Annotated in this window: 106 protein-coding genes and 1 pseudogene (2 of these 107 only partly in view); 33 read left to right on the forward strand and 74 right to left on the reverse strand. The window is 68.9% G+C overall.

Annotation, left to right across the window (positions count from 1 at the left end):
- The 9 genes from H623_RS0114815 to H623_RS0114855 all read right to left on the reverse strand — a co-directional run.
- Positions 1-282 carry the beginning of a fructosamine kinase family protein gene (locus tag H623_RS0114815; RefSeq protein ID WP_022901705.1) on the reverse strand. The gene continues 492 nt to the left of window position 1, outside the view, so 282 of the gene's 774 nt are visible here — the first part of the coding sequence; the start codon lies at positions 280-282; its stop codon lies beyond the left edge, outside the window.
- A gap of 69 nt (positions 283-351) precedes the next feature.
- The gene (locus H623_RS20285) at positions 352-816 is read right to left on the reverse strand and encodes a VanZ family protein (RefSeq protein WP_022901706.1); all 465 of its coding nucleotides are present in this window, start codon (positions 814-816) and stop codon (positions 352-354) included.
- Between the two features lie 188 nt (positions 817-1,004).
- On the reverse strand, positions 1,005-1,619 hold the full coding sequence (locus tag H623_RS0114825) for a hypothetical protein (RefSeq protein WP_022901707.1): 615 nt from the start codon (positions 1,617-1,619) through the stop codon (positions 1,005-1,007).
- Positions 1,620-1,628: 9 nt separating this feature from the next.
- Positions 1,629-2,303, reverse strand: coding sequence for a lysoplasmalogenase (locus H623_RS20290; RefSeq protein WP_022901708.1), 675 nt, complete (start codon positions 2,301-2,303; stop codon positions 1,629-1,631).
- 80 nt (positions 2,304-2,383) lie between these two features.
- Positions 2,384-3,232, reverse strand: a complete 849-nt coding sequence (locus H623_RS0114835) for an HpcH/HpaI aldolase/citrate lyase family protein (RefSeq protein WP_022901709.1) — start codon at positions 3,230-3,232, stop codon at positions 2,384-2,386.
- On the reverse strand, positions 3,229-3,747 hold the full coding sequence (locus H623_RS0114840; protein WP_022901710.1) for a MaoC family dehydratase: 519 nt from the start codon (positions 3,745-3,747) through the stop codon (positions 3,229-3,231). The genes H623_RS0114835 and H623_RS0114840 overlap by 4 nt, the downstream gene beginning before the upstream one ends.
- A 30-nt stretch (positions 3,748-3,777) precedes the next feature.
- Positions 3,778-4,995 (reverse strand): acyl-CoA dehydrogenase family protein, encoded by a 1,218-nt coding sequence (locus tag H623_RS20295; protein ID WP_022901711.1) that lies wholly within the window; start codon positions 4,993-4,995, stop codon positions 3,778-3,780.
- On the reverse strand, positions 4,992-7,109 hold the full coding sequence (locus H623_RS0114850; protein ID WP_026940401.1) for an acetyl/propionyl/methylcrotonyl-CoA carboxylase subunit alpha: 2,118 nt from the start codon (positions 7,107-7,109) through the stop codon (positions 4,992-4,994). The genes H623_RS20295 and H623_RS0114850 overlap by 4 nt, the downstream gene beginning before the upstream one ends.
- 5 nt (positions 7,110-7,114) lie before the next feature.
- Positions 7,115-8,713 carry a carboxyl transferase domain-containing protein gene (locus tag H623_RS0114855; protein ID WP_022901713.1) on the reverse strand — a complete coding sequence of 533 codons (1,599 nt, stop codon included), beginning with the start codon at positions 8,711-8,713 and terminating at the stop codon, positions 7,115-7,117.
- 176 nt (positions 8,714-8,889) lie between these two features.
- On the opposite strand from H623_RS0114855, the gene H623_RS0114860 reads away from it, so the two are divergent.
- A complete protein-coding gene (locus tag H623_RS0114860) occupies positions 8,890-9,555 on the forward strand; it encodes a TetR/AcrR family transcriptional regulator (protein ID WP_022901714.1) in 666 nt (221 codons plus the stop codon).
- Between the two features lie 128 nt (positions 9,556-9,683).
- Here the strand turns inward: H623_RS0114860 and H623_RS0114865 are convergent, their stop codons facing one another.
- From H623_RS0114865 to H623_RS0114880, 4 genes are all read right to left on the reverse strand, one after another.
- Positions 9,684-11,108, reverse strand: coding sequence for a dihydrolipoamide acetyltransferase family protein (locus tag H623_RS0114865; protein WP_022901715.1), 1,425 nt, complete (start codon positions 11,106-11,108; stop codon positions 9,684-9,686).
- Complete coding sequence (locus H623_RS0114870) at positions 11,105-12,088, reverse strand: alpha-ketoacid dehydrogenase subunit beta (protein WP_022901716.1); 984 nt, start codon at positions 12,086-12,088, stop codon at positions 11,105-11,107. Before H623_RS0114870 ends, H623_RS0114865 begins: the two co-directional genes overlap by 4 nt.
- A complete protein-coding gene (pdhA, locus tag H623_RS20300) occupies positions 12,085-13,212 on the reverse strand; it encodes a pyruvate dehydrogenase (acetyl-transferring) E1 component subunit alpha (protein WP_022901717.1) in 1,128 nt (375 codons plus the stop codon). The genes H623_RS0114870 and pdhA overlap by 4 nt, the downstream gene beginning before the upstream one ends.
- A 153-nt stretch (positions 13,213-13,365) precedes the next feature.
- Positions 13,366-13,944 (reverse strand): TetR/AcrR family transcriptional regulator, encoded by a 579-nt coding sequence (locus H623_RS0114880; RefSeq protein ID WP_022901718.1) that lies wholly within the window; start codon positions 13,942-13,944, stop codon positions 13,366-13,368.
- 100 nt (positions 13,945-14,044) lie between these two features.
- Here H623_RS0114880 and H623_RS0114885 point away from each other — a divergent pair, with 100 nt between their 5' ends.
- Entirely contained in the window at positions 14,045-14,782 is a 738-nt protein-coding gene (locus tag H623_RS0114885) for an MBL fold metallo-hydrolase (RefSeq protein ID WP_022901719.1), read from the forward strand.
- A 200-nt stretch (positions 14,783-14,982) separates the two neighbouring features.
- On the opposite strand, the gene rpsO is transcribed toward H623_RS0114885, so the two are convergent.
- The 5 genes from rpsO to H623_RS0114910 all read right to left on the reverse strand — a co-directional run bounded on the left by rpsO (position 14,983) and on the right by H623_RS0114910 (position 19,099).
- The gene (rpsO, locus tag H623_RS0114890; RefSeq protein WP_022901720.1) at positions 14,983-15,252 is read right to left on the reverse strand and encodes a 30S ribosomal protein S15; all 270 of its coding nucleotides are present in this window, start codon (positions 15,250-15,252) and stop codon (positions 14,983-14,985) included.
- A gap of 171 nt (positions 15,253-15,423) precedes the next feature.
- Positions 15,424-16,308, reverse strand: a complete 885-nt coding sequence (locus H623_RS0114895) for a hypothetical protein (RefSeq protein ID WP_022901721.1) — start codon at positions 16,306-16,308, stop codon at positions 15,424-15,426.
- A 162-nt stretch (positions 16,309-16,470) separates the two neighbouring features.
- The gene (locus H623_RS0114900) at positions 16,471-18,021 is read right to left on the reverse strand and encodes a carboxylesterase/lipase family protein (protein WP_022901722.1); all 1,551 of its coding nucleotides are present in this window, start codon (positions 18,019-18,021) and stop codon (positions 16,471-16,473) included.
- Between the two features lie 84 nt (positions 18,022-18,105).
- On the reverse strand, positions 18,106-18,633 hold the full coding sequence (locus H623_RS0114905; protein ID WP_026940403.1) for an adenine phosphoribosyltransferase: 528 nt from the start codon (positions 18,631-18,633) through the stop codon (positions 18,106-18,108).
- 73 nt (positions 18,634-18,706) lie between these two features.
- Complete coding sequence (locus H623_RS0114910; RefSeq protein WP_022901724.1) at positions 18,707-19,099, reverse strand: winged helix-turn-helix transcriptional regulator; 393 nt, start codon at positions 19,097-19,099, stop codon at positions 18,707-18,709.
- Between the two features lie 107 nt (positions 19,100-19,206).
- Between H623_RS0114910 and H623_RS0114915 the strand changes: the two genes are divergently transcribed.
- Together H623_RS0114915 and H623_RS0114920 are read left to right on the forward strand one after the other, a co-directional pair.
- On the forward strand, positions 19,207-20,196 hold the full coding sequence (locus H623_RS0114915; RefSeq protein WP_022901725.1) for an NADP-dependent oxidoreductase: 990 nt from the start codon (positions 19,207-19,209) through the stop codon (positions 20,194-20,196).
- Positions 20,197-20,349: 153 nt separating this feature from the next.
- A complete protein-coding gene (locus tag H623_RS0114920; RefSeq protein WP_342664586.1) occupies positions 20,350-21,756 on the forward strand; it encodes an MFS transporter in 1,407 nt (468 codons plus the stop codon).
- A gap of 49 nt (positions 21,757-21,805) precedes the next feature.
- Here H623_RS0114920 and H623_RS0114925 read toward each other — a convergent pair whose 3' ends face one another.
- The 3 genes from H623_RS0114925 to H623_RS0114935 all read right to left on the reverse strand — a co-directional run bounded on the left by H623_RS0114925 (position 21,806) and on the right by H623_RS0114935 (position 25,015).
- Positions 21,806-22,180 (reverse strand): FKBP-type peptidyl-prolyl cis-trans isomerase, encoded by a 375-nt coding sequence (locus H623_RS0114925; RefSeq protein WP_022901727.1) that lies wholly within the window; start codon positions 22,178-22,180, stop codon positions 21,806-21,808.
- A gap of 298 nt (positions 22,181-22,478) precedes the next feature.
- Entirely contained in the window at positions 22,479-23,597 is a 1,119-nt protein-coding gene (locus tag H623_RS20305; protein WP_022901728.1) for a PrsW family intramembrane metalloprotease, read from the reverse strand.
- Positions 23,594-25,015, reverse strand: coding sequence for an FAD-binding oxidoreductase (locus tag H623_RS0114935; protein WP_022901729.1), 1,422 nt, complete (start codon positions 25,013-25,015; stop codon positions 23,594-23,596). The genes H623_RS20305 and H623_RS0114935 overlap by 4 nt, the downstream gene beginning before the upstream one ends.
- Positions 25,016-25,142: 127 nt before the next feature.
- On the opposite strand from H623_RS0114935, the gene H623_RS0114940 reads away from it, so the two are divergent.
- Positions 25,143-25,913 (forward strand): glycosyltransferase family 2 protein, encoded by a 771-nt coding sequence (locus tag H623_RS0114940; protein WP_026940406.1) that lies wholly within the window; start codon positions 25,143-25,145, stop codon positions 25,911-25,913.
- A gap of 117 nt (positions 25,914-26,030) precedes the next feature.
- Here the strand turns inward: H623_RS0114940 and H623_RS0114945 are convergent, their stop codons facing one another.
- Positions 26,031-26,924, reverse strand: a complete 894-nt coding sequence (locus H623_RS0114945; RefSeq protein ID WP_026940407.1) for an alpha/beta fold hydrolase — start codon at positions 26,922-26,924, stop codon at positions 26,031-26,033.
- A 155-nt stretch (positions 26,925-27,079) separates the two neighbouring features.
- Between H623_RS0114945 and H623_RS0114950 the strand changes: the two genes are divergently transcribed.
- Positions 27,080-27,952: a fumarylacetoacetate hydrolase family protein gene (locus tag H623_RS0114950; RefSeq protein ID WP_026940408.1), complete on the forward strand. Its 873-nt coding sequence runs from the start codon at positions 27,080-27,082 to the stop codon at positions 27,950-27,952.
- Between the two features lie 14 nt (positions 27,953-27,966).
- Here H623_RS0114950 and H623_RS0114955 read toward each other — a convergent pair whose 3' ends face one another.
- The 3 genes from H623_RS0114955 to H623_RS0114965 all read right to left on the reverse strand — a co-directional run bounded on the left by H623_RS0114955 (position 27,967) and on the right by H623_RS0114965 (position 32,606).
- Positions 27,967-29,451 (reverse strand): aspartate ammonia-lyase, encoded by a 1,485-nt coding sequence (locus H623_RS0114955; protein ID WP_051143284.1) that lies wholly within the window; start codon positions 29,449-29,451, stop codon positions 27,967-27,969.
- Between the two features lie 280 nt (positions 29,452-29,731).
- Positions 29,732-31,123, reverse strand: a complete 1,392-nt coding sequence (locus tag H623_RS0114960) for an aldehyde dehydrogenase family protein (RefSeq protein WP_022901734.1) — start codon at positions 31,121-31,123, stop codon at positions 29,732-29,734.
- A gap of 40 nt (positions 31,124-31,163) precedes the next feature.
- Positions 31,164-32,606 (reverse strand): NCS2 family permease, encoded by a 1,443-nt coding sequence (locus H623_RS0114965; RefSeq protein ID WP_022901735.1) that lies wholly within the window; start codon positions 32,604-32,606, stop codon positions 31,164-31,166.
- A gap of 160 nt (positions 32,607-32,766) precedes the next feature.
- Between H623_RS0114965 and H623_RS0114970 the strand changes: the two genes are divergently transcribed.
- Positions 32,767-34,053 (forward strand): uracil-xanthine permease family protein, encoded by a 1,287-nt coding sequence (locus H623_RS0114970; RefSeq protein WP_022901736.1) that lies wholly within the window; start codon positions 32,767-32,769, stop codon positions 34,051-34,053.
- A 19-nt stretch (positions 34,054-34,072) separates the two neighbouring features.
- Here the strand turns inward: H623_RS0114970 and H623_RS0114975 are convergent, their stop codons facing one another.
- The 6 genes from H623_RS0114975 to H623_RS0115000 form a co-directional block, all read right to left on the reverse strand.
- A complete protein-coding gene (locus tag H623_RS0114975) occupies positions 34,073-34,405 on the reverse strand; it encodes a hypothetical protein (protein WP_022901737.1) in 333 nt (110 codons plus the stop codon).
- Entirely contained in the window at positions 34,402-35,592 is a 1,191-nt protein-coding gene (locus tag H623_RS0114980; RefSeq protein ID WP_022901738.1) for an inorganic phosphate transporter, read from the reverse strand. Before H623_RS0114980 ends, H623_RS0114975 begins: the two co-directional genes overlap by 4 nt.
- A 133-nt stretch (positions 35,593-35,725) precedes the next feature.
- Positions 35,726-36,157, reverse strand: a complete 432-nt coding sequence (locus H623_RS0114985; RefSeq protein ID WP_022901739.1) for a hypothetical protein — start codon at positions 36,155-36,157, stop codon at positions 35,726-35,728.
- Positions 36,158-36,165: 8 nt separating this feature from the next.
- On the reverse strand, positions 36,166-36,867 hold the full coding sequence (locus H623_RS21235; RefSeq protein ID WP_022901740.1) for a class I SAM-dependent methyltransferase: 702 nt from the start codon (positions 36,865-36,867) through the stop codon (positions 36,166-36,168).
- Between the two features lie 7 nt (positions 36,868-36,874).
- A complete protein-coding gene (locus H623_RS0114995) occupies positions 36,875-37,711 on the reverse strand; it encodes an aldo/keto reductase (RefSeq protein ID WP_022901741.1) in 837 nt (278 codons plus the stop codon).
- Positions 37,712-37,783: 72 nt separating this feature from the next.
- On the reverse strand, positions 37,784-38,695 hold the full coding sequence (locus H623_RS0115000) for an NADP-dependent oxidoreductase (RefSeq protein ID WP_022901742.1): 912 nt from the start codon (positions 38,693-38,695) through the stop codon (positions 37,784-37,786).
- Between the two features lie 128 nt (positions 38,696-38,823).
- Between H623_RS0115000 and H623_RS0115005 the strand changes: the two genes are divergently transcribed.
- Positions 38,824-40,995, forward strand: a complete 2,172-nt coding sequence (locus H623_RS0115005) for a S9 family peptidase (protein WP_022901743.1) — start codon at positions 38,824-38,826, stop codon at positions 40,993-40,995.
- 104 nt (positions 40,996-41,099) lie between these two features.
- Here the strand turns inward: H623_RS0115005 and H623_RS0115010 are convergent, their stop codons facing one another.
- From H623_RS0115010 to H623_RS0115020, 3 genes are all read right to left on the reverse strand, one after another.
- A complete protein-coding gene (locus H623_RS0115010; protein ID WP_022901744.1) occupies positions 41,100-42,902 on the reverse strand; it encodes a substrate-binding domain-containing protein in 1,803 nt (600 codons plus the stop codon).
- Between the two features lie 190 nt (positions 42,903-43,092).
- Positions 43,093-44,124 (reverse strand): 6-phosphofructokinase, encoded by a 1,032-nt coding sequence (locus H623_RS0115015; RefSeq protein ID WP_022901745.1) that lies wholly within the window; start codon positions 44,122-44,124, stop codon positions 43,093-43,095.
- Between the two features lie 104 nt (positions 44,125-44,228).
- Positions 44,229-44,891, reverse strand: coding sequence for a CYTH domain-containing protein (locus H623_RS0115020; RefSeq protein ID WP_022901746.1), 663 nt, complete (start codon positions 44,889-44,891; stop codon positions 44,229-44,231).
- A 98-nt stretch (positions 44,892-44,989) separates the two neighbouring features.
- Between H623_RS0115020 and H623_RS20315 the strand changes: the two genes are divergently transcribed.
- On the forward strand, positions 44,990-45,202 hold the full coding sequence (locus H623_RS20315) for a hypothetical protein (protein WP_022901747.1): 213 nt from the start codon (positions 44,990-44,992) through the stop codon (positions 45,200-45,202).
- 52 nt (positions 45,203-45,254) lie between these two features.
- Here H623_RS20315 and H623_RS0115030 read toward each other — a convergent pair whose 3' ends face one another.
- The 4 genes from H623_RS0115030 to H623_RS0115045 form a co-directional block, all read right to left on the reverse strand.
- Positions 45,255-47,411 (reverse strand): DEAD/DEAH box helicase, encoded by a 2,157-nt coding sequence (locus H623_RS0115030; RefSeq protein ID WP_022901748.1) that lies wholly within the window; start codon positions 47,409-47,411, stop codon positions 45,255-45,257.
- A gap of 298 nt (positions 47,412-47,709) precedes the next feature.
- On the reverse strand, positions 47,710-48,057 hold the full coding sequence (locus H623_RS0115035; protein WP_022901749.1) for a DUF488 domain-containing protein: 348 nt from the start codon (positions 48,055-48,057) through the stop codon (positions 47,710-47,712).
- A 1-nt stretch (position 48,058) separates the two neighbouring features.
- Positions 48,059-48,514 (reverse strand): DUF6804 family protein, encoded by a 456-nt coding sequence (locus tag H623_RS20320; protein ID WP_022901750.1) that lies wholly within the window; start codon positions 48,512-48,514, stop codon positions 48,059-48,061.
- Positions 48,515-48,644: 130 nt separating this feature from the next.
- Positions 48,645-49,037, reverse strand: coding sequence for a hypothetical protein (locus H623_RS0115045; RefSeq protein WP_022901751.1), 393 nt, complete (start codon positions 49,035-49,037; stop codon positions 48,645-48,647).
- Between the two features lie 136 nt (positions 49,038-49,173).
- Here H623_RS0115045 and H623_RS0115050 point away from each other — a divergent pair, with 136 nt between their 5' ends.
- The gene (locus H623_RS0115050; protein ID WP_022901752.1) at positions 49,174-49,467 is read left to right on the forward strand and encodes a metal-sensitive transcriptional regulator; all 294 of its coding nucleotides are present in this window, start codon (positions 49,174-49,176) and stop codon (positions 49,465-49,467) included.
- 5 nt (positions 49,468-49,472) lie between these two features.
- Positions 49,473-50,024: an O-acetyl-ADP-ribose deacetylase gene (locus H623_RS0115055; RefSeq protein WP_022901753.1), complete on the forward strand. Its 552-nt coding sequence runs from the start codon at positions 49,473-49,475 to the stop codon at positions 50,022-50,024.
- 44 nt (positions 50,025-50,068) lie between these two features.
- Here the strand turns inward: H623_RS0115055 and H623_RS0115060 are convergent, their stop codons facing one another.
- From H623_RS0115060 to H623_RS0115085, 6 genes are all read right to left on the reverse strand, one after another.
- Complete coding sequence (locus tag H623_RS0115060; RefSeq protein WP_026940413.1) at positions 50,069-50,653, reverse strand: GDSL-type esterase/lipase family protein; 585 nt, start codon at positions 50,651-50,653, stop codon at positions 50,069-50,071.
- A gap of 168 nt (positions 50,654-50,821) precedes the next feature.
- Positions 50,822-51,682 carry an aldehyde dehydrogenase family protein gene (locus tag H623_RS0115065; protein WP_022901754.1) on the reverse strand — a complete coding sequence of 287 codons (861 nt, stop codon included), beginning with the start codon at positions 51,680-51,682 and terminating at the stop codon, positions 50,822-50,824.
- Positions 51,679-53,271: an aldehyde dehydrogenase family protein gene (locus tag H623_RS20325; RefSeq protein ID WP_022901755.1), complete on the reverse strand. Its 1,593-nt coding sequence runs from the start codon at positions 53,269-53,271 to the stop codon at positions 51,679-51,681. The genes H623_RS0115065 and H623_RS20325 overlap by 4 nt, the downstream gene beginning before the upstream one ends.
- 96 nt (positions 53,272-53,367) lie before the next feature.
- Positions 53,368-54,345, reverse strand: a complete 978-nt coding sequence (gene deoC / locus H623_RS0115075) for a deoxyribose-phosphate aldolase (protein WP_425402100.1) — start codon at positions 54,343-54,345, stop codon at positions 53,368-53,370.
- Between the two features lie 2 nt (positions 54,346-54,347).
- Positions 54,348-55,328, reverse strand: coding sequence for a sugar-binding transcriptional regulator (locus tag H623_RS0115080; protein WP_022901757.1), 981 nt, complete (start codon positions 55,326-55,328; stop codon positions 54,348-54,350).
- Between the two features lie 143 nt (positions 55,329-55,471).
- On the reverse strand, positions 55,472-56,317 hold the full coding sequence (locus H623_RS0115085) for a LysR family transcriptional regulator (RefSeq protein ID WP_022901758.1): 846 nt from the start codon (positions 56,315-56,317) through the stop codon (positions 55,472-55,474).
- Positions 56,318-56,435: 118 nt separating this feature from the next.
- On the opposite strand from H623_RS0115085, the gene H623_RS20330 reads away from it, so the two are divergent.
- Complete coding sequence (locus H623_RS20330) at positions 56,436-57,827, forward strand: MFS transporter (RefSeq protein ID WP_022901759.1); 1,392 nt, start codon at positions 56,436-56,438, stop codon at positions 57,825-57,827.
- 9 nt (positions 57,828-57,836) lie between these two features.
- Positions 57,837-58,787 (forward strand): ROK family protein, encoded by a 951-nt coding sequence (locus H623_RS0115095; RefSeq protein ID WP_022901760.1) that lies wholly within the window; start codon positions 57,837-57,839, stop codon positions 58,785-58,787.
- A 63-nt stretch (positions 58,788-58,850) separates the two neighbouring features.
- Here H623_RS0115095 and H623_RS0115100 read toward each other — a convergent pair whose 3' ends face one another.
- Positions 58,851-60,092 (reverse strand): MFS transporter, encoded by a 1,242-nt coding sequence (locus tag H623_RS0115100; protein ID WP_022901761.1) that lies wholly within the window; start codon positions 60,090-60,092, stop codon positions 58,851-58,853.
- 148 nt (positions 60,093-60,240) lie between these two features.
- On the opposite strand from H623_RS0115100, the gene H623_RS20335 reads away from it, so the two are divergent.
- Positions 60,241-60,864 (forward strand): maleylpyruvate isomerase family mycothiol-dependent enzyme, encoded by a 624-nt coding sequence (locus H623_RS20335; RefSeq protein WP_022901762.1) that lies wholly within the window; start codon positions 60,241-60,243, stop codon positions 60,862-60,864.
- A gap of 23 nt (positions 60,865-60,887) precedes the next feature.
- Here the strand turns inward: H623_RS20335 and H623_RS0115110 are convergent, their stop codons facing one another.
- From H623_RS0115110 to H623_RS0115130, 5 genes are all read right to left on the reverse strand, one after another.
- Positions 60,888-61,820: a bifunctional riboflavin kinase/FAD synthetase gene (locus H623_RS0115110; RefSeq protein ID WP_022901763.1), complete on the reverse strand. Its 933-nt coding sequence runs from the start codon at positions 61,818-61,820 to the stop codon at positions 60,888-60,890.
- An 8-nt stretch (positions 61,821-61,828) separates the two neighbouring features.
- On the reverse strand, positions 61,829-62,263 hold the full coding sequence (locus H623_RS0115115; protein WP_026940414.1) for a hypothetical protein: 435 nt from the start codon (positions 62,261-62,263) through the stop codon (positions 61,829-61,831).
- A gap of 218 nt (positions 62,264-62,481) precedes the next feature.
- Positions 62,482-62,853 carry a hypothetical protein gene (locus H623_RS0115120; protein WP_022901765.1) on the reverse strand — a complete coding sequence of 124 codons (372 nt, stop codon included), beginning with the start codon at positions 62,851-62,853 and terminating at the stop codon, positions 62,482-62,484.
- The gene (gene truB, locus H623_RS20340; protein ID WP_022901766.1) at positions 62,853-63,815 is read right to left on the reverse strand and encodes a tRNA pseudouridine(55) synthase TruB; all 963 of its coding nucleotides are present in this window, start codon (positions 63,813-63,815) and stop codon (positions 62,853-62,855) included. The genes H623_RS0115120 and truB overlap by 1 nt, the downstream gene beginning before the upstream one ends.
- The gene (locus H623_RS0115130; protein ID WP_084486080.1) at positions 63,812-64,507 is read right to left on the reverse strand and encodes a TetR/AcrR family transcriptional regulator; all 696 of its coding nucleotides are present in this window, start codon (positions 64,505-64,507) and stop codon (positions 63,812-63,814) included. The genes truB and H623_RS0115130 overlap by 4 nt, the downstream gene beginning before the upstream one ends.
- A 201-nt stretch (positions 64,508-64,708) precedes the next feature.
- Here H623_RS0115130 and H623_RS20345 point away from each other — a divergent pair, with 201 nt between their 5' ends.
- Together H623_RS20345 and H623_RS0115140 are read left to right on the forward strand one after the other, a co-directional pair.
- Entirely contained in the window at positions 64,709-66,202 is a 1,494-nt protein-coding gene (locus tag H623_RS20345) for an MFS transporter (RefSeq protein ID WP_022901768.1), read from the forward strand.
- A 160-nt stretch (positions 66,203-66,362) separates the two neighbouring features.
- The gene (locus tag H623_RS0115140; RefSeq protein WP_022901769.1) at positions 66,363-67,358 is read left to right on the forward strand and encodes a ketopantoate reductase family protein; all 996 of its coding nucleotides are present in this window, start codon (positions 66,363-66,365) and stop codon (positions 67,356-67,358) included.
- Positions 67,359-67,371: 13 nt separating this feature from the next.
- Here H623_RS0115140 and H623_RS0115145 read toward each other — a convergent pair whose 3' ends face one another.
- Complete coding sequence (locus H623_RS0115145) at positions 67,372-68,058, reverse strand: nucleoside/nucleotide kinase family protein (protein WP_022901770.1); 687 nt, start codon at positions 68,056-68,058, stop codon at positions 67,372-67,374.
- Positions 68,059-68,145: 87 nt separating this feature from the next.
- Here H623_RS0115145 and H623_RS20350 point away from each other — a divergent pair, with 87 nt between their 5' ends.
- Complete coding sequence (locus H623_RS20350) at positions 68,146-69,066, forward strand: HhH-GPD family protein (RefSeq protein WP_051143286.1); 921 nt, start codon at positions 68,146-68,148, stop codon at positions 69,064-69,066.
- Between the two features lie 93 nt (positions 69,067-69,159).
- Here H623_RS20350 and H623_RS0115155 read toward each other — a convergent pair whose 3' ends face one another.
- Both H623_RS0115155 and H623_RS20355 read right to left on the reverse strand, forming a co-directional pair.
- The gene (locus tag H623_RS0115155) at positions 69,160-70,458 is read right to left on the reverse strand and encodes an MFS transporter (RefSeq protein WP_022901772.1); all 1,299 of its coding nucleotides are present in this window, start codon (positions 70,456-70,458) and stop codon (positions 69,160-69,162) included.
- Between the two features lie 59 nt (positions 70,459-70,517).
- Entirely contained in the window at positions 70,518-71,444 is a 927-nt protein-coding gene (locus H623_RS20355) for a ferritin-like domain-containing protein (RefSeq protein ID WP_022901773.1), read from the reverse strand.
- A 63-nt stretch (positions 71,445-71,507) separates the two neighbouring features.
- Here H623_RS20355 and H623_RS0115165 point away from each other — a divergent pair, with 63 nt between their 5' ends.
- Together H623_RS0115165 and H623_RS0115170 are read left to right on the forward strand one after the other, a co-directional pair.
- Entirely contained in the window at positions 71,508-71,990 is a 483-nt protein-coding gene (locus tag H623_RS0115165) for a DUF2975 domain-containing protein (RefSeq protein WP_022901774.1), read from the forward strand.
- Entirely contained in the window at positions 71,990-72,199 is a 210-nt protein-coding gene (locus tag H623_RS0115170; protein WP_022901775.1) for a helix-turn-helix domain-containing protein, read from the forward strand. Before H623_RS0115165 ends, H623_RS0115170 begins: the two co-directional genes overlap by 1 nt.
- Before the next feature lie 40 nt (positions 72,200-72,239).
- Here H623_RS0115170 and H623_RS0115175 read toward each other — a convergent pair whose 3' ends face one another.
- A complete protein-coding gene (locus tag H623_RS0115175) occupies positions 72,240-73,121 on the reverse strand; it encodes a 2-dehydropantoate 2-reductase (RefSeq protein ID WP_022901776.1) in 882 nt (293 codons plus the stop codon).
- A 51-nt stretch (positions 73,122-73,172) separates the two neighbouring features.
- Complete coding sequence (locus H623_RS0115180) at positions 73,173-74,171, reverse strand: DMT family transporter (protein WP_022901777.1); 999 nt, start codon at positions 74,169-74,171, stop codon at positions 73,173-73,175.
- Positions 74,172-74,257: 86 nt separating this feature from the next.
- Here H623_RS0115180 and H623_RS20360 point away from each other — a divergent pair, with 86 nt between their 5' ends.
- Together H623_RS20360 and H623_RS0115190 are read left to right on the forward strand one after the other, a co-directional pair.
- Positions 74,258-75,286 (forward strand): helix-turn-helix domain-containing protein, encoded by a 1,029-nt coding sequence (locus H623_RS20360; RefSeq protein ID WP_022901778.1) that lies wholly within the window; start codon positions 74,258-74,260, stop codon positions 75,284-75,286.
- 24 nt (positions 75,287-75,310) lie between these two features.
- Complete coding sequence (locus H623_RS0115190; protein WP_022901779.1) at positions 75,311-76,255, forward strand: J domain-containing protein; 945 nt, start codon at positions 75,311-75,313, stop codon at positions 76,253-76,255.
- A gap of 89 nt (positions 76,256-76,344) precedes the next feature.
- Here H623_RS0115190 and rbfA read toward each other — a convergent pair whose 3' ends face one another.
- From rbfA to nusA, 4 genes are all read right to left on the reverse strand, one after another.
- Positions 76,345-76,788: a 30S ribosome-binding factor RbfA gene (gene rbfA / locus H623_RS0115195; protein WP_022901780.1), complete on the reverse strand. Its 444-nt coding sequence runs from the start codon at positions 76,786-76,788 to the stop codon at positions 76,345-76,347.
- Positions 76,789-76,968: 180 nt separating this feature from the next.
- Positions 76,969-79,647 (reverse strand): translation initiation factor IF-2, encoded by a 2,679-nt coding sequence (gene infB, locus H623_RS0115200; RefSeq protein ID WP_022901781.1) that lies wholly within the window; start codon positions 79,645-79,647, stop codon positions 76,969-76,971.
- Between the two features lie 84 nt (positions 79,648-79,731).
- Positions 79,732-80,298 carry a YlxR family protein gene (locus H623_RS22340; protein WP_342664587.1) on the reverse strand — a complete coding sequence of 189 codons (567 nt, stop codon included), beginning with the start codon at positions 80,296-80,298 and terminating at the stop codon, positions 79,732-79,734.
- Between the two features lie 64 nt (positions 80,299-80,362).
- Positions 80,363-81,367: a transcription termination factor NusA gene (nusA, locus tag H623_RS0115210; protein WP_022901783.1), complete on the reverse strand. Its 1,005-nt coding sequence runs from the start codon at positions 81,365-81,367 to the stop codon at positions 80,363-80,365.
- A 218-nt stretch (positions 81,368-81,585) separates the two neighbouring features.
- Here nusA and H623_RS20365 point away from each other — a divergent pair, with 218 nt between their 5' ends.
- Positions 81,586-82,455 (forward strand): DUF1206 domain-containing protein, encoded by an 870-nt coding sequence (locus H623_RS20365; protein ID WP_022901784.1) that lies wholly within the window; start codon positions 81,586-81,588, stop codon positions 82,453-82,455.
- A gap of 44 nt (positions 82,456-82,499) precedes the next feature.
- On the opposite strand, the gene H623_RS0115220 is transcribed toward H623_RS20365, so the two are convergent.
- Together H623_RS0115220 and H623_RS0115225 are read right to left on the reverse strand one after the other, a co-directional pair.
- The gene (locus H623_RS0115220; RefSeq protein WP_022901785.1) at positions 82,500-83,543 is read right to left on the reverse strand and encodes an LOG family protein; all 1,044 of its coding nucleotides are present in this window, start codon (positions 83,541-83,543) and stop codon (positions 82,500-82,502) included.
- Between the two features lie 42 nt (positions 83,544-83,585).
- A complete protein-coding gene (locus tag H623_RS0115225; RefSeq protein WP_026940419.1) occupies positions 83,586-85,352 on the reverse strand; it encodes a proline--tRNA ligase in 1,767 nt (588 codons plus the stop codon).
- Between the two features lie 216 nt (positions 85,353-85,568).
- Between H623_RS0115225 and H623_RS0115230 the strand changes: the two genes are divergently transcribed.
- From H623_RS0115230 to H623_RS0115240, 3 genes are all read left to right on the forward strand, one after another.
- Positions 85,569-86,201 (forward strand): pyroglutamyl-peptidase I, encoded by a 633-nt coding sequence (locus tag H623_RS0115230; RefSeq protein ID WP_022901787.1) that lies wholly within the window; start codon positions 85,569-85,571, stop codon positions 86,199-86,201.
- A gap of 94 nt (positions 86,202-86,295) precedes the next feature.
- Positions 86,296-86,505: a ribbon-helix-helix protein, CopG family gene (locus H623_RS0115235; RefSeq protein WP_026940420.1), complete on the forward strand. Its 210-nt coding sequence runs from the start codon at positions 86,296-86,298 to the stop codon at positions 86,503-86,505.
- On the forward strand, positions 86,502-86,882 hold the full coding sequence (locus H623_RS0115240) for a type II toxin-antitoxin system death-on-curing family toxin (protein ID WP_022901789.1): 381 nt from the start codon (positions 86,502-86,504) through the stop codon (positions 86,880-86,882). The genes H623_RS0115235 and H623_RS0115240 overlap by 4 nt, the downstream gene beginning before the upstream one ends.
- 48 nt (positions 86,883-86,930) lie before the next feature.
- Here H623_RS0115240 and ispG read toward each other — a convergent pair whose 3' ends face one another.
- From ispG to H623_RS0115265, 4 genes are all read right to left on the reverse strand, one after another.
- Positions 86,931-88,064 (reverse strand): flavodoxin-dependent (E)-4-hydroxy-3-methylbut-2-enyl-diphosphate synthase, encoded by a 1,134-nt coding sequence (gene ispG, locus H623_RS0115245; RefSeq protein WP_026940421.1) that lies wholly within the window; start codon positions 88,062-88,064, stop codon positions 86,931-86,933.
- 85 nt (positions 88,065-88,149) lie between these two features.
- Positions 88,150-88,785: a CoA transferase subunit B gene (locus tag H623_RS0115250; RefSeq protein ID WP_022901791.1), complete on the reverse strand. Its 636-nt coding sequence runs from the start codon at positions 88,783-88,785 to the stop codon at positions 88,150-88,152.
- Positions 88,786-88,788: 3 nt separating this feature from the next.
- Positions 88,789-89,568, reverse strand: a complete 780-nt coding sequence (locus H623_RS0115255; protein WP_022901792.1) for a CoA transferase subunit A — start codon at positions 89,566-89,568, stop codon at positions 88,789-88,791.
- A 240-nt stretch (positions 89,569-89,808) separates the two neighbouring features.
- The gene (locus H623_RS0115265; protein WP_022901794.1) at positions 89,809-91,197 is read right to left on the reverse strand and encodes a M50 family metallopeptidase; all 1,389 of its coding nucleotides are present in this window, start codon (positions 91,195-91,197) and stop codon (positions 89,809-89,811) included.
- Positions 91,198-91,443: 246 nt separating this feature from the next.
- Between H623_RS0115265 and H623_RS0115270 the strand changes: the two genes are divergently transcribed.
- On the forward strand, positions 91,444-92,352 hold the full coding sequence (locus H623_RS0115270; protein ID WP_022901795.1) for a DsbA family protein: 909 nt from the start codon (positions 91,444-91,446) through the stop codon (positions 92,350-92,352).
- A 27-nt stretch (positions 92,353-92,379) separates the two neighbouring features.
- On the opposite strand, the gene H623_RS20370 is transcribed toward H623_RS0115270, so the two are convergent.
- Positions 92,380-93,072, reverse strand: coding sequence for a TetR/AcrR family transcriptional regulator (locus H623_RS20370; protein WP_169514928.1), 693 nt, complete (start codon positions 93,070-93,072; stop codon positions 92,380-92,382).
- A 162-nt stretch (positions 93,073-93,234) separates the two neighbouring features.
- Between H623_RS20370 and H623_RS0115280 the strand changes: the two genes are divergently transcribed.
- Together H623_RS0115280 and H623_RS20375 are read left to right on the forward strand one after the other, a co-directional pair.
- Positions 93,235-94,158 carry an NAD-dependent epimerase/dehydratase family protein gene (locus tag H623_RS0115280; protein ID WP_022901797.1) on the forward strand — a complete coding sequence of 308 codons (924 nt, stop codon included), beginning with the start codon at positions 93,235-93,237 and terminating at the stop codon, positions 94,156-94,158.
- Between the two features lie 220 nt (positions 94,159-94,378).
- On the forward strand, positions 94,379-98,080 hold the full coding sequence (locus H623_RS20375; protein ID WP_022901798.1) for a DUF7927 domain-containing protein: 3,702 nt from the start codon (positions 94,379-94,381) through the stop codon (positions 98,078-98,080).
- 36 nt (positions 98,081-98,116) lie between these two features.
- Here the strand turns inward: H623_RS20375 and dxr are convergent, their stop codons facing one another.
- Together dxr and H623_RS0115295 are read right to left on the reverse strand one after the other, a co-directional pair.
- A complete protein-coding gene (gene dxr, locus H623_RS0115290; RefSeq protein WP_022901799.1) occupies positions 98,117-99,199 on the reverse strand; it encodes a 1-deoxy-D-xylulose-5-phosphate reductoisomerase in 1,083 nt (360 codons plus the stop codon).
- A 61-nt stretch (positions 99,200-99,260) separates the two neighbouring features.
- Positions 99,261-100,340: an FKBP-type peptidyl-prolyl cis-trans isomerase gene (locus H623_RS0115295; protein ID WP_022901800.1), complete on the reverse strand. Its 1,080-nt coding sequence runs from the start codon at positions 100,338-100,340 to the stop codon at positions 99,261-99,263.
- 121 nt (positions 100,341-100,461) lie between these two features.
- Here H623_RS0115295 and H623_RS0115300 point away from each other — a divergent pair, with 121 nt between their 5' ends.
- The 3 genes from H623_RS0115300 to H623_RS20385 all read left to right on the forward strand — a co-directional run bounded on the left by H623_RS0115300 (position 100,462) and on the right by H623_RS20385 (position 103,659).
- The gene (locus H623_RS0115300; RefSeq protein ID WP_022901801.1) at positions 100,462-101,796 is read left to right on the forward strand and encodes an aminotransferase class III-fold pyridoxal phosphate-dependent enzyme; all 1,335 of its coding nucleotides are present in this window, start codon (positions 100,462-100,464) and stop codon (positions 101,794-101,796) included.
- Between the two features lie 14 nt (positions 101,797-101,810).
- The gene (locus H623_RS20380; protein WP_022901802.1) at positions 101,811-102,740 is read left to right on the forward strand and encodes a hypothetical protein; all 930 of its coding nucleotides are present in this window, start codon (positions 101,811-101,813) and stop codon (positions 102,738-102,740) included.
- A gap of 217 nt (positions 102,741-102,957) precedes the next feature.
- Positions 102,958-103,659, forward strand: coding sequence for a lysophospholipid acyltransferase family protein (locus tag H623_RS20385; RefSeq protein ID WP_022901803.1), 702 nt, complete (start codon positions 102,958-102,960; stop codon positions 103,657-103,659).
- A 70-nt stretch (positions 103,660-103,729) separates the two neighbouring features.
- Here the strand turns inward: H623_RS20385 and H623_RS0115315 are convergent, their stop codons facing one another.
- Positions 103,730-104,200: an OsmC family protein gene (locus tag H623_RS0115315; protein ID WP_026940423.1), complete on the reverse strand. Its 471-nt coding sequence runs from the start codon at positions 104,198-104,200 to the stop codon at positions 103,730-103,732.
- 204 nt (positions 104,201-104,404) lie between these two features.
- Between H623_RS0115315 and H623_RS0115320 the strand changes: the two genes are divergently transcribed.
- Both H623_RS0115320 and ald read left to right on the forward strand, forming a co-directional pair.
- Positions 104,405-105,427, forward strand: coding sequence for an asparaginase (locus H623_RS0115320; RefSeq protein ID WP_022901805.1), 1,023 nt, complete (start codon positions 104,405-104,407; stop codon positions 105,425-105,427).
- A gap of 85 nt (positions 105,428-105,512) precedes the next feature.
- Positions 105,513-106,628 (forward strand): alanine dehydrogenase, encoded by a 1,116-nt coding sequence (gene ald, locus H623_RS0115325; protein WP_022901806.1) that lies wholly within the window; start codon positions 105,513-105,515, stop codon positions 106,626-106,628.
- Positions 106,629-106,880: 252 nt separating this feature from the next.
- Here ald and H623_RS0115330 read toward each other — a convergent pair whose 3' ends face one another.
- The 5 genes and pseudogenes from H623_RS0115330 to H623_RS0115345 all read right to left on the reverse strand — a co-directional run.
- Complete coding sequence (locus H623_RS0115330; protein WP_022901807.1) at positions 106,881-109,916, reverse strand: FtsK/SpoIIIE domain-containing protein; 3,036 nt, start codon at positions 109,914-109,916, stop codon at positions 106,881-106,883.
- Positions 109,917-110,015: 99 nt separating this feature from the next.
- Positions 110,016-110,582, reverse strand: a complete 567-nt coding sequence (locus tag H623_RS22090; RefSeq protein WP_022901808.1) for an FHA domain-containing protein — start codon at positions 110,580-110,582, stop codon at positions 110,016-110,018.
- A 282-nt stretch (positions 110,583-110,864) separates the two neighbouring features.
- Positions 110,865-110,930, reverse strand: a pseudogene (locus H623_RS22390) (zinc-ribbon domain-containing protein); the annotation flags it as partial.
- Between the two features lies 1 nt (position 110,931).
- Positions 110,932-113,235: a transglutaminaseTgpA domain-containing protein gene (locus H623_RS0115340; RefSeq protein WP_022901809.1), complete on the reverse strand. Its 2,304-nt coding sequence runs from the start codon at positions 113,233-113,235 to the stop codon at positions 110,932-110,934.
- Positions 113,232-114,508 carry the 3' portion of a DUF58 domain-containing protein gene (locus H623_RS0115345; protein ID WP_022901810.1) on the reverse strand. Its footprint extends 67 nt past the window's final position, so 1,277 of the gene's 1,344 nt are visible here — the last part of the coding sequence; its start codon lies beyond the right edge, outside the window; it ends in the stop codon at positions 113,232-113,234. Before H623_RS0115345 ends, H623_RS0115340 begins: the two co-directional genes overlap by 4 nt.

The following is a 114,508-nucleotide window of genomic DNA, read 5'->3' on the forward strand; positions in this document are numbered from 1 at the left end:
TCGCCCGATGAAGAGCGGACCGTCCCAGCGCTCCGGAGGGGATCCGAAGGCTGCCGCGCCCGCGGCATGTGTGGTCGCGAGGGCCGCGCCGAAGCGACGGGCGGCATCCGGCGTCGGCTGTGCCGACTCGATGCGTTCCAGCTCGATGCGGCCGGGCGCCACCTCGAACACGTGGACAACCGAGGCGCCACCGGCCGCGCCGAGCCACGCGAGCCCCGCGGCCTCGGCCTCGAAGAAGCGAGGCGGGGCATCCGGGTTCGCCTTCACGACGGTGTCGGTCATGCCTTCCACGCTAGGCGGTCTCGGACCGGTCGTGCGCGCGCTGCGGTGTCCCGGGGCGACGACTCGGCCTCAGCGCAGCGAGCCGACGGCAGCGCGCCGACGAGCGGCGGCAGCGCGGTCGCGCCTGGCCCGCGGCGCCGTGATCGCCAGCCCGAGGAGCACACCGACGACCGCGCCGAGCGTGTTCGAGATGACGTCGCGCACATCGGAGACGCGACCCGGAATCCAGATCTGCGCAGTCTCGATGCTGAGCGTCATGAGGAACGGGATGACCATGGCCAGCCACCAGCGCCGCCGTCCGAAGAGCAGGAGGAAGAACAGCCCGATGGGCAGGAACATCGCGATGTTCGCCGTGAACTCGACCCCGCTGTAGGTGACCCAGTCGGTGGCGGGGTGCTCCCAGAGGATGCGCAGAACCTGCATGACGATGCCGTCCTTGCTCGCGATCTCCGGCTGCGGACCGAGCGTCAGCCACGCGACACCGCCCAGATACACGAGCGTGATCACGCTCAGCAAGGGGTGGCGTCGGAACATCTTCCTAGCTTCGTGGCCCCACCTGCACGCTGCCTGGCGACTCGCTGAGGCTCTTCTATGTCGCAACGGGGCGCGGTCGAATGTGCTGGCGGCTCACGGTGTCTGGGTGGCGAGTGCGTCTGGGTGGCGAGCGCGTCGGTGTGGCGAGCGGGTCGGGGCGGGCGAGAGCGTCGGGATGCGCGAGCGACTCAGGATGCCTGCGCCTCGTCGACGACGCCGGCGAGCGACCCGAGATCGAGCTCGACGCGGAACGGACGTGTCTCGCCGTTCACGCGTGCCGGCACCGCGACGTACTCGCCGCGAGACGCGGGAGCGCGCAGCCCGTCGTTGTACCGGGCGACGGCGCGTTCGGGCAGGAACCCCACGTGGTAGACGCGGTCGACAGCGACGAGGTGCACGGCGACGCGCAGTCGCAGACCGAGCCAGCGGGTGGCATCCGGAACGAGCACGGCCGTAGGCGTGCCGCCTGCCCTGGCCCGCGTGCTGTCGATGGCGGACTGGTGCTGCTGCGTGCCGATCACCGGCGTCGGCGGCGCGTCGCTCGGTGCAACCGGCAGCAGGCGCAAACCGTCCAGATCGCGCAGGACCCCGAAGGAGTCAGGGTTGCGGGGGCCACTGCGCGCCTGCACGACGAGGAGCACGATCACCCCGGCGGCGACCGCGATGGTGACCACGAGGAGCACGTCGAACAGGACGGGCCAGCGCTCCGGCTTCACCGTGCCGGTCGCCAGCAGGAGCAGAAGCAGAAGCAGGTACGGCCCGGGCTCCCAGCGCCACAGCGGTTTGCGCGGGGTGCGAGTCATCCCTCCACGTTAGCGGGGCCGAAAGTGCGATTCCGCCTCGAGGCGAACGATGCCCAGCACGATGAGCAGCTGGCCCGCCGTGTATGTGAGTATGACGACGCCGTCGTGGCCGGGGTACGCGAACGCGGGGACGAAATGCGCCATGCCGAGCAGCGAGTCCGAGACCAGGAACAGCGCCGCGCCGATCGTGGTCAGCGCGTGGGTTCCCGCTGCAAGCACCGCCATCGACCCCAGCGCGAGGCCGTAGATCGCGACCGGGATCAGCAGCGATCCCGCGTGCGGGCCGATCACCCCCACCAGAACGAGCCACCAGAGTGCGTAGACGATGGTCCACAGCGGCGGCACTCTCGTGCGCGACCAGCGCGCGAACAGAACGATGTAGGCGAGCTGCATGCACAGGAAGAAGACGAGCATGCCGATGAAGCCGGGCGCGATGTCGCCGGCCCAGGCGAAGACCAGCGCGATGACACCGACGACCAGAACGGCGACCGATCGCCGCGCGACGAGCACCACGAACGGGATGAGCAATAGCGGCATCAGGAACGGTTTGACCAGGGCGGCGACGGCGGCGGCGCCGAGGAACGAGGCGACCACGTTCACCAGTGCCACGACGACGTAGGGCGCGAGGAGGAGCAGCGTGCGGGTTCCGGCAGACGCTCCGGCCCTCTCCGGAGACAGAGGCACGCGGCCGTGAGGCAGAGGCGCACTTCCGTGAGGCAGAGGCACGCGCGAGTCGTCGGGCGCAACGGCACGGTCGCGGGATCTCATGGCGTTCTCCCCTCGCCCGCGCGCCGCAGCACAGCACGCGCCTGCGCGAGCAGTGGCTCGTCGATCATCCGGCCGTCGAGCCGGAACGCTCCAGAAGCGCCCTCGGCCGAGGCGATCACACGACGAGCGCGCTCGACCTCATCGGCTTCAGGACCGTACGCCTGGCGCACCACCGGCACCTGTCGCGGATGCAGGCAGGCCGTGGCGCAGAAGCCGCTCGCCACGGCATCTTCGGCCTCTTCGGCCAACGACGCGAGATCGTCCAGGTCGACGTGCACGGCGTCGATCGCGTCGATCCCGGCGGCCCCCGCGGCGACCAGCACTGCAGAGCGCGCGAAGCGGGCGACGTCGCGATAACGTCCGTCCGTTCTGCGGCTGGATGTCCCGCCCAGCGACACGACGAGATCTTCCGCTCCCCACATCAACGCCACGACGCACGGATGCCTCGCCAACTGCGGAGCCGCCACCACGCCCGCCGCCGTCTCGCAGAGTGCGATCGCCCGCGTGTCGTCGAGGGAGCCCGCGAGCGCGTCGAACTGTTCGACCGAGTCCGCCTTGGGGATCATGAGCGTGCGGAAGGGAGTGCAGGAGAGGACCTGCACGTCGCGTTCGTGGTCCGAAGTTCCGACCGGGCTCACGCGCACGATCACCCGGTCGACCGGTACGTCGTCGCTCGCCCCGAACTCGGCGAGCGCTCGCCTCGCCGCGGGGCGGCCCGCCGGAGTGACGCCGTCCTCGAGGTCGAGGATGACGGCATCCGCACGCTCCAGCGCCTTGCCGTACCGATCGGGCCGATCGGCGGGACAGAACAGGATCGCGGGACCGAGCCCGAGCCTGCCGTTCATGAGCCCGGCCGTCCCCGGTCGTCGGGATGCGCATCCGAGAACCACATCAGTGCCGAGCGACGCGCGGTGGCGACGACCTCCCCGCGCTGGTTGCGGCCGGTGTGGTCGAACGTGACGATGCCCTGCCCGGGGCGCGACGCGGACGGCCGCTTCGCTGCCACGGTGGTCTCGCTGTACAGCGTGTCGCCGTGGAAGAGCGGATGCGGGAACGCCACCTGCTCGAATCCCAGGTTCGCCACCGTGGTGCCCAGGGTGAGCTGGGCCACGGATGCCCCGACCAGCGTCGCCAGCGTGAACATGGAGTTCACGAGGCGCTCGCCGAACGGCTGCTCGGCGGCCCAGGCCGCATCGAGGTGCAGTGGTTGGGCGTTCATCGTGAGCGTCGTGAAGAGCACGTTGTCGGCCTCGGTGACGGTGCGTCCCGGTCTGTGCAGGTAGCGCGCCCCCACCTCCAACTCGTCGTAGTACAGACCGCGCTGCACGATGGTGCGCTGTGGTGCCGGTCGATCATCCATGTCGACTCCTCCCTGCCAAGAGTCCGAGCGCTACTGGTCGAAGCCGAGCGAACGGGCGATGATCATCAGCTGCACTTCGGTGGTGCCCTCCCCCACCTCGAGGATCTTCGAATCCCGATAGTGGCGCCCGACGGCGTTCTGGTTGAGAAAGCCGTAGCCGCCCATGATCTGGGAGGCATCGTGCGCGTTGGCGATGGCCGTCTCGGATCCGACGAGCTTGGCGATCGACGCCTCGGTCTTGAACGGCATCCCGGCGGCCATCTTGAGGGCCGCGTCGTAGTACGCGAGGCGGGCCGTGTGCACTCGGGCCTGCATGCGGGCGAGCAGGAACGCGATGTGCTGGTTGTCGCCGATCGGACGCCCGAACACGACGCGGGTGCGAGCGTAGTCGGCCGCCTGCTCCAGGCATCCCTGGGCCGCGCCGGTGCAGAGGGCCGCGAACGCGACGCGCCCCTCGTCGAGGATCTTCAGGAAGTTCGCGTAGCCACGGCCGCGCTCGCCAAGCAGGTTCTGCTTCGGCACGCGCACTCCGCGCAGCACGAGAGGATGCGTGTCGGAAGTGTGCCAGCCGATCTTGTCGTAGCCCGGCATCACGGTGAAACCCGGCGTGCCCGTCGGCACGATGAAGCTCGTAAGCTCCTTCGTCATGCTTCCGTCGGAGCGCTGCCGTTCACCGGTGACGGCCGTGATGGTCACCAGCGACGTGATCGGCGTACCGGAATTGGTGATGAACTGCTTGGTGCCGTCGATCACCCAATCATCGCCGTCTTCGCGGGCGACCGTCTGGGTCGCGCCGGCATCGGAGCCCGCATCGGCCTCGGTGAGGCCGAATCCGGCGAGCGCACGCCCTGCGGTGAGGTCGGGCAGCCACCGTGCCCGCTGCTCCTCGGTGCCGTAGCGGAAGATCGGCATCACGCCCAGACCGATGCCCGCTTCGAGCGTGACAGCGATGGACTGATCGACCCTGGCGAGCTCCTCCACGGCGATGCAGAGCGACAGGTAGTCCTTGCCGGTGCCCCCGTACTCGGCGGGGAACGGAAGCCCGAAGAGCCCGAGCTGCCCCATCTGGGCGATGATCGCCATCGGCAGCTGTCGTTGGGTGTCGTAGTGGTACGCCTGCGGCGCCACGACGTGGTCTGCGAACTCGCGCACCTTCGCTCGCAGTGCCCGATGCTCGTCGGTGAGCCTCGGATCGTCGCCGAGCGCATTCTGTGCGCTGTGCACCCGAGGCGTGGCGGTGTCGGTCATGGTCGTCCTTCCTTCGTGGGGTCCGGATCGATGAGTGCCAGTTCCTGGTCGGCGGCGACGCGGTCGCCCACGGCTGCCGCGAGTCGCACGATGCCGGCGCCGGGCGCGGCGAGACGATGCTCCATCTTCATCGCCTCGATGACGAGGATGCCCGTGCCCGCCTCGACCCGATCGCCGTCGGCCACGTCGATGCTCACCACGGTGCCGGGCATGGGCGAGCGCAGTCGTGGATCCGAACCGGCCTGCGCCGTACCGGCGGCAGTGCCCCGTTCGGCGGCCGAACGGGCCGACGGGAGCAGACGGAACAGTCGTGTCGTGCCGTCGCGGAACATCCAGACGTCGTCGCCGTCGCGCACCGCTCGGAAGGCGAGGGCGCGCGCGTCCAGCTGCACGAGCATCCGGTCGCCCCCACGCTCCAGCAGTCGCCCTGGCCGGCCGGGGTCATCCGGCTCGTCCGAGCCGCCGAGGACGGCGAGTCGCACGTGGCTCGGCGCGCCGTCGACCGCGATCGTGGTCACGGCTCCGTCGCGGTCCGCGAACGCATAGCGCACCGGAGCGGGCGCACCAAGGCGCCAGCCGGTCGGTCGCGACCACGGCGCGTCCGATCCGGTACGCCACCGGTCGTCGTGAACCAGCAGTGCGGCGGCCAGCAGTGCCTCGGTGGCCGCGTGGGACCCGGCGGAATCCGCGACAGCGGCACTGCCCGAGGCGCGCGGCCCCGCTGCATCGGCCGTCTTCAGCGTGCGTTCGATGAGTCCCGTGTCGAGCCGGCCGGCGCGCACCTGCGGATCGTCGACGAGATCGACGAGGAACGACACGTTCGTCGTCACGCCCAGCACGCAGGTCTCCCGCAGCGCGCGGGAGAGCCGTTCGAACGCCTGGTCGCGGTCGGTTCCGAACGCGATGACCTTGCACAGCATCGGGTCGTAGTCGTCGGTGATCTCGAGCCCGGACGTCAGCATGCCGTCGATGCGGATGCCCTCTCCCACGGCCTCGTGCAGTGCCCGCACGCGTCCGGTGGCCGGCAGGAACCCCCGGTCCGGATCCTCCGCGTACACGCGCGCTTCGACGGCGTGACCGGTGAACCGCACGTCCTCCTGCCGGAACGACAGCGCCTCACCGGCCGCTACGCGCAGCTGCTGCTCGACCAAGTCGATGCCGTGCGATGCGCCGACGCCCGCCACCAGTTCGGTCACCGGATGCTCGACCTGCAGCCGCGTGTTCATCTCCATGAACGAGAACGACGCCGGGTCGTCGGCGGGCACGAGGAACTCGACGGTTCCGACGCCGGTGTAGCCGACGCTGCGCGCGACGGCGCACGCGGCCTCCCCCAGCCGAGCGCGGAGCGCGTCGTCGACCGCCGGAGAGGGAGCCTCTTCGATCACCTTCTGGTGGCGGCGCTGCAGCGTGCACTCGCGCTCCCCCAGGTGCACGGCGCTGCCGTGCGCGTCCGCGAGCACCTGCACCTCGATGTGCCGCGGCCGTTCGACGAGCCGCTCCACGAACAGCGCGTCATCGCCGAAGGCCGCCTTGGCGACCCTGCGAGCCGTGCGCAGGGCGTCGGGCAGCACGGATGCCTCGCGCACCTCGACCATGCCCATACCGCCGCCGCCGGCAGACGGTTTGACGAGCACCGGCATCCCGAGGCGTTCCGCCGCCGCGGCGAGCGCGTCGTCGTCGAGAGTCCGGTCGTCGACGCCCGCCGTGACGGGCACGCCGTGCTCGGCGACGAGACGCTTGGCGCTGACCTTGTCGCCCATGGCCTCGATCGCACTCGCAGGCGGCCCCACGAAGACGATCCCGGCGCGCTCGCAGGCGCGGGCGAAGGCGGCGTTCTCGGACAGGAAGCCGTAACCGGGATGGATCGCCTCCGCACCTGACCGTCGCGCTGCCTGAAGCACCGCATCGATGTCCAGATAGCTGCGTGACGCCTCGGCAGGTCCGATGCGGTACGCGACGTCGGCCTCGCGCACATGAAGGGCACCGGCATCCGCATCGCTGTAGACGGCGACGGAACGGATGCCCAACCCGCGCAACGTGCGGATCACCCGCCGCGCGATCTCGCCGCGATTGGCGACGAGTACGGTGCCGAACAGTCTTCGATCTTCGGTCATGGCGATCACATCCTGAAGAGGCCGAATCGGGGCTCGCCCGCCGCCGGGAGCGGAGCCCGGGAGACCACGTCGAGAGCGAGTCCGAGCACCGTGCGGGTGTCGGCCGGGTCGATCACCCCGTCGTCCCAGAGGCGCGCGGTCGAGTAGTAAGGGCTGCCCTGCTCCTCGTAGCGGTCGCGGATGGGCGCGGCGAACGCCTCCTCCGCCTCGGCGCTCCACGTCTCGCCGCGCTTGCGAAGGCCGTCCCTCCGCACGGTGGCGAGCACGGAAGCCGCCTGTCGGCCGCCCATCACCGACACCCGGGCTCCCGGCCACATCCAGAGGAATCGGGGCGAGTACGCCCGTCCGCACATGGAGTAGTTGCCGGCGCCGAACGAGCCGCCGATCACCACGGTGAGCTTGGGCACCCTGGTGGTCGCAACCGCGGTGACCATCTTGGCGCCGTGCTTCGCGATGCCGCCTGCTTCGGCGTCTTTGCCGACCATGAAACCGGAGATGTTCTGCAGGAACACCAGCGGAATGCCGCGGGCGTCGCAGAGCTCGATGAAGTGCGCCCCCTTCAGCGCTGATTCGCTGAACAGCACGCCGTTGTTGGCGACGATGCCCACCGGATGCCCGTGCAGGCGGGCGAACCCGGTCACCAGTGTCGGGCCGTATTCCGGCTTGAATTCGGTGAATGTCTGCGCGTCGACGAGGCGATCGATCACCTCGTGCACGTCGTAGGCGCTCTGCAGGTCGACCGGGACGACGTCGAGCAGCGATGCCGGACTCTTCGCCGGGGGCGCGCTCTCGGCCACGCGCCAGGCCGGCTCGGAGTCGGGCCGCAGAGTGGCGACGATGTCTCGCAGGGTGTGGAGGGCATCCTCGTCGTCTTCGGCCAGGTGATCGGTCACGCCGGAGACGCGCGAGTGCACCTCTCCCCCGCCGAGCTCCTCGGCGGTCACCACCTCGCCGATCGCCGCCTTCACCAGGGGCGGGCCACCGAGGAAGATGGTGCCCTGTCCGCGCACGATGACGCTCTCGTCGCTCATCGCGGGCACGTAGGCGCCGCCGGCCGTGCAGGAGCCGAGCACGGCCGCCAGCTGAGGGATGCCCGCGGCCGACATCGAAGCCTGGTTGAAGAAGATGCGCCCGAAGTGGTCGCGGTCGGGGAACACCTCGTCCTGCATCGGCAGGTAGGCGCCGCCCGAGTCGACGAGGTAGATGCACGGGAGCCGGTTCTCCGCGGCGATCTCCTGTGCTCGCAGGTGCTTCTTGACCGTCATCGGAAAGTAGGTGCCGCCCTTGACCGTGGCGTCGTTGCACACGATCATGACGTGCCGCCCGGCGACCAGGCCGATGCCCGCGATGACGCCGGCGCCCGGTGCTTGATCGTCGTACATGCCGAACGCGGCGAGCGGGGCGATCTCGAGGAAGGGACTGCCGGCATCCAGCAGGCGCTCAACACGCTGGCGGGGAAGCAGCTTGCCGCGGCTGAGGTGGCGCTCTCGGGCGGCCTCACTCCCACCCCGTGCCGCTCGGGCCAGCCTCGCGCGCAACTCGTCGACCAGCTCACGTTGCGACAGCGGCGCGGACTCCACCTTCTGCTCTGTCTCCACCGCCATGGCCGCCTCCTCGCGTCCCTGCCGACGTCCGGGCCCTCGGCCCCGTCGCCGCATCGTCGACCTTTCGCGAGGATCGCCCGCGCGAAGGATGCTGAGCGTGGCACGTCGCTTCGGTTAGCGAACGTTCACCGAAATTCAGGTTAGCGATCACTCACCGAAATGTCTAGAGTCGAAGCATGGCGAGTGCGCAGCGAGCGAACCCCGGCGGGTCGGACGCCGCGGCGGCAGCCGATGCGCAGGCCGCGACCACGGCACGCGGCAGAGCGAAAGCGGATCGCCGCGCGGCCCTGCTCGCTGCCGCCGCGCGGCTGTTCGCCGAGCACGGTTTCGCCGGGGTCTCGATCGAGGACCTCGGCCAGGCCGCCGGCGTGAGCGGTCCGGCGGTCTACCGCCATTTCGACAGCAAACAGGCGGTGCTCTCCGCCATGCTCATCGGCGTGAGCGAGGGCCTGCTGAGCGGCGGCCGAGCGTGTGTCGAGCACGCCGCGACGCCGCGAGACGCGCTGCACGCCCTCATCGACTTCCACGTCGACTTCGCGCTGGCGAAGCCCGATGTCATTCGCGCTCAGGACCGAGACCTCGACAGCCTGTCGAAGGCGGATGCCACCCGCGTGCGCACCCTGCAGCGCACCTACGTGGAACTCTGGGTCGATGTGTTGGAGCAACTGCACGACGACGACAGACGACTGCTGCGCGTGCGCGCCCACGCGGTGTTCGGCCTGATCAACTCCACACCGCACTCCAGCCGCACGCACACGGCCGACCGGCCATCGCTGCCGCTCGTCGGGTCGCTTCTGCGGGAGCTGGCGATCGCGTGCCTGCTGCCGGCCGCCGCGCAATGACGCACCGAGAGCGCGGCGACGACCTGCCGATCGCCGCCGCGCGCCCGGCGTCCATCCGCCCCTGAGCGGCACGGTGCGAGTGTGTGCTTCGACCTGCTCTGCTCGCCCAGGAACGGTGGCCTGCGCGACTACGCCAGGGTGATGGCGCTGGCCGGGTCGGACAGAACGCGTCCGATGTCACGGAGCAGCCGCGACCCCTGCTCGCCATCGATCACCCGGTGATCGAACGTGAGGCTCAACGTCATCACGCGCCGCAGCCTCACCTCTCCCTTGTGCTCCCAGGGCCGCCTGTTCACGGCGCCGAGCGCGAGGATCGCAGACTCGCCCGGATTCAGCAACGGCGTGCCGGCATCCACTCCGAAGACGCCGACGTTCGTGATGGTGATGCTGCCGCCCGTGAGCTCGGCGGGCGTGGTGCGGCCGGCTCGTGCCGTCTCGACGAGCGCGGCGATGGCGTCGGCGAGCTCGGGCATCCTGAGCGCCTGGGCGCCGCGGATGTTCGGCACGACCAGGCCGCGCTCGCTCGCCACCGCGATACCCAGGTTGACGCCGGACGGCGTGACGATCTCGTTCGTCGCCTCGTCCCAGCGGCTGTTCGCGTCCGGGGTCGCGGCGAGAGCGAGGCACAGCGCCTTCGCGGCAAGGGTGAGGACGGTGAGGCGGCGGCCGCGGAACTCGGGCGCGCTGCCGAGGCGCTCGAGCAAGCGGATGCTCTTGGTCACGTCGACCGTGAGGAACTCCGTCACCTGCGGCACGGCCGCGCTGCGAACCATGGCCTCGGCGGTGCGGCGTCGTACGCCGGTGGGCGCTGCGCGGGTCTCGTCGGATGCGACCGGTTCTGACTCGAAGGCGTGGGCACCTGACGTGCTCGCCGCGTTCGGTTCCGTCTCTACCGCCGGTGCCTGCGCTCCTGGCGCCGAAACCCAGGATTCGCGCGTGCCGACGCCCGCGGGACGCGACCATTCGACCGGCTCGGCCAGGCGACCGGTCCGGGCGCGACGACGTGGCCGCAACTCGGAAGCCTCGCGGGGCCCGCGGCCGACGAGCACCTCGTGGCGCTCCTCTCGCGCCGGGGCGGAGAAGTCGCCCGTGCCTGCGGCAGCGCCGTCGGGGCCAGCACCGACCGGCACAGCACCGACCGGCACAGCGCCGACCGGCACAGGCTCGGGTAACGTCTCCGGCTCGGACCCGTTCTGCGCCTCGCGTTCCGGATCGCTCGCCACACCGTGCGCCTGTGCCCCTTGTGCCTCTTCCGATCCCGACGGTGCCCCCTGAGCCTGTGCCGCCGACGCAGTATCGGCTCCCTCGTCGCCCGAGACGTCGAACGACAGCAGGGGGGCACCGACCTCCAGGGTCTGCCCCGGTTCGGCGTGTAACTCGTGCACGACGCCGGCGAACGGCGAAGGTACTTCGACGAGCGCCTTCGCCGTCTCCACCTCCGCGATGATCTGATTCAGTTCCACCGTGTCACCGACCGCGACTTTCCAGGCCACGACCTCCGACTCCGTGAGGCCCTCGCCGAGATCCGGCAGCGCGAATTCCTTGACGCTCACACCCGCACTCCCATCACGCGGTCGACCGCGTCGAGCATGCGATCGACGTCGGGCAGATAGTGGTCTTCGAGTTCCGACGGCGGGTAGGGGATGTCGTGACCCGTCACCCGCAACGGCGGTGCCAGAAGACTACCGAAGCAGCGCTGCGTGATCATCGCCGCGATCTCCGCCCCGATGCCGCCGAAGCGCTGCGCCTCGTGCGCGATCACCAGTCTCCCGGTCTTGGACACCGAGGCGACGAGCGCTTCCTCGTCCAGCGGCGCGAGCGAGCGCAGGTCGACCACCTCGATGCTCACGCCGTCGTCTTCGGCCGCTCGCGCGGCGTCCAGAGCGGTCTGCACGAGCGGCCCGTACGTCACGAGGGTGACGTCGCTGCCGGAGGTCGCGACGCGCGCGCTGTCGAGGGACGGAGCATCCTCGACATCGGGAATCACGTCGCCCTTCGACCAGTACCTGCGCTTCGGCTCGAAGAAGACGACCGGGTCGTCGCTCGCGACGGCCTGGCGGATCATCGTGTAGGCGTCCTGCGGGTTCGAGCATGCGACCACCTTCAGGCCCGGCGTGTGCGCGAAGTACGCCTCCGGGGACTCCGAGTGGTGTTCGACGGAGCCGATGCCACCGCCGAACGGCACCCGGATGGTGATCGGCATGCTCACCTGACCGTGGGTGCGGTAGCGCATCTTGGCGACCTGGGCGACGACCTGGTCGAAGCCCGGGAATACGAACCCGTCGAACTGCAGCTCGCAGACCGGGCGATAGCCGCGATACGCGAGACCCACTGCCGTGCCGATGATGCCGGCCTCCGAGAGCGGGGTGTCCATGACCCGGTCCTCGCCGAAGCGAGCCTGCAGCCCGTCGGTGACGCGAAACACCCCACCGAGCTTGCCGATGTCCTCGCCCATCAGCACGACGCGGTCGTCCGCTTCCAGCGCATCCGCGAGTCCTGTCGTGATCGCCTTCGCGAGTGTGAGCTGACTCATCGTGTCGCCTCCTCATCACCGGTGACGAACGAGGCCAGATACGCGGCGTAGTCGTCGCGCTGCCGCGTCAAGGATGCCGGTGGCTCGGCGTACACGTCGTCGAAGATCGTGAGGGGGTCGCGGGCGCGCAACGACAGGCATCCGTCGCGCAGCTCCTTCGCCACCGCCTTCGCCCGGTCGGCGACGAGTGCCTCGCGCTCGGCCGTGAGCACGCCGTCGGAGACGAGCAGCAGGCGCGTGCGCTCGATCGCATCGAGTTCCTTCCACGTCTCCAGCTCCGCCGGCTCCCGGTATCGGGTCGGGTCGTCCGAGGTCGTGTGCGGACCCATGCGATAGGTGACCGCCTCGATGAACATCGGACCGTTGCCGGTGCGCGCGCCCTCGAGAGCCATGCGCGTGGCCGCGAGCACGGCGAGCACATCGTTGCCGTCGACGCGGATGCTCGGAATGCCGAACCCGGGCGCCCGATCGGCAAGCGGCTTCTGCGACTGCAGTCCCACCGGCTCCGAAATGGCGTACTGGTTGTTCTGACAGAAGAACACCACGGGAGCGCGATAGGCCGCCGCGAAGACCATGGCCTCGTTCGTGTCGCCCTCGCTGGTGGCGCCGTCGCCGAAGTAGGCGATCGACGCCGCGTCGGCGCCGTCTTTCGTGATGCCCATGGCATAGCCGACGGCGTGCAGCGTCTGCGCGCCGATGATGACGGTCGGCGTCGCCATGCCGACGTCGAACGGGTTCCAACCCGAGAACTGCGAGCCGCGCCACACGCGCAGCAGGTCGGTCATCGTGACGCCGCGCACGTAAGCGACGGCGTTCTCCCGATAGCTCGAGAAGACGAAGTCATCGATTCGCAGCGCGCGCGCCGAGCCGATCTGCGCCGCCTCCTGCCCGATCAACGGTGGCCACAGCACGAGCTGCCCCTGCCTCTGCAGGGCGGTGGCCTCGGTATCGATGCGGCGGGCGACCACCATGTCCTCGTACAGCGACAGCAATTGCTCGGGGAAGACATCCGCGACCCAGGGATCGAGATCGGAGTCGTGCAGCCTCTCACCGTCGGGAGCGATCAGCCGGGCGAGCTGCCCGCGACGGGTGGACGTGTCTGTACCAGGACGGATGGTGAGCATCGTTGTACGCAGCCTTCATCGTTCGTGACCGGCGAATGCTTGTGGCGTCGCCGGCCCGCGCGGCACCGTTGCCGCACGTCACCTTCAGACTACGACGTCGGGCATGGTAGGGGCCAGAGGGAGCACGGTGAGCGGGTCGGCTACCGTCCCGCCTCAGCGGGCGGGTTCGCGACGATCGACCGCTGCGGCCACCGCGGACGCACCGAACTCGAATGCCGCCTCAGGATCACCGCCGAGCTGGAACGCGCCGGCGAGCTCCATGGTGAGAAATCCGTACATCCAGGCGGTGACGGTGCGCGCGGCCTCGAGCGCGTGCTCCTCGCCGGCGAGCCGAGCACAAGCGGCCAGTACCGGCGCGCTCGAGTGCCGGAGGGCTTGGAGCGAGGGACCGGCGGATCCCGGGGACCGATCGAAAAGCAGACGGAACAGATTCGGATGCGCGTGGGCATACGCGCGCACAGCGTGCGCCATCGCGACGAGGTCGCTGCGTGGATCGTCCTCCGCTGCGGATCGAGCCGACTCCAGCACGGTGGCGAGCCGTTCCGTGACGTCCTCGGCCACCCGACCGAGCAGATGGTCTCTGCTCTCGATGCGCTTGTAGAGCGACGGGGCGCGCACGCCGACGCGTGCGGCGACCGCGTGCATGGTCAGGGCCTGCGGACCGCCGGCATCGACGAGGTCGAGCGCTGCGGTGAAGATCTGCTCGTTGGTGGTGCGCACGGGAGCGGGCATCCTCGTCCTCCTTGTCCGACAAACCTTAGCTATTGACATTAGCCTTCAAGGCTACTTATCGTAGCCATCACCACAGTACAACGCTCGAAAGGACCCGACCATGCGACTCGCGCCCGGCCTGCACCGCGTCGGAAACGACATCATCGCCGCCTACCTCATCGAGGCCCCGGACGGTCTCACGCTGGTCGACGCCGGCATCGCCGGGCAATACCGCGACCTGGAGAACGAGCTGAAGTCGATGGACCGGCGGGTGGAAGACATCCGAGGCGTCGTTCTCACGCACGGCGACACCGACCACATCGGCTACGCGGAGCGACTGCGTCGTGAGCGCGGCGTTCCGGTTTACGTGCACGAGGCGGATGCCGCGCGCGCCCGCGGCGAGGTGTCGTCGCATCCGGCATGGGGGCGGTGGCGTCTCGGTGCGACCGCGCGATTCCTCTGGTACGCGATGCGCCGCGAAGGGATGCGCGCGACCTACCTCACCGAGGTCGTTCCGGTTCACGACGGCGACGTGCTCGATCTGCCGGGAAGCCCCCGCATCGTGTCTCTTCCCGGCCATTCGGCAGGAAGCGTCGCCGTCGTGGTGCCGGCCGTTGACGCCGTCTTCGTCGGCGACGCGCTCACGACGCGTCACGTGCTGACCGGGCGCCGCGGGCCCCAGCCCGCCCCGTTCACGGACGACACGGATGCCGCGCGCGGCTCCCACCAGAAGCTCGCCACCATCGACGCCACGTGGGTGCTCCCCGGGCACGGCGCCCCGTGGAGTCGAGGCACCCGCGAGATCGTCGCGGAACTCGCCGGCGCGGACGCCGCCGCACACCGAACCTCCGCAGGCTGAGCCTTCGCGCGCCGAACCTCCGCGCTGCCGCGCCCGGTGCCGCCGCCCGGGCTGGGAACCAGAAACGACGATGCCCCGTCACCGAAGTGACGGGGCATCGGGCAAGAAGTTCGCGTTGTCACGCGAAGAGTGCCATGCGGCTGAGCCTTATCGACCCTTCGACGGGCCCGAGCGGACCCGCTCAGGACGAGCTGCGACGCTCAGCGTCGCAGGCCGAGACGCTCGATGAGCGAGCGGTAACGGCTGATGTCGATCTCCTGCAGGTAACCCAGCAGGCGGCGACGCTGACCCACGAGCAGCAGCAGGCCACGACGCGAGTGGTGGTCGTGCTTGTGCTCCTTGAGGTGCTCGGTGAGGTCCTTGATCCGCTTGGTCAGGATCGCGACCTGAACCTCTGGGGATCCGGTGTCACCGGGGTGGGTTGCGTACTCTTCGATGATCGCCTTCTTGACATCTGCATCGAGTGCCATAGATTCGATCCCCTTCCTCTCGTTGCGCGGTGCCGCAGGCGGGATGCCTGGGCGCTCTTTCTCCGCGGCCGTTCTGACGGCAACCTGAAGAGTCTAGCAGGCCGGAATGGGTCTCATCGCCCGCTCCAGAGGCACGGTGTCAGCACCGCGCGGCCCCACGAGAGGGAAGAATCAGGCGACGGCGTCGCGGGTCCTCTCCAGCAGCCGGTAGTGCAGTGCCAGGAACCCGTAGAGGTAGAGGAGCACGGTCGGCGCGGCACCGAAGAACCAGGCCCAGCCGGCCGCTCCGACGGCGAGTGTGAGCACCGCGGTGACCACGCCCGCGACGACGGCGAGCGCGGCCAGCCCGATACCGATCCAGGCACCGATCACGCTGTAGAGGCCCACGACCGATCCGCGGTCGAGCCGGGCGACCGCCTGGGGAGTCTTGGCTCGCCGGTAGGCATCGACCGTCGAGAAGCGGGTGGAGACATCCGCGAAGTACCAGACGGCGCCCACCGCGACGAGCACGGTGGCGGCGATGGCCCAGGCGAAGGCTATGGCGTCGCGCGTGGCGATCGCCACCACAGCGGCGAGCAGCCAGGATGCGACGACGCCCAGAGCGGCATACATGATCGCGGCCCAGCGCAGCTTGAGTCCGAGGTCGAAGATGATCGCGTCGTGTGTTCCGAGCAGCGGATCGTTGAGAAGCTGCGTGGCGCTGAGTGGCGGCAACGGCGCGGGAGCGACGGGCTCGGCGGGCTTCGGTGTTGCCGCGGATGAGGTGGGCTGCGGTGTTGCCGCGGATGAGGCGGCCTGTGCAGCGGTACCTTCGGGCTCCTGAGCGAACGCGGGCTCCTGAGTGGACGCGGGCTCCTGCGCCGGCGGACCCGCCTGGGTCGTCGCGGGCTCTGCACTCGAGGCGGACTCCGCCGTCTGCGCAGAATCGCGCTTCGGACCGGATACCGGCGCTGACGCGTCCCGAGAAGAGCGCTCTTCCGACTGATCGAAGAGCTCCTCGACGGACTCTGTGGCGGTCGGCTTCGCGCTCGTGCCGGTCTTCCTCGTCGGTGCCACCAGTGGTCTCCTCTCCTGCCGGCGGATGCCCCCACCCGGCCAGGTCGTTGAACTACCGGATCGACACTACCTGCCGTGTTCGAGACACGCCCGATGGTTCGCCGCGAGCCGCGGAACGCTGCCCACGGCCTCGGGCAAGGCCGCCTCGGCGAGCGCCACTTGTCACCGGAACGCGATGATCTCGTCTCCCCACGCCCGGCGCAGTTCACCGTGCGGGTCGGAGACGACGCGGTCCTTGCCGGAGAACACGAAGGTGCGACGGGACTCGACGTCGTAGCGCGGCCAGACCGGCTGCACGCCGAGCGGATTCGGGTCGCCGAGGGAGGCGAACGTCGTCCAGCGCTGCTGAATGCGCGCGGTGAGCCGGCGCCCGGATGCCGTCGCTCCGGCCCGCAGAAAATAGGGAACCGCTCCCCCGAACACGTGCACGAGCTCCGCGCCGTGCATGGCGCCCAGCCCCGCGACGCGCAACAGCGGCGGTGTGAAGTCGAACTCGTACATGTAGGTCGGCGCAAAACGGCTGTGCGCGGATGCGGCCCAGATGGTCGGCATGCGGAAGGCGGCATCCGTCGACAGCCGCAGCGCAGCGCGCAGATGCGGGTAGCCGCGGTAGCCGGCGGGCAACGCGAGCGCCTCCGGCGTGCCCAGCCGCTCGACCATGCGCTGCACCGTCGCGGATGAATTGGGGACGATCGGCGAGCGCAGGAGCCGGAACAGCATGGACTCATCGCGGTTCGTGCCGATCAGGAGCGGGATGTGCAGCGCGTCACCGCGCGCCATGGCGGTGAGCGGGTACTCGGGAACGAGATCGCCGTCGACCACGGGCGCCACCGGGATCGTGCCCGGCTCTCGGCTGCTGCTCTCCACGATCAGCCGCGTGCAGGCCTCGACGAGCGCCGCGGGCGGGAGGCGGCGAAGGCGATGCACGGCATCCTGACCGATCTCGAGTCTGCGCAGGAAGCGCTCTGCCGACACCCGCGCGGTCTGCGATGTGTAGACGCTGCCCACCGGCGAGCTCTGCGCGATGGCGCGCTGGAACAGGCCTTGTGCGCTCGGCGTGGTGAGCATCGTCGTCACGGCGCCCGCGCCCGATGACTCGCCGAACAGGGTGACGGTGTCGGGGTCACCCCCGAAAGAGCGGATGTTGTCGCGCACCCAGGCGAGCGCCGCCAGCTGGTCGCGCTGCCCGAGATTGCTCTCGAAGACGTCGTCGCCGGTGGAGAACGACGACAGATCGAGGTAGCCGAGGGCGCCGATGCGGTAGTTGAACGTGACGAGCACGACGCCGCGCGCAGCCAACCGGGCGCCGTCGTACAGCGGGTCGGCCGACGAGCCGACGTAGTACGCGCCGCCGTGGATCCACACCATCACGGGAAGGCCGACAGCACCGAGGTCGGGGGTGATGACGTTGACAGTGAGGCAGTCCTCGCTCATCGGCCGATGTTGAGGGCCCGACGGACCGAGCACCGGCTGGGGCGCAATGGGCCCGAATTCGGCCGCGTCGCGCACGTCGTCCCAGGCCGTCGCAGGCCGTGGGGACCGGAAGCGGAGGTCACCCACCGGGGGCGCCGCGTACGGGATGCCCCTGAACGCGAAGACTTCGCCCTCGCGAACTCCGCGCACACGCCCCTGCGCCGTCGCGACGACCGGCCGGTCGGATGCGCCGGCCCCGCCGCCTCGCCTCGCACGGGGCGCCGCTTCATCCACGCTCATGCCCCCAGCCTACGAATCCGCCGAGCGGGACTGGCGCGACGCGACGAGGTTCTCACCCCACGAGAGCGACCCTCGGCCGGCAGGTCAGAGCGCGGCGATGCTGTAGGCGGGCACGTCGGCCAGCCGCGCTCGCCCACCGAGTTCCGCCAGCTCGAGCACGACACCGAAGCCCGCCACCGAATAGCCCGCCCGTTCGATGAGCCGCGCCGAGGCGGCCAGCGTGCCGCCGGTGGCCAAGACGTCGTCGAGGACGAGAACCCGGGAGCCACGCGGCAGGCGATCCGGCTCGAGCTCCAGACTCGCCGACCCGTACTCCAGGTCGTACGTCTCGCTCAGCACCGCTCCCGGAAGCTTTCCCGCTTTGCGGACCACGAGCACGCCCGATCCGGATGCGTACGCCACCGCCGCCGCCAGCACGAACCCGCGGGCTTCGACGCCGGCGACCGCATCGAAGCGGCCATCGAACTGCGAGGCGAGGTCGTCGACGATGGCGTGGAACGCATCGCCGTCGGCGAACACCGGTGCCAGGTCGCGGAACAGGATGCCCGGCTCGGGAAAGTCCGGAACGCTCACCAGCAGACGGTCCAGTTGTTCACGCGCACGACTCACCAGGCAACACTACGCGCGGCGGGGAAGCCGCACCGACCGAGAGCGACGCACCCGTGCGTGGTGCGCCGGATGCGCGTCAGCGGCCGAGCAGCGTCAGGTCGCGTCCCCGATCGGGGCCGACGACGTCGTCGAGGTGGCGCTCCACCCAGACACGCAGGTCGCGCAGTGGTTCGGCGACGCTGCGCCCGAGCTGCGTGAGCTCGTACTCGACGTGCGCGGGGACGGAGGGATAGACCGTGCGAAGGACGAGCCCCGAGTCCTCCAGACGCCGAAGCGTCTGGGTGAGCACCTTCGGGCTGACGCCGCCCAGCAGCTTCTTGAGCGCGCCGAATCGCATCGGCCCGGCTTCGAGACCGCCGATCGCGAGCGCAGTCCATTTGTTCGCGAGCAGCTCGAGCAAGGACCGGCACGGGCATTGCGCTTCATAGACGTTGTGCGTGTCGTGCTTTCCCGTGGCGCAGGCTTCCATCGGTGCTCCTGGTTCCTTTCGGTGACTGATCCCCCTTGCGGGTAACCACTACCGAAACCATACGGTCTAGGCGGTCGGCCTCAGACGCCGTCCAGAAGGAGAACACGATGACCGACGACACGATGCGAGCGATTCGACAGAACGCCTTCGGCGGCTCAGAGGTGCTGCGGTTGACCGACGTACCCGTGCCGGTGCCGCTCCCCACCGAGGTGCGCGTGCGGGTGCATGCCGCAGGGGTGAATCCTGTCGACTGGAAGACGAGGGAGGGGCACGGTGTCGGCGGTGTGCCGTACGCGCTGCCCTTGGGCGCGGGCTGGGATGTCTCGGGCGTGGTCGATGCCGTGGGCTTCGGCGTCACCACCCTCAAGCCCGGCGACGAGGTGTACGGCATGCCCTGGTTCCCCCGTGAAGCGGGAGCGTACGCCGACTACGTCACTGCCCCGTCGAGGCAGTTCGCCCGCAAGCCGAGGACGATCGGCCATGTCGAGGCCGCCGCGCTGCCGCTCGCCGCGCTCACAGCATGGCAGGCGCTCGTCGACACCGCCGATGTGCAGCGCGGTCAACGCGTCCTCGTGCATGCGGCGTCGGGCGGCGTCGGGCACGTGGCCGTGCAGATCGCGCTCGCCCGCGGAGCCCACGTGATCGGCGTCGCCAGCGGAGCACGCGAGGACTTCCTGCGATCACTGGGCGTGCAGGAGTTCGTCGACTATCGCACCGCACACTTCGCCGAGCGGATCGACGACGTCGACCTCGCGCTCGACCTCGTCGGCGATCCGGCGACGACGGGTACACCGTCCATCGCCATCGTCAAGCCGGGCGGGCTCTACATCGGAGTTCCGGGAGGCGTTGCTCCCCAGTTGGCGGCCGCGGCACGGGCGCGTGGCGTGCGTGCCACGGGAATCCTCGTCGAGCCGGACGGCCATGCGCTCGCCGCCATCGCCGAACTCGTCGACTCCGGCCGGCTCCGCCCCGCGGTGCAGTCGACGTTCCCGCTTCAGGAGGCGTCCGCGGCACAGGATGCGGTGGCATCCGGGCACACGCAGGGCAAGGTCGTCATCGAGGTCGCCGTGAACGACGACCCGGACCGGCTTCTCTGAGGAAGGTGCGCATCACGTCGTGCCCCGGCGGTGAGAGCGACCGTCTGCGGTGAGCGACAACGCTGGCCCGTGCGGGCGGGGTCGGCGCCGGCCCGTGCGGGCGGAGTCGGCGCCGCCGGCCCGTTCGCGCGCCGCGTGTTAGCGTCGGGATTCGTGCCGCACGACCCTACGGCCGGCGGTGGACCGGCGGATCCGAAAAGCCCGCAGCCGGCCCGGACCGAGTCGCCGTCGGCGTCGGCGTCTTCGTCTGCGGGAGCTCAGGCCACGGCGCGACGATCGGTCTTCGCCGATCTGACCCCGCTCAGGCGCAGTCCGGCGTTCGCCCGGCTCTGGCTCGGCGGCGCGATCTCCGGCATCGGCGGGCAGATGACCATCGTCGCGATCGGGCTGCAGGTCTACGACCTCACGAAGTCGACGCTCGCGGTCTCCGGCGTGGCGCTGTTCGCGCTCGTGCCCATGGTGTTCTTCGGCATCTACGGCGGCATGCTCGCCGACGTGTTCGACCGCCGCCGAGTCGCGCTGCTGTCGGCGATCGTGGCCTGGACCTCGACGCTCTGCATCGCGCTTCTGGCCTGGTTCCATGTCGACAACGTGTGGTTCCTCTACGTGTTGACGACTCTGAATTCCGTGGCCGCAACCGTGATCAGCAGCACGCGGATGGCCATCCTGCCCCGGCTCCTCGGCCGCGAGCTGCTTCCCGCGGCGTCCGCGCTGGGCGGCATCTCCAGCGGGGTCATGGTGACAGTCGGTCCTGCCTTGGCCGGCGTGCTCGTGGCCACGGTGGGATACGGCTGGACGTACTCGGTCGACGTCGTGATGTTCGTCTTCGCGTTCCTCGGCATCGCGACGCTGCCGCCGATCATCCCCGAGGGCGACGCGGCGAGGCCGGGATGGGCATCCATCGTGGAGGGCCTGCGCTTTCTCAAGACCGCGCCGAACGTGCGCATGTCGTTCGTCGTCGACATCATCGCCATGACTTTCGGTCAGCCGCGCGTGATCCTGCCTGCGGCGGGCGCTCTCGTCCTCGGCGGCGGCGCCATCACCGTGGGTGTGCTCACGGCGGCGTTCGCGATCGGCGCCCTCGTCTCCAGTGTGTTCTCCGGTCCGCTCGGGCATGTGCGGATGCAGGGACTGGCGGTCGTGCGCGCGATCATCGTCTTCGGAGTCTTCACCCTCGGCCTCGGCGTCGAGTTGGCGCTGCTGGCGACCGGGTGGTTCGGCTCGTTCGATGCCGCGAATGCGAGCGTTCCCGCCATCGCGATCGCCTGCGTGCTCTTCGCGGGCGCCGGCGCCGCCGACAACGTGTCGGCGATCTTCCGCCAGACCATTTTGCAGACGGCGGCGCCCGACACCATGCGCGGGCGCATCCAGGGCGTCTACACCGTCGTGGTCACCGGCGGCCCCCGTGTCGGCGACCTCTACGCGGGGGCTGCGGCCGCGCTCGTCGCCCTGTGGTTCCCGCCGTTGTTCGGCGGACTCGTGATCATCGTGGCGCTCGCGTTCATCCTGCGGCTGCAGCGCACCTTCCCCCGATACGACGCGATGCATCCGAAGCCGTGAGGCCGCGGATGCATCGCGTGGAGTCAGAGGGAAAAGCCTGTGCGCACTCCTACTTGACGTCGAGCAGGTCGATCACGAAGATCAGCGTCTTGCCGCCGAGCGGATGTCCGGTGCCGGCCGGACCGTAGGCCAGCTCCGGCGGGATGGTCAGCTGACGGCGCCCGCCGACCTTCATGCCGGGGATGCCGTCCTGCCAGCCCTGGATCAGACCGCGCAACGGGAACTGGATGGACTGACCGCGACTCCACGACGAGTCGAACTCCTCGCCGGAGTCGTAGTCGACCCCGAGGTAGTGCACGTCGACGGTCGCGCCCGGTGCGGCCTCCGTGCCGTCGCCCTCCACAAGGTCGACGATCACGAGTTGCTCCGGGGCCGGTCCCTGTGGCGCGTCGATCTCGGGCTTGGTCTTCTGCGAATCGCTCATTCCTCCATCCAAGGGCACGCGGGCAGACCGGGTCAAAGTGCGCACCGACGCCGAGAGCGAAACGGCCCTCGCCGACATGCACGGCGACGTCGCCGGCCGCAGCAGGAGCGACGGTATGAGAGGTGTCGCCCCGGGCGACGGCCGAGCGCTTCTGGCCAAGACCGTGGGAACGAAATGCTTGCATTCGCGCGCGTCGCCAGGCACCCTGGGGTTAGACCAACTCGCCGCTCGGATTCGGCTGCCGGCAGTGCCGCACCACCGGGCGGCGAGTTTTGTCGTCGATCGGCTCCTGCCCGCGTCAGCCGATCGAGTAGAGCCGGGAACGCAACGCGGCGATCTGCGCGAGCATGGCGCTCTCCTCGGCCCGGGTGTCGGCATCCGCCCAGCCCTTGACCACTCGCTGCCGGTCCATCGCCAGCCGCGTGGTGTCGCGCACCATACGGCGCACGAGTGCCGGAGCCTCACCGCCACAGCTCTTCGCCCACGCGCGTACGCGACGTCGTCCGGCGCGCGTTCCGTACAAGGCCACCTCGTTCGGCGTGAACCAGCCGACGCGGCCGTAGTCGTCGAGCCGGTCGCGGGTGAGGTGCTGTTCGCGCACGCGCAGCAGCACGACAGCGATCACCGCGCCGATGAACACCGGCAGCTCGAAGAAGACGTACACGCCCCAGAATCCGACGTACCCGGCGAAGTTCCACACGGAGTGCAGCATGACTGCCACGAGCAGTCCGAGGAGGAACGCCCCGAAAATGCGCAGCACGCCGCGCCGGCGCGCTGCCAGTCCGAGCGCGAACCCGGTGCACGACGTGAAGAGCACGTGAGCGAACGGTGAGAACAGCGCCCGCAGCACGAACACCGACGCAGCCTCGTTCGCACCGCCGTCGAGCAGCGCCAGGCCGAAGTACTGGATGTTCTCGACGAACGCGAAGCCGCCTGCGGTGAACGCCGCATACACGATGCCGTCGATCGGCCCGTCGAACGTGTGCCGTACGGCGAAGACGAGGATGAGCAGCGCCGCACCCTTCGCCGATTCCTCCACGAGCGGCGCACGCACCACGGCGGAGAACACGGAGTCCTCCGGAATGAGCGTGAAGAAATGCTGTCCGAGGTCGAACAGCAGGGCGATGGCGATCGCTGCGGCCGCTCCCCACAGGAACGCGAACGCTTTGGCCGCGAACGGCTCCGGCTCCCACGCGTCGATCCAGGTGGCGGTCACCAGCACGATGGCGAGAGGGATCAGGGCGAGCGCGGCGCTGACGGCCACGAGCTCCGGGCCGAGCGCCAGCACCAGATAGGCGAACACGACGACCAGCAGCTGCACAAGCAGGATGAGGCCGATGATGGTCCACACGACAGTGCTCGCGCGGGTACGCGGGCGCTGCGGGACGATCGGCAGCGACGGGGAAGGCGACGTCACCCGAACACCTTGCCCCGGTTGAGGATGCCGAGCGGGTCGAACACGCCCTTGATGCGGCGCTGCAGGTCGTAGGCGTCGTCGCCGAGCTCGTCGCGCAGCCAGCGCCGCTTGAGCACCCCGACGCCGTGCTCACCGGTGAGGGTGCCGCCCAGGCGGATGGCCGTGGTGAATAGATCGTCGGCCGCGCGCCAGATGACGTCGGGCACCTCTGTGCCGTCGTAGACGAAGTTCGGGTGCAGGTTGCCGTCCGCCGCGTGCGCGACCGTCGGGATGCTCACGCCGTACTCGTTCTCGATGCGCACGATCTCGTCGAACATGTCCGCCAGCCTCGAGCGCGGCACCGAGACATCCTCGATGAGCACCTCGCCACCGGCCACCAGTGCCGGATGGAACGCGCGCCGCAGTTCGAGGAGGCTCTCGACCTCCTGCCGGTCCGACGAGACACGCGCGGTGCCGCCCACGCCACGCACGAGTTCGACCACGCGCGCGGCGCGAGCGGAGGCATCCGCGTCGTCGAACTGCACGATGAGGGAGGCGCCGGGCTCCCCTTCGCCGAGCAGATCGGCCGCGAACCGGGCATCGGTGTTCGCCGACCCGAACCGTGGGGAATCGGCGCCGCTCGCCGCGAGATAGTCCGCGACCCGACGAAGCGCCGCCGCATCGATCAACTCGCACAGCGCAGGTCGGAGCCGCGCTGCCGTGATCGCGGCCGAAGCGGATGCCGCCTCCCGCACCGAGCCGAACAACCCCACCACCGTCGCAGCGGCGGGTGCGGGCCGCGGCAGCGCGCGCACTGTCGCCTCGACGATGACGCCGAGTGTGCCCTCGGAGCCGACGAACAGAGCCGTCAGGTCGTAGCCGGTCACACCCTTCACGGTGCGATGCCCGGTGCGGATCAGGCGGCCGTCCGCCAGCACGACGGCGAGCGCGAGCACCGACTCGCGGGTGACGCCGTACTTGGCGCAGAGCAGCCCTCCGGCGTTCGTCGCGATGTTGCCGCCCACCGTCGAGATGGCCTTGCTCGCCGGATCGGGCGCGAACCAGAGGCCGTGCGGCGCGAGCGCGTCGTCGAGGTTTGTGTTGATCACGCCCGGTTCGACGACCGCCAGCTCGTCCTCCGGCGCGATCTCGAGAATCCGGTTCATGCCGGAGAGGTCGAGGACGACCTCGCCGGCCGAGCCGGCGGCCCCGCCGGCCAGCCCCGTCCCGGCGCCGCGCGGCACAACAGGCACGCGAAGCTCCGTGGCGAGGCGAAGCGTGCTGCGCACGTGCTCGACCTCAGTCGCGCGCACGACTCCGAGCGGAACGGACGGCGCAGCCCATCCGGAACGATCGGCGCGGGCGACGAGGAGGTCGCCCGGCGAGGTGGTGAAGACGCTGCCGAGCTCGGCGACGAAACGGTCGGTCTTCTCGGGCATCCGGCTCCTCGAACTGTGGCGACACGGGCAGGCGAGGGCCTCCCCCGCCTGCGGAATCCTACGCGTAGGATCGATCTCACGGCAGGCCCGGCGCCGACCTCCCCTGCCCGTGAGGAGTGCGCACGACGTGTCGACGATCTCCGTGGTGGTACCCGCCTTCGACGACGGACCCATGCTGCGGGAATGCCTGAGGCTGCTCGATACGCAGCTTCGCCCTGCCGATGAGATCATCGTGGTCGACAACGGCAGCGACGACGACACCGGCGACGTGGCCCGAGCGGCCGGCGCCATCGTGGTCGTGGAGCCGCTGCGCGGCATCTTCCCGGCAGCCTCAGCGGGCTACGACGCGGCATCCGGAGACATCATCGCCCGACTCGACGCGGACTCCCGCCCGCCCGCCGACTGGCTCGCGCACATCGAGGCCGAGTTCACCGTCTCACACGAGGTCGGTGTGATCACCGGACCCGGTGACTTCTACGACGGGAACCCGCTGATCACGTGGCTCGGCGAGAACCTGTACATCGGCGGCTACTTCTGGTTCGGCGCGCTGTGGCTCGACAACGGGCCCGTCTTCGGGTCCAACTTCGCGATGCGTCGCGAAGTGTGGCAGCGCGTGCGCGGGCGCGTGCACCGGTCGGTGCGCCGTGTGCACGACGACCTCGACCTCAGCCTGCACCTGCCGCCGGATGTCGCGGTGCGCGTCGACGAAACACTGCGCGTCGGGATCTCCGCCCGCCCGTTCGCCACCTGGCGCGGCTTCGGCCGCCGACTGGGCTGGGCGTTCCTCACGTTCCGCATGAACTGGCCCGAGGCATCGCCACGGCGGCTGCGCGCCGCACGGGAGGAGTACCGGCAGTCGCACTCGCGTCACGAGGGCGATGCCACGAGCGCGATCTGACCGCCGCCATCGCGCGACCCCGGTCCCCGCGACGCTCCGACGCCGCGTTCGTCGCCACTTCGCCGGCTATGACAGGCTTCGCCCGGATGACAGCGGCCGCGATCCGAGGTTCGCCGCCTATGCCTCGGCTCGCTCGAAGAGCCGCAGCATGTCGTGCGCGAGCTGATTCGGCGCGGTCTCGCAGGGGCTGTGACCGGTTCGGTACACGACGAGCTCGGCCCCGAGCCGTTCGGCGAACCGCGCGTGCTGCTCAACAGGCCACAGATCGTGCTCCCCCGTCGCGACGAGGACGGGGATGCCGGTGGCCCGCAGCTCGCCGGTCACGTCGGGAGTACGGCGCATCAGCGAGATGATGTCGTCCACGGCGGCTCGAGAAGTGAGGCGGAAGCGCGACCGCACGAACGCGAGTCGGTTCGGACCCACCTTGTTCTTGTTGGTCACGATGCCCCAGATCATCAGGCCGGCCCCCTGGTGCGCCGTCGTGAACCGGCTGAGCCAGCCGATCAGACGGATGCCCCGAAACGCCTGACCCGCCAGTGGCGGCGCCGTGAGGAGCGTGAGACTGAGCATCAGATCGGGGCGGCGCACCGCGGCCAGCTCGGCGACGGTGCCCGCGAAGGAATAGCCCAGCACGTGCGCGGGGCCGCCTGCAGTGAGCACGGCGACCAAGTCGTCGACGAACAGGTCGTAGTCGTAGCGGCGGCCCTCGGCCGGACCCGCGTCGGCCGACTCGTACTGACCGGCGATGTCGAACGAGTCCACCCGGTAGCCCGCGGCGACGAGCAGTGGACCGAGGAGCGCGAAGTCCTCCTTCGAGCCGGTGGCGCCGGGCACCAGCAGAACGCGGGGCCGGGATGCCTCGCCCATGCTCCACATCGCCAGCTCGCCACTCGGAGCGGAGAACCTCGAGACGACCGTCCCGCGGGGCGGCGTCGCCCAGTCCACTTCGCCGATCGTCGCGTCGGCCACGACGGCAGCGCGGCGTGACTCAGCGTCGTCGGCCGCGGGCATCCCGTCGGCGCGCTCGTGGTCGGTGGGCACCCGTTCACCTTATGGCGCGAGGCCGCTGTCGCGCTCGGGCCGGCCTCACGCGGCCGATCGTGTCGTCCGGCTCTCGTACGGGGCGCCCGCCGGTGCCGGGGAAGCCGGCGAGATAGCCTTTCGTGGTGAGACTTGCGCACCTGCGGTACCCCGGGGAGCGTGCGCGCCTGGCCGTCGTCGTGGACGACCGGGCTGCGTTCGCCGACGACCTGATCGACGAGGCGCCGCGCGACCTCCAGGAACTCATCGAGCGCGGAGACGATGCAGTCGCGGCACTCGAGGCCTCCGCCGGCGAGGCGGGCGAACGTGCCGACACGTGGCATCCGATCGCCGACCTGCGATACGCCTCGGCCGTGCAGCGTCCCCCCGTCATCCTCGCCATCGGGGCGAACTACGCCGCGCACTCGGCCGAGCTGGCGCTCAAGGTGGAGAAGGCACCGACGGTGTTCTCGCTCTGGCCGAACTCGTTGAACGCACACGAGTCCACCACGGCATGGCCGGCGGAGCTCTCGGAACAGGTCGACTACGAGGCCGAGCTCGGAGTCATCATCGGCAAGCCGGCGCGCAACGTGCGGGTGACCGACGCGCTCGACCACGTGTTCGGCTACACGGTGGTCAACGACATCACCGCCCGCGACCTGCAGTTCTCCGAGGCGCAGTGGTCGCGCTGCAAGTCGTTCGACGGCTTCACCCCAACCGGCCCCGTCGTCGTGACGGCCGATCGCATTCCCGATCCCCAGGACCTCTGGCTGGCGACCACCGTCGACGGTCGGCTGCTTCAGGACGCCCCGACCTCCGGCATGGTGCGCTCCGTCGCGGAGCTCGTGTCGTATCTCTCCCGCTCCTCGACTCTGCTGCCGGGAACGCTCATCTCCACCGGCAGCCCGGGCGGCGCCGGCTACTCGCGCACGCCGCCGATCTTCCTGCGCGACGGGTCGAAGGTGACGGTGTCGTGCTCCGGCATCGGCTCGCTCACGACCTACTGCCGGGTGGAGTGAGGGGTGGACGCGCTCTAGAGCCGCGCGTCCGGATGTCCGTGGTGCTGCGGCACCACCGGCACCGAGGTGGTGATGGTCTCCATGCCGCTGAGCCGAGCCGGCGACAGCAGCTTCGTCACCTGGTCGCGCGGCATCAGGCCCGCTTCCACGACGAGGTCGGCCACGCTGCGGTTCGTCAGCAGCGCGGTCTTCGCCAGAGCGGCAGCGGCCGCGTAGCCGATGTGCGGCGTCAGCGCCGTGATGACGCCGATGTTCGAGCCGACCATGGTCTCGAGCCGCTCCTCGTTGGCGGTGATGCCGTCGACGCAGTTGATGCGCAGCGTGAGGCAGGCCTGCCTCAGCCAGGTGATGGACTGGAGGAGGAAGTTCGCGATCACCGGCTCGAATGCATTCAACTGCAGCTGGCCGGCCTCCGCGGCCGCGGTCACCGTGGCATCCGCACCGATGATGCTGAAGGCCACCTGGTTCACGACCTCCGGAATGACCGGGTTCACCTTGCCGGGCATGATGCTGGAGCCTGCCTGCATCGGCGGGAGGTTGATCTCACCAAAACCGGCCTGCGGGCCACTGGAGAGCAGGCGAAGATCGTTGCAGATCTTCGAGAGCTTCACCGCGCTGCGCTTGAGCGCTCCGCTGAACGACATGAAGGCACCCGCGTCGCTCGTCGACTCGATGAGGTCGGGGGCCGTCTCGAGGTCGAGTCCGGAGAGCTCGCGCAGATAGCCGAGGGTGGCCGCCCCGTAGCGCGGGTCCGCGGTGATGCCGGTGCCGATTGCGGTGGCGCCGATGTTCACCTCGGCGAGCAGCCACGTCGTCTCCTTGAGACGTTCGTAGTCCTCGGCGAGAGTCGTGGCGAATCCGTGGAACTCCTGCCCGAGCGTCATCGGCACGGCGTCCTGCAACTGCGTGCGACCGACCTTGAGCACGTGTTTGAACTCGACGCCCTTGCGCGAGAACGACTCGCGCAACGCCCACAGCTCGTCGAGCAACGAGCGCAGCAGCAGCGACAGCGCGATCTTCACGGCGGTCGGGTAGGTGTCGTTCGTGCTCTGACTGCGGTTCACGTCGTCGATCGGATGGATGCGCGCATAGTCGCCCTTCTGCCATCCGCCGAGTTCGAGCGCCCGATTCGCGATCACCTCGTTGGCGTTCATGTTCGTCGAGGTGCCCGCGCCGCCCTGGATGATGCCGACCACGAACTGGTCGTGCAGCTTGCCGTCGAGGATCTCACGGCACGCCTGTTCGATCAGCTCCGCCTTGCGCGGATCGAGCGCACCGATCTCGGCGTTCGCCCGTGCCGCCGCGAGCTTCACCATCGCGAGCGCCTCGACGAACGTCGAGTAGACGGCGATCGGCCGGTGCGCGATCGGGAAGTTCTCCAGAGCGCGAGACGTGTGGACCCCCCAGTAGACGTCGGCCGGGATGCGACGCTCGCCCAGCGAGTCCGTCTCCACGCGGAACGGACCTTCCTTGGCGTCCCAACCCTCGGGCGGCGTCATCTCGCCATCGGGTCGTTCGACAGAGATCTCGCGTGTCGCGATCACGACGTTCACCTTTCCGCGACGCTCCCGTGCGCCGGCGATTTCGACTCTACGCGGCGTGCGCGAGGCATCCTCGTGTCATGTCCGGCAGCCCGGACACAACGGCTCACGCCGCAGCAGGGCCGCACCGATCGTCGGTTGTAGCGGCTCTGGCGGAAGCAGAGACCGCACTGATCATCGGCTGTCGCGGCGCCGTCGCGAGCGGGAGCACCTCACGCCCGGATCGCCGCTGCGAGGCTCAGGAGAGCTTGCGCAGCAGTCCTCGCACGAAGCCGTCGACCTTGGCCGTGTACGGCGGGAAGACGAGCGCCAGCGACTCGGGCTTGAGCGGCTTGCTGAGCACCGGCTTCTCATGGCTGAACGTGACGAACCCGTACTCGCCGTGATAGCGGCCCATGCCGCTTCCGCCGACTCCCCCGAACGGCAGCGAGTCGACCGTCTGGTGCACGAGGGCCACGTTGAAGCCGAGAGCGCCCGACGACGTGCCGCGCAGGAACGCCTTGCGCACCTCGTCGCGGTCGCTGAACACGTACAGCGCCAGGGACTTCTCGGCGGCTGCGATGCGCCGGATCGCGTCGGCGTGGCTCGCGACCTCGATCACCGGAAGGATCGGGCCGAAGATCTCCTCCTGCATCACCGCGGCGTCGTCTGGCACGTTCGTGAGAACGGTGGGAGCGATGTACCGGTCCTCGGCGTCGGCTGTGCCGCCGATCGCCGCCGTGCCATCGTCGAGAAGAGCGTTCAGCACGCCGAATCGCGCGTCGTCGACGATGCGCGCGTAGTCCCCGGATGCCTGAGGGTCGTTTCCGTAGAGCTCCCTCACCGCATCGCCGATGAGCGGCACGATGCGGTCGGCCACACTCGTGGTCGCGAGCAGATAGTCGGGCGCCACGCAGGTCTGCCCCGCATTCAGGAACTTGCCCCACGCGATGCGCTTGGCCGCAGCGCGCAGGTCCACCGAGTCGTCGACGTAGACCGGCGACTTGCCGCCGAGCTCGAGCGTGATCGGCGTCAAGTGCCGGGCCGCGGCCGTCGCCACGATGCGCCCGACGCGCGCGCCGCCCGTGTAGAAGATGTGGTCGAAGCGCTGCTCGAGCAGCGCGGTCGTCTCAGGGACCGCGCCCTCCACCACGCTGATCGCACGCAAGTCGAGGTACTGCGGCACCAGACGTGCCACGGTCGCCGAGGTCGCCGGCGCCAGCTCGCTCGGCTTCATGACGACCGCGTTCCCGGCGGCCACAGCGGCGACCACCGGGGCGAGCAGCAACTGGATCGGATAGTTCCACGGGGCGATCACCAGCACGACGCCGAGCGGCTCGCGCAGCACGTAGCCGCGACCGGGCTGCACCGACAGCGGGAGGCTGACGCGTCGCGGCGATGTCCAGGTGCGCAGGTTCTTCAGCGCGTGCGCCACCTCGCTGAGCACCACGTTCACGTCGGCGAGGTTGGCCTCGGTGGGACTGCGGTGCAGATCGGCGGCGAGCGCCGCCTCCCACTCGGCGGCACGTTCGGTGAGCATGCGGCGGATGCCGTTCAGCTGCTCCCTGCGCCACGCCAGCGGCTTCGTGATCCCGCTCTCGAAAGCCCGACGGCGCTGGACGACGTTGTCCGCGATCTCCTCAGAAGTCATGCCGTCATCGTAGGACCCGCCGGTGAGCGCGAGAGATGTCTCAGTGCGAGAAGAGCGCTTCGATCGGCCCGCGCGCGAAGTAGATGGCGAAACCGGCAGCCACGATCCACAGCAGCGGGCTGATCGAGCGGAGCTTGCCGGCGAAGGCCTGCACGACGACCCAGGCGATGAAGCCCACACCGATGCCGTTCGCGATCGAGTAGGTCAGCGGCATCACGATGACCGTGAGGAACACCGGAAGCAGAACGGAGAAGTCGCTGAGGTCGATGCTCCTGATCTGCGACATCATCAGCGCGCCGACGATGACCAGCGCGGCCGCAGCCACCTCGGACGGCACGATCTGCGCGATCGGGGTGAAGAACATGGCGAGCAGGAAGAGCACGCCCGTGATCACGTTCGCGAACCCGGTGCGGGCTCCCTCACCGATGCCGGCGCCCGACTCGACGAACACCGTGTTCGACGACCCCGAGGTGAGGCCACCGGCGACGGCGCCGACACCCTCGACGATCAGCGCGCTCTTCAACCGCGGGAAGGTGCCGTCGGGATTCGAGAGCCCGGCTTCCTTCGCCAGTCCCGTCATCGTTCCCATCGCGTCGAAGAAGTTGCTGAAGACGAGGGTGAAGACCAGCATCACGGCCGTGAGCACCCCGAGCTTGCTGAAGTCGAAGCTCACCTGGCCGACGAGAGAGAAGTCGGGAAGCGAGACCCAGTCGGAGATCTGCGGGATGTTGAGATTCCATCCGGTCGCATCCTTCGGCTGCGCGCCGAGGTGCCAGATCGCCTGCGCGATCACGGCGAGGATCGTGCCCGATGCGAGGCCGATCAGGATGGCGCCCTTCACCTTGCGCGCGACGAGCACCCCGGTGATCAGCAGCGTGATCACGAAGATGAGCGTCGGAATGGTGGCCACCGATCCGTCGCTGCCCAGGCCGATCGGCGGGGAGCTGAGGTTCGTGGTCTTGACGAATCCGGCATCCACCAGTCCGATGAACGCGATGAAGAGGCCGATGCCGACGGTGATCGCGATCTTCAGCGAGTACGGAACCGCGTCGAAGATGAGGCGCCGCAGCCCGGTAGCGGAGAGGATCACGATGATCAGACCCTCGATCACGACGAGACCCATCGCCTCGGGCCAGGTGACCTGTCCCACCACGCTGACCGCGAGGAACGAGTTGATGCCGAGGCCCGCGGCGAACGCGAACGGCAGCCGCGCGATGAGGCCGAAGAGGATCGTCATGACGCCGGCGGTGAGCGCAGTGACGGCCGCGACCTGCGCGAACTGGAGGACGTGGTGCTCGACGTCCTTCGTGCCCGACAGGATGATCGGGTTGAGCACGATGATGTAGGCCATCGTGACGAACGTGACCAGGCCGCCGCGCACCTCCTGCCACCAGGTCGACCCGCGCCTGGACACCTCGAAGAAGCCGTCGAGGCGACCCCGGGCCTGCGGCGGGGTCTGCGTCTGCGTGTCGGTTTCGGACATGGGGGCTCTCTCCGATCGGGCGAGGAAAGGTGAATGCGGTGCTGCCGAGACGATATTGTCAGGCAACTGCCAGGAGGCGCTAGCATCGCGAACGAAACGCGCTGCGGATGTGCAGCGCGTTTCATTCTCCCCCATCCGACGATCCCTGAAATGAGACCCGATGCCGACCCTCTGGACTTTGCACGGCGACGGCAAGACGATCCGCCCCGAGACGGTGGTCTCGCCCGACGAGAGGCTCAGCTGGCCGCGCACCATCGGCATCGGTGCTCAGCACGTCGTCGCCATGTTCGGGGCGACGTTCCTGGTGCCGCTTCTCACGCACTTCCCGCCGTCGACGACGCTGCTGTTCTCCGGCATCGGCACGATGCTGTTCCTGCTGATCACCCGCAACCGGCTGCCCAGCTACCTCGGGTCGTCGTTCGCGTTCATCGCCCCCATCACGGCAGCGGCAGCCGGCCACGGGATGGCGGGAGCGCTGTTCGGGATCGTGGCCGTCGGCATCCTGCTCGCCATCGTCGGCGCCGTCGTGATGCTCACCGGCACCGGGTGGATCGATGCGCTCATGCCGCCGGTGGTCGCCGGCGCGATCGTCGCTCTGATCGGCTTCAACCTCGCGCCGACCGCCGTCAGCAACTTCAGCTCCTCTCCGCTGGTCGCCCTCATCACGCTGGCCGCGATCATCCTGTGCACCGTCGCGTTCCGAGGGATGCTCGGACGCATGTCGATCTTCGTCGGCGTCGTGGTGGGGTACGTCGCTGCGGTGCTCCTCGGCGCGGTCGACTTCTCCCCCGTCGCCAAGGCCGCCTGGATCGGCTTACCGGCGTTCACTCTGCCGAAGAACCCGTTCGCGGATGGCTCGCTCTGGGCTCTGCTGCCGGTCTTCCTTCCCGTCGTGCTTGTGCTGATCGCGGAGAACGTCGGTCACATCCGCGCGGTCACCCAGATGACCGGCAAGGACGTGAACGTGCTCACCGGGCGCGCCCTGCTGGCCGACGGCATCTCGACCACGATCGCCGGCTTCTTCGGCGGCTCCGGCACCACCACCTATGGCGAGAACATCGGCGTCATGGCGGCCACGAAGGTGTACTCGACGGCGGCCTACTGGGTCGCCGGCATCGTCGCGCTGCTGCTCGGCCTCTCGCCCAAGGTGGGGGCCGTGCTGAACACGATCCCCTCGGGAGTGCTCGGCGGCGCGACGCTGGCGCTCTACGGCCTGATCGGCGTCGTGGGCATCAAGATCTGGATCGACAACAAGGTGGACTTCTCCAAGCCGAAGAACCAGTTCGCGGCGGCCGTCGCGCTCGTGATCGGTGTCGGAAACCTGACCTGGGTGATCGGCGACGCGAAGACCGGCATCTCGCTCAGCGGCATCGTGCTGGGCACCGTGGCGGCGATCGTGACCTACCACCTGATGAACGCGCTGGGGCGCTGGCGCGGCGCCGACTGACGCCGTCTCAGGCGACCTTTCAGCCGTGCAGAGCGGGGATGATGAGGTAGATGCCGAAGAGCACCACCAGCGCGCAGAGCACGAAGCACGTGTAGGCGACCACGAGCGCCAGCCGTTTCTGCAGCGGCGTGAGCGGGCTGCGCGCGGCGGCCTTCTTGATGCGCTTCGCCTCGGCGGCCGCCTCGGTCGGGGTGACGATCGTGATGGCGTCGGTGAACTCCGCGGGCGTGACGTGAGGAGCCTTGCCGGCGGTGGAGAGCATCCTGAGCCCCAACGCGTAGAGGGACACCACGACGCACGCCGATGCCAGCGCGGCGACGGCCACCGCCACGAAGGCGATCCAGTCGATCATGCTGCCCTCCGTTTCGCGTTCTTCGGCTTGACCTTGCGGATCTTGACCACCCGGCCCGATTCGGCGACCTCGTTGACGCCCTCGAGCGCGTTGCGCGCATCCACGTTGTTGTGCTTCGAGATGGCGAAGATCGCCACGATCACGCCGACCGCGATGATCAGGTCGATCACGACGCCGACCGTGCCGAGCAGGGCGATGAACGCCGTGATGGCGCCCACGATCGCCGATGCGGGCAGTGTCATGAGCCAGCCCAGTCCGATGCGACCCGCCGTGCCCCAGCGCACGCTGGACCCGCGTCGGCCGAGCCCCGAGCCGATGACGGAACCGGAGGCGACCTGCGTGGTGGAGAGCGCGAACCCGAGGTGCGACGAGGCCAGGATGGTCGCTGCCGTTGCCGTCTCGGCAGCGAAGCCCTGCGCCGGCTTGACATCGGTGAGACCTTTGCCGAGCGTGCGGATGATGCGCCACCCGCCGGTGTAGGTGCCGATCGCGATCGCCAGGGCGCAGGCCGTGATGACGAGCACGGGCGGGTTCGCGTTCGGTCCGAGCACCCCCGCGGAGATGAGGACCAGCGTGATGACGCCCATGGTCTTCTGAGCGTCGTTCGTGCCGTGCGCCAGCGCGACCAGCGACGAGGAGAAGATCTGCGCGTACCGGAACCCCGCACGGCCGTCGGGGAGATTGTCGTACCGGCGCGTGATCGCGTACGCCAGCCGGGTGGCGCAGAACGCCACGAGTCCCGCGATGACCGGCGAGAGCAGCGCCGGCAGGATCACCTTGTCGAGCAGCACGATGTAGTCGACAGAGCTCACGCCGGCGCCCACGATGGCGGCGCCGATCAGGCCGCCGAACAGCGCATGACTCGACGACGACGGCAACCCGAAGAGCCAGGTCACAAGGTTCCAGATGATCGCGCCGATGAGCCCCGCGAGAATCATCGTCGGCGTGATCTGCACGCCGCCCGAGCCCTCCTTGATCAGCCCGCCCGAGATCGTCTTGGCGACCTCCGTGGACAGGAACGCACCGACGAGGTTGAGCGCCGCGGCCAGCGCGACCGCGATCTTGGGCCGCATCGCGCCGGTCGCGATGGGCGTCGCCATGGCATTCGCCGTGTCGTGGAAGCCGTTGGTGAAGTCGAAGAACAGCGCCAGTGCGATCACCAGCACGACGATCAGGGTGAGGTCCACCGACGTCTTTCTCGAGATAAGGGCACGGGAACGGTCCGCGCGCGGTGTACCGGCGGCGCGAGCACGTCGGGTTCATCTGTGGCGCACGCGACGTTAACGACCACAACGATCGTCACACGCTGTCGCGGGGCGGTCAACTCGAGGGCGATATCGCTTCGGCCGTCGCCTGAGACAGGAGCTCCAGCACGGCTCGGGCGTAGGCGGTCTCCGCGTCGGGCGCCTCATGCCGGGAGCGTGCGGAAGCGCGCGCGGTCTCGACCACGTAGGCACCGGCATCCGTTCGACTGAGCGAGACGAAGGTTCCGCGCAGCAGTTCGCGCAACTGGTCCTCACGAGGAAGCCAGAGCGCGTTGTCGAGCGCCACCGAGTCGAGTGCCCACTCGGTCGTGCCGTTGAAGCCGAGGATGGTGCCGGTGTCGAACTCGTGCGCCTCGATCGTCATGTCGCTGACAGTGAAGCTCTCGCCGTCGAACTCGCCGGTGTCGATCACGAACACGTCGCCCGACACGGGATGCCAGCGCAGCCCGTTCTCGCGCAACTCGCGTGCCAAGGCGGTCGAGATCATGTACGCAATTATGCCCCGGGGGCGTGCGAACCCGCCGAGCGCGGCTCCTCGTCGCCGGCCGCGGGGACCAGCTCAGCCAGCAGGCACACCTCGAGCGGGTCGCGCCTGACCCAGGTCTCGTGGCGAACGAGCCGAAGACCCGCGTCGGAAGCGATCGACGACAGTGCTTCGATGGTGCCGGTGCGCTCGTGCCGCAACGGGTGGCTGCCGTGCGGATGCCTCACCTCGCCGCTGTGCGCCGCCTCCTCGACCTCCGGCACGTCGCTGAGGTCTCCGGTGCGGAACACCGCGACGACGACACGGCCGCCGCGTGCCAGGAGGCGGCGCCACTCACGCAGTGCATCGCTCGGATCCAGCAGCAGATGCAGCGCCGTCACGCAGGTGATCAGGTCGAACGCGCCGTCGGGGAACGGGAGCGGCCCCATGGCATCCGCCTGCAGAAGCTCGGCGTGCGGCAGGTGTGCACGCGCGACTTCGAGCATCCCGTTCGAGACGTCGATCCCGACGAGACGGTCGACGCTGTCCGGTGCGAAGGCGCGCAACACCAAAGCGGTGCCGGTCGCCACATCCAGGACGGACCTCGCACCATGCGCTCCGGCGAATCGGATGGTCTCCACCGCCAGTTCCGGATGGAAGGCGGATTCGTCGTATTCCGGGGCCCGCAGGTCGAACTGCCGAGCGATGTCGGCGACGGTCTCGTGCTCGGCCATGCCGCGCTTACTGTTCCTCGTGGTGGTTGGGATCGCCGTCGAACAGCCGGCCGTCGTTCCGGCCGAGGGCGGTGATCGCCGCCATCTCGTCGTCCGTCAGCTCGAACCCGAACAAGTCGAGGTTCTCGCGCTGCCGCTCGGGCGAACTGCTCTTCGGCAGCGGCACGGAACCGAGCTGCACGTGCCACCGGAGCACCACCTGCGCCGGCGTCACCCCGTGCGCCGCCGCCGCGCCGGCTATGACGCGCTCGGTCAGCACGGGCGAGTTCTTGCCCAGCGGGCTCCACGCCTCGGTCACGATGTCGTGCTCGGCGTGGAAGCGCAGGAGCTCCTGCTGAGGGAAGTACGGGTGCAGCTCCACCTGGTTCACCGCCGGCAACTCACCGGTCTCGCGCTGCAGCCTGGTGAGGAACTCCTCGGTGAAGTTCGAAACGCCGACCGTGCGAACGAGCCCGCGATCGCGCAACTCGAGCATGGCCTTGAACGTGTCGACATACTTGTCGACGCTCGGGTTCGGCCAGTGGATGAGCAAGATGTCGATCACGTCGACACCGAGCGCATGCCGCGACTCGTCGAACGACGCCAGCGTCTCGTCGTAGCCGTGGTGCCGTCCGGGGATCTTCGTCTGCACCATCAGCTCGGACCGCTCGACGCCAGAGGCGCGCATGCCGCGCCCCACGGCGTTCTCGTTGGCGTAGTTCACCGCTGTGTCGATCAGCCGGTAGCCGGCGGCGATCGCGGAGGCGACGGCCTGCTCGCCCTCGTCGCCACGCAGCGGATAGGTGCCGAAGCCGGTGGCGGGGATGCTCGTGCCGTCGTTCAGTCGACGCTCGGGGATGCTCATGGTTCCACGGTAGCGAGCGGCACCCGCATCGTGGCCGGCCTGCGGCGATCGTGCGCCGGAACGATGGCCGGTTCACTCCATCGCGACGATGACCTTTCCGCGCACGTGACCGGCCATCAGATGCTCGTACGCCTCGGCGGCGCGCTCCAACGGATAGACGGAGTCGATCGGGAGCACGAGTTCGTCGGCCGCGACGAGAGCAGCGACGGACGCGAGGTCGTCGGCCGAGGCATCCGGCCCGCCCTTGCCCTGGGCACCCCGGTAGCCTCGTGCGGCGATCGTGTTGATGCGCGTCAGCGGAAGGCCGAGCTGGAGGGCCACGTCGACCGTCTCCGGGCCGTGCGTGTCGATCGCCGCCGTGATGCCGTCGGGCGCCGCCTCGCGCACACGATCCGCGAGCCCGTCGCCGTATGCGACGGGGATGATTCCCAGCTCGCGCAGGAACTCGTGATTGGCTTCGCTCGCGGTGCCGACGACGACGGCGCCGCGGCGCACGGCGAGCTGGCTTGCGAGCACGCCGACACCGCCGGCTGCGGCGCTGACCAGAACCGTGTCCTCCGCGGTGATCGCCAGGGCGTCCACACAGGCGCACGCCGTGCGGCCACCGATCGCGAGTGCTGCGGCGGCGTCGGTTTCGAGGCCGTCGGGCGCCGGCAGAATCAGGTCGTCCTGATCGATGATCAGCGCGTCGGCGAGCGCTTCGTTGCGCCTTCCGCCATAGACGCGTTGCCCGGGCGAGAACCGCGTCACACCCTCTCCCGCCCTGTCCACGATGCCGGCGAAGTCGTGGCCGACTCCGTTGGGCAGCGTGGCGCCGTAACGGGAGGCGGCGGCCCCGCCGAAGATCTTGTAGTCCACCGGATTCAGCCCGGCAGCGGTCACGCGCACGCGCACCTCGCCCGGCCCCGGCTCCCGGGGATCGACCTCCACGACCTCCAACACGTCGGGACCGCCGAACCTCTCGTAGCGCACCGCTCTGTTCATCGCTCCAGACTGTCACCGGTCGCCCGAACTCGTCACCGCAACTCGTCACCGCCGATCGAGCGCACGTTCGTGCGCCGCGGTTGCCGTCGACGCCCTCCCCGGCCGTCTCGGCGGATAGCGTGGATGCCATGCCCGACACCTCTCCGACGTCGCCCGATCCCGCTCCCGCCGCTGCATCCGCTCCCCTCGCCCGGCGCGCACCCCGCGCACGCAGCCATCACGGCGACACCGTGGACGACCCGTATGAGTGGCTGCGCGACAAAGACGATCCCGAGGTCATCGCGCACCTGAAGGCGGAGAACGCGTACACCGAGGCGCAGACCGCCCACCTCGCACCGCTTCGCGAGCGCATCTTCGAGGAGATCCGCACTCGCACGCAGGAGACCGATCTTTCCGTGCCGGTCCGCGAGGGCGGCTGGTGGTACTACTCGCGCTCGTTCGAGGGCCGGCAGTACGGAGTGCAGTGCCGCGCGCCCATCGCCTCCGACGACGACTGGAACCCGCCCGTGGTCGCCCAGGTCGAGGCCGGCACTCCCGCGCTGGCCGGCGAGCAAGTTCTCTTCGACTCGAACGCGGAGTCCGCCGGCCACGACTTCTTCCGCCTCGGCACGTTCGACGTGAGCGCCGACGGCACGACGCTGCTCTACGCCGTCGACACCGCGGGCGACGAACGGTACACGCTGAGGGTGCGCGACCTGGAGAGCGGAACGGACCTCGCCGACCTGGTGCCCGACACCTCTGCGGGCGCCGTGCTCTCCCCCGACGGTCGATACGCCTTCTACGCGACCGTGGACGACGCCTGGCGCCCGGACACGGTGTGGCGGCACGAGCTCGGCACCGACGCCTCCGCCGACGTGGCGGTGCACCACGAGGACGACGAGCGGTACTGGGTCGGAGTCGGACTCACGCGCAGCCGCGGCTTCATCGAGATCGGCATCGGCTCATCGATCACCAGCGAATCCCGCCTCATTCCCGCCTCCGATCCGACCGCTGAGCCCACCGTCGTCTGGCCGCGGCGGGAGGGCGTGGAGTACGAGGTCGAACACGCGATAGTCGCAGGCCGGGATCGCCTGCTCATCGTGCACAACGACGGTGCAGAGGACTTCGAGCTCGTGGATGTCGCGGCATCCGATCCGCAGGGAGCTCGCGAGGTCGTTCTGCCGCATCGCCGCGGTGTGCGCCTCGAGTCCGTCGACGCGTTCGCGTCCCGCCTGGTCGTCAAATACCGCCGGGACGCGCTCACCCGCGTCGCGGTACTGCCCCTGACGGATGCCGGATACGGCGAGCCGCGCGAACTCGCCTTCGACGAGCCGCTGTACACGGTGGGCGCGGTGGGAAACCCGGAGTGGACGCAGCCGACAGTACGCCTCGGATACGGCTCGCTGCTCACCCCGTCGACCGTGTACGACTGGGTGCCCGGCGAAAGCGCGAGCACCGACGCGTTGCGCTTGTTGAAGCGTCAGCCGATCTTGGGCGGCTACGACCCGCAGCACTACGAGCAGCGACGCGAATGGGCGACGGCCGACGACGGAACGCGCGTGCCGGTCTCGCTCGTCTACCGACGTGATCTCGTCACGCCGGGCGAGCCCGCACCGCTCGAGCTCTACGGCTACGGCTCGTACGAGCACAGCGTCGATCCGGCGGTCTCGATCGCCCGGCTCTCCCTGCTGGACCGTGGTGTCGTCTTCGCGATCGCGCACGTGCGCGGCGGCGGAGAGCTCGGCCGGCACTGGTACGAGCAGGGCAAGCTGACCGCGAAGAAGAACTCGTTCACCGACTTCGTGGCCTGCGCGCGCCATCTCATCGAGGCCGGCTGGACGTCGCCCGACCGGCTGGTGGCGGAGGGTGGCAGCGCCGGCGGCCTGCTGATGGGCGCGGTGGCGAATCTGGCGCCCGAACTGTTCGCCGGCATCCTGGCCGACGTTCCGTTCGTGGACGCGCTCACGAGCATCCTCGACCCGGAGCTGCCGCTCACGGTGATCGAATGGGACGAGTGGGGCGACCCTCTGCACGACCCTGCCGTGTACGCCTACATGAAGTCGTACACGCCCTATGAGAACGTGCCGGACGACGCCTCCGGATATCCGCGCATCCTCGCCGTCACGAGCCTCAACGACACACGCGTGCTGTACGTCGAGCCCGCCAAGTGGACCGCGCGACTCCGCGCCTCAGGAGCGCCGGTGCTGCTGAAGATCGAGATGTCCGCGGGCCACGGCGGCGTGAGCGGGCGCTACAACGCGTGGCGGGAGCGCGCGTTCGAGCTCGCCTGGCTGCTCGACGTGCTGGGGCGCGCCGAGTAGGCCGCCCGGCGGTCAAGTCGGGACCCGCAGGCACGTCGGGCCCGACAGCCACGTGGCGCCGGGACCGTGTGGGAGTCGCGGCGAGCGCCCGATCGGCGGCCGTCTCAGGAACAGTACGGGCGGCAGGTTCGCTGCTGGAGGGCATCCACGAGCACATTCGTGATGTCCTGCGGCTGCTCGGCCGTGTAGACGGCGCCCACGGTGGCGTTCGCGATCTGAGACATCGCCGACACGTCGGTGTCCGGGCCCATGCCGACCATGATCACCGGCACCGGCTTCTTCGGATCGTTCAGCGCCTTCAGCTGGCTCACCAGCGACGTCAGGCTGAGGCCTCCGGCCGGGTTCTCGTTGCGCCCGTCGGTCACGACGAGCACGTAGTTGATCCTGTGCGGGTCGTAGCCCTGTTTCACGTCTTTGACCGCGGCGAGCACCGTGTCGTAGAGGCCGGTGTCTCCGGCGACCATCGTCGACAGCGAGCCGAACACCTGCGACACGTCAGACGCGTGCGCGGGGTCATCGAGCGACGCTATCGGACTGCGTTGCGCCCATGGCTGCGTGCCCGACTGATCGGTCGAAAACGTCCACACGCCCATCTCGGTCTGCGGCGGGAGCAATTGCAGCATGCCGCTCGCGGCATCCTCGAACACGTCGATGCGACTCCTGCCGTCGGCGTCTTCGTCCATCGACCCGGAAGTGTCGACCACGACGAGCATGCGCGAGCGCACGGTGATCGACGACCAGCTCTCCAGGATGCCCACCTGCGCGCCTCCGTCGAGCGCCGCCGACGTCTTCGGCGGGTTCGCGACGACGCCCTTCGCGGCGAAGCCCTCGCCGTCCGCGGTGCGGAACCCGGCCCGCGCCAGGGTGCGCGAATCGCTGCGGAACTGCCTCTCGAGAGCGCTGATCAACTGGTCCTTCGTCGCATCGCCGGTGGTGGTGCCGGCGACCCGCACGTACGGATACGACACGCTCACCGTGCCGTCGCTCGGATAGAGCGCGAAGAACTGATGGCTCGGCGACGACTCGTTCTGCGCGACCACGGACTGTTCCGTCGTGACGACCACGGTCGGTGCGGATGCCCGTTCCGCGTCCGCGAAAGCGTCGGGCACCGTCGCCGGAATCGTCTTGCTCAGCTCGATCATGTCGCGGGAGAAGGCGAGGTCGTCCCGGGAGTCCGCCGTCGCCTTGATCTCGGCGAGTGCCGCCAGGCTCGAGCCGTTCTGCGCGGGCTCGGGCAGCAGAACCGGGGTGTCGCCGTCGCCGATCGTGTTCCAGTTCAGGCTCGAGCCGTCGAACGCGTCGGCGTTCTTCGACGGCGTGGCGAAGACGAGCGGGCTCGAGGCGATGGACCGGCCGAACTCGGCGACGGGCGCGCGTCGGATCAGCGACCACGACAGCACCTGCATGCGGGGCTCCCATGCCGGGGAGTCCGGTATCCAGACGTCGGCCTTGATGTCGCCTCCGACGGCGAGAGCGGATGCCGTGTCGGCGGACTTCTGCGATGTCACGCTCGTGTGCACGCACGGCGTCGTCGCATCGAAGCCCTTGGCGGACGCCCTCAGCGCCGCTGCGATGGACGGATCGGCGACCACGCGCAGTTGCGTCGGCGTGCAGGTCTGTGCCCAGGCTGCCGCAGGCAGCACCGGATTGAAGACGTTCTTGGTCCAGGCGACGCAGCCCGTGACGATGAGCACGAGAACGACTCCGCCGGCGATGAACCAGAGCCGGCCGCGCTTGCGCTTCGCCGGCTGCCGGGCTGCATAGGCCTCGAACGTGGCGTCCGACGCGGTCGGGTGTACCTCGCGAGACCCGTTGGCAGGCTCCGACGCAGACGTCCCGTTCTGCACACGCGACGGGCCGATCGGACGACGTCGTCGCGATCGGTCGTTGTTGCTGTGTCGGCCCACGGGCACTCCACTGGTCGGGTTTGCTACCAGCCCCGCGCGTCGTCCCCCTCGAGTGGGAAGCTGAGTTCGGGGGACAGCCTAGCCACAACCGGCGCGCCACCCCCACCTCTCCGGGTGACAGACAGGCGGATCCGCCGCTGATCAGGGCCCCCGCCGTCACCGGCGTGTCGGATCGGCGCTCGGCGGCGTCTCACCCGAACAGAAGCGCCGCCTCGTCGTAGCGGTAGTCGGGCACCGTGTTGAGGCCGCCGGTCGCGTCGGCGATCGACACGATCTCGACGTCGATCCCCTTGAGCGAGACCATGGATCCCCATTGGCCGGACTGCGCGGCATCCACCGCGGCCATGCCGAGGCGAGTGGCCAGCACCCGGTCGTAGGCGCTCGGGACGCCACCGCGCTGGATGTGCCCGATCACCGTCGCGCGCGACTCGATGCCCGTGCGCTCCTCGATCATCGGCGCCAGCAGCTCGCCGATGCCGCCCAGCCGGGGCCGGTTGAAGGCGTCCAGCCCCTTGTGCGAGTGTGCGCCCTCCATGGTGTCGAGGTGGAAGCCCTCCGAGACCACGACCACCGGAGCCCGCCCGCGATCGCGCACGTGCTCGACCCACGTGCAGATCTGCTCGATGGACTGCGGCCGCTCCGGAACGAGGATGGCATGGGCACCGCCCGCCATTCCGGAGTGCAGCGCGATCCAGCCGACGTGCCGCCCCATGACCTCCACGATCATGCAGCGCTGATGCGACTCGGCGGTGGTGCGCAGCCGGTCGATGGCCTCGGTCGCGATCTCGACCGCGGTGTCGAATCCGAACGAATAGTCGGTGGCGGCCAGGTCGTTGTCGATCGTCTTCGGCACGCCGATGACCTTGATCCCGCCCTCGTCGACGAGACGACGAGCCGCCGTCAACGTTCCCTCGCCGCCGATCGCGATGATCGCATCGATGCCGTTCTCATCCAACATGCGCTGGATCTTCTCCGGGCCGCCGCCGTCGCCCTCGAACGGGTTCGTGCGGCTCGATCCCAGGATCGTGCCGCCCTGACGCGACAGGCCGCGCACGCTGTGCCGATCGAGCGGAACGATGTCGGCGTTCACGACGCCGCGCCAGCCGTACCGGAATCCCACGAACTCGTCGCCGTAGACGCGGTCGCCCTTCAGCACGGCACCGCGGATGACCGCGTTCAGCCCGGGACAGTCGCCGCCCGAAGTGAGGATTCCGATCTTCATTTTCGCGCCTCTTTCGTGTATACGTCGATACCCCATCGATCATGCCGGAGGGCGTCGGCATCAACCAAAACGGCGGCGCCCCGCCGTTCCTTGCGCGGACCGGCTCAACCTGCCCGCAGCGCGCGTTCCAGCTTCGACGTGCTCGCCGACGGGGTTCCGCCGGCGTCGCGTACCACGACCTCCAGGCCCTCGAACAGTTCTGCACGTCCCCGCCTGCTGTCCGGTGCCGCCGCTGACAGCTCGACCTCCCACTCGCGCCAGCTCTCGCTGTGGCCGGTGATGAGGTTCTCGCCCACGACGTGGTCGTCGCAGTACTCCGCGACCGGATAGCCCGCGGCGTCCAGCAGACGGCTCACCACACGGTGGTTGCGTACGCGCGCCACAGGCATCAGAAGGTCGCGCTGCACGAGATCGCCGAGTTCCTTCAGCAGAGCCGCGGGAACGGATGCGCGCCCTCTCGCTCCGTGTTCGGTCCCGTCGTCCTCCCCCTCGGCGAGCGGCCAGTGCTGCTCGAGCCGCCCCTCCTCCAGGTCTCGCTTGATGTGCCATCCCGCATCCGGACCCCCTTCGCGGCGGCGCAGCGCGATGTTCGCGTTCGCGAGCCGGAAGTCCTCGGTGTCGTAGTAGACGGCATCCAACTCGCGCACCTCCGGGGCCTCGATCACCGCGATCGGGCCGACTCCGACGAACGCCGGACGCCGTGCATCCTCCGCCACGTCGTACTTGCGCTCGATCTCGATCGTGGAAGTTCCGTGGTGCTTGCTCATCACTCCAGTCTTACGCACGCCGCGCGAGAGCGTTCGGCGGCCGCTACCGCCGCGATACCCTCTCGCGTGGTCTCAGAACCCGGCGTAGCCTGACAATCATGACCGAGCAGAGGCAGCCGGGTCAGGGCGACTGGGACCCGGATGACGACGAGTTCGCCGCCGCTCAAGACGGCGACTACGAGCCGGAATTCGACGAGGACGACGTGCTCGCGGACGACGACGAACGGCCCATCGACGAGGATGACGACGAAGGCTTTCCCGACGAGGACCGTGTCGTCGTCTTCGACGACGAACCCGACGACGAGAGCTGAGGGAACACGGACGCATCGTGATCACATCGTGATCACCTGCGCCCGTGTCACCTCACTCCAGCGCGTCGCGAAGAAGCGAGACGAGCGCGTCGAGCTGCACCGAATCGGCCGAGCCGGGCTCGACATCCACGCCGTCGAGTGCGCGCAGCGCCAGCGACTGCTTCGCATCGATCAGCTCTGCGATCTTGGCGTCGATCGTCTGCGACGCGATGATGCGCCAGGCCGTGACCGGCTCCTCCTGGCCGATGCGGTGCACGCGGTCGATCGCCTGGGTCTGTTCCGCGGCGGTCCAGCTGAGTTCGGCGAGCACGACGTTGGATGCCGCCTGCAGGTTGAGCCCGACTCCAGCCGCCGTGAGCGAGCAGACGGCGACGGACACACCGGGGTCGTTGTTGAAGGCGTCGATCTCGCGCTGGCGCGACAGTGCCGTCTGGTCACCGCGGATGGAGATGGTGCGCAGCTCGCGTGAGGAGAAGGCCTCCTCCGCCTGGTCCATGACGTCGATGTGCTTGGCGAAGAACACCACCTTGCCCACCGAGCGCGCCAGCTGGGCCGCGTAGTCGGCGGCCAGGGATGCCTTGGCTTGGCCGATCTTGCGCACCATCGTGAACACGTTCTCGCCGGACTTCTGTCCCTTCGACTCCTCGAGCTCGGCGTGCGCGACGATGCGGATGAGGTGCTCCCGACGCTCGTCGGGGTCGGAGCCGTAGGACTCGCCGACGCCGGCCGCCTCTGCGCGCCGATAGCGCTGCACGAGCCGGCCCGCGAGCTCACGTTCGGCGGCCTTGATCGATCGGCCGAGTTCGTCGTCCAGCTCGATCGGCAGGTCGACGACGCGACGGGACGGCAGATCGGCGGCAACGTCGAGCTTCTTGCGCCGCACGATGCCCATGTCGATGACCGTCTCGCGGGCAGCGGTGTAGAAGCCGGGGTCGGCCGGCGTGAGCCCGGTCTCGTCGAGGCGCTCCATCAGCGGCGCCGTCGGCTTCGTACCGTCGATCCAGCCGAGGAACTGCCAGATCGCGCGGAAGTCGTCGATGTCGTTGATGAGCGGCGTACCGGTCAGCGCGATCATCAGGGGGTCCGCGACCGTGTGCCTGATGGCATCCGCCAGTGACAGCACGTAACGCGAGCGCTGCGAGTGCAAGTTCTTGATGAAGTGCGCCTCGTCGACGACCATGCCGCGGAACCCGAGCTCGGAGAGCCACGAGAGGTGCCGGTCCAGCACCTCGTAGTTGACGATGACGACGTCGGCGAAGGCGTCAAGGCCCTCACCGTCTCCGTGGATGACCGTCGCGCGGCGGTGCGGCGTCCACAGCTCCACCTCGCGCGCCCAGTTCATCTTCACGACGTTGGGCACCACGGCCAGGAGCGGATAGGCGCTGGCGACGGATGCCGCCAGCACCGACTGCGCGGTCTTGCCGAGCCCCGGCTCGTCGGCGAGGAGGTAGGAGCGGTGGCCGAGCCGCACTGACTCGACGAATCGAGCCTGGTGCATCATCAGCTCCATGCCTGACGGCGAGTACCTGTCGATCGCCGGTGCCGGCGGCAGCTCCATGCTCGCCGCCTGCCCTCCTGATCCGTACTCGAACGACTTGAAGAGCGGTCCGAGCAGCTCCCACGAGTCGAGCCGTCGGCGCGGAGCGGGCACCGAGTGCTGCGCGAGCGCGAAGTCGGGCGCGAGGAACGGGTTCGACAGCTGCCGTGCCCGCACCGAGGGCGGAACGACCTGCTTCTGCGCCAGCTCCGGCGAGAGAAGGACATCCTGTTTCGGCTTGGGCGCCTCGGTCGTGATGATCAGGTCGTCGGGCTCGAGCTCGGCGCCCGATTCGAGCAGCCAGTCGCGGCGCATCTTCTGCGCAGCGGTGCTCGGCGACGACGTGGACTCGAGCAGCGCGATCAGCGATGTGTCGCGGGCGGCGGTCTTCGCCAGGATGGTGGCGATGCCGTCGAGCCGTTTGAGCTGCTCGGCACGCGCGGACTCGCTGAGTGCGGCATCCGACTTGGCTCGGGCGCGCTCCTCCCGCATCAGCAGCGCGATGACCTGGAACTTGGTGCGGTTGGTGGGGCCGAGCTTCTTGCCCGTCGAGGCCTTCGCCTCCACTTCGCGCACTCGGCGCGCGAGAACGGGAATGAGACCGTCGTTGTTCGAGTGGCGCGAGCCGGAACGACGGGAAGCCTGGGCGGTGTGATCGCCGGTGTGCGGCATGATCCTCCTGTGCGTGAGAGCTGCGCGTCGTGCGAGCCGCTCCTGGTGGTGGCGCCGGGGTGCCGTTCGGCATCCGCCCGCCGCGTGCCCGGCCACACCCTCAGGCGTGACTGCGGTACGACCGATGCGGGTGTTCGGGTGAAACCCGAAGGTCGCCTGCGATGCAGTCGACGAGACGTGTCCGGCCGATGAAGCGGACCCCGACGAACGCCTATTTTAGGGCACAACAGCGGTGCGCGTCACCTCGACACGTCAGAAGCCGTCGCGCACGTCCGTCATTCCGAGGAAAAGCGGATGCTCAGCCGAGCGAATCCAGCAGGTCGCGCAACACGACAGCCTGGTTGTGCTCCTCATCATGGGCGCTGTACACGAGTGTCACCGTGCCGTCCCGTCCGCGCTGACGCAACGCCGAGACGGCCGGATTGTCTTCGAGCTCCGCGAGGTATCGCGTGCGGAACTCGTCGAACTTCGCCGGATCGTGTCCGAACCACTTGCGGAGTTCGTCGCTCGGCGCGACGTCTTTCTCCCACTCGTCGAGGTGGGCCGACTCCTTGCTCACGCCGCGCGGCCACAGCCGGTCGACGAGCACCCTGTACCCGTCGTCGGACGACGCCGGCTCGTACGCGCGCTTGATGGTGAACGACACGTCACTTCCCTCTCGTGCTGGTGCCTCGCCCCGATGCCCGGCCCCGGGATGCCGAACCGCCGGAAGGCCTTCGCTTGCCGTCGTAACGCCCGGCCGGTCCGCTCTGCTGTTCGGGGACCGGAACCTTGATGGCGACCCCAGCGGCGATGAACACGATGGCACCGGCCAGATGCAGCAGTCGCAGCCACAGGTCGCCGATGGGCAACGGCCACACCGGGTTGAACGCGATAGCGAGCGGAACGAGTCCGATCAGCCACCAGTACGCCTTCGCCTGCACGGCGAACACGCACATGATCAGGGCCAGGATCGCCACGGCGAATCGCACCCAGATGTACCAGTCCCCGCCCACCAGCGCGAGGGCGGCCATCAAGATGATCGCGCCGAGGACACCGGGCAGGAACGCCAGTCGGACCCGGGAATCCGAGCTTTTCGACGCAGAGTTTTTCGACGAGGACATGTCCCGTTCAGTCTACGCACGCAGGCGTGGACGGAGCCTCGCCGACGGAGCGCCAGAACGGCGCGCCGAAGGCCTCCTCGGCTGAAACCGGAGGACGTGGCTCTTCGGCGAACCGAAGCCGCTCAGTGCGTCAGCAACGCCCCTTGCAGAGCAGGAAGCCGAACGACTCGGGCGAGTCGATGACGATCGTCGAGCGAGCGGTCTTCAGCAGCGCCGAGAACGCGAGTTCCGACACCTGAAGGCCCTCGATGCGGCGACCGGATGCATCCGCCGACAGTCCGAGCACCGCGTAGGCGGAGTCATCCAGGTCGTCCTCGCCCTCGATCACGATGGGCGCGTCGGTGTGGAGCGTGGTGACGGTCACCAGTGCGGCCACCACCTGCTCGAGCGACTCGTGCACCGTGCTGGCGGTGGCGAGGGTTTCGTGGTGTGGGCTGACGACGGCGATCCAGTCTCCGTTCACGACGCCGTCGAGCGAGCGAGACAGAGTTTCGGGCAGGGTCAGGTCAAGGTTCTTCAGCATTCGGGTACCTCCTTGCGCCTCGGGTAGGGCGCCATGCGCCTCGGGTAAGCGCATGAGTCACTGAGAATCCTTCAGGCACACTAGGCGGTCCACCGCCCCCGGCGGGAGTCCCCAGTTCGGGTGGATGGCGCGCGGCGTGACCTACCCTGAGAACGTGATCGAGGACATCAAGAAGCGGGCGCTGCACCGGGTACGCATCCTGTCCGGTCAGTTGCGCGGCCTGGAGAAGATGATCGAGAACGAGGACTACTGCATCGACATGATCACGCAGTCGCTCGCGATCCAGAAGTCGCTCGGCTCGCTGAACAAGCTGCTCGTCGAGAACCACCTGCGCACGCATGTCACGGCGCAGTTCGAAGCCGGCGGCGACGATCGCGAGCGCGCCGTCGAGGAGCTGCTGCGCGTGTTCGAGCTCAGCAACAACCGGTAGCGGTCATGAGACGCACGGATGCCGCGGGCCGGGTCTTCGAGACCGTGCTCGGCGACATCACCCACGAACGCGTGGATGCCGTCGTGAACGCTGCCAATTCCGGCCTGCTGGGCGGCGGCGGCGTGGACGGGGCGATCCATCAGGCCGGCGGGCCGGAGATCCTGGCGGCCTGCCGCGACCTGCGGGCGACGGTGCTTCCCGACGGTCTGCCGACCGGAGACGCGGTGGCGACGACCGGTGGACGACTTACGGCCCGATACGTCATCCACGCGGTCGGCCCGGTCTTCTCGCGCCGCGAGGACCGCACACCGCTGCTGGTCAGCGCCTACGAGCGGTCGCTGGCGGTCGCCGGGGAGGTGGGTGCGACATCCATCGCCTTTCCCGCCATCTCGGCCGGCGTCTACGGCTGGCCGATGGAGGACGCGGCACGCGTCGCGATCGACACCGTTCTGCGCTCGGCCGGCACGGTGTCAGGGCTGCAGCTCGCACGGTTCGTGCTGTTCTCTCCGGCGGCGCTCGAGGCCTTCGACGCGGCGATGACGACCCGTCTTTCCTGAACGGATTCCCCGCTCGTGCCCAGCTGGCGTTCAGGAAGCGGGCGTCAGTGGCGATGCCTTTGGTGCTCTCGTGGCAGCAGGATGGGCCTGCTCGTCGGCGGTTCGTCATTCAGGATCTCGAACGCTCCACGCAGCTCGGAAACCCAGATCTCATAGCCTCGCTCGTTCAGATGAACCGAGTCGTCGGAGAATTGCGGATCGATCGATCCGTCCGCGCGTGCGAGCGCGGGCCAGAGATCGAGATATTGGCCGCGCACGGTGGGCGCGAACTGCCAGAGGTGCCGGTTGACCTCCTTGATCGTGTCGGCGTAAGCGACATCCCGCGGCATCAGGGACTGCACGAGCAGCTGGGTCGCGGGCAGCGACCTGTGCAGGGTGACGAGGATCGTCTCGATGTTGCGAACGATGTGCTCGGCACTGCGTCGCCAGGCGAGGTCGTTGGTGCCGATCAGCAGTGCGACGGTCGTCGGAGCGAGCCCGATCACCTCGTCGAGGCGCGCGATCACGGCATCGGTCGTGTCCCCGTCGGCTCCGAGGTTGTGAGGGTTCTTGTCGGGGAACCACTCCTCCCAGCGCCCGAGTGCGGTGATGCTGTCGCCCACGAAGGCCGTCGACACCTCGTCTGACATGCCGCTCCTTTCGTCCCCGATCACATTTTCCCTCGTCATGTGCAGGACGCGCCATGGGTTGTGCAAGAGAGCAGGTGGTGCTGGCACCGCCGCCCTGCGTTCATGGCCTTGCCGTCAGGTCCGTGCGTTCATGAACGGCGCGTCCACTATCGGAGAACGGCCGACCCGTCAGCGCATGCTCTTGGTGTGCCAGACGGTCTTCGTCTCGGTGAAGGCGGTGATACGTTCCAGTGAACGGGTTTCGATGGCCCCGCCCGTCGGCGGCAGCACCCTCTTGAGAGTCTCGGCCGCTGCGATCTGCAGATCCACCCAGTCGAGTTCCTCGGCACCCGTGAGATCGAGTGCGTTCACATCAGAGTGCGACGCCAGCCACGGAGCGATCTCGACCGCCGATCCGGTCAGCACGTTCACGACGCCTCCGGGCACATCACTCGTGGCGAGAACCTCCGTCAGCGAGATCGCCGAGAGCGGATGCGCCTCGTCGGCCACGACCACGACGGCGTTGCCCGAGACCAGGGCCGGCGCCATCACGGCGACAAGCCCGAGCAGCGAGCTTCCGCCCTGCGGGGCGATCGCCGCGACGACGCCGGTCGGCTCGGGCACCGAGATGTTGAAGAACGGCCCGGCCACCGGGTTCGCGTTCCCCGCCACTTGCGCGTATTTATCCGCCCAGCCCGCGTACCACACCCAGGTGTCGATGGCGTCGTCGACCTGCGCGGCGGCATCCTTCGCCGACAGTCCCTCGGATGCCCGCACCTCCTCGACGAACTGCGCGCGCCGCCCTTCGAGCAGTTCCGCGACGCGGTAGAGCACCTGGCCACGGTTGTACGCCGTCGCTCCTGACCAGCCGACGACGGCCTTGCGGGCGGCGACCACGGCATCCCTGGCGTCTTTGCGGGAGGCCTTCGCGGCGTTCGCGAGAAAGGTGCCGTTGGCAGCGAGCACCTCGTACGTGCGACCGGACTCGCTGCGCGGGAACGCACCGCCGATGAAGAGCTTGTAGGTCTTGGGAACGGCGAGGCGGGTCATCGTGCGGATCCCTTCCTGGTGGAGCTCTCGGTGCGCGAGGAGACGGAGCGCGACTTCGCCGCCCTGCCCGCCTTCGCGTCCTCGGGCGTGGGCAGCGCGTCTGACCGGGCGGGCGACGCATCCGAGGCACGCGGGGCGAGCGCCGTGCGGGCGTCGGCGGAGGCCAGGTACGCGGCGAGGCCTTGTCGTCCGCCCTCGCGGCCGTAGCCCGACTCCTTGTAACCGCCGAACGGCGATGCCGGATCGAACCGGTTGAACGTGTTCGCCCAGACCACGCCGGCCCGAAGCCGGTCGGCGACGGCCAGCATGCGGCTGCCCTTGTCGGTCCAGATTCCCGCGGAGAGCCCGTACGGCGTGTTGTTGGCCTTCGCGATCGCCTCATCGGGCGTGCGGAAGGTGAGCACCGACAGCACGGGGCCGAAGATCTCCTCGCGCGCGATGCGGCTCGACGTGGAGACGCCGTCGAAGATGGTCGGGGCGAACCAGAAGCCACGATCGGGGATGGCGCACTCGGCGCTCCAGCGCTCGGCGCCCTCCGCCTCGCCCACGTCGCTGAGCTCGCGGATGCGCGCCAGCTGCTCTGCCGAGTTGATCGCCCCGATGTCGGTGTTCTTGTCGAGCGGATCGCCGAGTCGCAGCGTGCTGAGCCGGGCCTTGAGGCGGTCGACGACCTCATCGTGCACGCTCTCCTGCACGAGAAGACGGCTGCCCGCGCAACAGACGTGACCCTGATTGAAGAAGATGCCGTTCACGACGCCCTCGATCGCCTGGTCGATCGGCGCGTCGTCGAAGACGATGTTCGCGGCCTTGCCGCCGAGCTCGAGGGTGACCTTCTTGCCGGTGCCCGCGATCGAGCGGGCGATCTCGCGCCCGACCGCCGTGGAACCCGTGAAGGCGACCTTGTCGACATCGGGGTGGTTCACGAGACGTCGGCCGGTTTCCCCCGCGCCGGTGACGATGTTGACGACCCCGGCCGGAACGCCTGCCTGCTGCACGATCTCCGCGAAGAGCAGCGCCGTCAGCGGTGTGGTCTCCGCCGGCTTGAGCACCACGGTGTTGCCTGCGGCGAGGGCCGGAGCGATCTTCCAGGCCAGCATGAGCAGCGGGAAGTTCCACGGGATGACCTGGCCGGCGACGCCGAGAGCGCGAGGCGCGGGACCGAGACCGACATGATCGAGCTTGTCGGCCCATCCGGCGTAGTAGAAGAACCACGCGGCGACGAGCGGAACGTCGACGTCGCGACTCTCCTTGATCGGTTTGCCGTTGTCGAGGCTCTCGGCGACCGCGAGCTCGCGCGCGCGCTCCTGCACCAGACGCGCGATGCGGAACAGGTACTTGCCGCGATCGGCGCCGCTCAGCTTCGACCACACGCGGTCGTACGCGCGGCGTGCGGCACGCACGGCGAGGTCGACGTCGTGCTCGTCGGCGGTCGAGATCTCGGCGATCGTCTCCTCGGAGGCGGGCGAGATGGTGCGGAACGGCGCACCGTGTCCGTCGACGAACTCGCCGTCGATGAACAGGCCGTACGACGGCCGCAGGTTCAGGATCGCCCGTGACTCGGGCGCCGGTGCATAGTCGAGAAAGGTCATGGTGTCTCCGTCATCGGCTCGCTCGGGGCGGCGACTGGCGCAGGCCCGTGGTTCGGCAGGTCTGTGGTTCGGCAGGTCATCGGCTCGGGCATCCGCTCAGTCGATCGTGACGTAGTCGGCGCCGGAGTAGTGGCCGCTCGCGAGCTTCTGGCGCTGCAGCAGCACGTCGTTCAGAAGGCTCGAGGCGCCGAACCGGAACAGGTGCGGGTCGAGCCACCGCTCGCCCGCGGTCTCGGCGACGGTGACCAGATAGCGCACGGCATCCTTCGACGAACGGATGCCTCCAGCCGGCTTCACGCCGACGAGCTCGCCGGTGAGACGGTGCCAATCGCGCACCACCTCGAGCATGAGCAGCGTGACCGGGAGCGTCGCCGCGGGCGACACCTTTCCGGTCGAGGTCTTGATGAAGTCGGCGCCGGCGAGGATCGCGAGCCAGGAGGCGCGGCGCACGTTGTCGTAGGTCGAGAGCTCACCGGTCTCGAGGATGACCTTGAGGTGCGCGCTCGTGCCGTCGCCGCGGCGGCAGGCCTCTTTCACCGCGACGATCTCGTCGAAGACCTCGCTGTAGCGGCCGGAGAGGAAGGCACCGCGGTCGATGACCATGTCGATCTCGTCCGCCCCCGCGGCCACCGCATCAGCGGTGTCGGCGAGCTTCACGCGCAGCGAGGCGCGACCGCTCGGGAACGCCGTCGCCACGGCCGCCACGTTGATCGAGCCGCCGGCACCGGCGTGCGCGGCGCCGAGCGCCTCGACGGCGTACGGGACCATGTCGCCGTACACGCACACGGCCGCCACCTGAGGGCAGCCGGCATCGGACGGATCGGGGAGCACGGCCTTGGCGGCAAGGGACCGCACCTTGCCTGGCGTGTCCGCACCCTCCAGCGTCGTCAGATCGATCAGCGAGACGATCGTGTCGAGCGCCCGGCGCTTCGACGAGGTCTTGATCGAACGGGTGGCGAGCGCGGCGGCGCGCTGTTCCAGACCCACGGCATCCACTCCGGGAAGGCCGAGAACGAAGCCGCGCAGGCTCCGCTCGCTCAGTTCGGCGCCCACCACGGTGCGGGCGAGATCGATGCTCACGATGCACACTCCGAGATCGTCTCTTCTGCTGCCGCGTCGTCGAGCAGGGCAGCGGCTGTCAGGTCGTCGGTGATCAGCACCGTGCACAGTCCGTTGGTGACCAGGGCGCGCGCCACAGCGTGCTTTCCCTCGCCGGCGACCACGGCGATCGCGGTGTCGGATGCCTTGATCCTCTCCAGAGGCAGTCCCACCGTCCGCGAGTCCAGCTCGGCGTCGACGGGCGCACCGTCCGCGCCGATGAACCGGCCGACCACGTCGCCGACCGCTCCCTTGCGCACGAGTCCGGCCACCTCGGCGGTGCTGAGATAGCCGCTGTGCACGAGTGCCGAATCATCGCCGGCGACGCCCGCGCTGAACAGGTACGCCTCTGCGTGCGCTGCGCGGTCGAGCACGCCGGCGATGGCACGATCCCGTTCGATGCTGCGCTTGGTGGCGGTGTGCTCCAGGATGGCCGGGATGGGCAGCACGTGCGCGGAGCCGGCGGCCTTCTGCGCGATCACGAGTGCCGTCGCGGAGGCGGTGTCGCCGGTTTTCGTCAGGCTGAGTCCGCCGTTGATCTGTACGACACCCACGCCGTGCGCCCACCCTCGAGGCAGGCACGCGGCGACGTCGTGCATGGTGCGGCCCCAGCTGACTCCCAGCGTCTGCGGCGCGGGACGCAGTCCGGTGAGGTAATCCGCGGCGGCCTGCGCCACGCGGCGCTGCAACTCGTCGGGAGAGGAGACACCCGCGGACGACGCGACCACGATGTCGTTCAGCCCGTACCGCTTCTTCACCGCCTGCTCGGCGAGCACCCTGCGGGCGCGCGGATGCACGATCTCGATGCGCACGATGCCGGCCGTGCGCGCCTGAGCCAGGAGCCGCCCGACCTTCCACCGTGTGATGTGCAGCACGGCACCGATCTCGTCCTGCGTACGGCCCTCGTCGTAATAGAGCTCCGCCGCACGCACGGCGAGCAGTTCGTCTGAGGAGTTCATATGCTCACCAGGATAGAAAAGGCCCCCACTTATGAGCAACGAGAGTGCAGTCATCCGCTCATCTGAGCATTCCGAGGTCGACTCAGGACCGTCGGCCAACAGGCTGGCTCAGCGCATCGCGCAGCGTCGCGGCGCGGTGAGCCCTAGTGAAGGGTGCGCCCCATGATCGTGCGCGTGAGCGCGGCGACCGGCTCCGCGGCTCCACGCGGGTTGGCGAGCAGGCTGAACTCCACGCGGCCGAGCTCGGGCAGCCCGAGTCGGTTCGTGACCTTCACCAGGTCGTTCGGGATGATCGTGCGCGGGAACGGCGCGATGCCCAGTCCCGCGCGCACCGCCGCGAGCACGCCGTTGACCTCCCGGGTGTTGCACGTGATGCGCCAGACCCGGCCGGCCGATTCCAGCGCGTCGATCGCCATCTGCTTGCTGATGCTCGGGTCCTGATAGGCGATCAGCGGCACCGGGTCGTTCGGGCCGAGCTCCGTCTTCTCCAGTCCCATCCAGACGAGGTCGTCGGTGCTCACCCGGTCTCCCTCGGTGGACCCGGCCATCTGCTTGATGAAGATGAGGTCGAGCTGGCCGGCTTTCAGCCTGCGGTGCAACGGAGCGGACTGACTCACCGTGAGCTCGAGGTTGATCTGCGGATACGCCTGCCGGAAGTCGCGCAGGATGCTCGGCAACTGCGTGATCGCCAAGTCGTCGGCTGCCCCGAAGCGGAGCCTGCCGCGCATCGCGGTGCCGCTGAAGTAGCTGTCCGCGGCGGCATGCGCGGCCAGGATGGTGCGCGCGAAACCCGCCATGGCATCCCCGTTGTCCGTCAGCCGGACCTGCCGCGTATCACGGTCGACGAGCACGCGCCCGGCCGCCTTCTCCAAGCGCGCCACGTGCTGGCTCACAGTCGGCTGACTGAGGCCGAGCCGCTCCCCCGCTCGAGTGAAGCTGCCGGTCTCGACGACGGCGAGGAACGTGGCGAGCAGATCGGGGTCGAACATGCGACGAGCTTACATTCGCGAATCCAATGGTAGTTATAGGTCCAATTCGGTCGAAGAATAATTGGGTCGCGGTTAGCGTTGAAAAACACGTACGACCAGCGACTTATCGAAAAGCATCGTGACCGCCTCTTCTGCCACCTCTTCAGCCGATACCCTCCTCACCGCGCCCGTTCCCGTCGTCGACCGCCGTCCGCCATGGCGTGAGACGTTCGCCTCGTTGCGTGTTCCCAACTACCGTCTGTATGCCGGCGCGCAGGTGATCGCGACGACGGCGCTGGGCATGCAGCGCGTCGCGCAGGACTGGCTCGTGCTCGAGCTCTCCGGAAGCGTCGCCGCGGTCGGCGTGACCGTCGCGATGCAGTTCGCCCCGATGCTCATCTTCGGCCTGCTCGGCGGCGTGATCGCCGACCGGTACTCCAAGCGCATGCTGCTCATGCTCACGCAGTCGACGGCCGCGGCGCTCGCCGCCGTGCTCGCCGTGCTCATCCTCACCGGCAGCGTGCAGGTCTGGCACATCTGGGCGCTCGCGTTCATCGGAGGCTTCGTCACGGTCGTCGACAACCCCGCCCGCCAGGTGTTCGTCAACGAGATCGTCGGTCCGAAGCTGCTGCGCAACGCGATCAGCCTCAACTCGTCCACGTTCCAGCTCGGTGCCCTCATCGGTCCGGCTGTCGGCGGCCTGGCGATCTCCGCGGTCGGCAGCGGCTGGGCGTTCGCGATCAACTCGGCCGCGTGCCTCATCGTCGTCAGCGCTCTCGGCATGATGAACACGAAGTCACTGCTGCACACGCCGATGACGCCGCGCGGCAAGGGGCAGCTGGCGGAAGGACTCCGCTACGCCGCGCACAAGCCCGCCATTCTGTTCACGATCATCGTGCTCGGCGCCGTCGCGATGTTCGCGTACACGATGCCGGTGCTGCTGGCCGCATACGCGAACGACGTGTACAAGGTCGGCTCCGCGGGCTATGGCTTCTTCAACGCGCTCGTGGCCATCGGCGCCCTCACCGGCGCTGTGCTCTCCACCCGACGGCTCGGCGTGAGTGTGCGCCTCGTGATCGCAGGAGCTGCGGTGCTCGGCGTGGTGCAGGCATCCGCCGCTCTCTCCCCCGACATCGTCGTGTTCGGCCTGCTGATCGCGTGCAGCGGCGCGGCGAGCCTGCTTTTCTTGACCAGCGCGAACTCGCTCGTCCAGATGTCGACGAACCTGGGCATCCGCGGCCGCGTCATGGCGCTGTACATCCTGGTGCAGCTGGGCGGACAGGCGATCGGCGGCCCGGTCATGGGGTGGATCGTCGAGCGATTCGGGCCCGGCTGGGGATTCGCCGTCTCGGGGCTCGTGCCGCTGGCCACCTCGCTGGTGCTGGCCGTGCTGATGATGCGACGGGCCGACCTGCGCATCACGGTGCGGCGCCAAGGCAGGATGCCACGGCTCGCGATCGTGACCGGAGAGCGGCAGCGCGACCCGTCGTCCGGAACGGTCGTGCACGAAGGCGCTCCCGGCGACCTCTAACCTGGTTCCATGACCCTGCCCTTCGCGCTCGCCGTCGACTTCGGCGGCACCAAAGTCGAGTCCGCCCTGGTCACCGGAGACGGTGAGTTGCTGCCCGACTCACGACACCGTGCGCCGACCGGTCGGAACGCCACCAGCGACGAGCTGCAGGCTGCGGTGCGCCGCGTCGTGGAGGACGCGCTCGATGCCGCGCCCGCCGCGGGACTGATCGGCGTCGGGATCGGATGCGCGGGGCCGATCGATCGGGCACGCGGGTTCGTGTCGCCGTTGAACGTGCCGGCCTGGCGCGATTTCGACCTGCGCGGCTTCGTCACGTCGGTGCTCGCCGAGCGAGGTCTCGAGTTGCCGATCACGCTCGAGATGGACGGCGTCGCCATCACGATGGCCGAGCACTGGGTCGGTGCAGCGCAGGGCGTGAACGACGTGATGGGCATGGTGATCTCGACCGGGATCGGTGGCGGCCTGATCGTGGGCGGCCGCGTCATCACGGGCCCCACCGGCAACGCCGGCCACATCGGCCACGTCGAGGTCGCCGGGTACGAGGGCGAGGACACGTTCGGCAAGGCGACCTCCTTGGAGGCCATCGCCAGCGGCCCGCACACCGTCGCCTGGGCTCGCAGACAGGGTTTCGAAGGCACGAAGGGCGAAGATCTCGCCGCCGCCTACGCCGCCGGCGATCCCGTGGCGCACGCGGCGATCGAACGCACCGGCCGAGCAGTGGGACAGGCGATAGCGAGCGCGACCGCCCTGCTCGACCTCGAGCTCGTCGCCATCGGCGGCGGCTTCTCCCAGGCGACACCCGACCTGTTCGACGTGATCAGCGCGACCATCGCCGAGCACTACTTCGGGTTCGTGCGCAAGGTGCGCGTCGTGCCATCCGGCCTGTCCGGCGAGGGGCCGCTGATCGGGGCGGGTGCACTGGTGCATCGCGGATCTCTGCTGCCGCCGCTCGGACTCTAGGCGACGTAGCCGCATCGACCAGACCCGCAACCGATCCGTCACGCCGCGCCACCGGGTGGCGCTTTATCGCACGTTTACGGCGCGCGCGTGCGCGACGTGGTCCTCGAGCATGCCGGGCCGCGCGATCACGACGCCGGCGAACGCAGCCGCCACGGCGGTGAGCAGAAGGAACAGGAGCGGCCACAGCCATCCGTTCGTCAGCTCGTGCAGCAGACCGACGACGAGTGGGCCGAGCGCCCCGAGCACATAGCCGAGACCCTGAGTGAAGCCGCTCAGCGCGACGGCGCCCTCGTGCGTGCGCGTGCGCAGGTTGATCAGCACCAGACACAGCGGGAACAGCAGCGGGCCGAGACCCGCCAGCAGGACCCAGAGCCAGGATGCCTGCGCCGGCCAGAGCAGCAATCCCAGGTATCCGACGATGAAGAACGCCACGCCCACGTACACGAGCATGCCGACGTGACGCATGCGCGACGCGAGCACGGGAACGAGGAGGCCGGCGGGTATTCCCATCGCGGAATACAACGACAGCAACGCGCCCGACTGCACGGGATCGCTGCCCGCGTCGTGCAGCAGCTCGGGCAGCCACGCGAACATCGCATACGCGTTCAGCGACGACACGGCGAACGTCACAGCCATGGCCCACGCCAGCGGGGCATGCCACACGCGACCGAGTGCGGGCGCCCCCGGCTCCTCGACGACGACATCGGTGCGGCGGGATTGCGGCGAGCGCACCAGGATTCCCAGCCAGGGCAATAGCGCGATCACGCCGAGGACCGCCCACATTCCCACCGAGACGCGCCATCCGGTCGAGTCCGCGACGGGCACCGCGACAAGGGGCGGCACCAGCGTGCTGACGGCGAGCACCGTCGCGTAGAGCGAGGTGAGCAGACCGACCCGGTCGCGGAAGTACCGCTTCACGAGCGGTGGAAGCAGCACGTTGCCGACCGCCATGCCGGCGAACGTGACCACGCTGCCGGCCACGAGTATCCAGAACGAACCGGAGAGCCCACGGACCACGTCGCCGACGACGATCGCGACGAGCGAGACGATCATGATGACCTCGAGGCTCGCGCGGCGGGTGAACAGCGGAGCGACGAGACCGAAGACGGCGAAGCAGATCGGAGGCAACGCGCCGAGCAGGCCGATGCCGGTGGCGCCGAACGCGACATCGTGGCGGATCTCGGTGAAGATCGGCGACAACGCCGTGACCGCGGTGCGGAGATTGGCAGCGACGAGCAGGATGCCGATCAGCGCAAGAGCGCGTCCGGCCCAGAGAGGCCGCGGCGTGAGAGGAGTCGAGGGCACACGAAATCCTTTCACGTGTGCCGCGAGCCGGTGAGCCGGTGCTGACCGGCACTGACCTGCGGATCGGCCGGCGCCATGGTGTCGCGCCCGTGCCAAGATGGAGCGCGGGACGCGGGCCGCGTCCGAAGCCCGTGATCGAGGGGGTGCCGTGCGGCGCGACTACGGTGTGCAGATCTCGGACACGCTCGTGCAACTCGCTTCCGTGCTCGACGGACTCGATCCGGACCAGTGGGCCGCCCAGAGCCTGTGCGATCGCTGGAGCGTGCGAGACGTTGTCGGCCACCTCGTCTGGCGCGTGGGCGGTTCGTACGGCGACATGCTGCGCACCGCATGGCCGTTGCTCACGTTGTCACGGGCGAACCCCGGTGCGATCACGGACGCCGTGAGCCGGCAGGAGGCGGAGGCATCCAGCCCCCAGGAGTTGGTGCGTCGGCTTCGTCGCATCGCGGCGTTCCGGCTGGCCGGCCTCGGTCGCACGGGCACGGGAGACCTCATCGAGACCGTGGTGCACACCTATGACATCGTCCAGCCGCTCGGGGCACGCATCGAGGTGGATGCCGACGCCACGCGACGGGTCGCGCTCGGTGGTCTCATGCTCGCGTCCGCCGAGAGACGCGCCGTCGTCGCGCAGCACACGCTCTTCGCGTCCGATGCCGGCTGGGCCATCGGACGCGGATCGATCATCGACGCGACCGCTCAGGGCATCGTGCTCTTCCTGCATGGGCGGCACCCGCTGCGCGCCGTCGACGAGACTGGCGCGAACGCGGACTGACGCGGGTCGGGCTCAGGGCCCGTCTAGTCGGCGAGCAATCGGGATGCCCGTTCGACGTCCTCCTCCATCTGCGCGATGAGCGGCTCGATGCCCGAGAAGGCGACCATTCCGCGGATGCGCTCGGCGAACTCCACGTCGACCACGTGGTCGTAGAGGTCGATGTCCTCGCCGATCACGTACGCCTCGACCTGGCGCTGCGGCACGCCCTGGAACGTCGGATTGTTCCCGACGGAGATGGCCGCCGGATGTCGCACGCCCGCGTCGATCAGCCAGCCCGCATACACGCCGTCGGCCGGGATCAGTCCTTCGCACTGCGGCGACAGGTTGGCAGTGGGGAAACCGAGTTCGCGCCCGCGCTGAGCACCGTGCACGACGGTGCCGCGAACCACGGGTGCATGGCCGAGCAGCACGCCGGCTTCGGCGACGTCACCCTGCGCGAGCAGCGACCGGATCTCGGTCGACGACACCCGGTCGTGTCCCTCGACGTGCACGTCGTCGATGAGCTGCACGTCGAAACCGTCTCGTCGCCCCAGCTCGCCCAGCAGCGCGACATCGCCTGCGCCCTTCGCCCCGTAACGGAAGTCGCTGCCGACGAGCAGCGTCTTCGCGTGCAGCCGGGACACCAGGAACCGCTCGACGAACTCGGCCGCCGGCACCTGAGACAGGGCCTTGTCGAAGGTGAGCACGAGCACGGCGTCGATGCCCGTCTCTTCCAAGAGCTCCAGCTTCTGCTCGAGGCTCACCAGGTCTTCGGGGCACCGCTCGGGAGCGACGATCCTCATCGGGTTCCGGTCGAACGTGACGACCGCCGAAGCCAGCCGATCCCGGCGAGCGACGGCCAGGAGCCGGCCGATCACCGCACGATGCCCGAGATGCACGCCGTCGAACTTGCCGACGGTGACCGCGCTCGGACCGAAGTCGTCGGGGATCGACTCGATAGACCGGAAGACCCGCATTCCCGCGCTCATGCCTCGGCGGCGGTGCTCGAACTCGACGCGACGGGGCGATGCTTCGCGAGCCACAGCATCCCGAGCACGGGCAGCACCAGCGGGATGAACAGGTAGCCGGCGCCGTACGCAGACCACACCGTCGAGTCATCGCCGAAGGGGTCGATGGCCGCCATGCCGATCGCGGCGGGCGCGAACGTGCTGAGGGTGCCGATGATCAGCACACCGGCCAGTTCGATCGAGATCGTCGTCCATGCGACGCGGTACCACGTGCGGCCGGGCGCGATCAGCGCGATCGTGGCCACGATGTAGATCACTGCGGAGAACGCGGACAGCGTGAACGCGACGGGCGCCACCTGGAAGTGATCCATGATCTGGTACACGCTGCGCCCGGTGGCGGCGAGCGCGAGGATGCCGTACACGACGACGAGCACTCGGCCGATGCCCGTCATTCGGCGGCCGCTCTTCAGCGGCGTGCTCGTCTCTGATGCGGCGGAGCCGGTCGTGGCGGAGCCGGTCGTGGCGGAGCCGGTCGTGGCAGAGCCGGCCGCTACGGGACCGGACCCGCCGGTGCTACGGGATGCCGCGGGTGCGGTGGGTTTCTCGGACATGTCGCTCCCCATTATCGCCGGTCAGCACGCACGCCGGTGAACACGGTCTCGGGCGTTGATCAGGGGGTGCCCTGCACGAACCAGATCTGACCCATGCGGTAGAGCATCACCGCGATGGCCAGGCCGACGACGCCGAGCACCACCGTGCTCCAGCGAGTGCGTTCGATCAGGGCCCAGAACGCTCCCGCGATCGGCAGGAGCAGTGCGGAGACGAGGTAGATGTAGAACTCGCCGAGCGATCCGGTGGGTCCGTTGCCGACCAGCGGCGCGACGATCGTGACCACCAGCTGCGCGAGAAGCAGCAGCTCGATGAGCACGATGGCGCCAAGCGTGAGGTCGTTCGGCGGCCGGCCAACGAAGCCGACCACAAGACAGAGCAGCCCGGCCAGCAACGCCACGACCACCTGCACGGCGGTGAACCATTCGACCACTACGACTCCTGTTCGGTGTTCGGCCCAGCGGATGGCTCGGCGGATGGGCCACTCGCCTCCGTCGGCACCGGGAAGTTGACGATCGTGCGCGCTCCGCCGTTCCGCACCGCCGCGAGACCCACGAGCCGCCCGTCGGGCGCCACCGCCGCAGCGGTTTCGGCGTCGGGGGCATCGACCTCGATCTTCTTGCCGTGCCCGAGATCCTGCGCCTGCGCCTGCGTCAGCGCCAGCACGGGGAAGATCGCCGAGGCTGCGGTGGCGGGCCGCACGAGCGCAGAGGCGACGTCGAGATCGTCGAGGGCATGGGCATCCGTCAGCGTGAACGGACCGACGCGAGTGCGACGCAGCGCGGTGAGGTGGCCCCCGGTGAGCAGTGCGACGCCCACATCACGCGCGAGTGCGCGCACGTAGGTGCCCGAGGAGCAGGCCACGCGCACGTCGACGTCGACGGCCGCTTCGCCGTCCGGCCCGGTCGCCCCGCGTGTGCCCAGCACCTCGAACTCCGACACCGTCACGCGACGCGACTTAAGCTCGACCTGCTCCCCCGCGCGTGCCCTCGCATAGGCGCGCTTGCCGTCCACCTTGATGGCGGAGACGCTCGAGGGCACTTGGTCGATCTCGCCCGTGAGGTGAGCGATGGCATCCGCCTGCCTGGCCGGGGTGATCGCTCGCACACGCTCGGCCGGCGCCCAGCCCAGGCTCTCGCCCTCGGCGTCGTCAGTGGTGGTGGAGGCACCCAGCCGGATCGTCGCGAGGTATTCCTTGTCGGCACCGACGAGGTAGGTGAGCAGCCGGGTCGACGGCCCGAGACCGAGCACCAGGATGCCCGTGGCCATCGGGTCGAGCGTGCCGGCGTGCCCCACCTTGCGCGTGTTCGCCACGCGTCGCACGCGCGCGACGACATCGTGGCTGGTCCAGTCTGCGGGCTTGTCGACGACCAGGATGCCGTTCGGCGCGTTCACGCCGTCTTCCGCGCGTCGGCTGCAGACGTCGTGTCGTTCTTCGTGACAGTGTTCACCACGATGTCCAGCTTGGTGCGGAAGGTGTGCTCGAGCAATTCGGGGACGCACGGATCGTCGGCGTCGAGCTGGTCGACGAGACGCATCGCGATCAGGGTGTTGAAGAGCATGCCGTGGGCGAGGAACTCCACGACCTCGTCGGGGTCCATGTCGGCCTTGTCGCGCAGCAGCTGGTAGATCTCCAGGAATCCGCTGCGCGCCCGCTCGCCGATGACCGGCTCGTGGCCGGTGATGAAGGCCTGCATGAGCGAGAGAAGGATGCCTCGATCGCCGATCAGGTCCGCGTACGCCGCGCCGAGCCTGGTCTTCATCTCGTCATGGGTCTCCTGCTTCGACGCAGCCTCGTCGAGGGCCGCGTGGAACGCGACGAGGAGCTTGCCGAGCGCCCGGTCGAGCACCTCGACGAACAGGTTCTCCTTCGTGCCGAACATACGAACGACGTACGGCTGGCTGATGCCAGCGGCCTTCGCCACCAGGTCCGTCGTCGCCCCGTAGTAGCCGCGCTCGCCGAAGACACGGCTCGCCGCGGCGAGGATCTGCTCGCGGCGCACCGACGCGGCCACCCGCTCCTGCGGCTTGGGCGCTGCGGAGTCGGATGCCACGGCGCCGCCTCCGGAAGAACTTTCGTTCGCCATGCTTGACATGTTATCAGTCGATTACTACTCTCTCACTTGTAATCATTCGATTACATCAATGCGCTCGCGTCGAGTCTCCACGCGTGCCCCTTGCGGACCGCCAGCAGGCATCCGCTCACCGCACTCGCCACCCGCAACACTCACGACTCACAACACGCACCGCTCAGACACGACACACATCCCCGCACAGAAGAGGCGCTCATGACCGCACCCACGCAGACAGCACCACGCAGGCGCGTTCCGACCTGGCTCGCCATCGTGGCGGCATCCCTTCCCATGTTCATGGCCACGCTCGACAATCTCGTCGTGACCAACGCGCTCCCGCGCATCGGACTGGACCTCAAGGCATCCATCGAAGAGCTGCAGTGGGTGGTGAACGCCTACAGCCTCTCGTTCGCGACGTTCATCCTGCTGGCGGTGGCGCTCGGCGACCGGCTCGGCCGGCGCACCGTGTTCACGATCGGCATCACGATCTTCACGCTCGCCAGCGCGGCTTCCGCTCTGGCCACCTCCCCCGCCGAACTCATCGCCTTCCGTGCCGTGCAGGGTGCAGGGGCGGCCGCCGTGATGCCCCTGTCGCTCACGTTGCTCGCCGGGTCGGTGAGCGAGCGGCTGCGCCCCGCGGCCATCGGCATCTGGGGCGGCGTCTCGGGGCTCGGCGTCGCGCTCGGACCTCTGATCGGCGGTGCCATCGTGCAGGGCTGGAACTGGCAGGCGATCTTCTGGATCAACGTGCCGGTCGGCGTCATCGCGATCCCGCTGACGATCTTCGCGCTGCCGAACTCGTTCGGCGCCCGGCTGCGGGCCGACCTGCTCGGCGTGCTTCTCGTGGGTGTTGGCGTGTTCGCGGCGGTGTACGGTATCGTGCGCGGCAACGATGCGGGCTGGGACAGCGGCGAGGTGCTCACGGCGCTGATCGGTGGCGGCGCACTGCTCGTCGCGTTCGTCTGGTGGGAGACGAGGTCGAGCGCACCCCTGCTGCCGCTCGGGTTGTTCCGCAACCGCAGCTTCACGGTGGCGAACCTCGTGGGCGTGACGTTCAGTTTCGGGATATTCGGCGCCGTGTTCATCCTGATCCAGTTCCTTCAGGTGGTGCAGGGGCACAGTCCGCTCGAAGCCGGTCTCATGACGATGCCGTGGACCCTCGCGCCGATGGTCATCGCGCCGCTCACCGGAGCCGTGATCGTGCCGTGGGTGGGAACCCGAGCGCCGATCGTCGTCGGCCTCGCTTTCCAGGCGACCGCGATGTTCTGGCTGGCGGCGATCCTCGCGCCCGACGTGGCGTTCTCCGCCCTGGTGCCGCCGTTCCTGCTGGCCGGCGTCGGCATGGGCCTCGTCTTCGCCCCGAGTTCGACGGCGGTGCTCGCCGGGTTCCGCGAGAAGGATCACGCGAAGGCATCGGGCACGAACGCGACGCTGCGCGAGATCGGCGTGGCGCTCGGCGTCGCCGTGCTCACAGCCGTCTTCATCGGAGCGGGGGGCACGCTGACCCCGACCGGCTATGTGGATGCCGCCATTCCGGCCGTGGTCGTCGGCGCGGCAGTGCTCGCGGGCGCGGCAGTCATCGGGCTGTTCCTGCCGTCGGGGCGCGAGCCGCGACGGCAGAGCGGTGCCGATTCGGATCGGGTTGTCGATCAGCTCGAGTCGGAGCTCGAGGACGCGGGCGAGACGCTCGCCGGCAGCGCGCTGAGCTGAGCGGCCGAGGGGTGAGCGGCTGCGGCTGATCCACTCGCATGCGACCCGACAGTGCCGCCCTTACTCGCTCCGCTCGCTTAGGGAGTGTGACGGCCGCTCGCTCAGGGAGCATGAGGACCGCCGGCCAAGGGGCACACGTCGCGCGCCGTAGGCTGGCGGGATGCGGATCGGGATCATCGGCGCCGGAGCCGTCGGCGGCACGATCGCCGCACTCCTGGACCGCGCAGGCCATGAGATCTGCGTGACCGCACGTGGCGAGGGGCTCGCGGCGATTCGAGAGCACGGCCTGCGCTTCGACGGCGCCTGGGGCGAGCATCTGGCGCACGTCGCGGCGTCGGAGCGGCTCGAGGCGACACCGGAGCTCGCGTTCGTGTGCACGAAGGCCCAGGACGCGGCATCCGCTCTGCGCGAGAACGCCGAGGCGCTCCGCGGCATCACGGTCGTGATCGTGCAGAACGGTCTCGAGTCGCTCGAGGTGGCCGCGGGCATCCTGCACGAATCCGAGCTGGTCGGCGCGCTCGCGCTGTACGCGGCGCAGTACGTCGAGCCGGGACACGTGACGGTCACGGCCGACGGCAGCACCTATCTGGGCGATGGCGCGGGAGAGCCGACGGATGCCGCACGGCGCGCGGCCGCTGCGCTCGCGGCCGTCATGCCGGCTGTCGCGACGCGCAACTTCCTCGGAGCGCAATGGTCCAAGCTGGTCATCAACATGGTGAATGCCATGCCGGCCCTCACCGGGCTCAGCGTGCAGGAGACGATCCGCGAGCGACGACTCGCGCGAGTCGTCACGGCGTCGATGCGGGAGACGGTGCGCATCGGATTCGCCTCGGGCGTGCGCTACGCGTCGCTGCAGGGTCTGAGCCAGGGGATGCTTCGCGTCTTCGCCACGCTGCCGCTGCCTGCCGCTCGTGCGCTGCCCCTCCTGATGGCCCGCCGAATGGGCGCAGTTCCCAACCTCGGATCGACGCTGCAGAGCCGGCGACGCGGACGCACGACCGAGATCGACTACCTCAACGGCGCTGTCGTCCGGGCGGCCGGCGCGATCGGGCGGTCCGCCCCGGTGAACGCCGCGATAGTGGATGCCATGCGCGGGCTCGAGCGCGACGACACGTACCTCACGCGCGAGGAGGCCGCCGCGCTTCCGCTGCGCTGACGCGCTTCACCGTTCAGAAGCAGGCGCACCCCGTGTCCGGGTACTCGCGCTGCGGATGCTCCGGGTCGCTCAGGTCGATGACCGCCGATGCCAGGTACTGCGGCTCGTTCCGCTCGCCGTACCGGCGCCATCCGCCGACGTAGCGCGCGTTCGATCGTGCCTCCGGATCGGGGTCGCGTCCCTGGGTCGCGGCGAGCCGCGCGTAGGCGTCGGCCAACGGCACGTCGAGGAGCACGGAGAAGTTCCAGGCGCCGCGGATCTCGGGTCGAAGCAAAAAGGGCCCGTCGACGAGCAACACCATGTCGGCCGGCCCCGTCTTCCACTCGGTGACGACCGGAGCGTCGCGGGTCACGTCGAACGCCGTCGTCTGGAATCCGGTCGACCCGCCGAGCCGGAACGGGTCGATCAGGGCGCGGCGCAGCGTCTCGTAGTCGAACGAACGCTCGTAGTAGTCGCGCGGGTCATCGGTACCGTGCGCGTGCCGCGTCGCCCTCGGAAGGTGGAAGTCGCGCATCGAGGCGCGAGCCGTGTCGGTGCCCGCCTCGCGATAGACGGCGGCGAGGTCGTCGGCGAACTCGGCGGTGCCAGCCCCTTCCGCGCCGTCGACGGCCACGACGACCCGACCGCGCGGATAGTCACGGATGATCTGGGCCCGCAGTTCGCGCAGGAACGCGATGCGAGGCGTGGTCGCCAACTGCATGGCGCCAGCTTAGGGCGGCCACCGAACATCCTCAGCGGTCGTTACGCTGTCGGGGTGCCATCCCCTCGCTCTGCTTCGCTCGAGGTCCTGCCCGGAGCGTCGGGCCCCGCGACGGTCGCCGCCTTCGCACGCGCACTGAACGAGTGGTATCGCGCCGAAGCCCGAGACCTGCCGTGGCGACGGGCGGGGTTCGGTGCGTGGGGCATCCTGGTCAGCGAGGTCATGCTGCAGCAGACGCCGGTGGTGCGGGTGATCCCGCGACTGGCGGAGTGGCTGGAGAGGTGGCCGGCCCCGGCCGATCTGGCGGCATCGCCCCAGTCGGAGGCGATCCGCGCGTGGGCGGGCCTGGGCTATCCTCGGCGAGCGCTGCGCCTGCACGAGTGTGCGGTGGCGATCACCCGGTGGCACGGCGGCCAGGTGCCGCGGGATGTCGACGACCTGCTCGCGCTGCCGGGCATCGGCGCATACACGGCGCGTGCGGTGGCCGCGTTCGCGTATGGCGATCGGCATCCCGTGGTGGATACGAACGTGCGGCGCGTGCTCGCACGCTGCATCGACGGACAGGGGGAGCCGGCGCCGCCGAGCATCCGGCGCGATCTGGCCGCCATGGCGGCCGTGCTACCGGCCGACGTGCCGGAAGCACGGGTCTTCAACGCCGCCGCGATGGAGCTCGGCGCCGTCGTCTGCACCGCCCGGTCGCCGCGCTGCGACGTCTGCCCGGTGGCGGATGCCTGTGCCTGGCGCGCCGCGGGACACCCGCCGTATCTCGGCGAGCGCCGGCCCGTGCAGAAGAAGTACGAGGGCAGCGACAGGCAGGTGCGCGGCATGCTGATGCGCGAGCTGCGCTCGGCACACCGTCCACTCACGGCCTACGAGCTCGAACCGGTCTGGCCGGATGCCGTGCAGCGCGACCGCGCACTGGCCGGCCTGCTCGCGGACGGACTCGCCGTCAAGACCGAGGGCGCAGACGGGAGCGCAGACGGGAACGGATACACGCTGCCGCAGTGACGTCGTCCGCAGATTTTGCGGATTGTGCAGCACGCATGTGAACAGGCCTTAATCGCTCCGCGCCTCTCGCAACTACTACAACACGCGCGACTACTACAACACGGCCTTCGAACTGTTCGGTGTCGAGCGACCGGAGCGCTGAGCCGCGCTGTCCTTGAACGCTCGGAGCCCGGCCAGCACGAGCACGATCGGCACCACGGCGGTGCAGGCCACCACCACGAACGCGGTGCGCGGGCCGGCCGCATCGTTGATGAGGCCGCCCGTGAACGAGCCCAGCGACATCCCGAGCACCACGAGCGTGTTCAGCCATGCGAGCGCCTCGGTGATGATCGCCGGCGGCACGATCTCGTGCGCGATGTGGTTGACGGCGATCATCAGCGGGGCGATCGTCGCCCCGGCGAAGAACCCGAGCACGTAGAACCACCAGATGTCCGGCGCCAGTGCGAGTGCCGCCCACGCGATGAACAGCGCCAGCGCGGTTCCCACGAGCATCTGACGCGAACGGAGCCGCGTCGAGAGTGCTCCGAAGAGGAACCCTCCCGATGCGCTGCCGATCGAGTATGCCGTGAGCACGGTGCCGGCCAGCTCCGGCACACCGCTGGCGGTGGCCAGCGACACGATCGAGAGGTCGTTGATGCCGAAGCCGATCCCGGTGGCGAAGCTCGCGACGAGCAGGATGAGGAAGGGAACCGAGCGCAGAAGCCGCGCGGGACCGTGAGCCTGCTCGGTTCTCGGCACCGGTTTCGCGTCGGGCATCACGCGCAGGAAGAGCGCGCCGAGCGGACCGATGATCCCGGAGAGCACGAGTCCGCCCGCCGGGGCGACGCCCGCGGCGAGGAAGGCGGCGACCGCGGGACCGAACACCCACACGATCTCGTCGGCGACCGCTTCGATGGCGAACGCGGTGCGCAGCAGGAAGGTGTCCTCCACCAGCGTCGACCAGCGCGCACGCATGAAGGCTCCGACGGGCGCGACGGTGATGCCGCAGAAGATCGACATGATGACCAGCCCCGCTGTCGAACCGCCCCACCCGCACGCGACGGCGCCCGCGATCGCGAGCGGATGGGCGACGGCGGATGCCAGCAGCAGGTGCCGCTGTCCCCTGCGGTCGGCGATGCGACCGGCCCACGGACCGACGAGGCCCATCGACGCGATGGCGAGGCCCGAGGTGAGTCCGCCGAGCGTGTACGACCCGGTGCTCGCGTGGGCGAAGTAGAGGAACCCGAACCCGAGCACCGCGATCGGCGTGCGCGCGAGCAGTCCGGCGATCACCATGAGCGTGCGCGACGGAACGGAAAGAAGCCGGCCGTAAGCACGGAATCCGAGGTCGCCCCCGGCACCCTCGACGGGTTCTGGATGTCCCGTCACGGTGTCACCGGTCTCAGCAGCCATAGCGCTCAACGCTATCTCGCCGCGCGCGTCTGCACTGCGCTCGTCTGCACCGCGCCCGTCTACACGGAAGCGCCGACCACCGGAGCAGGCTCGGCAACGACTTCGGCGATGCTCACGCCGGGGCCGAGCAGCGCGACACCGGATGATGTCGGCACTTCGTTCTCCGACCCCAAGCCGATCCGCCCCTCCGGCAGCCGAAGCGCCGTCACCGCGAAGTCGCGGAACCGCCGCAGCGCTCGACCCCAGTACGCGAGCGGATGCCGCCCGCACGCTTTCAGCGCGGCCGCGTGGTCGAGGCAGAGCACTGTCGCGGCGCCCACGGCTACGGTCCACCAGGAGATGCCCACAAGCGCTCTGGTCAGTGACGAGCTGCCGGCGAATCCCACCCGCAACCTGTCGACCTGGAAGCGCAGGTGCTCGCGCTCATCCGTGCGGATCCGCTCCCCGATCCGGCGCAGGATCGGGTCGGGTGCACGCTCAGCCAGCGCCTCGAAGTATTCGACGGCGACGGCCTCGGCGATCAGGAACAGGGCTATTTCGGTGCGAAGGCCGAGCGATCGGCGCAGACGCGTGAAAGCGGCATCCGACCAGTGCGCGCTCAGCGAGGCTGCACCCATGCGCCGCAGTCCGACACCGAACAGCGCCGAGTGCTTCTGCTCCTCGGCGACGAGCAGTTCCAGCGCCCTCGTGTAGACCGGGTCGCCCGCAGCCCTCGCCTTGGCCAGCAGACGGACGCCGTCGCCACCTTCGCCGAGCTCGAACCGTTGGAACGAACGCACCAGCGCCCGACGCTGGCCGTCCGTCAGCATGACGGGCGCGGAGGCATCCCAGCCCTGTTCGAGTCGCTGCTGCCTGCTCGGGTTCGCCTCGAAGTACTCCACCCAGACACCGAAGCCCGTGGCACCGAAACCCGTCTCACCGGGAGCCGTCTCACCGGGAGCCGTCTTCGGTGTCGCGCCCGGAAGCGTGCTTGAAGTCTTACTCATCAGATACCTCTTCTCGATCGATACCGATTGATATTCGATAGATATCCATCCATAATCGATGCTGTGAGTCAAGTCATCATCGTTCTTGTGCGCGTCTTCGTCATCGTGATCACGCTGGGCACGCTCGCCGCTCAGGTCTTCGTGATCCCCGAGCTGGCGGGCGAGCTCGGGTCGTTGTCGGGCATTCCCTCGGCGACGGTCCCCTACGCGATCGCCGGCATCGTGGTCGGCGCGTGCTTCGAGGTCGCTCTCCTGGGAACCTGGATGTTGCTGGCCATGGTCAGCCGCGACGCGATCTTCACCGAGAGCGCGTTCCGGTGGGTGGACGCCATCATCGGTGCGGCGCTCACGGCGCTCGTGTTCGTGCTCGTGTTCGGCGCCCATGCCGTGCTCGTGATGCAACCGCGACTCGGCGTGCCGGGCATCGGGCTCGTCGTCGGCGCGACGGTGATCTGCGGAACGACGTTCGTGCTCCTCGTCGTCGTCATGCGCGGATTGCTGCGCAGCGCGACGAACCTGCGCAGCGAGCTCGCCGAGGTCATCTGATGGCGATCATCGTCGACATCGACGTCATGCTCGCCCGCCGCAAGATGTCGGTGGGCGACTTCGCCGAGGCCGTCGGCGTCACGCCGGCGAACGTCTCCGTGCTGAAGAACGGCCGCGCCAAGGCGGTGCGCTTCACGACACTGGATGCCATCTGCCGCGTTCTCGACTGCCAGCCAGGGGACGTGCTCCGCTGGGTGCCCGACGAGTGACGCCGCCCGGGCCGAAGGGCCAGGTCGCGGGACGGAACGGTCAGGTCGCGGGACGGGCATCCACCGCCGCGAGAAGCCCGACGAGGGCCTCGTTGACCGGCGTCGCGATGCCGTGCTTGCGGCCGAAACGCACGACGGCCCCGTTGCGTGCGTCGATCTCCATCGGCCGGCCGGCGAGACGATCGGCGTGCAACGAGTTCAGGTGGCCGCCGGAGGACCTCGCCAGCGCGGCAACGATCGCTTCCGCGTCGTCCTTCGACAGCTGAGCGCCTTCCGCGCGGCCGACCTCGACGACTTCCTGCATGGTGCTGCGCACCAGACGTTCGACATCGGGACGGCTCAGATCGAGCCGAGGCTGAAGCGTGACGGCGTTGATCGCTCCCGGCGCGTTGACCATGAGCTTGCGCCACATCGCGGTCGGAAGACTCTCCACGGTATGCGCATGGATGCCCGTTCCGGCGAACAGGTCGACGAACGCCCGCCCGCGCTCGGTGTCGGCGACGATGAGGTCTGCGGCTCCGTGCTGCACGATGCGCCCGGGCGCCGAGCGGTCGGCGGGAATGTCCACGACGACAGGGAGCAACTGCTCGCGCGGCACGAACGGCGCGAACCGGTCCACGTGCTCGACACCGTTCTGCAGGATCGCGACGGTCGTGGTGGCCGAGGTGAGGCGGCTCAGCCAGGGCTCGACGGCATCCGCGTCGTACGCCTTCGTCGCCACCAGCACCCAGTCCACCGCTCGCGCTCCGATCGGGTCTGTGAGCACCGTGGGCGACTCGCGGAGAACCCCGGCATCCGACTCGACCTCGAGCACATCGAACGGCGTCCTCGCTGCGACCGACACCTCGGGCTGAACCCGTGCGAGGTGCGCGGCGACGGTGCCGCCGACGGCACCCGGACCAATGACGACGATCGAGACCATGCCCCATCTTCTCGCGGCACCGGCCGCCTTCGCGAAGCAGTGCGTCGAGACCTACGTCGCCGACCTGCGGAGAGCGATCGCACTCGTTTCATCTGCACTCGCTTCATCGGACTGCGCACGCGAGTCGCGCCGTACCCGCAGCATTCCCTGGCTCACCAGGATGCCCGCGATCACTATCGCGCCGCCGACCGGCTCGTACCAGTGCACGCTCTCGCCCAGCACCAGCACGCCGAGCGCCACCCCGACGACGGGAGCGAGATACGTCACCGTCGAGGCCCGCGCTGCGCCCCAGTCGCGCATGACGCGGGTGTACCAGACGTACGCGACGCCGGTGCCTGCGACACCGAGCGCGACGATGCTGAGCACGACCGGAGCGTTCAGCGAGATCGGCCCGCGGGCATCCAGGGGTGAGAGCACCAGCACGACGACGCTCGCCATAGTGAGCTGCACCGACGACAGAGTCACGGCGTCGTACGGAAGACCGCTCACGAACCGGCGCATGTAGAGGCCGGCGAACCCGTAGCTGGCCGTCGCGCCGAGGCACGCGAGCTGGGCGGGAATGGTCGACGCCAGATCACTCGACCCGATCAGTTCCCAGGGACCCGACAGCACTATCACCCCGAGGATGCCCACCACGAGTCCCGCGGTGCGCGTGCGGCCGAGCCGCTCCGTGCGCAGCACCAGCGGCGTCAGCACGAGCGTCATGATCGGCGTCGTGGCGTTGTAGATGCTGGCCAGGCTGCTCGGCACGTACTGCTCGGCCCACGCGAAGAGCGTGAAGGGAATCGCGCAGAAGAAGATCCCGACGACGAGCATGTGCCCCCACACCCGCCCTTCCCGGGGCCAGCGGCGACGTGTCACCGTCATGATCGCCGCCAGCGCCAGGGCTCCGAAGAGCACGCGGCCGACCACGACCTGCGCGGGCGAGAGGCCTTCGAGGCCGACCTTGATGAAGAGGAAGCTGGCGCCCCACACGGCCGACAGAGCGAGAAAGGCCAAGAGAGTCGCGTGCGAGCCCGAGAGCATCGAGGATGCTGTGCGCTGAGTCATGACTGAGAAGCTACGGTCATGCATATCCTGCCACCAGATGGCAGGCAGACTACCGTCGCAAAGATTCGGCCACTAGACTCGGCGACATGTTGCGCAGCGTGGCAGTTCCCGTGATCGACGATCTCGCTGTCTTCGAGTTCGGACTGATCGGCGAGGTGTTCGGGCTGGACCGTAGCGTGTACTCCGACATCCCGCGACTCGACTTCCGAGTCTGCGGCGTGGAGGCGAATCGCCCCGTCACGACCGAGATCGGAGTCCCGATCACTCCCCCGCTCGGGCTCGAGGCCATGGACGACGCCGACGTCATCGCGGTGCCGGCGGCCCGCATCCGCGATGACGACTCGTATCCGCCGGAGCTTCTCGACGCGCTGCGGCGAGCCTCGGCGCGCGGAGCGACCATGCTCAGCGCCTGCTCCGGCGCGTTCGTCCTCGGTGCCGCGGGCCTGCTGGACGGACGGCCGTGCACGACGCACTGGCGACACGCGGACGCGCTGCAGCGCAGGCATCCCACCGCTCGTGTCGATCCCGACGTGCTCTTCGTCGACGACGGCGACCTGATCACGAGCGCGGGCACTGCGGCCGGGATCGACGCCAGCCTGCACCTCGTGCGCCGTGAGCTGGGCAGCGCGGCGGCCAACGTGATCGCGCGCAACATGGTCGTGTCCCCGCAGCGGGACGGCGGTCAGCGCCAGTACATCGACCGGCCCGTGCCTGAGACCGATTGCGACGCACTGGTCGACGTGCTCGGCCAGATGAACGACAACCTGAGCGAACCGCACACGGTCGCCTCGCTCGCGGCCATGGCCCACATGTCCACTCGCACGTTCGCCCGGCGCTTCGTCGCCGAGACCGGGGTCACGCCGATGCAGTGGCTCACCGGGCAGCGCGTGCTGCACGCGCGCCTTCTGCTGGAATCGACGGATGCCTCCATCGACGAGATCGCGGCATCCTGCGGTTTCGGCAGCTCGACCCTGTTGCGGCACCACTTCGTGCGCGAGGTGGGCATTGCCCCCACCACCTACCGCCGCTCGTTCACGTGCCTCGACGAGACTCCCGACTTCGGGGAGGGCCCGTCGGGTCGCATGTTCCCCGAGCCGGTCGCAGCGCGAGCCTGACCGAACCGTTTAGGGTGGATTCTCGTGCCCGATAGCCCGCTCTCCGCTTCGCCGTACGAGGTGCTCGGCGTGTCCGCGACGGTGACGCAGGAGGAGCTCCGCAAGGCGTACCGGCGCAAGCTGCGCGCGGCGCATCCCGACACCGGCGGTTCCGAGGCCCTGTTCGTCGCAGTGCAAGGCGCCTGGGCCGCCGTCGGTACTCCGGAGGCACGTGCGGCATACGATCGCGGCCGAGGCGTGCACGAGACCCCGCACACCTGGGCGCCGCGGTCTCCGCACAGCCCCAAGACGCAAGCACGCCCTCAGACGCGCGCGTACGGGCATCCCGGTGGGTTCGAGCGGGAGCGATACCTGCACCTCATCCGCGAATGGGTCGGCCGCGGCGAGCCGATCGCCGACCCGTATGCGCCGGAGTTGGTGCGCACCGCACCTCACGAGATCCGGCATGTGCTGGCGGATGCCATCGCCGAGGAGACTACCGCCAGGCAGCTCGTGTCTCTCGGGCTGGGGTACACGGTATGGCACGACGTGGATGCCACATCGCGCTCCGCCGCGTCGGCCGGCCGCGTCGAGAAGATCGATCACGTCGTGCTCGGGCCGACGGGTCTCTTCGCGGTGCAGTCCGAGGACTGGGCTACCGCGGTCACGACACGACGGGGCGATCTCGTGCCGAAGGGCGAGGCATCCGGGTTCGAGCGGCAGCCGCTGCACGAGATCGCGGGCCGGGCGCGCGTGCTCGGCAAGCTCGCGCGAGTGAAGTTCACGGTCGCTGTCGTGGTGCTGCCGGACGACGACCTCGATCAGGGGATCACGGTCGTCGGTCGCGCCCGCGGGATCTCACTCGTCGCCGCCCGCTCATCGGTGCTTCCGCACCTGCTGCGCACGGGCGTCGCCGACACACCACGACCCGATGGGAACGCGCTCTTCGAGTTGCGCACACGGCTGCAGGAGACGGTGCGGTTCGTCTGAGCGCCGCCCGTCGCGAAGAGCGTTCCTCGAACCACGGCTCAGCGTCGCCGTTCGGCTCCGCCGGCTCGCGGAGTCCCGTGACGAATCGGTCACTCGTCCTCGTCCTCGGCGTCGTCGCGCGGCGTGACGTAGGGGTCTTCGTCGCCGGCGTACTGCGCGGATGCCGCCAGTGTGGCCACGCGCGCGTCCTGCTCTTGTGCAGTGCGCAGCAGACCTTCGATGTGTTCGGCATTCTCGGGAATCGCGTCGGCGATGAACTCGAGCGACGGCGTGAGCCTCGTGCTGATGTTGCGCCCGACCTCGGTGCGGAGCATCCCGGTCGCCGACTTCAGCGCGGCGGCGGAGTCGGCGCGTTCCTTCTCATTGCCGTAGACCGTGTAGAAGATGCTGGCGTGCTGGAGGTCGCCGGTGACCCGCACGTCGGTGATCGTCACGAAGCCCATCCGCGGGTCGCGCAGACCCTTGTCCAGCCTTCTGGCGACGACCACTTTGATGCGATCGGCGAGCTTGCGCGCGCGTGCCTCGTCAGCCATCCCTCTCCCCTAACCTTCTTCTGACCTCACGACGATCGCTTCCCCCGTTGACCCGTTCCATGACGTGGCACCAGGGGTTCGCGTTCGGTTTTCCCTTCGGGGGAATCGGGGTAGGGGCCCCCGCTCCTTTCCCCGAAGGGAAAACCGAGCGGGGACCCCGTCCCTGTGTATTCCTCCGCGCTAGGCGCGCGGCTTCTCTCGCATCTCGATGGTCTCGATCTCGTCGCCGACCTGGATGTCGTTGAACTTGCCGAGGCCGATACCGGCTTCGAAGTCCGTCCGCACCTCGGTGACGTCGTCCTTGAAGCGACGCAGCGACTCGATCGCAAGGTTGTCCCCCACCACGACGCCGTCGCGGATGACCCGCGCCTTCGCGTTGCGGGTGATGGTTCCGCTGCGCACGTAGACACCGGCGATGTTGCCGAACTTGGAGGAACGGAACACCTCGCGGATCTCGGCCACACCCGACTGCACCTCTTCGAACTCGGGCTTGAGCATGCCCTTGAGCGAATTCTCGATGTCGTCGATGGCGTTGTAGATGACCGAGTAGAACCGCACGTCGATGCCCTCGCGAGCGGCGCGCTCGCGCGCCTTGACGTCGGGCCGCACGTTGAACCCGATGACGATCGCGTTGTCGATCGTCGCCAGGTCGATGTCGCTCTCGGTGACCGCACCCACACCGCGGTGCAGGATGCGCAGCTGGACACTGTCGTCCACCTCGATCTTCATCAGCGACTCCTCCAGTGCCTCGACGGCACCGGAGACGTCACCCTTGATGATCAGGTTCAGCGACTCGACCTTGCCCTCTTCCAGAGCACGCGTGAAGTCCTCGAGGCTGATGCGCTTGCGCGCCTTCGCCAGCTGGGCGTTGCGCTCGGCCGCCTCGCGCTTCTCGGCGATCTGGCGGGCAGTGCGGTCTTCCTCTGTGACCAGGAACGTGTCACCGGCGCGCGGAACGCTGGACAGACCCTGCACCTGCACCGGACGCGACGGGAAGGCCTCGTCGACAGCATCGCCGTTCTCGTCCTGCATGGCGCGCACCCGGCCGTACGCGGTGCCCGCGACGATGGAGTCGCCGACCCGCAGCGTCCCGGACTGGATGAGCACGGTCGCGACCGCACCACGGCCCTTGTCGAGCTTGGCCTCGATGGCCACGCCCCGGGCATCCTTGTTCGGGTTCGCCCGCAGGTCGAGGCCCGCGTCGGCGGTGAGCAGAACCGCGTCGAGCAGCTCCTTGATGCCGATGTTCTCGCGAGCGGAGACATCCACGAACATCGTGTCGCCGCCGTACTCTTCGGCGATCAGGCCGAACTCGGTCAGCTGCTGACGCACCTTCGCCGGGTTGGCGTCGGGCTTGTCGATCTTGTTCACTGCCACGACGATCGGCACGTCGGCCGCCTGTGCGTGGTTCAGAGCCTCGATCGTCTGCGGCATGATGCCGTCGTCGGCCGCCACCACGAGGATCGCGATGTCGGTCACCTGGGCACCGCGAGCACGCATGGCGGTGAACGCCTCGTGACCCGGGGTGTCGATGAACGTGATCTTGCGATCCTTGTCCTCGTGCGTCGCTGTGATCTGGTAGGCACCGATGTGCTGCGTGATGCCGCCGGCCTCGCCCGCCACCACGTTGGTGTTGCGGATGGCGTCGAGCAGTCGCGTCTTACCGTGATCGACGTGACCCATGACGGTGACCACCGGCGGACGCACCACGAGGTCTTCGTCGGATTCCTCTTCGAGCTCGGCCTCGAGATCGATGTCGAAGCCCTCGAGGAGCTCCTTGTCCTCGTCCTCGGGCGAGACGATCTGGATCTTGTAGCCCAGCTCGGCGCCGAGCACCTCGAAGGTCGCTTCGTCGAGCGACTCCGTGGCCGTCGCCATCTCACCCAGGTGGAAGAGCACGGTGACCAGGTTGCCGGGGCTCGCATCGATCTTGTCGGCGAAGTCGCTGATGGACGCGCCTCGGCGCAAACGGACGATCGTGTTGCCGTCGCCGCGGGGAACGCTCACGCCGCCGAGCGACGGGGCTTCCCGCATCTCGAACTCTTGACGCTTCGTCCGCTTCGACTTGCGCGACTTGCTCTTGCCGCCGCCGCGGCCGAACGCACCGGCGGTGCCACCGCCCGGACCACGACCGCGACCGCCGCCACCGGCCGGACGCGGCCCGCCGAAGCCGCCGGGACGGCTGAATCCGCCTGCGCCGCCACCGCCGCCGGGGCGTTGGAAGCCGCCAGGACGACCGCCGCCACCGCCGCCAGGACGGCCGCGACCGCCGGCACCGGCCGGACGCGGGGCGCCCGGACGAGGAGAACCGGGACGCGGAGCCTGCGGACGAGGGATGTTTCCGGGGTTGGGTCGCTGTCCCATGCCCTGCGAACTCGAGAACGGGTTGTTGCCCGGGCGCGGCGTCCCGGCCGGCCGATGGCCCATGCCCTGCGAGCTCGAGAACGGATTGTTGCCCGGACGAGGTCCGCCCGGACGAGGACCCTGCGAACGCGGGGTGTCGGCCGGCTTGGCAGCGGGCTTCGCCTCGGCCTTCGGTTCCGGCTTCGTCTCCGCTTTCGGGGCAGGTGCCGGAGCCGGCTTCGGTGCGGCGGGCTTCGGTGACGCAGCACCGGCGGGCACGGTCGCCGGGGTACCGGCCGCGCGCGACGCCGGAGTCGCCACCGGCTTCGCCGGCTCCGATGCCGCCGGCTTGGCGCCATCGGCCTGCAGCGCGGCCCTCAGTTTGCGAGCGACCGGGGGCTCGATGCTCGACGACGGTCCCTTGACGAACTCGCCGAGTTCTTTGAGCTTCGCGAGGGCGAGTTTGCTGTCGACGCCGAATTCGCTCGCGATCTCATGTACGCGTGGTTTTGCCACAATTCTCCTGTTCGGGACTTGCCCGAGCAGGGGCAAGCCTTAGTGGTGGACGGGTCTCATTTCGAGCCGCTCATCAGTTGTCCATTAGCCGTTCAGCCTGTTCTCTAGTGGCCGCGTGTCCAGCGGTCCCTCGACCCGCAGCGCACGCCCGAAGGCCTTGCGCCTGATCGCCTTGGCCAGACACTCGGGAGTCGGATGCAGCCACGCGCCTCGACCGGGCATCCGAGCGTACTCGTCCACGACGAGCTGCGAATTCCGGGCAACGATCCTCAGAAGAGAGGACCGGGGGACGCAAGAACGGCATCCGACGCACGTTCTCACGGTCTTTATCTTACCCCAAGGAAGGGCGAGCGCTGTGCGTGCTCGCACGCACAGCCGAGGCCGACGCCGGGGTAGAGGCGCAAAGCGCCGACACCCCAAGGAAGGGCGAGCGCTGTGCGTGTCCCCGTCGCTCTCCCACGCGCCGCTCACGCGCCGCGCAGGCCCCTCACGCTCCGTGGGCCCATGCGCGCGCAGCCGAGGCCGACGCCGGGGTAGAGGCGCGAAGCGCCGACACCCCAAGGAAGGGCGAGCGCTGTGCGTGTCCCCGCAGCCAGGACGGAACGGGAAGCGAGAACAGCGGGAATCGCGCCTTCGCGGTGAGAACAGCACGAGTCCTGCTGTTCTCAGTGACTTCTGCTGTTCTCGTCGCCGCGTGAAGGCGCGAAGACGCCGCCTACTCCGCAGTGTCGGGCTGGATGTCGATCTTCGCGCCGGTCAGCTTGGCGGCGAGGCGCGCGTTCTGACCTTCCTTGCCGATCGCGAGCGACAGCTGGTAGTCGGGAACGAGGGCACGCACTGCCTTGAGCGAATCGTCCACCACGAACGCCCTCGTCACCTTCGCCGGAGACAGGGCACTCGCAACGAACGTGGAGAGGTCGGGCGAATAGTCGACGATGTCGATCTTCTCGCTGTTCAACTCCGCGGTCACCGCGCGCACGCGTTGTCCGAGCTCACCGATGCAGGCACCCTTGGCGTTGATGCCCGGCTGGTTCGCACGGACCGCGATCTTCGTGCGGTGCCCGGCCTCGCGGGCCAGCGACACGATCTCGACGGCCCCACTGGCGATCTCCGGCACTTCGAGCGCGAACAGCTTGCGCACCAACGCGGGATGCGTGCGCGACACGGTGATCGACGGCCCCTTCGGCCCCTTCGACACGCTCGTGACATAGACGCGGATGCGCGAGCCGTGCGCGTAGTCCTCGCCCGGCACCTGCTCCTCCGGGGGAAGGATCGCTTCCACGCTTCCCAGGTCGACGTGGATCATGCGCGGGTTCGGACCCTGCTGGATGACACCGGCGACCACGTCGCCCTCGCGGCCCTTGAACTCGCCGAGCACCGCATCGTCCTGGATGTCGCGCAGTCGCTGGTTGATGACCTGCTTCGCGGCGAACGCCGCGATGCGCCCGAAGTCGCTGGGGCTGTCCTCGGACTCCCCGATCACGTTGCCCGTCTCGTCGAACTCGGGGACGTAGACCGTCACGTGACCGGTCTTGCGATCGAGGTGCACGCGCGCGGCGGGCGACTCTTCGCTGTGGCCCTGGCTGTGCCGGTGGGATGCCTGGTCGGTGTGCTTGAGGTAGGCCGTCAAGATCGCCTGCTCGATGATCTCCACGAGCTCGTCGAATGGGATCTCCCGCTCGCGCTCCATCAGGCGCAAGACGCTGAGGTCGATGTCCACCTTCGGCCCCCTTTTATTCAGTTCGTCGTCTATGTTCAATTCGAACGGTTCAATGGAACGCCCGCAGTCCTCGCGGACCTGCGGGCATCACGCCAGAGCCCTCACGAGGGCTGACCATTCAGAATAGCGGATCCGCCGCCGCTCGTCACCGGCCATCGGTCGCGAGCGGCCCGCACAACCCCTCCTTCTTGCGAGCGACAACCGGCTACCGTGGCGCCATGACCCGTTCCCGAGCATCCGCCGCGCAGCCGGCGAATGGGGACGCCGACACGCAGAGCACGGCGAGTGCGGAAGCGAAAGAGGCGGCGTCGGCCGCCGAAGCGTCACCGCTCGTCCGCCTTCTGGCCCGCACCGGGTACGCGGTCCTCGGCCTGGTGCACGTGCTGATCGGCACGATCTCGATCTCCGCCGCGACCGGCGCGGGCGGCGGCGAAACGGACCAGACGGGCGCCATGTCTCAGATCGCCCGAACGCCCGGCGGCTTCCTGCTGCTCTGGGTGATGGTGCTCGCGCTGTTCGCGCTCACGGTGTGGCAGGCGGCGCAGGTCGTGCTCGCCCGCCGCACCGGCATCGGAGAGAAGTGGCCGCGCAGAGTCGCCGAGGCCTGCAAGGGACTGGCTTACGGTGTGCTCGGCGTGACGGCGCTGATCTTCGCCGTGGGCGGTCGCGAGAGCTCGCTGAAGAACACCCGCACGCTCAGTGCGCACCTGCTCGCCGCACCCGGTGGGATGCTCGTGGTCATCGCCGCCGGGCTCGTCGTGCTCGGAATCGGCATCGGGTTCACGGTGATCGGCGTGCGCCGCTCGTTCCGCAAGCAGCTCCGCGTGCCGAGACAGCCGTTCCGGGCCATAGTGGCGGTCGTGGGCTGTACGGGATACGTGACGAAGGGTCTCGCTCTCGGCATCGTCGGCGTGCTCCTCGCCGTCGGTGCCCTCACTCACGACGCGCAGACCGCAGGCGGACTGGACGAAGCCCTGAAGTCGTTGCGCGATCTCCCCTCCGGCGAGGTACTGCTGTGGATCGTCGGCGCCGGATTCATCGTGTACGGCGCCTACTGCGGCATCCGCGCATTCCTCGCGCGAATGTGACGCCGAGCGCACAAGGTACGCCGCCTCCACGTCCGACCGCGGCATCACACCGCCGACGGCAATGTGTTGATCGCCCGGATCAGCCGGTGCAGATCGCCCACCCGGAACTGATCGAGTCGCAGCGCGAGCCTGGGCAGTTCGAGTCTGTCGCCGTCGTGCCGCTCGGCTCGCAGCGGCGCGCTCTTCGCGATGCCGCCCTCGAGCGCGAGCTCTCCGAACTGCTCATTGAGCGACGCGACCTCGGCGTCCGACGGCTCGTGGTGCAGCCGCAGCACCAGGGTCTTCCCCACCCAGCGCAGCGAGTCGTAGTTACGCCAGAATCCGGTGATCTCCTCCACCGCGGTGTCGACGGAATCCGTCACCAGCACCCGGTCGAAGTCGTCGGGCGAGATCACGCCGGCGGGGATGAGGTGCTCGCCGACGAAACGACGCAGGCCCGTCCAGAAGTCCCCGCCGGAGGCATCCAACAGGACGATCGGCGACGGCTCCGCCTTGCCGGTCTGCTGCAACGTGAGCAGCTCGAACATCTCGTCGAGCGTGCCGAAGCCGCCGGGCAGGCAGATGAAACCGCGCGACTCCTTCACGAGCATGAGCTTGCGGGTGAAGAAGTACTTCATGGTGACGACGTTCGGCTCGTCCTGCACTGCGGCATCCGGATGCTCCTCGAATGGCAGCCGGATCGACAGGCCGAGCGATCTCCCCGGTCCTGCTCCTTCGACGGCCGCCTGCATGATGCCGGGGCCGGCACCCGTCACGGCCATCCAGCCGCGCTCGGCCAGGGCCGCAGCAGCGTCGGAGGCCTGACGATAGAGCGGGTCCCTGTCGCGCGTGCGCGCCGAGCCGAAGATCGTCACCTTCGGAACGTCCGCATACGGCGCGAACAGGGCGAACGCCGCCCGCATCTCTTCGAGTGCCGCCGACACGATCTTGAGGTCGAGCCGTCCGGGGAGATCCATTCCGAGTCCGGCACCGGTGGCCAGGATGCGCAGCACGAGGTCGCGATCCGCCCCGATGCCCGCCTCGGCGATCGCCGCCGTCAGCTCCTCGGCGACGGCCGGTGGGAGCAGATCGATCGGGTTGTCGGACATGACTTCAGGATGTCACGCGGGCCGCAACGCCCAAGGCTGCGGTCAGTGCCCCAGCGCCGCCACGACATCGGCGACCGCCACCGGGGCACGCTCGCCGGATCGGCGGTCCCAGACCTCGACGACGCCGGCAGCGGCGTCCCGGCCGACGATGACGATGTGCGGCACTCCGACCAGTTCGGCGTCACCGAACTTCACGCCGGGCGACACCTTGCGGCGGTCGTCGTAGAGCACGTCGAGACCGGATGCCTCCAGCGCGTCGACCACGCCGTCCGCGACCGAATACACCGCCTCGTCCTTGCCCGTGGCGACCACGTGCACGTCGAACGGGGCGACGGACTCCGGCCAGATCAGCCCCTTGGCGTCGTTGTTCTCCTCGGCGATGATCGCCAGAATGCGCGTGACGCCGATGCCGTAGGAGCCCATGGTGACGGTGACGAGCTTGCCGTTCTCGTCGAGTACCTTGAGCCCGAGCGCTTCCGCGTATTTGCGGCCGAGCTGGAAGACGTGGCCGATCTCCATGCCGCGTGCCAGCTCCACGGGGCCGGAGCCGTCGGGCGCCGGATCGCCGGGGAGCACCTCGGCGACCTCGACCGTGGCATCCCACGAGAAGTCGCGCCCCGCCACCAGGCCCAGCACATGCTTGCCGTCGATGTTGGCGCCGGTGACCCAGCCCGTGCCCTCGACGACACGGGGGTCGACGACGTAGCGGATGCCCGTGCTCGACTTCTCGCCGAGCACCGCGCCGTCGGGAGACCACGGTCCGATGTATCCCTTCACGAGGCCCGGGTTCTTGACGAAGTCCGCATCGGTCGCCGGCTCCACCTCGGCGGGCGCGAACGCCACCTCGGCACGCTTGAGATCGACACCGCGATCGCCGGGCAGACCGACGACGACGAGCTCGCGGCTGCCGTCGAGGTTCGTGAGCGCCAGCACGACGTTCTTGAGCGTGTCGGGGGCCGCCCACGCGCGACCGTCCGGACGCGGGTGCTTCTCGTTCGCAATGGCGACGAGCGCCTCGATCGTCGGCGTGTTCGGAGTGTCGACCACCTGCTGGGGAGTGAGCTTCTCGTACGAGCGCGCCGGCGGCGCGGTCGCGACGTACGCCTCGACGTTGGCGGCGTAGCCTCCCGGCGACTGCACGAACGTGTCCTCGCCGACCGGTGTCGGGTGCAAGAACTCCTCGCTGCGCGAGCCGCCCATGGCACCGGCGTCCGCCTTGACGATCACGTAGCTCAGGCCGAGGCGGGTGAAGATGCGCTCATAGGCGTCGCGCTGGGCCATGTAGCTGTCGTCGAGGCCGGCATCGCTGACGTCGAAGGAGTAGGCATCCTTCATGGTGAACTCGCGGCCGCGCAGCAGGCCGGCACGAGGACGCGCCTCGTCGCGGTACTTGTCCTGGATTTGATAGATCGTGAGCGGGAGGTCCTTGTACGACGAGTACAAGTCCTTCACGAGCAAGGTGAAGGCCTCTTCGTGCGTGGGCGCGAGCAGGTAGTCGCCGCCCTTGCGGTCCTGCAGGCGGAACAGCAGGTCGCCGTACTCCTCCCACCGACCGGTGGCCTCGTAGGCCTCCCGCGGCATCAGCGCCGGAAAGTGCACCTCCTGAGCGCCCGCCGCGGCCATCTCCTCGCGGATCACCCGCTCGATCTTGGCCTTCACTCGCAGCCCGAGCGGCAGCCAGGCGAAGATGCCGGCTGCCTGCCGCCGGATGTAACCGGCACGCACGAGCAGCTTGTGGCTCGCCACCTCGGCATCGGAGGGATCCTCACGGAGAGTACGCAGAAAGAAGTTGCTCAGACGGGTCGCCACGAGCACCAAGCTTATTCGTCCCGGCCGCCCTGCCTGTTCGCTGAGAGTCGAGGGCTCGGCGGCCTTGCCATTCCGGCTCGGCAGCCTTGACGTTCCGGCTCGGCGGCCGTGCCGTTCAGAAGAACGCACGTGGCGTCGAACGCACATGGCGTTCGGCGACCGGTACGTACTTCGAGAGCGCAGGGTGCGGGAGGGGCGACGACCTACCCTGAGCATGTGACCACCGCACTCGTGACAGGCTTCGAACCCTTCGCGGGCGATGCCCGCAATCCGTCCGCCGAGGCCGTTCACCTTCTCGCCGAGTCCTGGGACGGACCCGAGATGCTCGTCACGGCGGTGCTCCCCACGGCGTTCGGGTCCAGCACCGAACGGCTCGCACAGCTGCTCGCCCAGCACTCCCCCGACGTCGTCATCGCGACAGGGCTCGCCGGTGGCCGCGCGTGGATCACGCCGGAGCGCGTGGCGGTCAACCTCATCGACGCACGTGTGCCCGACAACGCGGGCGAGCAGCCGGTCGACGAACCATCGCTCGCCGGCGCCCCCGCGGCATACTTCAGCGGCCTCCCCGTGAAGGCGATCGTGAACGCCGTAGCGGCCGCCGGCATCCCGGCACGAGAGTCACTGAGCGCCGGCGCGTTCGTGTGCAACCACGTCTTCTTCCGCCTGATGGATGCCGTCGCGCTACGTTCCGCAGACGCTCCGCCCGCTGACCGCCTGGTGCACGCCGGCTTCATCCACGTGCCATGGGCCGACGGCTTCGGCGGCCCGGCGGATGCCCCGACCCTGCCGATCGAGGACATCGAACGCGCCCTGCGCATCGCCCTGCGCGTCACGCTGGATCAGGGTTGAGTCGCGTCTTCTCGTCCACAACGATGTGATTCGCGACGTTCTCCCGGAGATCTCGCCATAAGCCGCGTGGTATCAGTCGCGATACCATATGTTCATGGCCATGACACTCCGCTTGACAGACGACGAGACCGAGGCGCTGCGCCGACGCGCAGCGCGCGAGAACCGATCCATGCAGGAGGTCGCCCGCGAGGCGGTACGTCGATACATCGAGTCGACGAGCAAGCGCGAGGTCCTCGACGACGCGATCGACAACACGATGTCGCTCTACGGCGACGCGCTGAGACGACTGGGCGCGGAGGAGTGATCTACCTCGACCTCGACGATCTGATTCACCTGGCGTCGGTTCTTCTCGCCGGAGAACCGCCCGTGCGAGATCTCGGACTTCTCGAGTCTGCGCTTGCACGCCCTGCCGCGAGCTACCAGGGCGAGAAGCTCTATGCGACCCCGGCGCTCAAGGCCGCCGCTCTCATGCACTCGATCGCCAAGAATCACGCCCTCGTGGACGGCAACAAGCGGCTCTCGCTGGCCTCGATGCACGCGTTCCTCTGGATGAACGGTTATCGGCTCACGATGACCAACGACGAGGCTTTCGTTTTCACGAAACGGGTGGCGTCGGGCGAATTCGACGACGTCGAGCGGATCGCCGCCGTGCTCGACAAACACCTTCGCGTGCGATCGTGAGGCTCGGCGTCGTGGGCCTCGCCCGGTGCCGACGTTCCGGTGACTCGCTCAGTTCCCGACGTTGACGACGGGCTCGCCGAGCGGAGCATCCTCGCCCATCTCGGCCGCGATGCGGTTGGCCTCCGCGATCAGGGTCTCGACGATCTCCGATTCCGGCACCGTCTTGATGACCTCGCCCTTGACGAAGATCTGACCCTTGCCGTTGCCGGATGCCACGCCCAGGTCGGCCTCACGCGCCTCGCCCGGTCCGTTCACGACGCAGCCCATCACGGCAACGCGGAGCGGAACGCTCATGCCCTGCAGGCCCTCGGTGACACTGTTCGCCAGCGAGTAGACATCCACCTGCGCTCGGCCGCACGACGGGCACGAGACGATCTCGAGCTTGCGCTCGCGCAGGTTCAACGACTGCAGGATCTGCAGTCCGACCTTGACCTCCTCGACCGGCGGCGCGGAGAGCGAGACGCGGATGGTGTCGCCGATCCCCTCTGCCAGCAGGATGCCGAACGCGGTCGCCGACTTGATGGTGCCCTGGAACGCCGGACCGGCCTCGGTCACGCCGAGGTGCAAGGGCCAGTCGCCCCGCTCGGCGAGCTGGCGGTACGCCTTCACCATCACGATCGGATCGTTGTGCTTGACGGAGATCTTGAAGTCGTGGAAGTCGTGCTCCTCGAACAGGCTCGCCTCCCACACCGCGGACTCGACGAGCGCCTCGGCCGTGGGCTTGCCGTACTTCTGCAGGATGCTCGGCTCCAGCGAGCCCGCGTTGACGCCGATGCGCAGGGAGACGCCGGCTTCCTTCGCACGCCGGGCGATCTCGCCGACCTGGTCGTCGAACTTGCGGATGTTGCCGGGGTTGACGCGCACCGCCGCACAGCCCGCGTCGATCGCTGCGTACACATAATTCGGCTGGAAGTGGATGTCGGCGATCACCGGGATCTGACTCTTCTTCGCGATGATCGGCAGCGCCTCGGCGTCGTCGCGACTCGGCACGGCCACCCGCACGATGTCGCATCCGGATGCCGTCAACTCCGCGATCTGCTGCAGCGTCGCGTTGATGTTCGTGGTCGGCGTCGTGCACATCGACTGCACGCTCACCGGTGCGTCGCCGCCGACGAGAACCTTTCCCACCTTGATCTGCCGCGATTTGCGGCGAGGATGGAGGACTTCGGGGACCTTGGGCATACCGAGATTCACTGCTGGCACGGCACTCAGTCTAGGTCGCTGGACCGGACCGAGTCTGGGCGCGCAGGTGCACGCCGGAGCGCGCTCACAGTGCGATTTCGAGGTGGGGTTCGGTGGCTGTGGTGACCTGGTCGACGCTGACGCCGGGTGCGAGTTCGACCAGGCGTAGTCCGGTGTCGGTCACGTCGATGACGGCGAGATCGGTGATGATGCGGTCGACGACACCCTTGCCGGTCAGCGGAAGGCTGCACTCGTTCACGATCTTGGGACTGCCGTCCTTCGCTACGTGTTCCATCAGCACGATCACCCTTCGCGCACCGTGCACGAGATCCATCGCACCCCCGGGACCCTTGACCATCTTCCCCGGAATCATCCAGTTCGCCAGATCACCGTGGGCAGACACCTGCATCGCACCCAGGATCGCCGCATCGATCTTGCCGCCACGGATCATCCCGAAACTCATCGCCGAATCGAAAAACGCCGCACCCGGCAGCAACGTCACCGTCTCCTTGCCCGCGTTGATCAGATCCGGATCCACCGCATCCTCGGCAGGGTACGGACCCACCCCGAGGATCCCGTTCTCCGATTGGAGCACGACCGTCACCTGCTCAGGAACATAATTCGGCACCAACGTCGGCAACCCGATCCCCAAGTTCACATAACCACCGTCGGGCAGTTCCCGCGCCGCCCGAGCCGCCATCTGCTGACGAGTCAGACCCATCGCCTACGCCTCCGTCCCCGCACGCACCGTACGCCGTTCGATCCGCTTCTCGATATCGGTGCCGACCCCAACCACCCGGTGCACGAACGCACCAGGCAAATGCACCCGATCCGGATCGATCGACCCCGGCTCCACCAGTTCCTCCACCTCGGCAATACACACGCGGCCGGCCATCGCCGCCAGCGGCGAGAAATTGCGTGCCGACTCATGGAAGACCAGATTGCCGTGCCAATCTCCGAGCCGAGCATGCACCAAAGCGAAATCGGTGCAGATCGCCTCCTCGAGCACGAACTCCTTCTCCACCCCGTCCACCTCGAACCGGCGAACGTGTTTCGGCCGCGAGACCACGGCCACCGTCCCGTCCGGGCCGTACCGCAACGGCAAACCACCCTCGGCCATCTGCGTGCCCACCCCGGTCTGCGTGAAGAAACCCGCGATACCACTGCCCCCAGCGCGCAGCTTCTCCGCCAACGTGCCCTGCGGCGTCAACTCCACCTCCAGCTCACCCGAAAGGAACTGACGCTCGAACTCCTTGTTCTCCCCCACATACGACGACGTCATCTTCGCGATGCGCCGCGCCGCCAACAAGACACCCAAACCCCAGTCATCCACACCGCAGTTATTGCTCACCACCGAAAGCCCACCAACGCCGACATCCAACAACGCCCGAATCAGAACCATCGGATTACCACACAACCCGAAACCACCCACCGCAAGACTCGCCCCCTCCGGGACGTCCGCCACCGCCTGCGCCGCGCTACCGAAACGCTTATCCATCGTCATGCCCGTTCAGCCTCCTTGCTGTGGGACGTTCGCTGTGGGGATGTGCGCCCTCTGAAGAATTCTTGCAGCGAACCGCCCCCGATCGGCAATGACCTGCGCGGACTCTGCGTCCGGCGTGCCGGAAATCGCCGTTCGCGTGCACCCGCGGCGCCGCAATGCCGTGACAATGCCATGGCGCGACGAGAAACGCCACAACCGCAACCGCAACCGCAACCGCAACCGCAGACTGCAGCAGAAGGCTCAGCCCGGCAGCGAGATCGGCTTGACGATGTCGGCGTAGGCCAGAAGAAGACTCATGGCTCCGAGCACGATGATCACCGCGTAGGTGACAGGCATGAGCCGCGCCATGTCCACGGGTTTCGGCGACGCTCCGCGTCGCGTCGCCTTGAACCAGCCTCGCTTGATCCACTCCCAGACCGCGCCTGCGATGTGCCCTCCATCGAGAGGCAGCAACGGCACCATGTTGAAGACGAAGAGTGCCAGGTTGAGCGAGGCGAGCAGGCTCAGCATGAGCTGGATCTTCGAGACGAACGCGTACGACGTGCTGTCGGCGATCTCACCCGCCATGCGACCGACACCCACGATGCCCACGGGACTGGACGCCGAACGCTCCTCGGACCCGAACGCGGCGTTCCAGATGCCCACCATGCGCTCGGGGAGATTGATGAACACGCCGAAGACCTGTCCGAGCTGGTCGCCGGTGGTGGTGACGGCCGTCCCGAGAGACTGCGGCTGGTACTCGATCGTCGGCGAGATGCCGATCATGCCGACCGTCTCGGTGGTCGTCTTACCCGTCTTCTCGTCGGTGACCTCGTTGGTCGTGGCCTTCGGGGTCACGCTCAGCACGAGTTCCTTGCCGTCGCGCTCGACGACGACGGGGACCCTCTGGCCTGCGGTGCCCTCGATCTTGGTGGCGAGCTGCTGCCAGCCGGTGATGGCTGCACCGTTGTACTCGACGACCCTGTCGCCGGATTTCAAGCCCGCCGCGGCCGCAGGCGATTCCTCGTCCGATGACGAGCAGGTCGTGCTGGTCGAGGCAGCGGGCTTGAGGCACTCCGAGACGGCCTGCACCGTGGTGCTGTAGCCCTGCACGCCGATGCCGCACAACATGATCGCGATGATCACGAACGCGATCACGAGGTTCATGAAGGGTCCGGCGAACATCACGATGATGCGCTTGAACGGGTGCAGCAGATAGAACGCGCGGTGCTCTTCGCCGGCGGGAATCGTCTCCGCGCTCGCCTCGCGGGCCTCCTGCGCCATCGTGCCGAGCACGCTCCTGCGCGTGCCCGCGCGTTCCTCGGCGGGCGCACCGATGCCGCCGTCGGTGGTGACGAGCGAGTTGTAGAAGCCGGTGGAGGCATCCCTGGCCGCTTCTCCCGGATGCCGGGGCGGGAACATCCCGATCATCGCGATGTAGCCGCCGAACGGCAGCATCTTGATGCCGTACTCCGTCTCGCCTCGACGGAACGAGAAGACCGTCTTGCCGAAGCCGATCATGTACTGCGTCACCTTGACGCCGAACGCCTTCGCTGCCGTGAGATGCCCGAGCTCGTGCAGCGCGATCGACACGGCGAGACCGATCAGGAAGATCAGCACGCCGACGATGAAGGGCAGCACGGATGACATGAAGAAATCGTAGCCAGACGCTCCTGGGGGATGCCCGGACGATCGGAGTAGGCATGGCGATCTGTGTGCTCGCGCTCACGAAACCCATAACCACGTCACGTTAGGGTGAGCATGCTGATGCCCGCGCGTGCGGCGCTCTCAGCGCGCCCCGGGCAGTGTCGACGCTCGCTTCGAGCATCTCGTGCGGTCGACCGATGCCGCTTCGCGGGCGATTCCGACGCTCCCCCTGATCGAAGAGGACGGCAGATGGCTACAGGCCGCGGCGCGAACGGTCCGAGCAAGAAAGACCGCCGGGAGGCTGCGCGCGAACACGCACGCCTTCTGCGCGAGGAGGCGCAGAAGAAGGCGCGTCGTCGCAAATGGTGGGTCCAGGGTTCGGTCGGTGTGGTCATCCTGGCGGTGCTCGCCGTCGTCGCGCTCGTGATCGTGAACTCCATCCCGCAGGGACAGACCAGCGCCGGACCGAAGAACATGATCAGCGACGGCATCGTGCTCACGTCCACCACGAAGGCGGTGCGCACTCCGGGTCTCAAGGCGGGTGAGAAGCCCGTGGCGACCACGCAGTCCGACGAGTCGAGCAAGGCGTACATCACCATCTACCTGGACTATCAGTGCCCGTACTGCCAGCAGTTCGAGACGACGAACTCGAAGCAGATCGGCCAGTGGCTCGATCAGGGGATCGCCCAGCTGGAGATCCACCCGATCGCCATGCTCGATTCCTCGTCGAACGGCCACCGTTACTCCTCGCGCGCCACGAACGCGGCGGCGTGCGTCGCGAACTACGAGCCCGACGTCTATTACGCCGTGAACAACAAGCTGTTCACGAAGCAGCCCGCAGAGGGCACGAACGGTCTGACGAACGCCGAGATCCTCTCCATCTTGAAGAAGGCCGGCGCCAGTTCGGAGAAGATCACGAAGTGCGTGAACAACGAGAAGTTCAAGAGCTGGGTGACGGCCGCGACGACCAGAGCCATGACGAAGCCGCTTCCGAACTCGAGCGTCAAGAAGTGGACGGGCACACCGACCATCATCGTGAACGGGCAAACGTATTCCGGCTCTCTCACCGACGCGTCGACGTTCCTCTCGTTCGTGGAGTCCACCATCGCCGCATCGTCCACCTCGACCCCGACGCCCACCCCCACGGCGACGAAGTAGCGGTTCACGGCGCGACGAAGTAGCGGTTCAGGGCGCGAGACCAAGGCGCTGGGTCAGCACGAGCGTGAGCGCGTCGGTGTAGGCATCCACGTCGGCGATGATCCCGTCGTAGTGGCCGAACATCTCGAAGCCGAGGTGGCCGAAGATCTGCGACCACGCTTCGACGGCCGCGGCCGTGATCGACGCCGTGGGATGCCGCGGACCCACTCCCCGAACGAGGACGCGGAATTCGGTCGTATTCCCGCGCGTCGCGGGCGGGGAGGGAAGCGGGTGTCCCGCCTCGGCGGCATCCATCAGCACTCCGATGAGCAGTACGCAGACGCGTGCTCGTGGCCCGGTCGGCACGGCGGCGACGCCGTGGGCGAAGGGAGCGGCATAGATCAGAGCGAACTCGCGAGGGTTCTCGTGCGCCCAGTCGCGTGCGCCGCGCACGATCGAGCGGAGACGCCCGGAGAAGTCCGAAGGCGCCATCGACGACTCGGCGCGCTCCACGTGATCGCCGAGCGCGGCGCAGGACCGCCCGGCCAGGTCGGCCAGCAGCGCATCTCTGCTCGGATAGTGGCGATAGAGCGCGGAACTGACGACACCGAGCTCGCGGGCGATGGCCCTCAGCGACACGGCGTCCACCCCGCCTGCGGCAAGCGTGGCCGCCGCCGCGTCGAGCACCTGCTCGCGCGAGATCACCGGCTTTCGTCCCCGGTGGACGGGTTCGGCTGCCACGGTTTCCATCCTGCCATCGCTCGAGACGACGAGCGCGTGCTCATGTTGCGGAAATCCGCCGATACCCCCTAGATTCCGTGGAGAGCACCGCTCACAAATCCCCACCCGATTCGACCCGTCATTCTTCGGGCGACTACCCGATCCGAAGGGAACGATCGCCGCATGACGACTCGACTCGTGCTGGGAGCGGGACTGATCGGCACGCAGTTGACTCGACGGCTGCTCGATCGCGGTGAGCGCGTACGGGTCGGCACGCGGCGCGGTACCGAGATCGAAGGCTCCGAGGCGCTCGCGCTCGACGCAGCAGACACGGATGCCGTCAGCCGAGCGGCCGAGCGCGCCGAGACGATCTTCGTGGTCACCAATCCGCCGTACACGTCCTGGCCACACGACTGGCCGCCGGTGTTCGACGCGGTGATCGCAGCGGCCGAACGGACGGGCGCATCCCTTGTCATCATGGGCAACCTCTACCCGTACGGGACGCCGTCCGGGCCGATGAACGAGCACACGCCCGAGAACACCACGGAGGCCAAGGGCCTCGTGCGCAAGGCCGGTTGGGCCGCCGTGCGCGATGCGACGACCGCCGGACGCATTCGCGGCGTCGAAGTGCGGGCCAGCGACTACTTCGGGCCCGGCGCGGGCCCCACCGCCCACCTCGGCGATGCATTCTTCAGCAGCATTCTGTCATCGAGGATCGCGCACGGGATCGGAGGCGTCGAGACCGACCACAGCTGGAGCTACCTCTCCGACATCGTGACGACTCTCGTGGCCGCCGCGGACTGGAGCGGCCAGTGGGGCCGCGTCTGGCACGTCCCGAGCGGCGCTCCGCATCCTCGGGCGGAGATCGCGGCACAGCTCAACGCGCTCTATGGAACGACGGGCGAGGCATCCGCATACCCGCTGTGGATGCTCCACACGCTCGGGCTCGTTAGTCCGATGATGCGCGAGCTCCACGCCTCGAGCTATCAGTTCACCGTGCCGTTCGTGATAGACGCGATCGAGACCTCGCAGCTGCTGGGCATCGAGGAGACGCCGTGGCATGAGGCGTTGACCACGACAGCGCAGTGGTATCGCGACCGGCTCTAACACCGCAGCGAGAGGGCGCAGAAGCGCGCGGCGCGCAGCGGCGATGCCACCGGCATCCTGTTGTCTCATTTCCATGGGGTGAGTAGGCTCACGAACGGCCGTCCGATCGGGGAGGGCCGACGCGATCTGGGGGATGCGCGTGGTGCGGAGTACCGATTCATCCGGCGTCGTGAGACAACGCCATGGCGGACGACGTCTCCGTGCACGGCGGCACGGCTCAATGCTCGCCGTCGCCGCGCTCGTGGCCGCGCTGGTCTGCGCGTTCGCCCCAGTCTCGGGTCCGCAGGCGGCGAACGCCGCGGCTGGCGACCCGTTCCCGTCCGGAGCGGCGGCGATCTACCTGAGTCAGCATCAGCCGACTCAGCTGTATCAGGGCCGGCAGACCGCCGGCACCATCGGCTTCACCGCCATCGGCTCGGCGTCATCCATTCCGTACAACGCGATCGGCTTCCGTGCGTCGGACCACTACATCTACGCGATGGAGAATCGGCAGGCGAGCCAGACGAACCAGCTCCTTCGCATCGGCCGCAACGGCGGCGTACAGAGCCTCGGGGCGGTAGCGAACATCGGAATGGCGCACTACAACCAAGGCACGTTCGGCTCGGGCAGCACCGCTGACACCTTCTACATTCGCGCTTCCAGTCTCAACGACAGGCTCTACGCCATCGACATGGCATCGCCTTCTAGGAACGGCGAATATTCGGCAAGGACCATCACGCTGAAGACCCAGGTGCCCAACGTCTCGGACATCCTGTGGAAAGACGGTTACATCTGGGGAGTCTGGGCGCCGTCCGGCGTGAGCGCGTCGATCTATCGCATCGACCCGAACGACGGAGGAGTGCAGCAGTTCTTCCTCGGCACGCTCATTCCCCGCAATGTCTCGTACGGCGCGCAGTGGCGCTACGGGAATGACAACATCGGGCTGCTGAGCAACGCCAATGGAAACGTCTATCAGCTCAGCGTCACGAATCCGGCCTCGGCCGACCCGACCTTCGCCCTCGTGTCCAGCCTTTCGGGACTCGCCGCCAGCAACAACAACGACGGCACGGACTACCCAGGCGATCCCGTCGACCTCGGCATCGAGAAGACCGCCGACCCCTATTTCGCTCCGGGCGGCCAGTTCACCTACACCTTGACAGTCACCAACCACAGCACGATCGACAGCAGTGGGTTCACGATCCGCGACCCGCTGCCGGAGGGCATCACGACGGCCACGTCGCCGACTGCGGGCTGCAGCGTGCAGGACCACGTCCTGGTCTGCGTGCTCGGCGCCCTCGCGCACGGAGCTTCCACCACCGTCACGGTCAGCGCGACCGCGGCGGCGAACGCCGCCGGATGCATCACCAACACGGCGACCGTGATCGGGAACGAGGAAGACGACGTTCCGGGCAACGACACGAGTTCCGCGGAGTCGTGCGCGGTCCAGCCCCGCCCGGCCTTCACGGTCTCCAAGACGTCGACACCCACCGTCGTGCACCCCGGAGACACCGTGAAGTACACGGTGACCGTGACCAACGTGGGCAACACCGATTTCACCGCGTCGTCGCCGGCATCGTTCACCGACGATCTTTCCGACGTGGTCGACGGAGCGACGTTCAATGACGACGCGACCAACGGTGCCACCTGGAACGCGAGCACGGCGACGCTCTCGTGGCAGGGTCCCCTCGACATCGGAGAGACGACGAGGGTCACCTACTCCGTGACGGTCAAAAACCCGCTCCCCGACGGCATCAACGGGCGCGTCATCAATTCCGTCACGCCCGGAACCAATGGATCCTGTGACCCGACCGGGGTCTGCACCACCGACATCCCGGTGTCCAGTTTCACCGTCGTGAAGAGCGCGGCCCCCTCCCCTGCGTCCGTCGACGGTGCTGTGGTGTTCTCCTTCACCGTGACGAACACGGGACACGTCGCGACGAACGCGTCGTTCACCGACGACCTCAGCCAGATCATGCAGTACGCGACGATCGACACCGGGTCCGCGACCGGTGGACTGGTGATCGACGGTTCGACCGCCAACTGGTCGGGAACCCTCGAGCCGGGAGCAACGGAGACCGTCACCTTCACCGCGACCGGCATCGCCGCCGATGCCGTAGGCGTCGGTCTGCACAACAGCGTCGTCACCCCGCCCGACTCCGGGGGAAACTGCCCTGACGGCACGACCAACGCCGACTGCACCGTGGACGTCCCCGTCACCGTCGCCCCGTTGAAGGCCTTCAAGGTCTCCAAGACCGTGAGCACGCCGCAGGGCAACGGAACGGCCGTGCCCGGCGATACTGTGACCTACACGGTGTCCGTCACGAACACGGGGAACGTGGACTTCGACGAAAGCGCCGGCCTCGCCTCGTTCACCGACGATCTCAGCGGCGTGCTGAACGACGCGTCGAACGTGATCGCGGCGGCCCCGCTGACCTTCGCGAACGGAATCGTGAGCTGGTCAGGCGAGCTCACTGTCGGTGAGACGCTTCACTTCACGTATACCGTCACTGTCGACAGCCCGGTTCCAACCGGCGCAACGGGTCACCTGGTCAACACCGTCACGACGACGGATCCCGGCTCGTGCGTCACCGCCGCTGCGTGCGCCACGAGCGTCCCGGTGCTCGCCTACAGCGTCGCGAAGACGGCCTCCTCGAGCGTCGCTGAGCTCGGGCAGTCCGTGACCTACACGGTGACGGTGTCGAACATCGGTGCGGAGGACTTCACGACCGACATGCCCGCGACATTCTCCGACGATCTCAGCGGCGTGCTCGACGATGCCACGTTGACGGGGGTGCCCGCGGGTGCCACCTTCGACGCATCCACCGGCGTTCTCACCTGGGACGGCGCGGTTCCCACGCACGACAGCGTCTCCGTCAGCTACACGGTTCACGTGAACGCGCCGGCATCCGGTGACGGCACCATGACCAACACCGTCACGACTCCGCCCGATGGCAACTGCGCCACCGGCGCGGAACCCGGATGCTCCGTCACGGTTCTCATACCGGCGTTCACGGTGAGCAAGTCGGCATCGCCATCGACAGTGCACGCCGGCGACACCGTCACTTACACGCTGACCGTGAACGCGCTTCGGGCCAGCTTCACGTCGGCATCCGCCGTCGTCACTGACGATCTGACCGGGGTGCTCGACGACGCGACGTACAACGGTGACGCCTCGCCGGCGGCCACGTACGAAGACGGGGTGCTGACGTGGCATCTGCAGCCGACGGTGGGCACGCCGATCGTCATCACCTACAGCGTCACCGCTCGCGGTGACCGGCAGGGTGACAACATGCTCACGAACACCGTCAGCGCAGACGCGGAGACCGGCGGATCGTGCGCTCCGAACGCTTCGTGCACCTCCGAGGTGCCGCTCGCCTACTTCACAGTGATGAAGGGCGTCGATCCCGAGACCGCGCAACCGGGCGACGTCGTCACGTATTCGATCTCCATCACCAACTTCAGCAGTGTTCCGTTCACGGCTCAGCAACCCGCATCGCTGAGCGACGACCTCAGCCGCATACTCCAAAGCGCGACGTTCAACGATGACGCGACGAACGGTGCGGTTTTCGACAGCAGAACGGGGATTCTCTACTGGACCGGGCCGCTTGCCGCGGGTGAGACGGTCCTCGTCACGTTCTCGATCACGATCGATGACGATGCCGCGGCCGGCACACTCCACAACGTGGCGGTCACGCCCGACGACACGGGCGGGAACTGTCCACAGAGCACAGACAACGTCGCGTGCGCGGCGACCGCCGAGATCGTGGTGACGCCACCGGGCCCGACGCCCACGCCGACTCCGCCTTCGACGCCCGCACCGGCCCAGCCGTCTCTTCCGGGCACCGGCTCGAACGTGTGGCCCATCGCGGCCGGTGGCCTCCTCGCGCTGATCGCCGGCGCGGTCGCCCTGGCGTTGGCCGCGCGCCGACGCCGCCGCGCCTGAACGACGGCGACGCGGCACGCGACAGCACCGGTCGACTCAGTTTCCGGCGATGAGCGCGTCCGCCCGTTCGCGCGCCCAGCGCTCCGCCTCGGCGAGTGCAGCACGGTCTCGCACGACGCCCGGCTCGTGTTCGTCGACGACACGCTCGATCGTGTCGACGATGCCGAGGAACCCGAGGCGGCCGGCGTGGAAGGCGGCGACTGCCTGCTCGTTGGCGGCGTTGAACACTGCTGGGTACGTGCGTCCGGCGACGCCGACGCGCTTGGCCAGTGCGAGGGCGGGGAAGGCATCCGTGTCGACGGGCTCGAACGTCCACTGCTGCATGGAGGTGAAGTCAAGCGGAACGCCGACGCCGGCGACGCGCCGCGGCCAGTCGAGGCCGAGCGAGATCGGCAACCGCATGTCAGGCGGCGACGCCTGCGCGATCGTCGAGCCGTCGACGAATTCCACCATCGAGTGCACGATCGACTGCGGATGCACCACCACGTCGATGCGCTCGTACGGCACGCCGAACAAGAGGTGGGCTTCGATCACCTCGAGGCCCTTGTTGACAAGGGTCGCCGAGTTCGTCGTGACCACGAGCCCCATGTTCCAGGTGGGGTGCGCGAGAGCCTGCTGCGGCGTCACCTCGGTGAGCTGCTCGCGGGTGAGCCCGCGGAAAGGACCACCGGATGCCGTCACGACGAGCCTGCGCACCTCACCACGCTCCCCCGAGCGAAGCGCCTGGGCGATCGCCGAGTGCTCGGAGTCGACCGGCACGATCTGCCCCGGTTTCGCCAACGTCGCGACCAGCTCTCCGCCCACGATGAGCGACTCCTTGTTCGCGAGCGCCAGCGTGGTGCCGGTCTCGAGTGCGGCGAGTGTCGGGCCCAGGCCGACCGAACCGGTGATGCCGTTCAGCACCACGTCGGCTTCGACGTCGTGAACGAGCCGCTCCGCATCATCGGCTCCGAGCGCGGTGTGGCGCACGCCGAACTCCTCGGCCTGCGAGGCCAGCGCGTCGCGGTCGGTGCCCGCAGTGAGTCCGACGACCCGGAAACGCTCGGGGTTCGCCCTGATGACGTCGAGGGCCTGGGTTCCGATCGAGCCTGTGGATCCGAGAATCAGTACCCTGCGCATCCGCTCATCGTATCGAGACGGAATGCAGCCCGATCCGGCGTGGCCGGACGGTCTCGACGGGTCAGCGCTGGGTCTTGACGATGTCGATCACGAACACGAGGGTGTCCGTGCCCTTGATGCCGGCGCTCGAGTTGCCCGAGGTTCCGTATCCGTCGGCCGGCGGGATGACGGCGACGACCTGGGAGCCCACGCTCTGACCGACCAGTGCCTTGCTGAACCCTGCGACGACCTGCGAGGTGGAGAAGGTGGTGAGGCCCCGGCCCCAACTCTGGTCGAAGACCTTGCCGGTGCGCCAGTTGACACCCTGATACTGCACGGTGACCTCGTCGCCGTCGGCGACCTTCTCGCCGCTGCCCTTCTTGAGCACCTCGACCTTGGTCTCGGTCGGCTTCGCCAGGCCCTTCGGGATGGTCACCGTTGGCTTGCCGCTGGCCGCCAGCTTCACTGTCGGGAAACCGGCCTGCGCGGGCTGCGGCGTGCCGTCGGCCTTCGACGGGACGACGTCGAGGATGTCGACGACGAAGATCACGGTGTCGGAGCTCTTCAGGCTCCCGACGCTGGAGGGATCGGCTCCGCCCCATGCCTGCTTCGCGGTGGAGGTCGTCACGAGACGCGAGCCGACCGGGGCGCACTCGACGGCATCCGTGAGACCCGGGATCATCGAGCTGTCGCCCACGGTGACCGGAATGGCCGCCGAGGAGCTGCCGTAGCCGTTGCTCGTGAGCTTCTTGCCGGTGCGGCCGTTGTACACCACGAGCGCCGCGTCGACGGTGGTGCCGTTCGCCGCCTTCTCGCCGTCGCCCTTCGTCACATAGCTGCGCTGCGTGCCGTCGGCCTTCAGGGGCGTGTGGAACGTGACCTTCGGCTCCGCGCCCTTGTCGCCGGTCACCTTCACCGCGCTCGACACGCTGCCCGACTTCGGCGCGGCGCACTTCGCGGAAGCGGACTTCGCGGACGCCGACGGGGTCGCGGTGCTCCCTGACGCGGAACTCGCCGCGCAGCCGGACAACAGCAGAGCGGCGGCAGCGGACACAGCGAGGACGACGGGGAGCTTCAGGCGCACAGCGTGGCTTTCTGGTTCGTTCGTGAGGAACGCATCGCCGAAGGTGACGCGAAAGGGGGACGACCCAGTGTGCACCACGCGCCTCTGTCGACGCTGGGAGCCGGGATGTTCGTTCCGACGATTCCGCGCGGATGTCCCGTGCCGACGGTGGCATCGTTCGTGGCATCGTTCGCCCAGCCGGTCCGCCTACGATGGTGGCATGCCTCGCGAATTCACAGTGCCGCAGAGCCGTGCCGTCGTGACCCCCCTCCCCGGACCGAAGTCCGTGGAACTGCAGAAGCGCCGCGAGGCATCCGTCTCTCGAGGAGCCGGCACTCTCGCGAACATCTACATGGACCACGCGTCGGGCGCGATTCTCGTCGACGTGGACGGCAACCGCCTCATCGACCTCGGCTGCGGCATCGGAGTGACGACCATTGGGCACGCGCACCCGGCCGTGGCCGCCGCCGCGTTCGAGCAGGCGAACAAGCTCACGCACACGCTCTTCACGGTGACGCCCTACGAGAACTACGTTCGCGTTGCGGAGCGGCTCGCACAGCTCACCCCCGGCGACTTCGAGAAGCACTCCATCCTGGTGAACTCCGGCGCCGAGGCCGTGGAGAACGCGGTCAAGATCGCGCGCAAGCACACCGGTCGCCGCGCCATCGTCTCGCTCGAGCACGCGTTCCACGGCCGCACGAACCTCACCATGGCGATGACGTACCGCCCGTGGCCGGAGCGCGTGGGCATGGGCCCGTTCCCGGGCGAGCTGTACAGCGTGCCAGGCAGCTACCCCTTCAAGGACGGCCTGAGCGGCGAGGAGGCCGCCGCCCGCACCATCGACTACATCGAGACGCACATCGGCGCGAGCGAGATCGCCGCGTTCTTCGCCGAGCCGATCCAGGGTGACGGCGGCATCGTCATCCCGGCCGACGGGTACCTGAACCGCATCGCGGAGTACTGCCGTGACAACGGCATCGTCTTCGTCGCCGACGAGATCCAGGCGGGCATGGCCCGCACCGGCGCGTGGTACTCCATCGAGCACTTCGGCGTCGTGCCCGACCTCGTGACCAGCGCCAAGGGCATCGCGGGCGGCTTCCCGCTCGCGGCGGTCACCGGCCGCGCCGAGATCATGGATGCCGTACAGCCGGGCGGCATCGGCGGCACGTTCGGCGGGAACCCGGTGACCACGGCGGCCGCGCTCGCCACGATGGACGTGATCGAGAACGAGAACCTCATCGCGGAGGCGCAGCGCGTCGAACGCGCACTGCGGGCGCGGATCGGCGACTGGGCCGAGCGGTTCGCCGCCGTCGGCGAGGTGCGCGGCAAGGGTGCGATGTGGGGCGTCGAACTCGTCGTGCCGGGAACACGCAAGCCGAACCCGGATGCACTCACCGCGGTCATCCGTCATGCCACCAGCAACGGCGTCATCGTGCTCGACTCCGGCAGCTGGGACAGCGTGCTGCGATTCCTCCCGTCGCCGATCATCAGCGAGGAGCTGATCGATGACGCCGCGAGCGTGATCGAGGTGGCGCTGGCGGCGCAGTCCGCCTGAGCGGCGCTGCCGGCGTGAGCGGGTCGTACCCACGTGGCCGCTGGCCGGCGCGGATCGCTGCGCCACTGCGGCAGAGGCCACCGGCCGACCTCGCGATCGTGGCCGCTGCCGTGCTCGCCGCCCTCGTCCTGTTGATCGCTGTTCTCACCGTGCCGCGGCCGTCACAGGTCGAGACGGCACCGCGCACCGCGTTCCGACCTGGGCTGATCATCAGCGACGCCGCGTTCTACGATCCGGACACCATGACGGGGTCGCAGGTGCAGCGCTTCCTCGCGTCGCGGCCGTGCAGTTCCGGCGACGGTTCGCCCTGCCTGACCGACTATCGCCAGAACACGCCGGACGAGCCGATGCAGTACGCGCACTGCGCCGCCTACCACGGCGCGCGGTCTGAACGGGCGAGCGCCATCATCGTGAAGGTCGCCCAGGCGTGCCGCATCAGCCCGAAGGTGCTGCTCGTACTGCTGCAGAAGGAGCAGTCCCTGCTCACGCACCCGAGCGCATCCGGGTATCAGAAGGCCACCGGATACGGATGCCCCGACACGGCCGATTGCGACGCCGCCTACTTCGGGTTCTTCAATCAGCTCTACAACGCCGCCTGGCAGTTCCGCGAGTACACGGTGGGCGGAAGCTCGTGGCGGTATCACGTCGGCGAGGTTCGCATTCAGTACCATCCGAACGCCGCCTGCGGTTCGAGCGTCGTGCACATCCGCAACCAGGCCACCGCGAACCTGTACAACTACACGCCCTATCAGCCGTCGCCCGGCACCGTGCGCGATCCCGACACGACGACGTCCTGCTCGACGTTCGGCAACCTCAACTTCTGGCGCCTCTACAACGACTGGTTCGGGTCTCCTCTGAGCAAACCGTTCCCCCTCCAGTACCCCTCATGCCTGAACCTGAAAGGCGGGTCGAGGTGCTTCATCGACCCGCGCACGGGTCTGTAGCGAGCCTTTCACCGCGCCGGATGCCATGCCACGGCGGGAATATGAGCGCACGTAGGGTCGCCTCATGACCACACTGTCGCGGCCGGAGCACTCGCGCACGATCAGCCCGACGGTCCTCCGACCTACCCATGCGCCCTCACGGGCGCGCGCACAAGAGCCCGCGCCGAGCTCTGCGACGGCGGCTCGTACCGCGGCTCCGACGGCGGATGGGGGCGCCGTGTGCGCCGAGCCCGCGCCGGCGCAGCCGCACACCGGGACGTTCTACGGGCTCGCCCGCGCCGTCATGATTCCAGTCGCGCGCTTGCTCTACCGGCCGCGCGTCGTCGGTCGCCGCAACGTGCCCAAGTCGGGCGCCGTCATCCTGGCGAGCAACCATCTGTCGTTCATCGACAGCGTGGTGATCCCGGTCGTGGCGCCCCGACGCATCCAATTCCTCGCCAAGTCGCACTACTTCGAGGGAACGGGACTCGCGGGCTGGGTGAAGCGCTCGTTCTTCGCCGCCATCGGCGCCGTCGGGGTCAAACGCGGTGCCGGACGCGACTCCCAGGACGCGCTCGAGATCAGCAAGGGCATCCTGGAGGCGGGCCAGGCGTTCGCGCTCTATCCGGAAGGCACGCGTTCCCGTGACGGCCGTCTCTACCGCGGACGCACGGGCGTCGCGTGGCTCGCGCTGACCACGGGCGCTCCCGTGGTTCCGGTGGGCCTGGTCGGCACGGAGCGGCTGCAGCCGGTGGGCAGGCGCCTGCCGAGGCTCGCCCGCGTCACCGTCGCGTTCGGCGAGCCGATCGACGTCTCCGTGTTCGGGGCGGCCACCAGCGGCAAGGCGCGGCGTGCGGCGACGGATGCCATCATGACCGAGATCCAGCGGCTCACCGGGCAGTCCGAGGCCGGCGTCTACAACGAGGCACCCGCGGAGTGACGTCGAGTTCCGGCGCCTAGGGAGTGAGGCCGCGTTCCGGCGCCCAAGGACCGGCCCCGCAGCGCGCCGTCTACTCGGCTTCCGCCGTCGGTTCGTGCCCAACGGGGAAGTTGACCGAGGCGGCGATGAAGCACAGCCGGGACGCCTCGGCGTGCAGTTGCTGCGCCGTCTCGAGCTGAGACGCGTCGCTCACGGTCACGTGCGGCCGCAGCGTGACGGCCGTGAAGTGCCCTGAACCGTCCGAGGACGCTGTCATCGTTCCGGTCGGCTCGTCCTCGTAGGCGGTCACGACCACGCCGTGCCGCTGAGCGACGTGCAGATAGCTAAGCAGGTGGCACTGCGCGAGCGCGGCGATGAGGAGCTCCTCCGGATTCCAGCGCTCGGCGTCGCCGAAGAACGCGCGGTCGCTGGAGCCCTCGATGGGCGGGTTGCCTTCGGCGCGCACGACGTGGTCGCGCCCGTAGTCGCGATATCCACTCGTGCCCGTTCCGCGGTTCCCTGTCCATTCGAGGGATAGCGCGTAGTGGTGATCGACGTTCATGTCGGGCTCCCGGATGTCTGTGTGTGACTCGTCTGCGTGTGGCTCGTCGTGCGTGACGTTCGCCCTCCACTCTGCCCGATCCCGCAGCCTCACGGGAATGACGAGGTGCCGCACAGTCCGCCGAACCGACACGAAGGACGCGACGGATCGTCCGCGGCCGGCGACGGCGGAATGCTCGGTGTGCTCGTTAGACTCAGGATCACCATGAGCGATTCGGTGCGTGTTCCACGGATGTCCACGACCGGCACTTTCGAGGCCGTCCACGCTGTCGAGTTGGCCGTCTCCGATCGCAACGGATTCGTCGAGAACCGCCACATCGGTTCGGCCGTGGTGCTGAACCCCGACGGCGAGCGTCTCACTTCGCTCGGTGAGCCCGATGCGGTGGTCCTCCCCCGTTCGACCCTGAAGCCGTTTCAGGCGATCGCCTCCCTCGGGGCAGGTGCCCAGCTCGATGACGTGCAGATCGCCATCGCCACGGCGAGTCACGCCGGCACCGCTGAGCACGTGGCGGTGGTGCGCGAGGTGCTCGCCAGGGCCGGGCTGAGTGAAGACGCGCTGTTGTGCCCTCCGGCACTCCCTGCCGACGTCGACGCGAGCGCCGAGGTGTTGCGCTCTGGCGGAACCCCCGCTCCCGTCTACATGGAGTGCTCAGGCAAGCACGCGGGCATGCTGGCGGCGTGCGTGGCGAGCGGCTGGAGCATCCGCGACTACATCGACCCGCAGCATCCGCTTCAACAGCACGTGAAGGACGTCGTCGAGCGGCTCACCGGCGAGAAGGTCTCGCATGTCGCCGTCGACGGATGCGGCGCTCCCGTCTTCGCCATCACGCTGGCCGGTCTCGCGCGCGGCGTGCAGCGGATGGCCATGTCTGCGCAGCAATCGCCGTTCGCGCTGTACCGCACCGCCGCCACGGTGTACCGATGTGCGCGCGAGAACGCGTGGGCCATCTCCGGCCGCGGCAGGCCGGACACGGTGCTGATGGAGACGATCGGCGGGTATGCGAAGGCCGGAGCGGACGGCGCGATGACCATGAGCGCGTCCGACGGCACGACGGTCGCCGTGAAGGTGCTCGGCGGCAGTGTTCCGGCGGCGCGTGTGGCCGCTCTCGGTCTTCTGATGTCGGTCGGTGCGGTGGCGCCCGACACGGGTGCACTGGCCATGGACCGCATGGGTGCGGTCGTGACCGGCGGCGGTGCCGAGGTCGGCAGGCTGCGGCCGGTCGTCTGACGAGGCGGCACCGAGACAAGACTTCGCGGTCGACGGCGACCGCGACCGGGCTCACGAGGCCCGCGATGCAAGAGAACGGACAACGATGAGAATCTCCATTCCCCGCGAGATCAAGAACAACGAGTACCGGGTGGCCATCACGCCGGCGGGAGTGCACGACCTGGTGGCCAACGGCCACGAGGTGCACGTGGAGCGCGGTGCGGGCGAGGGGTCGTCCATTCCGGATTCCGCCTATGCCGACGCGGGTGCGATCCTGGAGCAGGATGCCGAAGCGACCTGGTCCGTCGCGGAGCTGCTGCTGAAGGTGAAGGAGCCGATCGAGCAGGAGTTCGGGTATTTCCGCGACGGTCTGGTGCTCTTCGCCTACCTTCACCTCGCCGCGGAGCCCGGTCTGACTCGCGCTCTTGTGGAGTCCGGTGTGACCGCCATCGCGTATGAGACCGTGCAGAAGGCGGACCGGTCTCTTCCGCTGCTGGCGCCGATGAGCGAGGTCGCGGGGCGGCTCGCGCCGATCGTCGGAGCGAACGCCTTGCTCAAGCCGCAGGGCGGTTCCGGGCTTCTCGTGCCTGGAGTGCCGGGAACCTATCCGGCCAAGGTCGTTGTGCTCGGCGGCGGCGTCGCGGGAACGAACGCCGCTTCCGTCGCCGTCGGCCTCGGTGCGGACGTCACCGTGCTCGACACCAACGTGGCGCGGCTGCGCGAGCTCGACGCTCACTACGCGGGACGCATCAAGACGATCGCGTCGACCGCGTTCGAGGTGGAACGCGCGGTGCTCGACGCGGACCTCGTGGTGGGGTCGGTGCTGGTTCCGGGTGCGAAGGCCCCGAAGCTGGTGCGCAACGACATGGTGGCGCGCATGCATCCCGGAAGCGTGCTCGTCGACATCGCCGTCGACCAGGGCGGCTGCTTCGAGGACTCGCACCCCACGACGCACGATGCACCGACCTTCCGGGTGCACGACACCGTGTTCTACTGCGTCGCCAACATGCCGGGCGCCGTTCCGCACACCTCCACGCACGCTCTCACGAATGCGACGCTGCCCTACGCGAGAGCGATCGCGGGGCACGGCTGGCGCGAGGCGCTGAGCGCCGACGCCGCGCTGTCCCTCGGTCTCAACGTCGTCGGCGGCTCGGTCACGAACGAGGGGGTGGCCGAGGCCAACGGCTTGCCCCTGTCGTCCCTTGCAGACGTGCTCGCCTGAGACGGCAGTGGCGCGTCAGAGTCGCCGCCGGGCCGGGTCGGCGCCAGGCCGGGTCGCCTGACCCGGCGGCGTGACACCGCGCGGCCTGACCCGGGGTGGCGTGACCCGGGTGGCGTGACCCGGGTGGCGTGACCCCAGCGGCCTCACCCGGTGGCGTGACCCCAGCGGCGTGACTTCGCGCGGCGTGACCCGGCGTGTTGGCGCACGGGGGCGGCGCGACGGACCGGCGGGCGTGAAGCGGGCATTCCTGCTTCACGGTTCGGGCATGCTCGCCCGTCCGAAGACGCCGGAAGGGTCGCAGGTCAGCAGGTGCCCGAGAACGACGGGCGGCGGCACGACGCGCGAGCGTAGAACGGCGCGCACCTGTGCCGGTGCACATCCGTCGAACACGATGCGGGAGCGGCCGCGCAGCCGGTTCAACAGCGCCCAGTGCGTTTGCCAGGCGTCGGCACCACCGACGAGAGCTGCGCCTCCAGAGCGGATCGCGATGTCGCCGTCGCCGGGATCATCCGGACTCGCCCCCCGCTCCGCCACAGCGCCGGGGTCGAGACGGCGCAGCGGGTCGTCTCCGTAGCTCTTCACACCGGACTCCAGGTCGATGACTTCCAGGCCAGGGCATGCTTCACGCAACCGCCGGATGGTTCGCGCGGGCGAAACGGAGACGACGGCCGTCACCGAGCCGCTCGAGAAGGAGAGGGCGGGAGGCGACTGCTCTCCCCCTGTGACATACGCGTTCGGGCGTTTCTCGCCGTGTTCCGCTCGGTCGATTTCATCGGATGACGACGGTTCGATGAAGACGACCTGCGCCGCCCGGCCGTGCCAGACACCGCGGCCGGGCGGCGCGTCCGCTTCGAAGAGCTCGGCAGGCGCACCGGCCAGAACGTGCTCCTGACGATCCGCGTGGCGCAACAGCAGACGTTCCCCGAATTGCGCGGCCACCGGCCGCAGTCCGGTGGGGAGGCTGACCGCCGAGCACACGACGGCGATCGACGCTCGGGGACCGTCGACCAGAAGAGATCGCAGCCGTTCCAGCACGGCGTCGCGATGATCGTCATCGAAGCGCGCCACCAGAGCATCGACGTCGTCGACCGCCACCAGGCATGGCGTGCTCTTCTCGTGCGCGCGCTCGCCCGCCGCCTCGAGCGCATCCCACGCTCCCTCAACGTCTGGCGGCACGACGATCTTCTCTGCGTGCCACTGCGTCAGCACGGCACGCAGGGCGGAGGTGCGTCCCGACCCGCGCACGCCGAGCACGAGCAGGTGCGACCGTTGCGGGCGGAAGACGATGCCTTCCTGCGCCTGCCGATCCGGGTCGTCCAGGGCTCCGATGACCACTCCTCCACCCGGCGCCGGTCCGAAGGCGTCGAGCGGAATGCGCGACGGGAGCGCGGGGAGCCATGGCGCAGGCGGTCGGGGGGCGGTAGCGTAAGCGGCTGCCACCCGTTCGACGTCGCGGGCACGCGTCGTGGCCGCCTGTGCTGTGAACAGCCGCCCGTCGCACTGCACGACGAACCGACCGGGCACCGAGTGCGGGAGCCGCGCCGCGGCATCCGTTCCGAGCAGCGACGTGCTGTCACTTGCGGCGGCGAGCCGGAGTGAGAGCCGCAGCGCGCAGTTCGCCAGGAGGGCGTCCCCGAACACGCCGGTGGCGCGCTGCGTGCCGAGCACGAGGTGCACGCCGAGGGCGCGCCCGCGCGCCGCGATATCGGACAAGAGCGGTGCGAGGTCGGGGAAGGCCGCCAACATGGCCGCCGCCTCGTCGACAACGATGACGAGGCGAGGGAGGCGTGCGCCCGCGTCCCGAATGTCGCCGACGCCGAGTTCTGACAGCACGGCCTCGCGTCTGCGCAATTCTGCACGGAGGCTCTTCAGCGCCCTATCGGCCTCGCCGTGGGCCAGGTCTGTGACGATGCCGACCGTGTGGGGAAGGGCCGAGAGCCGTCGGAAGGCCGTACCTCCTTTGAAGTCGACCAGGAGAAGAGCGATCTCGTCTGGTCGCCTGCCCGACGCCATGGCCAAAGCCCACGAGAGGAGGAGTTCGCTCTTTCCGCTTCCCGTCGTGCCTGTCACGATGGCGTGCGGCCCGGATGCCACGAGGTCGAGTGTCAGGGGACCTGCGGAACTCACGCCGACGGTCGCCGAGAGCCCCGGCCGATCGATCCCGCCGTGCCCTGCTGACATGTTCGTCTGCAGCTCCCCGCGCCCGAGCTCGTCGAAGTCGACGTGTTCCGGCAGTGCGCGTGCTGCCGCGACTCCCCTGGAGAGCGCGGCTCGGGCGAGGTCCCGCCCGAAGGCCGCCGCCGATTGTGCTGTGATGAGTTCGGCATGCAGGCTCGCGCCCACCTCCATCGCGTCATGCGGCGCAGCCAGCACGTCGGATACCCCTGAAGCCGTGGCCCGCACGACGATGCGGCATCCGGCGGGGAGATCGTCGACGTGCTCGGCGACGGCCAGAACCGCATGGAGAACGCCGCTCGTCTCGCCCTGCCGCGAGGCCGTGTGCACGTCTTCCGGCTCTGTTCCGTCGGCGCGCAGGTTCGCGCCATCGTCGATGACACGCAGACGCAAGCCCTCACGGTCCGCTACCGCGGCATGCGGGTAGTCATCCAACCAGTCGTAGTCGTCACCGGGCGGCGCGGCGATCGCCAGGATGCCAGGCGAATGCGCGTGCGCGAGCTGTACCGCCATGCCGCGCACCATCGCCCGGGCAACCGGCAGTGGACCGACGACGCCGATTCCGAGGCTCGGGTCGATCGCCACAGGCGCTTCGCGCAGGGTCCGCGCCACCGCATGGAGCTCGCGCTCCCGCTCGGTCTCCTGGGCGCCGGAGACCGAGAGTGCGCTGCGTCTCAGCCCGGACCCCAGGCGCACGGGCACGAACGCGTCACCGGGCGATGCCCACCGTCGTGGACGCAACGACGTGTCGGAGAGGATGCGAGAGGCGGTCGGCAGTCGCGCGTCGAGCGCCGCCCGCTCCCGCTGATGCGCGGCGGCGACCCTCTCGAGGAACTCGGCCGCGGCTGCGTCGTAGGCACGAGCATCCCTTCGCCGACGGCGACGTGCCGAGATGCGGCCGTCGACCGCGCTCGCAACAGCGATCACCGGGCTCAGCGCAGCGAAGGCGAGCATGAGTGGCGAACGTGTGACGAGGTACAGCACGCCGGCGCCGAGAAGCGGTGCGAGCACGGCCAGGAGGGGGAACGGCGTGCGAGCGGGCGGCGACGGGCTCCTCGGAAGGCTCAGCGCTTCGTCGGAAACCGCGCCGGAAAGGGGCTGTGCATCGGGCATCGCCCCAGTTCAGCCGCACCGAGTCCGTGCGGACGCCGCGAACAGGAATCGGTGCAGAACCTCGTCGAGTGACGCTCCTGGGGGCGAGAAGTGGAAACGTCAGCGCACGTCGAACCAGTGATCGCCGATCTCGACCCGCCCGCCGCGGGGCACACGGTATCGCCGGCCCGGTTCGCAGCGGTGTGGACCGCCCGCGCGAGGGATGATCACGGTGCCGTTGGCCGAGTATCGGTCACAGATCCAGAGCTGATCGTCCTCCAGCCCGAACTCGAGGTGCGTCTTCGACACCGACCGCTCGTAGTCGGCGATCGAGACGAGCTGATCGAACCGCTCGCCCGGCTGGGTGAACGGACGGCGTCCGAGAAGACCTGTTCCGACGACGACGACGCGCTCCCCCGTGGAGAACGACAGCACGTAGGGAACGGGCGGGATGATCGGCCGCGGCATCGTCGGAAACCGTTCCTCGGTGGCCCCAGTCCGCGCCTCGGCGCGTGCCGATGCGGCGCTCACCGACCGTGGTGAGCCGCCCTGCAGTGGATGATCAGGAGAAGGCACGCCGACCGACGGAAGGCCGGTCAGTGGCACTTCGGTCAGCGGTACCTCGGTGGCGGGAACGTCGGTGACCGGCGTCTCACTGACGGGAACACCTGTGATGCGCACTTCCACGCCGGAGGGGTCAGTCGCCGCGTTCGCGGACCCGGCATTTGCGGCTCGGGCGTCAGCGGCTTCGGTGTCGGCGGGCTCTCTGCCGCCAGGACCCGCGTCGGCAGGACCCCCGTCGGCAGAGCCCGCGTGGCCCGTCTCCGCGCTCTCCGGCGCCGCAAGTCCCACGACCAGCGACGCGGCGTCTCGTGCCCGTGTCCAATGGGAACCGGGCCTCAGCACTGTCGTGTCGGAGGGCCGGGGATCGGCGACCCGGGTGGCGGGGATCGGCGCAGCGTTCACCGCTCGGCCGCAATTGCCGCAGAACATCGCCCCCTCGGGCAGGACTGCTCCACACGTCGCGCAGTTCAAGTCAGGATCCCCCTCTCAGCACCGTGCCCTTCCCGTGTGCACTTCCACGGTAGCCGCCGAGCGAACGAAGTGAGATGCGGGCGCGCAGGCGGCCCCATCGCGTCGTGCGCCCGTCGAGGTCACGGCGAAGCTCGTCGACGGCCCGCCAGACTTGATCGGCGTCGCGATCCGTGGGCTCCGCGAGCCCGAACGCCGATCTGTCGGCGACCGTCGCCAGAAGGCCCGGCCGCGGTCCCCCGACCGTCTGCGCGACCTCGTTCCTGGTCGCCGAGGGCGGCGGCGAGTATCCGTGGTCCACGGCGGCATCGGCGAATTCGTGCCATGCCCCGGCGATCCTTCCCCTGGGCAGAATGCGGGGTGAGCGTCGGGCTCGCCGGCGACGCCACTTCGCGGCGATCACCGCCAGGAACGGCGAACACAGCAGAGCGAGCACGAGCAGGCTCCAGCCGACGATCGTCGCGATCGCCAGCAGGATGCTCAGCCACGCCGGCAGCTGCGCGTCACGTTGCTGAGCCAGGTGAGATTGCGGCGGCGGAGCCTGGTCGGCATCCGATTCGTCGTTCGGCGGCTGCACCACCGACTGCGGGCGTGAGATCTTCTTGGGCTCGTCGGGCTTCTTCTCGGGGATCGGCCGCACCTGCGGATTCGGGTCGACGTCGACCCAGCCGTCGGACGCCGTCTGCACCTGGATCCAGGCGCTCACGTCCGACCCGGTGATGGTCACGTCGCCGGTGGCGTCCTGCGGAACGTCGAAGCCGAGCACCACGCGGGCCGGAAACCCGAGCTTGCGCGCCATGAGCGCCGCGGTCACCGCGTACTGTTCCTGGTCGCCGACCATCGGCTCCTCGGTGAGCAGCGCGTCGATGCGATCGGCACCGTGCCCCGACAGGCTCTTCACCTCATTGCCGATGCCGTGGCTGATGTAGCCCGTCTCGGCGAGTCGCTTCAGCGCCGACGACAGCTTCGCTCCGGGCGTCGAGGCATCGCCTTCGAAGGTGTGCAGGGCGTCGGCGAGGTCATCGGGCATGACCTCGATGGCCGGCTGCGAGGCATCCCCCGGCCGTTCCTTCGCCAACTGCGAGAACGTCTTCGACGGGGTCGCGACGGCGGTGATGCGATACGAGTCGCCGGGTTGGAGCGCCGAGACGTCGGCCATCGTCCCCGTCGTGGCGTTGTAGTAGAAGCCGGCGGAGAGCGACGCCGAACCGCTCCCGAACGAGATGTGCTCGAGGGGCCCGAAGGTGGGCAGCCACGGGCCGTCGAGGCCGTCGATCGTGACGTCGACGGTCTGAGCGGTCCCACCGTCACCGGGCAGTCGGTCCGGGATGCGTGCGAACGCACCGGAGTCGCCGGGCTCCGTTCCCACCGAGTAGACGACGCCGTCGTAGGCATCGAGTGTGGCGATGCGGATGCGTTTCAGATTGCCGACGTCGCGAACCGTGAACATCGGGTCGTGCGCCTTGGCGGGCTTGAGGTAGGAGCGGAATCCGGAGAGCGGGCTCGGGTAGTCGCGCGGATCGAACGGTGGCGTCGCCGCCGTGCGCGCGACCGTGCGCGCCGATGCCGGCACCAGCGCGGCGGAGACGCCGACCGCAGCGGCGAGCGCAAGCACCACAGCTCCTGCGGCGATCGCCGTCGAGCGTGCGGCGGCCAACGAGCGCTCGCTCCCGCGCACGCCGTCGGCGTGCTCGCTGGCAAGCGCGACGAGTCGGGAGACGCGCCGACGGCGGCGCATCCACACCAGCCAGCCGACGCTGAGTCCCGCCAGCGCTACGGTGAGCGGCAGCGGGGTCGCGGCCGTGTCCGGGCCGAGCAGGATCGCGAAGGCGAACACCGCGAGCGGCGGGATCAGGGCGAGCTCGGGCATCCTGGTGCGCAGAGCGACGGTGACGGTGACGACGGTTCCGGCGAAGGTGAGCAGGTATGCCGGAACGAGGAGCGCCTGGTATGACCCCACCGGTACTGCGATGGTGACCAGTTGTCGCCAGCCGAGCGCAACCGAGGTGACGAGGTCGATGAGGCCCGACGCGGTGGGCAGAACCCGCCAGAGCGCTTCGCCGGGCACGGCGAGCGGCACGCCGAGAGCGACGAACACGCCGGCCGACACGAGAGACGTGACGAGGGAGGACCAGCGCCAGATCGCGCCGCAGACGGCCACGGCCACGCCCGCGAGCACCGCACCGGCGAGCATCACGACGAAGGCGGTGCCGCCATACACCGGCCAGAATGCTGCCGCCGCGCAGGCCATGAGCACCGTCGCGTACACCCCGCCGATCACGTGGAACGTGCGATCGCGCCGATTCATGCCGCCCTCGACTTCGCCAGGCTGGAGCGCAGGTCGTCGAGAAAACCGATCGTGAGGATGCTCACCTCGCCGACCCGACGCAGGCCGGGCCGATCGCCGGGCATGCAGCGCACCGCCACGACCTCGACGCCCGGGTGGAACGAGGACGCCGCATTGCGCAGCTGAGCGGTCGTGACCGTGGATCCGCAGACGAGGTACGCGATGGACACGTCGGGCGTGCGGTCGGCGGAGACGCGCGCCACGTCCGGCAGCCGCAGCGCCGACGGCACGCGATCGACCCGGCACAAGGCGTCGAGCAGGCGGGTCGGGGTGACGGAGTCGAGGGCGCGCACGTCGAAGACCGGCGCCTTCGCGAATTCCGGGGTGCGCTCGCTCACCACGAAGGACACGGAGCGATCCTCACGGACCGCACGCACCCCGAGTGAGGCGGCCGCGCTCACCGCCAGCTCGAACTCCTCGTCCGACGCGAAGTCCGTCTCGGCGAGCGACAGCGCGACGAGGAGGTTGCTGCGCCGGGTCTGCTCGTACTGCCGCACCATGAACGCGCCGGTCTTCGCCGTGCTGCGCCAGTGAATGTGCCTCCGCTCGTCGCCGACCGCGTATTCACGCAGCGCGTGGAACGACATGTCGCTGGTGGTGAGGTCGTGCGTCGCGCTGCCCTCGAGGTCGCGCACGAGTCCTGTGCTCATGCCCGCGAGCGCAACGGTCTGCGGATGCACGAACAGCTCAACGGTCTGCTGCCAGTCCGTCTCGCGCCGCATCAGTCCCACCGGGTCGGCGCGCACGGATCGCACCGGTCCGATCGTCACGACCCCGCGGCGTGCGCCGGGCACGAGGAACACGTCGCGGAACTCGGTGCCGGGCTTCAGCCCCGGGACGGCGAATTCGGCGACACCATCGCCGACGGGCACCTCGACGCGCGCGGCGAGCAGGCCGCGGCGAGTCGGATTGGACACGACGACGTCCACGGGAGCGGAGGAGCCGACGACGACGCGAGGATTCGGCAGGTGCACGCGAGCGACATAGGCGACCGAGCCGAGCAGGTAGAGCATGGCGACGACGAACAGCGCCACGCCCGCCCAGCCGAACACGACGGCCTCCATCCAGCCGGCCAGGTAACCGGTGAGCAGCGCGCCGACGGTCAGCGCGCCGACGCACACGCCGACGACGGTCGTGACCTGCGTGATCCCCCGCCATGCGCGAACGCACCACGCGGCGAACGCACGCCAGGCCCGCACGAGGCCGACGACGGCATCCGCGAGCTTGTCCTCGC

This window comes from Humibacter albus DSM 18994 (assembly GCF_000421825.1).
Taxonomy (GTDB): Bacteria; Actinomycetota; Actinomycetes; order Actinomycetales; family Microbacteriaceae; genus Humibacter; species Humibacter albus.

What these genes read in the sequence shown, in the direction of transcription:
- H623_RS0114975 (WP_022901737.1), bottom strand. Translation starts at nt 34,405, where the DNA reads ATGATCGACTGGATCGCCTTCGTGGCGGTGGCCGTCGCCGCGCTGGCA.
- dxr (WP_022901799.1), bottom strand. Translation starts at nt 99,199, where the DNA reads ATGCGCAGGGTACTGATTCTCGGATCCACAGGCTCGATCGGAACCCAG.
- H623_RS0115055 (WP_022901753.1), top strand. Translation starts at nt 49,473, where the DNA reads ATGAGACGCACGGATGCCGCGGGCCGGGTCTTCGAGACCGTGCTCGGC.
- H623_RS20355 (WP_022901773.1), bottom strand. Translation starts at nt 71,444, where the DNA reads ATGAGTAAGACTTCAAGCACGCTTCCGGGCGCGACACCGAAGACGGCT.
- H623_RS0114880 (WP_022901718.1), bottom strand. Translation starts at nt 13,944, where the DNA reads ATGCCCGCTCCCGTGCGCACCACCAACGAGCAGATCTTCACCGCAGCG.
- H623_RS0115080 (WP_022901757.1), bottom strand. Translation starts at nt 55,328, where the DNA reads ATGAACTCCTCAGACGAACTGCTCGCCGTGCGTGCGGCGGAGCTCTAT.
- H623_RS0114860 (WP_022901714.1), top strand. Translation starts at nt 8,890, where the DNA reads ATGGCGAGTGCGCAGCGAGCGAACCCCGGCGGGTCGGACGCCGCGGCG.
- H623_RS0115255 (WP_022901792.1), bottom strand. Translation starts at nt 89,568, where the DNA reads ATGACGATGGATAAGCGTTTCGGTAGCGCGGCGCAGGCGGTGGCGGAC.
- H623_RS0115320 (WP_022901805.1), top strand. Translation starts at nt 104,405, where the DNA reads ATGAGCGATTCGGTGCGTGTTCCACGGATGTCCACGACCGGCACTTTC.
- H623_RS20315 (WP_022901747.1), top strand. Translation starts at nt 44,990, where the DNA reads ATGACCGAGCAGAGGCAGCCGGGTCAGGGCGACTGGGACCCGGATGAC.
- H623_RS0114855 (WP_022901713.1), bottom strand. Translation starts at nt 8,713, where the DNA reads ATGGCGGTGGAGACAGAGCAGAAGGTGGAGTCCGCGCCGCTGTCGCAA.
- H623_RS0115030 (WP_022901748.1), bottom strand. Translation starts at nt 47,411, where the DNA reads ATGCCGCACACCGGCGATCACACCGCCCAGGCTTCCCGTCGTTCCGGC.
- H623_RS0114985 (WP_022901739.1), bottom strand. Translation starts at nt 36,157, where the DNA reads ATGATCTCGACCGCCTTGGCACGCGAGTTGCGCGAGAACGGGCTGCGC.
- H623_RS0115145 (WP_022901770.1), bottom strand. Translation starts at nt 68,058, where the DNA reads ATGCAGTTGGCGACCACGCCTCGCATCGCGTTCCTGCGCGAACTGCGG.
- H623_RS0114840 (WP_022901710.1), bottom strand. Translation starts at nt 3,747, where the DNA reads ATGGATGATCGACCGGCACCACAGCGCACCATCGTGCAGCGCGGTCTG.
- H623_RS20285 (WP_022901706.1), bottom strand. Translation starts at nt 816, where the DNA reads ATGTTCCGACGCCACCCCTTGCTGAGCGTGATCACGCTCGTGTATCTG.
- H623_RS21235 (WP_022901740.1), bottom strand. Translation starts at nt 36,867, where the DNA reads ATGGCCGAGCACGAGACCGTCGCCGACATCGCTCGGCAGTTCGACCTG.
- H623_RS0115045 (WP_022901751.1), bottom strand. Translation starts at nt 49,037, where the DNA reads ATGCTGAAGAACCTTGACCTGACCCTGCCCGAAACTCTGTCTCGCTCG.
- H623_RS20345 (WP_022901768.1), top strand. Translation starts at nt 64,709, where the DNA reads ATGACCGCACCCACGCAGACAGCACCACGCAGGCGCGTTCCGACCTGG.
- H623_RS0115115 (WP_026940414.1), bottom strand. Translation starts at nt 62,263, where the DNA reads ATGACGGGCATCGGCCGAGTGCTCGTCGTCGTGTACGGCATCCTCGCG.
- H623_RS0115015 (WP_022901745.1), bottom strand. Translation starts at nt 44,124, where the DNA reads ATGAAGATCGGAATCCTCACTTCGGGCGGCGACTGTCCCGGGCTGAAC.
- H623_RS0115085 (WP_022901758.1), bottom strand. Translation starts at nt 56,317, where the DNA reads ATGTTCGACCCCGATCTGCTCGCCACGTTCCTCGCCGTCGTCGAGACC.
- H623_RS0114870 (WP_022901716.1), bottom strand. Translation starts at nt 12,088, where the DNA reads ATGAGTCAGCTCACACTCGCGAAGGCGATCACGACAGGACTCGCGGAT.
- H623_RS0115170 (WP_022901775.1), top strand. Translation starts at nt 71,990, where the DNA reads ATGGCGATCATCGTCGACATCGACGTCATGCTCGCCCGCCGCAAGATG.
- H623_RS0115000 (WP_022901742.1), bottom strand. Translation starts at nt 38,695, where the DNA reads ATGAACAGAGCGGTGCGCTACGAGAGGTTCGGCGGTCCCGACGTGTTG.
- H623_RS0114970 (WP_022901736.1), top strand. Translation starts at nt 32,767, where the DNA reads ATGCCGACCCTCTGGACTTTGCACGGCGACGGCAAGACGATCCGCCCC.
- H623_RS0114885 (WP_022901719.1), top strand. Translation starts at nt 14,045, where the DNA reads ATGCGACTCGCGCCCGGCCTGCACCGCGTCGGAAACGACATCATCGCC.
- H623_RS0115130 (WP_084486080.1), bottom strand. Translation starts at nt 64,507, where the DNA reads ATGGCGAACGAAAGTTCTTCCGGAGGCGGCGCCGTGGCATCCGACTCC.
- H623_RS0115110 (WP_022901763.1), bottom strand. Translation starts at nt 61,820, where the DNA reads ATGCGGGTCTTCCGGTCTATCGAGTCGATCCCCGACGACTTCGGTCCG.
- H623_RS0115265 (WP_022901794.1), bottom strand. Translation starts at nt 91,197, where the DNA reads ATGTCATCCGTGCTGCCCTTCATCGTCGGCGTGCTGATCTTCCTGATC.
- H623_RS0115175 (WP_022901776.1), bottom strand. Translation starts at nt 73,121, where the DNA reads ATGGTCTCGATCGTCGTCATTGGTCCGGGTGCCGTCGGCGGCACCGTC.
- H623_RS0115315 (WP_026940423.1), bottom strand. Translation starts at nt 104,200, where the DNA reads ATGAACGTCGATCACCACTACGCGCTATCCCTCGAATGGACAGGGAAC.
- pdhA (WP_022901717.1), bottom strand. Translation starts at nt 13,212, where the DNA reads ATGCTCACCATCCGTCCTGGTACAGACACGTCCACCCGTCGCGGGCAG.
- H623_RS0114825 (WP_022901707.1), bottom strand. Translation starts at nt 1,619, where the DNA reads ATGACTCGCACCCCGCGCAAACCGCTGTGGCGCTGGGAGCCCGGGCCG.
- H623_RS0114915 (WP_022901725.1), top strand. Translation starts at nt 19,207, where the DNA reads ATGACCGACGACACGATGCGAGCGATTCGACAGAACGCCTTCGGCGGC.
- rbfA (WP_022901780.1), bottom strand. Translation starts at nt 76,788, where the DNA reads ATGGCTGACGAGGCACGCGCGCGCAAGCTCGCCGATCGCATCAAAGTG.
- H623_RS0115300 (WP_022901801.1), top strand. Translation starts at nt 100,462, where the DNA reads ATGCCTCGCGAATTCACAGTGCCGCAGAGCCGTGCCGTCGTGACCCCC.
- H623_RS0115220 (WP_022901785.1), bottom strand. Translation starts at nt 83,543, where the DNA reads ATGTCCGACAACCCGATCGATCTGCTCCCACCGGCCGTCGCCGAGGAG.
- H623_RS20320 (WP_022901750.1), bottom strand. Translation starts at nt 48,514, where the DNA reads ATGTCCTCGTCGAAAAACTCTGCGTCGAAAAGCTCGGATTCCCGGGTC.
- H623_RS0115065 (WP_022901754.1), bottom strand. Translation starts at nt 51,682, where the DNA reads ATGACCCGCCTCGCCGTTCCCAAGACCTACAAGCTCTTCATCGGCGGT.
- ald (WP_022901806.1), top strand. Translation starts at nt 105,513, where the DNA reads ATGAGAATCTCCATTCCCCGCGAGATCAAGAACAACGAGTACCGGGTG.
- H623_RS0114935 (WP_022901729.1), bottom strand. Translation starts at nt 25,015, where the DNA reads ATGCCCGAGAAGACCGACCGTTTCGTCGCCGAGCTCGGCAGCGTCTTC.
- H623_RS0115270 (WP_022901795.1), top strand. Translation starts at nt 91,444, where the DNA reads ATGGCTACAGGCCGCGGCGCGAACGGTCCGAGCAAGAAAGACCGCCGG.
- H623_RS0115280 (WP_022901797.1), top strand. Translation starts at nt 93,235, where the DNA reads ATGACGACTCGACTCGTGCTGGGAGCGGGACTGATCGGCACGCAGTTG.
- H623_RS0114965 (WP_022901735.1), bottom strand. Translation starts at nt 32,606, where the DNA reads ATGTCCGAAACCGACACGCAGACGCAGACCCCGCCGCAGGCCCGGGGT.
- H623_RS0114850 (WP_026940401.1), bottom strand. Translation starts at nt 7,109, where the DNA reads ATGACCGAAGATCGAAGACTGTTCGGCACCGTACTCGTCGCCAATCGC.
- H623_RS0114955 (WP_051143284.1), bottom strand. Translation starts at nt 29,451, where the DNA reads ATGACGCCGCCCGAGGGTTGGGACGCCAAGGAAGGTCCGTTCCGCGTG.
- H623_RS0114960 (WP_022901734.1), bottom strand. Translation starts at nt 31,123, where the DNA reads ATGACTTCTGAGGAGATCGCGGACAACGTCGTCCAGCGCCGTCGGGCT.
- H623_RS20365 (WP_022901784.1), top strand. Translation starts at nt 81,586, where the DNA reads ATGACCCGTTCCCGAGCATCCGCCGCGCAGCCGGCGAATGGGGACGCC.
- H623_RS0115180 (WP_022901777.1), bottom strand. Translation starts at nt 74,171, where the DNA reads ATGACTCAGCGCACAGCATCCTCGATGCTCTCGGGCTCGCACGCGACT.
- H623_RS20325 (WP_022901755.1), bottom strand. Translation starts at nt 53,271, where the DNA reads ATGACCTTTCTCGACTATGCACCGGCGCCCGAGTCACGGGCGATCCTG.
- H623_RS0115250 (WP_022901791.1), bottom strand. Translation starts at nt 88,785, where the DNA reads ATGGGTCTGACTCGTCAGCAGATGGCGGCTCGGGCGGCGCGGGAACTG.
- H623_RS20360 (WP_022901778.1), top strand. Translation starts at nt 74,258, where the DNA reads ATGTTGCGCAGCGTGGCAGTTCCCGTGATCGACGATCTCGCTGTCTTC.
- H623_RS0115155 (WP_022901772.1), bottom strand. Translation starts at nt 70,458, where the DNA reads ATGGCTGCTGAGACCGGTGACACCGTGACGGGACATCCAGAACCCGTC.
- H623_RS0115020 (WP_022901746.1), bottom strand. Translation starts at nt 44,891, where the DNA reads ATGAGCAAGCACCACGGAACTTCCACGATCGAGATCGAGCGCAAGTAC.
- H623_RS0114910 (WP_022901724.1), bottom strand. Translation starts at nt 19,099, where the DNA reads ATGGAAGCCTGCGCCACGGGAAAGCACGACACGCACAACGTCTATGAA.
- H623_RS0115095 (WP_022901760.1), top strand. Translation starts at nt 57,837, where the DNA reads ATGACCCTGCCCTTCGCGCTCGCCGTCGACTTCGGCGGCACCAAAGTC.
- H623_RS0114925 (WP_022901727.1), bottom strand. Translation starts at nt 22,180, where the DNA reads ATGAGCGATTCGCAGAAGACCAAGCCCGAGATCGACGCGCCACAGGGA.
- H623_RS0114900 (WP_022901722.1), bottom strand. Translation starts at nt 18,021, where the DNA reads ATGAGCGTGGATGAAGCGGCGCCCCGTGCGAGGCGAGGCGGCGGGGCC.
- rpsO (WP_022901720.1), bottom strand. Translation starts at nt 15,252, where the DNA reads ATGGCACTCGATGCAGATGTCAAGAAGGCGATCATCGAAGAGTACGCA.
- H623_RS20375 (WP_022901798.1), top strand. Translation starts at nt 94,379, where the DNA reads ATGCTCGCCGTCGCCGCGCTCGTGGCCGCGCTGGTCTGCGCGTTCGCC.
- H623_RS0115330 (WP_022901807.1), bottom strand. Translation starts at nt 109,916, where the DNA reads ATGCCCGATGCACAGCCCCTTTCCGGCGCGGTTTCCGACGAAGCGCTG.
- H623_RS0115060 (WP_026940413.1), bottom strand. Translation starts at nt 50,653, where the DNA reads ATGTCAGACGAGGTGTCGACGGCCTTCGTGGGCGACAGCATCACCGCA.
- H623_RS0114945 (WP_026940407.1), bottom strand. Translation starts at nt 26,924, where the DNA reads ATGCCCGCGGCCGACGACGCTGAGTCACGCCGCGCTGCCGTCGTGGCC.
- H623_RS0114995 (WP_022901741.1), bottom strand. Translation starts at nt 37,711, where the DNA reads ATGAGCATCCCCGAGCGTCGACTGAACGACGGCACGAGCATCCCCGCC.
- H623_RS0115340 (WP_022901809.1), bottom strand. Translation starts at nt 113,235, where the DNA reads ATGAATCGGCGCGATCGCACGTTCCACGTGATCGGCGGGGTGTACGCG.
- H623_RS0115140 (WP_022901769.1), top strand. Translation starts at nt 66,363, where the DNA reads ATGCGGATCGGGATCATCGGCGCCGGAGCCGTCGGCGGCACGATCGCC.
- H623_RS0114835 (WP_022901709.1), bottom strand. Translation starts at nt 3,232, where the DNA reads ATGAACGGCAGGCTCGGGCTCGGTCCCGCGATCCTGTTCTGTCCCGCC.
- H623_RS20295 (WP_022901711.1), bottom strand. Translation starts at nt 4,995, where the DNA reads ATGACCGACACCGCCACGCCTCGGGTGCACAGCGCACAGAATGCGCTC.
- H623_RS0115005 (WP_022901743.1), top strand. Translation starts at nt 38,824, where the DNA reads ATGCCCGACACCTCTCCGACGTCGCCCGATCCCGCTCCCGCCGCTGCA.
- ispG (WP_026940421.1), bottom strand. Translation starts at nt 88,064, where the DNA reads ATGCCCAAGGTCCCCGAAGTCCTCCATCCTCGCCGCAAATCGCGGCAG.
- H623_RS0115235 (WP_026940420.1), top strand. Translation starts at nt 86,296, where the DNA reads ATGGCCATGACACTCCGCTTGACAGACGACGAGACCGAGGCGCTGCGC.